Genomic DNA, 87618 nt, shown 5'->3' on the forward strand with positions numbered 1-87618 from the left:
TCAGGTCTGAACGAAGAAGAGATCGAAAAAATGGTGCGTGACGCAGAAGCCAACGCCGAGTCTGACCGTAAGTTCGAAGAGCTGGTACAGACGCGCAACCAGGGTGACCAGATTTCTCACAGCACCCGTAAGCAGTTGGACGAAGCCGGTGACAAACTGTCTGCTGAAGACAAAGCACCGATCGAATCTGCACTGACTGAGCTGAACATTGCGCTGAAAGGCGAAGACAAAGCGGAAATCGAAGCCAAAATGCAGGCGTTGATGGAAGTTTCAAGCAAACTGATGGAACTGGCACAGCAGCAAGGCCAGGCGGGCGCAGCAGACGCTGGCGACGCTTCAGCGAAGAAAGATGACGATGTTGTCGACGCTGAATTCGAAGAAGTTAAAGACAAAAAATAATTGCCCCTGACCGGGCGCGACGGCTGGCCTGACAGTCGTTGAAACCAGCACGGGCGTAGGAGATCTCTCCACGCCCGTGCGATCATGTTAAGGGCAGAACAAATATGGCTAAGAGTGATTTATACGAGATCTTAGGCGTCTCTAAATCCGCAGATGAGCGTGAAATCAAAAAGGCCTATAAGCGCCTGGCGATGAAATACCATCCGGACCGTAATCCGGACAACAAAGAAGCCGAAGCAAAATTCAAAGAAGTTAAAGAAGCTTACGAAATTCTGACCGATGCGCAAAAACGCGCGGCTTACGACCAATACGGTCATGCAGCCTTTGAACAAGGTGGTATGGGCGGTGGCGGCGGCTTTGGCGGCGGCGGTGCGGATTTCAGTGATATCTTTGGCGACGTATTTGGCGATATTTTTGGTGGTGGCCGCCGTCAGCGTGCTTCCCGTGGTGCCGATTTACGCTACAACATGGAGCTGTCGCTGGAAGAAGCGGTACGCGGCGTGACCAAAGAGATCCGCATTCCAACGCTGGAAGAGTGCGATGTCTGCCACGGCAGCGGCGCGAAAGCGGGAACCAAGCCGCAGACGTGTTCGACCTGTCACGGACAGGGCCAGGTGCAGATGCGCCAAGGCTTCTTCACCGTACAACAGGCATGTCCAACCTGTCACGGTCGTGGCTCAGTGATCAAAGATCCTTGCAACGCCTGTCATGGCCATGGTCGTGTCGAGCGCAGCAAAACGCTGTCAGTGAAAATTCCAGCAGGCGTTGATACCGGTGACCGTATCCGTCTGAGCGGTGAAGGCGAAGCGGGAGAGCACGGCGCTCCAGCAGGCGATTTGTACGTTCAGGTATCGGTGAAGAAACACCCGATCTTTGAGCGTGAAGATAACAACTTGTACTGCGAAGTGCCGATTAACTTTGCCATGGCGGCATTGGGTGGCGAGATTGAAGTGCCGACCCTTGATGGCCGTGTGAAGTTGAAAGTGCCGTCTGAGACCCAAACAGGCAAACTGTTCCGCATGCGCGGTAAAGGTGTGAAATCAGTACGTGGCGGCGCGGTCGGCGATTTGCTGTGCCGTGTGGTGGTGGAAACCCCTGTCAGCTTGAACGACAAGCAGAAAGCGCTGTTACGTGAGTTGGAAGAGAGTTTTGGTGGCCCGAGCGGTGAGAAAAACAGCCCGCGCTCTAAAAGCTTCTTTGACGGCGTGAAAAAGTTCTTTGACGATTTGACGCGTTAATTCAGTCAGTTGTTAACAGGAAAGCGGAGAGGAGACTCTCCGCTTTTTTTATGCCTGCTCGCAGCGGAAGCAGCATGATTCATTGCCCATTATTAACAGAATCGCAATAAATTGCGCAGATATAGGTTTATTCATATTCTTGCTCGGCTTTTGAGCTTTAAACGAGATGGTTCCGCCGCTAAACTACCGGGCGACATGTCCCTACTCAGGAGGAGTTGTGAACAAACCCCGTAGTATTCGAAGCTTACTGAAAAGCTTCATTGAGAGCGATGCCAGCACCGGTATCGTGCTAATTCTGGCAGCGGTCGCTGCGATGATTCTCGCCAACAACCCGTCTACTGCTGGCGGCTACCAATCTTTCTTGGCCGAACCGGTACAGATTCGCTTTGGTGCGCTGGATATCAGCAAAAACCTGCTGCTGTGGATTAACGATGCCATGATGGCGCTGTTTTTCCTGGTGATTGGCTTGGAAGTGAAGCGTGAATTGATCACGGGTGAGCTTGCCAGTCGTGATCGTGCCATTTTCCCGGTGATTGCTGCGCTGGGTGGCATGGTAGCACCCGCATTGATTTTCCTGTTCTTCAACCATGGCGATCCGATTGCACGTAATGGCTGGGCGATTCCAACGGCCACTGACATTGCCTTTGCGCTTGGCGTGTTAGCACTGCTGGGCAGCCGGGTGCCAACGGCGTTGAAGGTATTTTTGATGGCGCTGGCGATTATTGATGATCTCGGCGCTATTGTGATTATCGCGCTGTTTTACACCAGCGATCTTTCCGTGTTGTCACTCAGTGTGGCAGCGGGGGCAATTGTCTTACTGGCAATTCTGAATCGCTGCGGCGTGCGTAACATTGCCGTTTATATGCTGGTGGGCATCGTATTATGGACGGCGGTGTTGAAATCTGGCGTGCATGCCACGCTGGCGGGGGTGGTAGTTGGCTTCTTTGTACCGTTAGAAGAGAAGGAAGGGCACTCACCGGCCGAGCATCTGGCACATGGTCTGATGCCGTGGGTGAACTGGCTGATCCTGCCGCTGTTTGCCTTTGCTAACGCCGGTATCTCCCTAAGCGGTATTACCTTTGGCGATGTGCTATCGCCAGAGCCGCTGGGCATCATTCTGGGGCTGCTAATTGGTAAGCCTTTGGGTATCACGCTATTTTGCTGGCTGGCCGTGAAGTGGCGGCTGGCAGTATTACCGAGTGGCACCACAATACGCGATATCATGGCGATAGGCGTGCTGTGTGGCATTGGATTCACCATGTCGATATTTATCAGCTCTCTGGCCTTCGATGCGGCGCATGAGCAACTGGTGACGTTCTCGAAACTGGGGATTCTGAGTGGATCGCTACTGTCAGCGGTGATTGGCTATACCCTGTTAAGGGTGAAGTTGCGCTAAAGCAATGGAGCGCTGCTGGATAATCTTTGGCCGCCATTAAGGGTAATGGCGGCCTACAAGGTTTAGTAGGATGCCCGATGATGCGCCTGTGAAAACAGCTTTACGCGCAGCCCCTGAATTGCAGGCATAAAAAAACCGGCTAAGCGCCGGTTCTTTCGACAAAGCGAAAACCTAACAGGCGATTAAGCCAGTTTGGTGATCTGAGCAGCCAAGTTTGCTTTATGGCGTGCAGCTTTGTTTTTGTGGATCAGACCTTTAGCAGCCTGACGGTCCACGATTGGTTGCATTTCGTTGAATGCGTTCTGCGCAGCAGCTTTGTCGCCTGTTGCGATAGCCGCGTATACTTTCTTGATGAAAGTACGCATCATTGAACGGTTGCTTGCGTTATGCTTGCGACGTTTCTCAGATGTTACGGCGCGTTTCTTAGCTGATTTGATATTAGCCAAGGTCCAACTCCCAAATGTGATCTATATGGACAAATCAAAGGCCGAGGACTATGCCTTTTGCGCCTTCTTTTGTCAATGGATTTGTGCAAATAAGCGTCGTTTTAGCAACGGCGCTTGATTACGTAATTGATGGCGCAGGATTCTACCAGCAACACGTCGCTGAATACAGTATTTCGCACTAAAAATCTTCATTACCTGCCTGAGCAAGGGGTTGCGTGTGCTTTAAGCTGCACCATAAGCAGGAAAGGCACGCAGACGGGTTAACCTGAAGGCCATTCAAGGGTATAATCCGCCGATTTCCACCGGTTTGAGTCAGCCATGAAGTTTATCCGCGGTATTTATAATCTGAAAGAGCAGCATCGCGGCTGCGTCCTGACCATTGGCAATTTCGACGGCGTACATCGCGGCCACCAGGCCTTGATGGCGGAGTTAATTGCTGAAGGACGTCAACGCAACCTGCCGGTGGTGGTGATGCTCTTTGAGCCGCAACCACTTGAATTGTTTGCCGGTGACAAAGCACCGGCGCGCCTGACGCGTTTGCGCGAGAAGCTGAAGTATCTAGAGCAGGCGGGCGTTGATGCCGTGCTCTGTGTCCGCTTTGATCGCCGTTTTGCGGCGCACTCCGCACAAAGTTTTATCGCCGAACTGCTGGTCGATAAGCTCAACGTGAAGTTCCTCGCGGTAGGGGATGATTTCCGCTTTGGCGCTGGTCGCCAGGGGGATTTCCTGTTATTACAGAAAGCCGGTGTTGAGTATGGCTTCGACGTCATCAGCACTCAGACTTACTGCGATGGCGGTGCACGTATCAGCAGCACGGCGGTACGTCAGGCACTGGCACAGGATGATTTTGCGCAGGCGGAAGCGCTGCTGGGCCATCCATTCAGCATTTCAGGCCGCGTCGTGCACGGTGATGCACTGGGGCGGACCATTGGTTTTCCTACCGCCAACATTCCCTTACGCCGCACAGTAACGCCGGTGAAAGGGGTGTTTGCGGTTGAAGTTTTAGGCCTTGGCGACAAGTCCATCGCCGGCGTGGCTAACATTGGTACACGTCCGACGGTAAAAGGTCTGCGTCAGCAGCTTGAAGTTCACCTGCTTGACACACATATGAATCTTTATGGCCATCACATTGAAGTGGTGTTGAAACAGAAGATTCGCGACGAACAGCGTTTCGCTTCGCTGGACGCGCTGAAAGAACAAATTGCGAAAGATGTGGTGACGGCCCGCCAATTCTTTGGGCTTAACGCACCGGCTTAATGACCGAAATACGGAACCGAGAATCTGATGAGTGACTATAAATCTACCCTGAATTTGCCGGAAACGGGGTTCCCGATGCGTGGCGATCTGGCCAAACGCGAACCGGGAATGCTGCAACGTTGGACTGATGACAACCTGTACGGCATCATCCGCGAAGCCAAAAAAGGGAAAAAAACCTTTATTTTGCATGATGGCCCTCCTTATGCGAACGGCAGCATTCATATTGGTCACTCCGTTAACAAGATTCTGAAAGACATTATCGTTAAGTCGAAAGGCATGGCGGGCTATGACTCGCCGTATGTTCCTGGTTGGGACTGCCACGGTTTACCGATTGAGCATAAAGTTGAGCAGATGATCGGTAAGCCAGGCGAGAAAGTGAGCGCCGCAGAATTCCGCGCCGCCTGCCGCAACTATGCAGCCGAGCAGGTTGAAGGTCAGAAGAAAGACTTCATCCGTCTAGGCGTGCTGGGCGACTGGGATCGTCCGTACCTGACCATGGACTTCAAAACCGAAGCCAACATTATCCGTGCGCTGAGTAAAATCATCGGCAACGGCCATCTGCACAAAGGCGCGAAGCCAGTGCACTGGTGTATGGACTGCCGTTCAGCCCTGGCTGAAGCGGAAGTCGAGTACTACGACAAAACTTCCCCTTCCATCGACGTGATGTTTAACGCTGTCGATGTCGATACTGTGCGCGCCAAGTTTGGTGTTGCCCACTCTGAAGGCCCGATTTCACTGGTTATCTGGACCACCACCCCGTGGACCATGCCTGCCAACCGCGGCATCTCACTGCATCCAGAATTCGAATATCAGTTGCTGCAAATCGAAGGCCGCAGCCTGATCCTCGCTAAAGAGATGGTCGAGAGCGTGATGAAGCGCGCGGGCATCAGCGAGTGGACCGTGCTGGGCGAATGCAACGGTGCGGCACTTGAGCTGCAACTGTTCCAGCATCCGTTCCTTGAGCAGATCCAATCCAAAGTCGTGTTGGGTGAGCACGTAACGCTGGAAGCCGGTACCGGTGCCGTACATACCGCACCAGGTCATGGTCCGGATGACTATGTGATCGGTCAGAAATACGGTCTGGAAACCGCTAACCCTGTCGGTCCAGATGGCGCATACCTGCCAGGCACTTATCCAACGCTGGACGGCGTGAACGTGTTTAAAGCCAACGACATGATCGTTGAGCTGCTGAAAGAGAAGGGCGCCCTGCTGCACGTTGAAAAACTGCTGCACAGCTATCCGCACTGCTGGCGTCACAAGACCCCTATCATCTTCCGTGCTACCCCGCAGTGGTTTATCAGCATGGATCAGAAAGGTCTGCGTGCGCAGTCGCTGAAAGAGATCAAAGGCGTGCAGTGGATCCCGGACTGGGGTCAGGCGCGTATCGAAGCGATGGTAGCGAACCGTCCAGACTGGTGTATCTCGCGTCAGCGTACGTGGGGCGTGCCAATGGCGCTGTTCGTGCACAAAGAGACCGAGCAGCTGCATCCGGATACGCTGGAGCTGATGGAGAAAGTCGCGAAGTGTGTTGAGCAGGATGGCATTCAGGCATGGTGGGATCTCGATCCGCGCGATCTGATGGGCGATGACGCTGACAACTACGTCAAAGTGCCGGACACGCTGGATGTGTGGTTCGATTCAGGATCAACCAGCTATTCCGTGGTGGATGCGCGTCAGGAGTTTGGCGGCCATACACCGGATATGTATCTGGAAGGTTCAGATCAGCATCGCGGCTGGTTCATGTCTTCGCTGATGATCTCGACGGCGATGAAAGGCAAAGCGCCTTACCGTCAGGTACTGACGCACGGTTTCACCGTGGATGGTCAGGGCCGTAAGATGTCGAAATCCATCGGCAACACCGTGGCACCGCAAGACGTGATGGACAAACTGGGCGCGGATATCTTGCGTCTGTGGGTCGCGTCAACCGACTATTCCGGTGAAATGGCGGTGTCCGATGAAATTCTGAAACGTGCAGCGGACAGCTATCGTCGTATCCGTAACACAGCGCGTTTCCTGCTGGCTAACCTCGCAGGCTTCAACCCGGCGACGGATTGCGTGAAGCCTGAAGAGATGGTGGTAGTCGATCGCTGGGCGGTTGGCCGTGCGCTGGCTGCACAGCAAGACATCGTCCAGTCTTACGAGAACTATGATTTCCATGAAGTGGTACAGCGTCTGATGCACTTCTGCTCCATCGAAATGGGCTCGTTCTATCTCGATGTGATCAAAGATCGTCAGTACACAGCCAAAGGTGACAGCCTGGCGCGTCGCAGCTGCCAGACCGCGCTGTGGCACATCGTTGAGGCGCTGGTGCGCTGGATGGCGCCAATCATGTCCTTCACTGCCGACGAAATCTGGGGTTACCTGCCGGGTGAACGTGCTAAGTACGTGTTCACTGAGGAGTGGTATGAAGGCCTGTTTGGTTTGGCAGATAACGAAGCCCTGAACGATGCTTACTGGGATGAGTTGCTGAAAGTACGCGGCGAAGTCAACAAAGTGATCGAGCAGGCGCGTAGCGACAAACGTATCGGCGGCGCACTGGAAGCGAATGTGACGCTGTACGCCGATGCTGAACTGGCGGCTAAACTGCAGGCGCTGGGCGATGAACTGCGCTTTGTGCTGCTGACTTCAGGCGCGAGCGTGGCTGATTACGCCACTGCCAGCGATGAAGCACAGCAGAGCGAAGTACTGAAAGGTCTGAAAATTGCGCTGCATAAAGCAGAAGGCGAGAAATGTCCGCGCTGCTGGCATTACACTACCGACGTTGGCCAGAATCCGGAGCATGCTGCGGTTTGTGGTCGTTGTTACACCAACGTAGCCGGTAACGGTGAAGTGCGGAAATTTGCCTAATGAGTAAACTCTGCTCGACTGGATTACGTTGGTTGTGGCTGGTGCTGGTGGTGATCGTGATCGATTTCGCCAGCAAGCAGTGGATCATGAATAACATGATGCTGCACGAAACCCAGCCACTGATGCCGTTCCTGAACCTGTTCTACGCGCACAACTATGGCGCGGCGTTCAGCTTCTTAGCGGATAAAGGTGGTTGGCAGCGCTGGTTCTTTGCCGGCATTGCGATTGCTATCGTTGTGGCGCTGGTGGTGATGATGTATCGCAACCGCGCCAGTAACAAATTAACCAATATTGCTTATGCGCTGATTATCGGCGGGGCACTGGGTAACCTGTTTGATCGTGCTTATCACGGCTTCGTGGTCGATTTCATCGACTTCTATGTCGGAGACTGGCACTTCGCCACCTTTAACATCGCTGACTGCGGAATCTGCATCGGCGCGGCACTGGTGGTATTAGAAGGTTTTCTCACCCCGAAAGATAAACAGGTAAAAGAGAAAGGGTAACAGATGACCGACTCCGTACAGCGCGAGAGCGCGTTGCTGGTGCATTTCACGCTGAAGCTGGAAGATGGCTCAACAGCGGAATCCACACGCGCCAACGGCAAACCAGCGCTGTTCCGTCTGGGAGATGGCAGCCTGTCTGGTGCATTGGAACAGGAACTGTTAGGGCGTAAAGTCGGCGATAAGCACGCCTTTACCCTGGCACCGGAAGATGCCTTTGGTGGCACCAGTCCGGACCTGGTTCAGTACTTTTCGCGCCGTGACTTTAAAGACGCTGGCGAGCCTGAAGTCGGTTCCATCATGCTGTTCAGCGGCAGAGGTGGCAGCGAAATGCCGGGTGTGATCCGTGAAATTTCTGGTGACTCTATCACCGTTGATTTCAACCATCCATTGGCCGGTCAGCGCATTCAGTTTGAAATTGAAGTGCTGGAGATTGACCCGGTGCTGGAGGGAAGCGATGCAAATCCTGTTAGCTAACCCTCGTGGTTTTTGTGCCGGTGTTGATCGCGCCATCAGTATCGTGGAGCGCGCGCTGGAGATGTACGGCGCGCCAATCTACGTGCGCCATGAAGTCGTCCACAACCGCTACGTGGTGAGCAGCCTGCGCGATCGCGGAGCGATCTTTATCGAAGAGATCAGTGAAGTGCCGGACAATGCCATTCTGATCTTCTCGGCGCACGGTGTTTCACAGGCGGTGCGTGCGGAAGCCAAGGCGCGCAATCTTACTATGCTGTTCGATGCCACTTGTCCGCTTGTGACCAAGGTACATATGGAAGTGGCGCGCGCCAGCCGTAAAGGTGTGGAAGCCATTCTGATTGGTCATGCCGGACACCCTGAAGTGGAAGGCACCATGGGGCAGTACAACAACCCCAATGGCGGCATGTACCTGGTAGAGTCACCGGAAGATGTGTTCAAGCTGACCGTAAAAGATGAACGCAACCTGTGCTTTATGACACAGACAACGTTGTCGGTTGACGATACATCGGACGTGATCGATGCGCTGCGCCAACGCTTCCCGGCGATTATCGGCCCGCGCAAAGATGATATCTGTTACGCCACCACTAACCGCCAGGAAGCCGTGCGTGTTCTGGCGCGTGATGCCGAAGTGGTGTTGGTGGTAGGCTCTAAAAACTCTTCTAACTCTAACCGTTTGGCCGAACTGGCACAGCGTGCGGGTAAATTGGCGAAGCTGATTGATTCAGCAGATGACATTCAGGAAGAGTGGGTTAAAGACAAGCAGATTATCGGCGTGACGGCAGGTGCATCTGCGCCCGACATCCTGGTGCAGCAAGTGATTCAGCGTTTGCGTGAACTGGGTGGCGAAGCAGCGATTGAGCTGATTGGTCGCGAAGAGAACATCGTGTTTGAAGTACCCAAAGAACTGCGCGTCGAAGTACGCAACGTGCAGTAAGCGGATACCGCAACAGAATCAGGCCGACATTGTTCGGCCTTTTCTTTATCTGTCACCGCCGTAATCACCACTTCCAGCAGGTGGGATTGCATTTACTGATAATGTTTGGCGGCTGGCATAAAATTCTTATTATCCCTTTTTTATTGTGGCGTGACTGTTATCTGACCGTTAACCTGTTGACGCTTTGCATGCATAGATTTGTATCAGGAATGAATAATTATGAGTGATATCCGCATTGCTATCGTTGGTGCGCCGGGCCGCATGGGACGCAATTTAATTCAGGCCGCGCATCAGGCGGAAGGGGTAAAGTTAGGCGCAGCGCTGGCGCGCAGCGGCTCATCACTGCTGGGCAGTGATGCTGGTGAGTTGGCCGGTATCGGTAAAATCGGCGTGACGCTGACCGATGATTTGCTGCAGGTCGTTGATGATTTTGATGTGCTGATCGATTTCACCCGTCCTGAAGGTACGCTGGAATATCTGGCATTCTGCCGCAAGCATAAGAAGGCGATGGTGATCGGCACCACCGGCTTTGATGAGACGGGTAAAGAAGCGATTCGCGCAGCTGCCGAAGAGATAGGCATTGTGTTTGCCGCTAACTTTAGTGTCGGCGTGAACCTGGTGCTGAACCTGCTGCAGCAGGCTGCCAAAGTGATGGGTGACTACGCTGATATTGAAATCGTGGAAGCGCACCACCGTCATAAAGTTGATGCACCATCAGGAACGGCGTTAGCGATGGGTGAAGCCATTGCAGATGCGATGAACTGGAATTTAGATGAGCACGCCGTTTACGCTCGTGAAGGCTATACCGGTGAGCGTAAAGCACAGACTATCGGTTTTGCGACCGTACGTGCAGGCGATATTGTCGGGGAGCATACGGCAATGTTTGCTGATATTGGCGAGCGTGTAGAGATTACCCACAAAGCTTCCAGCCGCATGACCTTTGCTAATGGCGCGGTTAAGGCGGCAAGTTGGTTGAAGAGCAAGAAATCTGGCCTCTATGATATGCGAGATGTGCTGGATTTATCGATGTTGTGAGTGTTGTGAACCATCGTGATGTGGTTATTTCAATCGGTAAGATGATGATTGAATAGGGCAATGTGATCATTGCCCTTTATTTGTTTGTTAAAATGATGGTTTGGATTGCAATTTTTATTGTAATGGTTGTTTTTAAGTATTTAACTCTATAAAGAGACCGGTTAGATGCGATTTTTGACCATTTGGTCAAAAATTTATGCGTGGTAGCACGTGTTAGCGATTATTGCCGCATAGCAACCGTTTATTTTCCTCACTTATCTCACTCTTTTATCGCCTTTCTCGCTTTTTAACATTCAACAGCCTTAAAAATACAAAAAAATAGCCACTCAGGGTAGACAAGCTGAAGGTCGATCATTAGAATGCGCGCAATTTGCCAAAATTCGAGTATTCAGGCGGATTTTGCATTGATTCGGGCATGCATTTTGAATTAATATGCAAATATTGTGACTGTTTATTCCCTGGAGGATGTTTTGATTAAGTCAGCGCTCTTGGTTCTGGAAGACGGAACCCAATTCCACGGTCGGGCCATCGGGGCAACGGGGTCGGCAGTGGGGGAAGTCGTTTTCAACACGTCAATGACTGGTTATCAAGAAATCCTCACTGATCCTTCCTATTCCCGCCAAATCGTTACCCTCACTTATCCCCATATCGGCAATGTTGGCGTTAATGCCGCCGATGAAGAATCCAGCCAAATCCATGCTCAAGGCCTCGTTATTCGCGACCTGCCGCTGATCACCAGCAACTTCCGCAGTGAAGAAAGCCTGTCAGCTTACTTGCAGCGCAATAACATTGTAGGCATCGCCGATATCGATACGCGCAAACTGACCCGTTTGCTGCGCGAGAAGGGCGCACAGAGCGGCTGCATTATTGCGGGTGATAATCCTGATGCGGCGCTGGCGCTGCAAAAAGCGCAGGCGTTCCCGGGCTTAAAAGGGATGGATCTGGCAAAAGAAGTGACCACCGCAGAAACTTACGCGTGGCAGCAGGGTAGCTGGACACTGGAAGGGGATTTGCCAGAGCAGAAAACGGCTGCAGAGCTGCCGTTCCATGTTGTTGCCTATGACTTCGGTGCTAAGCGCAACATCCTGCGCATGCTGGTGGATCGCGGTTGCCGTTTGACGGTTGTCCCGGCCAAAACCACCGCAGAAGAGGTGCTGGCACTGAATCCAGACGGCATCTTCCTGTCGAACGGTCCTGGTGACCCGGAGCCGTGCGACTACGCCATCAATGCGATTCAGGCTTTCCTGAAAACCGACATTCCGGTGTTCGGTATCTGTCTTGGCCATCAGTTGTTGGCACTGGCAAGCGGCGCGAAAACCGTGAAGATGAAACTCGGCCACCATGGCGGCAACCACCCGGTAAAAGATCTCGACAACAATGTCGTCATGATTACCGCGCAGAACCACGGTTTTGCGGTTGATGACAGCCAGCTTCCAGCGAATCTGCGCGTCACGCATGTGTCGTTGTTCGACCAAACGGTGCAAGGTATTCACCGCACTGATAAACCGGCCTTCAGCTTCCAGGGACACCCTGAAGCGAGCCCAGGCCCGCACGATGCGGCGCCGCTGTTCGATCACTTTATCGAACTGATCGAAGCTTACCGTTCTAACGCGAAGTAATCAGGAGCCCACGATGCCAAAACGTACAGACATAAAATCCATCCTGATCCTTGGCGCTGGCCCGATCGTTATCGGCCAGGCATGTGAATTTGACTACTCCGGTGCACAGGCGTGTAAAGCGCTGCGTGAAGAGGGTTACCGCGTCATTCTGGTGAACTCCAACCCGGCAACCATTATGACCGACCCAGAAATGGCCGATGCGACCTATATCGAGCCGATTCACTGGGAAGTGGTACGCAAAATTATCGAAAAAGAGCGCCCGGATGCGGTGCTGCCAACCATGGGTGGCCAGACTGCGCTGAACTGTGCGCTGGAACTGGAGCGTCATGGTGTGCTGGCGGAGTTCGGTGTCACCATGATTGGTGCAACGGCTGATGCGATTGATAAAGCTGAAGACCGCCGCCGCTTTGATGTGGCGATGAAAAGCATCGGTCTGGGCACTGCCCGTTCGGGTATCGCGCATACCATGGAAGAAGCGCTGGCCGTGGCTGAAGATGTTGGCTTCCCGTGCATCATTCGTCCTTCCTTTACCATGGGCGGCACCGGTGGCGGTATCGCTTATAACCGTGAAGAGTTCGAAGAGATTTGCGAGCGTGGCTTGGATCTTTCTCCAACCAACGAGCTGCTGATTGATGAGTCGCTGATTGGCTGGAAAGAGTACGAGATGGAAGTGGTGCGTGATAAAAACGACAACTGCATCATCGTCTGCTCAATCGAAAACTTCGATGCGATGGGTATCCATACCGGTGACTCCATCACCGTCGCGCCAGCCCAGACGCTGACCGATAAAGAATATCAAATCATGCGTAACGCCTCGCTGGCGGTACTGCGTGAAATTGGCGTGGAAACCGGCGGTTCTAACGTCCAGTTCTCAGTCAATCCGAAAGATGGTCGTCTGATTGTTATCGAGATGAACCCACGCGTGTCGCGCTCTTCCGCGCTGGCTTCCAAAGCGACCGGTTTCCCGATTGCAAAAGTCGCGGCGAAACTGGCGGTGGGATACACCCTTGATGAGCTGATGAACGATATCACCGGCGGTCGTACGCCGGCGTCGTTTGAGCCGTCAATCGACTACGTTGTGACCAAGATTCCTCGTTTCAACTTCGAGAAATTTGCTGGTGCGAATGACCGCCTGACCACGCAGATGAAATCTGTGGGTGAAGTGATGGCAATTGGCCGCACCTTCCAAGAGTCGATGCAGAAAGCGCTGCGCGGTCTGGAAGTGGGTGCTAACGGCTTCGACCCGAAAGTCGATTTGGATGATGCCGAAGCGCTGACCCGTATCCGCCGTGAGCTGAAAGATGCCGGTTCTGACCGTATCTGGTACATCGCGGATGCATTCCGTGCCGGTATGTCGGTGGATGGTGTGTTCAACCTGACGAACATCGACCGCTGGTTCTTGGTACAAATCGAAGAGCTGGTGCGTCTGGAAGAGCAGGTTGCGCGCGAAGGCGTCAACTCTCTGAACGCCGATTTCCTGCGTGCACTGAAGCGCAAAGGCTTTGCTGACGTGCGTCTGGCAGCACTGGCTGGCGTGGCGGAAAGCGAAATCCGCAAGCTGCGCCAGCAGTTCAACCTGCACCCGGTTTACAAGCGCGTGGATACTTGTGCGGCGGAGTTCTCTACCGATACCGCGTACATGTACTCCACCTATGAAGAAGAGTGCGAAGCCAATCCAAACCAGGATCGTGACAAAATCATGATTTTGGGCGGCGGTCCAAATCGTATCGGTCAGGGCATCGAGTTCGATTACTGCTGCGTACACGCGGCACTGGCACTGCGCGAAGACGGTTACGAAACCATTATGGTGAACTGTAACCCTGAAACCGTATCGACTGACTACGACACCTCCGACCGTTTGTACTTCGAGCCGGTCACATTGGAAGACGTGCTGGAAATCGTACGTATCGAGAAGCCTAAAGGCGTCATCGTGCAGTACGGCGGCCAGACCCCACTGAAGCTGGCGCGTGCGCTGGAAGCGGCGGGCGTGCCGGTTATCGGTACCAGCCCGGATGCGATTGACCGTGCAGAAGACCGTGAGCGTTTCCAGCAGGCTGTTGATCGTCTGAACCTGAAGCAACCGGCTAATGCCACCGTTGCGACGCTGGAGCAAGCCGTCGAGAAAGCCGCAGGCATCGGTTATCCGCTGGTGGTGCGTCCTTCTTATGTTCTGGGCGGCCGCGCGATGGAAATCGTTTATGACGAAATCGACCTGAAGCGTTACTTCCAAAATGCGGTTTCTGTATCCAACGATGCACCAGTGTTGCTGGATCGCTTCCTGGACGACGCTGTCGAAGTGGATGTTGATGCGATTTGCGACGGTGAGCGCGTGCTGATTGGCGGCATCATGGAGCACATCGAACAAGCTGGCGTGCACTCAGGTGACTCAGCGTGTTCATTGCCGGCTTATACGCTGAGCACCGAAATCCAGAACGTGATGCGTCAGCAGGTCGAGAAACTGGCCTTCGAGCTGAACGTGCGCGGTTTGATGAACGTGCAGTTCGCGGTGAAGGACAACGAGGTTTATCTGATTGAGGTGAACCCACGTGCGGCGCGTACCGTGCCATTCGTGTCTAAAGCGACCGGCGTACCTTTAGCGAAAGTGGCAGCACGTGTGATGGCAGGTAAAACCCTGGCGGAGCAGGGCGTCACGAAAGAAATCATTCCACCGTATTACTCGGTGAAAGAAGTGGTTCTGCCGTTCAACAAGTTCCAGGGCGTTGACCCTATCCTTGGCCCAGAAATGCGTTCTACTGGTGAAGTGATGGGTGTCGGCCGTACCTTCGCTGAAGCGTTTGCCAAAGCGATGCTGGGTGCGCAGAGCAATATGAAGAAAACCGGTCGCGCTCTGCTGTCAGTGCGTGAAGGTGACAAGAAGCGCATTGTTGACCTGGCCGCTAAGTTGCAGAAGTTTGGCTTTGAGCTGGACGCGACGCACGGTACGGCTGTGGTGCTGGGTGAAGCAGGTATCAACCCTCGCTTGGTCAACAAGGTGCATGAAGGTCGCCCGCACATTCAGGATCGCCTGAAGAACGGTGAATACACTTACATCGTCAATACCACTGCGGGTCGTCAGGCGATTGAGGACTCAAAACTGATTCGCCGCAGTGCGCTGCAATATAAAGTGCACTACGACACCACGCTGAACGGTGGTTTTGCTACCGCGATGTCGTTGAATGCAGACCCGACTGAAAAAGTGATCTCGGTGCAGGAAATGCATGCATTAATTAAAGGCTAATCAGTCCTTTAGTCAAAATAAAACGGTTCCTTCGGGAGCCGTTTTTTTTGTTCATTTACCGTGGGTTTAATAACGTTATGTGTTAAAAATCTATTGATTTGACATAATATTTATCAGTTGATGCGGAAATTGTTACATCCAGGATTATTCGCACAAATTTATAAATAAGATCCCAGTAAACGCACCGTACTATCTCGGACGCTCATTAATAGAGCGCTCACCTTAACTGGGATATAAAAAATGAAAATGCGTGCTTTCACCCTCAGCGCAGTGGCTGCGTTATTAGTCGCTGCGCCTCTCGCCAGCCAGGCGGAAATTACTCTGCTCAAGCAGGATCCGCAGGCGGGCGATCCACTCAGCCGTCTTGATTTCAAAGTGGGCGGTAGTATTCGTCCGCAGTTCCAACACCAGGCCGGTGTAAACGATAAGTCTTACAAGCGTAATGGTTACGATGGCGGTTCACGTTTCCGTTTCTCTGCTGACTACTACCTGTTTGATGATATTAGCTGGGTCAGCTACTACGAGCTGGGTGTGAACTTCCCGGCTTGGTGGGGTTGGGACAATCACCATGCAGATGGTCAGAACAACACCACGCGTCGCCAGCTGTACACCGGTCTGAAAAGCAAAACCTGGGGTCAGTTGACCTTTGGTCAGCAAAACAGCGTTTACTATGATGTGGTTGGCGCGAAGACCGATATCTGGGACTACGATATGTTGGCTCAGGCACCGGGCAACGGCATCAACGGCGATTACGACGGATCATACCGTTCACGCAAGATGCTGAAGTACAAAAACACCTTCGGCGACGTTGATGTTTATGCTTCATACCTGTTTGAAGACAACAACTACCTGCCAGGTAATGGCCTGCGTTACAAGCGTAAAGGCGGCGGCTCACTGGGTGTGAACTATCACATTACTAAAGACCTGGCTTGGGGTACGGCGTGGAACTACACCCGTGCTGATATCCATAACCCGAGCACGGGCGAAAGCAAAGATTACGACCAGAACATCTATGGCACCGCGCTGAGCTGGACGCCAGATAACTGGACGCTGTCTGCGGGTGCGGGCTGGTACCAGAACTTCTCACCAACCAAACGTAACACCGTGAATAACTACTTCGCGGATGATGCGTGGGGCGTGGAATACTTCGCGGGTTACAAATTCGCTATCGACCAGTATGCGGTTAAATCTATCCAGCCTTACTTCATGGGCGACCGTCTGGAGTTCGTCAATGGACGTAACTACAAACGTATCGACAATGGCGTAGGTATCAGCACCAAGCTGGATTACGGCTTCCAGGTGGATTACGAATACGTGATCACCTCTAGCACCGACAAATCACTGGGTAACATGAACCTGGTGCGTCTGCGCTACGATTTCTAATCGTGTTTGCAACGGCTCCTGCGGGAGCCGTTTTTCTTTGTCGCATAGAGTGCGCTTTTCTTTACACTCTGCCACGCCATACCACCATTTCACCCTGAATTGTGCCGTTGCGTTGGACTATTCTGGCGCCTCTTCCCGGTTTAACCGTGAAAGTCGGTGTAAAACTCTGTCCAATAACAAAAATGCGGTCGCATAGGAGCTTTACGCAAATAGCGGGGTCGGCCTATCGACGAAACTTTCGCCTTTACGTATGATGGCGCCAATTTTTTCCTGTAGGTCTTTTAACATGATTAGTCTGATCGCAGCACTGGCAGCCGATCGCATTATTGGTATGGAAAATGCCATGCCATGGAACCTGCCAGCAGATTTGGCGTGGTTCAAACGTCATACGCTGAATAAGCCGGTAATTATGGGTCGTTTGACCTTTGAATCTATCGGTCGTCCACTGCCTGGACGTCTGAATATTGTCGTAAGCAGCAAGCCTGGCACCCATGATGGTGTTACCTGGGTGACCTCACTGGACGAAGCAGTGAAAGCTGCGGGTGACGTAGAAGAGGTGATGGTTATCGGCGGTGGTCGCATTTACGAACAGATGCTGGCCCGTGCGGATCGTCTTTACCTGACCCATATTGATGCTGAAGTTGAAGGCGACACCCAGTTCCCGGATTACGAGCCGGATGAGTGGCAATCGACCTTCAGTGAGTTCCACGATGCCGATGCACAGAACTCACACAGCTACTGCTTCGAGATTCTCGATCGCCGCTGATGTTTGCCTGGTGCGCATGAATGCGCACCCTACGAAAACCGCATCGAACAATGTAGGGTCGCCATTAATGGCGACCGAAATGCGCTTAAGTGACAAGCATGACGCTATTAATGGCGAACGAAAAAAGCCCCGCTTACGCAGCGGGGCTTTTTATTTATGACATATCGCTCAGTGGCGGATGCGCACTGACGGCGCTTTCAGCCATTGCCTGAATACGATTGGATGCCTGCACGTAATATTGCATGGTTTCCCAATGCAACAGGGTGAGGGTGCCGCCCCAGCAGCAGCCGGTATCCAGCCCAATCACGTGGTCGGGGGTGCCTTTGCCTTCGAGCGAGGCCCAGTGTCCAAATACCTGCGTGTACTCACTCCCCATCTTGCCCGGCACAAGGAACCAAGGTTTCAACGGCGGTGGGGCCGAATTAGGCGCTTCTTTGCAGATCATGTCTAGCTGCCCGTTAGGGAAACAGAAACGCATGCGTGTAAATGCGTTCGTGCTAAAGCGCAGGCGAGCGAGGCCACTTAGCTCTGGTGTCCAGTTGTTCGGCATGTCGCCGTACATGGCATCAAGAAACAGGGGATAGGTGTCGCTGGAGAGAACCGCTTCTACCTCACGAGCGCACAGCTTGGCTGTCTCAAGATCCCACTGTGGGGTGATACCTGCATGTGCCATTAGCAATTTCTTGCTCTCATCCACCTGCAACAGCGGTTGGCGACGCAACCAGTTAATCAGCTCATCCGCATCGTGCGCTTCCAACAAAGGTGTCAGACGATCTTTGGGTTTATTGCGGCTGATGCCGGCATAGACCGCCAGCAGATGCAGATCGTGATTGCCGAGCACCAGGCGCACGCAATCCCCCAGCGATTTCACGTAGCGCAGCACATCGAGTGAGCCCGGGCCGCGCGCGACTAAGTCACCGGTTAACCAAAGCTCGTCTTGCTGCGGATCGAAATCAACCTGCGCCAATAGCGCACGTAGCTCGTCATAACAGCCGTGAATATCGCCAATCAGGTATGTACTCATTAGGTCAGTCCGATCAAAACGCGCCGCCCGGACAGGCCGGGCGGAGGGGGGGATTAATGTATGTGGGTTTGCACCGCGAGTCGGAACACCGGGATTTCAACGTGAAACTCTTCACCGGCATCGTCGACCATCACATAGTGTCCTTGCATGGTGCCCATCGGGGTTTCCAGTATCGCACCGCTGGTGTACTGATATTCGCCGCCTGCAGCAATGTGCGGTTGTTCGCCAACCACACCTTCACCCTGAACTTCAGTCTCACGACCGTTGCCATTAGTGATAAGCCAGTAGCGGCTGAGCAGCTGAACGTTATTGCGTCCCAGATTACGAATGGTGATGGTGTAGGCAAACACGTAGCGATCCTCGTCGGGCAAGGATTGTGATTCCACATATTGACTCAATACATGAATACAGACGCGGGCCAGTTCACTCATACACTCAATTCTCCGGGTTTTCAGCCTGATGATTGCCCAGCCAGTTTGCCAGTTGGCAGTACTGTGCCACGGTGACATTTTCTGCACGCAGCGAGGCGTCAATGTTTAATTCGTCCAAAGCACCTGCCGTAAACATATGTGCAAGGCTGTTGCGCAGGGTTTTACGACGTTTACCAAAGGCTTCTGTGGTAATACGGCTCAGCAGACGAATATCGCTAACGGGGTACGGCGGCTCTGGGTAAGGCATCAAACGCACCACGGCTGAATCAACTTTAGGTGCCGGCGTAAAGGATTCTGGTGGAACCTCCAGCACCGGAATCACCTGGCAGTAGTACTGCGCCATGACGGTCAGGCGACCATAAGCTTTGCTACCTGGGCCGGCGACCAAACGATTAACCACTTCTTTCTGCAGCATGAAGTGCATATCTTTAATCGAACCAGTATAGCTGAAAAGGTGGAACATCAGCGGCGTGGAGATATTGTAAGGCAGGTTGCCAAACACACGCAGCGGCTGACCTTTCTCTTTTGCCAGTGCCGAGAAATCGAAGGTCATGGCATCTTGCTGGTAAATGGTCAGCTTAGGTCCGAGGAACGGATGGGTCTGCAAACGCGCGGCCAGATCGCGATCCAGCTCAACAACGGTCAGTTCATCGAGGCGCTCGCCCACCGGTTCAGTTAAGGCACCAAGGCCGGGACCAATCTCCACAATCGCTTCTCCCTTCTGCGGGTGAATAGCGGAGACAATGCTGTCGATAATGTACTGATCGTTCAGGAAGTTCTGCCCGAAACGTTTACGGGCAAAATGCCCCTGATGGACGCGATTATTCATTACTGCTCTTGATCATAGTGATGGCGAGATTAAGCGCCGTGATAAAGCTGCCCGGTTCTGCCTTCCCTTGGCCGGCTAATTCCAGCGCGGTACCATGGTCGACAGAAGTTCGGATAAAGGGAAGGCCAAGGGTGATATTCACCGCGCGACCAAACCCCTGATATTTTAGCACCGGTAAGCCTTGGTCGTGATACATCGCCAAAACGGCATCGGCATGTTGCAGATATTTCGGCTGGAACAGCGTATCCGCTGGTAAGGGGCCGGTAAGCTGGATACCTTGCTGACGTAATTCATCAAGCGCCGGAATAATGGTATCAATCTCTTCACGGCCCATATGGCCGCTTTCACCTGCGTGCGGGTTCAAGCCGCAGACGAAAATGTGTGGCTGCGGTATACCAAATTTTTGCTGTAAATCCTGATGCAGAATAGTGATCACTTCATGCAGGCTGTCACGGGTGATGGCATCAGATACATCCTTGAGTGGCAGGTGCGTAGTGGCCAATGCCACCCGCAACTCTTCCGTTGCCAGCATCATCACCACGCGATCGCCACCTGCGCGATCGGCAAAGAATTCGGTATGGCCGGTAAACGGAATGCCAGCGTCGTTGATCACGCCTTTATGCACTGGGCCGGTAATCAGCGCAGCGAACTCGCCATTCAGGCAGCCGTCACAGGCACGTGCCAGCGTTTCCAGTACATAGTGACCATTTGCCACCGTCAGCTCGCCGGGAGTCACGGGCTGCGCAGTATCGACCTGCAGTAGCGTCAGAGTCCCTGCTTGCTGCGGTTGTGCGGCAACACCAGGTTGGTAATCACGCAGCGTGAGAGGCAATCCGAGTTGATTGGCGCGCTGAAGCAAGAGATGGCCATCGACACAAACCACCAGCTCAACTGGCCAGTCAAGCTGGGCCAGTTGAACGGCAAGGTCTGGACCAATCCCGGCGGGTTCGCCGGGTGTAATCACAACACGATAATTACTGGCCATTGCCGTCCAGAATCTTCACGTAAGCACTGGCGCGCTGCTCCTGCATCCACGTCTGCGCTTCTTCAGCAAATTTACGGTTGAACAACAGACGGTATGCGCGCTCTTTCTGCGCAGCGTCAGTTTTGTCTACCTGACGGGTGTCCAACAGCTGAATTAAATGCCAGCCGAAGGAAGAGTGGACCGGTTCGCTGACCTGGCCTTTCTGCAATTTCAGCAGCGCATCGCGGAATGCCGGATCGTAGATGTCAGGCGTTGCCCAGCCGAGATCGCCACCTTGGTTGGCAGATCCGGGATCGTCAGAGAACTGTTTTGCCGCCGCAGCAAAGGTGGTTTTGCCACTCTTGATGTCAGCTGCAATCTGCTCGATCTTCGCTTGTGCCTGCGCATCAGTGAGGATCGGAGAAGGCTTCAGCAAAATGTGACGCGCATGCACTTCCGTCACAGAGATATTTTTGCTCTCACCGCGCAGATCGTTCACTTTCAGGATATGGAAACCGACACCTGAACGAATTGGGCCGACGATGTCGCCTTTCTTCGAGGTGCTCAGTGCTTGCGAGAACAGGGTTGGCAACTCTTCAATTTTTGCCCAGCCCATGTTGCCGCCTTTCAGCGCTTGCGGATCGGCAGAATAGGTTACCGCCAGTTTACCGAAGTCAGCACCGCCTTTCAGTTGTCCTACCAGTTGGCGCGCCAGCGCTTCCTGATCGTCAACCTGCTGTTGCGAAGGGTTTTCTGGCAATGGCAGCAGGATCTGGCTGACGTTCAACTCAGTGCCTTGGGTATTTTGAGAACCCACTTGGGCAGCCAGAGTATCGACTTCCTGCGGCAAGATGGTGACGCGACGGCGCACTTCGTTGTTACGCACTTCAGAAATCAGCATTTCCTGGCGAATCTGCGCACGGTAAGCGTTGTAGTTCATACCGTCATAGGCCAGCCGACTGCGCAGCTGATCCATACTCATCTTATTTTGTGCGGCGATATTCTGGATCGCCTCATCCAACTGCTGATCGCTGACCTGCAGGCCGGCTTTTTCGCCCATCTGAAGAATGATGGCATCCATGACCTGACGCTCAAGAATTTGATGACGCAAGGTTTTGTCATCAGGTAACTGCTGATGAGCCTGCTGCGCCTGTGATTTCACGGTACGCATCATGTTATCAACGTCACTTTCCAGCACCACACCGTTGTTCACAACGGCGGCAACTTTATCCACTTCTTGGGGGGCTGCGAACGCAGTGTTAGCGGTAATCGCTACACCAAGAATCAGCATTCTCCAGTTCTTCATACTTTATCCATTGTTGTTTCCGCACTGCGGGATAGCCTGTCAAACATCACAACATCAGAAAGCGCGCTGGTAAGGGATAATGCCCTGACGCAGCATTTCATTGGTGCCTAAGCCATAGTTAGAACTCAGACCACGTAGCTCAATGTTGAATGAGATTTGGTTGTCGTACTTACTGTCGTTGTTTTCCCAACCGTTGATCTTGCGCTCGTAACCCAGACGAATAGCGTAGCAGCACGAGCTGTACTGCAGGCCGACTAATTGTTCAGCCGGGCGGCTGTTGCGGGTATCGTAGTAATATCCGCCCACCAGTGACCAGGCATCTGCAATCGGCCAGCTTGCGGTGGCACCGACTTGTGAAATCCCGTTTTTATAGATCGGGTTAGTCAGCAAGCTCGAGTTACCCAGCGCTTGTGCAACATACTCAGGACTGCTGTAGCGGTAGCTCAGCTGTACCATACGATCGGCATCCTGGCGATATTCCAGAATAGCGTTGCCTTGAGCGACGTTATCGAGACGGGTGTCATACTGCAGTCCGCCGCGCGCGCCCCAGCGATCGCTGATTTTCCAGTAGGTGTCACCTGCCCAAATCAAGCTGCCGGTGTCATCTTCTTCACTCGTTTGGTTTACGCCGGTACGAGACGGGGTAAACGAGTAGATTTGACCCACAGAAACGTTAAAACGTTCAACCAGATCGTTATCATAAATTCGCGTAGTCAAACCGGTAGAGACTTCGTTGGCTGAAGCGATACGGTCAAGACCACTGTAGGTACGATCGCGGAACAAGCCGGTGTAGTCGGTTTGCAGCAGCGTCGAGTCGTACGGGTAAATATTGCTCTGGTTACGATACGGGACGTAGAGGTATTGAACGCGAGGTTCCAGCGTCTGCGTGTAACCCTCTTCCCAGTTCATATTACGTTCGAAGACCAGGCGGCCATCCACTTTGAACTGGGGAAGCGTACGGTTCACTGAGTCGTCTAACCGGTTCCCTGTGCTGTCGATGCCAGAGATTTGGTTATTGTTATAACGATCAATGTTGTCTTGCTGGTAATGGGTAGCAAGGAATTTGGCTTCCGTATCCAGGCTCGCCCAGCCATTCGAGAGCGGCAGATTAAGCGTTGGCTCAATATGCAGTCGCGTGGCTTCCGGCATTTTACTGTTTACGTTAGTGAATTTCACGGCTTGGGCAAAGATGCGACCATCGAATGGCCCCATATCGTTCTGATAGAAATTCAGATCGAGCTGTGGCATCGCACGATAAACGTTGGTCGAATCTGTGGTGCCAAATACCTGGAAGTCTTTGGTCGAGAGCGTCGCGTCCCAGTTGGTATCAGCATAACCAAAGCTGAATTTCTGCGTCGCGTAGCCATCTGTTGAGCTGTAGTACTTCGAATCAAGGTCGTTGAAGTAATACGGATCGCTGACCTTGGTATAGTTGGCATTAAAGCGCCAGTGCTGCTCATACACCCCGGCATGCTGCCAGTAGAACAACCAGCGATTGGAGCTGGCATCCTGAGAGATGCTGCGCACTGCTTTATCGTTATTGTACTGACTATCTGAAGGCAGATAATCCAGCTCCATCAAACCGGCACCGAACACGGTCAGATAGCGGAATTCGTTCTGCAACTGCAGACCACGTTTACTCATGTAATGCGGCGTAATCGTGGCATCGGCCTGCGGCGCGATGTTCCAGTAGTACGGCAGCATAAACTCGAAGCCGTTATTGCTGCCGTACTTCGCGTTAGGAATCAGGAAACCTGAGCGGCGGCGATCGCCAATCGGTAACTGTAAATAGGGGCTGTAGAACACCGGCACATTGCCGAGTTTAAAGCGGGCGTTCCAGATTTCAGCAACTTCTTCCTGGCGATCCTGGATCACCTCGGAACCGACCACGCTCCAGCTATTCGAACCTGGCAGACAGGAGGTGAAGCTGCCGTTTTCCAGAATGGTGTAACGGTTATCGCCACGCAGCTTCATCTGATCGGCGACACCACGGCCTTGGCGCCCCACCATCTGATAATCACCGTTCCACACGTTCGTGTCTTTGGTGTTCAGATTTGACCACGCTTTCGGACCTTTCAGGATGACCTGATTATCGTCATAGTGCACATTACCCAGCGCATCAACGGTACGAACCGGGGTGGTTTGTCCATCCTGTTGGCGTTGATGCAGTTGCATCTCATCGGCGCGCAAGCGGCTGTTACCCTGCTCTACGTCTACATTGCCGGTGAAAACCGCGTCATTCGGGTAGTTACCTTTGGCCGAGTCGGAGTTGATGGTGACAGGCAGCGAATTGGTATCGCCACTGACCAAAGGACGGTTGTAGCTCGGCACGCCCAGCATACACTGCGACATAAGATCGTCGGCGAATGACGGCTGACTGTAGAGCGCTGCACCAATCATGGTAGCCAGCAGGGTAGGTATCTGTTTTTTCATACGCGGTTCGGGATTTCCATGAGAACGGGCATCATGCCGACAATCGGCTCAGAGACTAACTTACTGCCCGGCGTTGTGCCAGTGTTAATCCATGTCTGATCGCGTTGCTGTTAGGCACTGAAGTAAATGAAAGGTATGATAATGCAATTTTCAGCCGCAAGCATGGCGAATTGAGGAGTTTATGCGCTACTGGGGAAAAGTTATTGGTCTGGCTCTTGGCTTACTTTCTGGGGCAGGCTTTTGGGGCATTGTGCTGGGTCTGCTCATTGGCCATATGTTTGATAAAGTGCGCAGCGTAAAAGGACAGGGGTATTTCGCCAATAATCAGGCGCGACAGACGCAGTTTTTTAGTACCACTTTTCAGGTGATGGGCCATTTGACCAAGTCAAAAGGGCATGTCACTGAAGCGGATATCCAGATTGCATCCTTATTTATGGATCGTATGCAACTGCATGGCGATGCCCGTGTAGCAGCGCAGCGAGCATTTCGTGAAGGCAAGCAGAGCGACTATCCGTTGCGTAATAAGCTACGTGAACTGCGCAGTGCCTGCTTTGGACGCTTTGATCTGATTAGGATGTTTCTGGAAATTCAAATCCAGGCGGCGTTTGCTGATGGTTCGTTGCATCCAAATGAACGCCAAGTGCTGTATGTCATTGCAGAAGAGTTGGGCATTTCGCGTGCACAGTTCGATCAGTTCTTGCGCATGATGGAAGGCGGTCAGCAGTTTGGCGGCGGCGGTTCATCTTATGGCGGTGCTTACCAACAGGCAAAACGTGGGCCAACGTTAGAAGATGCGTGTAGCGTACTGGGCGTGAAAAGCAGCGATGACAGTACCACGATTAAACGTGCCTACCGCAAGCTAATGAGCGAGCATCATCCCGATAAACTGGTGGCGAAAGGATTACCGCCGGAAATGATGGAGATGGCGAAGCAGAAAGCGCAGGAGATTCAGGCGGCTTACGATTTGATTCGTAAGGAGAAAGGTTTTAAATAGCCTGGATATTGAGATGAAATTTGAAAGGGCCGTCATTGCTGGCGGCCCTTTTCATTGCCTGCAAATTAGAAATCCGCAGGCTGTTTGAACGTCATGCTATTACCAAACGCGGGATGCGTGATCGTCAGCGATTCCGCATGCAGTTGCAAACGAGGCGCCATCGCCAACGCTTCTTCGTGTGCATAGAAGCGGTCACCTAAGATCGGATGACCCAGCGCCAGTAAATGCACACGCAGCTGATGCGAGCGTCCGGTAATCGGCTTGAGCAGCACGCGCGCACTGTGGCTCGCTTCATACTCCAGTACCTGATACTCCGTTTGTGCGGATTTACCGTTTTCAAAACACACCATCTGTTTGGGGCGGTTGGGCCAATCGCAAATCAGCGGCAGATCGATTAATCCCTCTTCTGCCGTTGGATGACCCCACACACGCGCTACATAGTACTTGGAGGGCTCACGCTCGCGGAATTGCCGCTTTAGCTCGCGCTCCGCGGCTTTATTCAGCGCCACCACCATCACGCCACTGGTCGCCATATCCAATCGATGTACCGATTCTGCCTGCGGAAAATCACGCTGGACGCGTGTCATCACGCTGTCCTTGTGTTCTTCCTGACGTCCCGGCACCGATAACAAGCCACTAGGCTTGTTGACCACCATAATATGCTCGTCCTGATACAGAATGTGTAACCAGGGTTCAAGCGGCGGATTGTACGCTTCCATCAACATGTCGTAGTGGCCTTAAGCACTTTATTGGTGTGTCACGACGATCAGACGCAACGCGTCCAGACGCCATCCAGCATCGCCCAGGCTTTCCAGCACCTGCTCGCGATTACTTTCCAGCGCTTCAACCTCATCATCACGGATGTTAGGGTTGACCGCTTTCAAGGCTTCCAGACGTGACAACTCGGCACTCAACTTCTCATCGGCTTCGACTTTCGCTGCGGCAATCAGGGCTTGGGCCTCTGGCACAATCATTTTCTCGGCTTGTGTCAGGATCTCATGCACTTCTTGCTGAACCGCGTTGACCAGCTTGCTCCCAGTGTGACGATTAACGGCATTCAGCTGGCGGTTAAAGCTCTCGAATTCGACTTTGCCTGCCAGATTGTTGCCCGCACGATCCATCAGTAAACGCACCGGGGATGGTGGCAGGAAGCGGGTGAGTTGCAGACTCTTCGGTGCCTGCGCTTCCACCACGTAAATCATCTCAACCAGCAAAGTACCCACCGGCAGCGCCTTGTTCTTCAACAATGACAGCGCACAGCTACCGGTATCACCCGAAAGAATCAGATCGAGACCGTTGAGGATCAGCGGATGTTCCCAGGTAATGAACTGGGTATCTTCGCGTGACAGCGCCTGGTTACGGTTGAAGGTGACCGTGCAACCATCTTCTGGCAAGCCAGGGAAGTCAGGCACCAGCATGTGATCGGACGGCGTCAGGACAATTAAGCTGTCGCTGCGGTCTTCTTGGTTGATACCGACGATATCGAACAGATTCAGGGCAAAGTTGACCAAATCAGTGTCGTTATCCTGTTCGCCGATAGCATTGGCAAGCGCTTGTGCTGCTTCGCCACCGTTTGAGTTCAGCTCCAACAGGCGGTCACGGCCTTGCTCCAGCTGTGTTTTCAGTGTGTCGTGCTGCTTGCGGCTTTCAACAATGAACTCATCCAGACCCTGTGGGTTCTCTGGCGCGGCGAGATATTCGATCAGCTTGCTGTATTCACTGTCATAAATCGTGCGGCCGGTTGGGCAGGTGTGTTCAAACGCATCCAGACCTTCGTGATACCAACGCAGCAGTACCGCCTGGGCAGTTTTTTCCAGCCACGGCACCAAAATCTGAATGTCATGCATCTGACCAATACGATCGAGACGACCGATACGCTGCTCCAGCAGGTCCGGGTTAAACGGCAAATCGAACATCACCAGGCGGCTGGCGAACTGGAAGTTACGGCCTTCAGAACCGATTTCTGAACACAGCAGCACCTGTGCGCCTTCTTCTTCTGAGGCGAAGAAAGCGGCAGCGCGGTCGCGCTCCAGAATCGACAATCCTTCGTGGAACACGGCGGCACGAATACCTTCGCGCTCACGCAGCACCTGCTCAAGTTGCAGCGCAGTAGTGGCTTGCGCACAAATCACCAGCACTTTCTCTTTGCGGTTGCTGGTCAGGTAGCCCATTAACCATTCAACACGCGGATCGAAGTTCCACCAGGTACCGCTATCACCTTCAAATTCCTGATAAATCTTTTCTGGGTACAGCATATCGCGCGCGCGCTCTTCAGCGGTTTTACGCGCACCCATAATGCCCGAGACTTTAATCGCGGTCTGGTACTGGGCGGGCAGCGGCAAACGAATCTGGTGGAGTTCGCGTTTCGGGAAACCTTTCACGCCATTACGTGTGTTACGGAACAGCACACGGCTGGTTCCATGGCGATCCATTAGCATCGAAACCAGCTCTTTGCGCGCATCTTCTTTGCCATCACGATCGCTATTCGCGACCTGCAACAGGGGCTCGATGTCCTGCTCACCGATCAGATCGTTGATCAGATTCATCTCGTCTTTGCTGATAGCGTGATCGGCCAGCAGAGAGCTTACCGCATCGGCAACCGGGCGATAGTTCTGCTGCTCAGCCACAAACTGGCTGAAGTCATGGAAGCGATTCGGATCGAGCAGACGCAAGCGAGCAAAGTGACTTTCCAGACCCAGCTGTTCCGGCGTTGCCGTCAGCAGTAGCACGCCCGGCGTTTTCTCCGCGAGCTGTTCAATTACTTGATATTCACGGCTTGGGGCATCTTCGCTCCACGCCAGATGGTGGGCTTCATCCACCACCAGCAGATCCCAGTCGGCATCGGCCAGCAATTCCAGACGCTGTTTATTACGACGCACGAAATCCAGTGAGCAGATAATCAGCTGTTCTGTCTCGAAGGCATTGTCACTGTCGTGCTGGGCTTCGGTGTAGCGGCCGTCGTCAAACAGGGCAAAGCGCAGGTTGAAACGACGTAACATCTCTACCAGCCACTGGTGCTGTAGGGTTTCCGGTACCACGATCAGCACACGTTCGGCACGACCTGCCAGCAACTGCTGTTGAATGATCATCCCGGCTTCAATGGTTTTACCCAAGCCGACCTCATCCGCCAACAAGACGCGGGGGGCATGGCGGCGGCCAACATCATGGGCTATGTGCAACTGATGTGGAATCAGGTTGGTGCGCATACCGCGCAGGCCGCTGATCGGCAGACGATACTGCTCGCTCTGATACTTACGCGCGCGGAAGCGCAGCGCAAAACGGTCCATACGGTCGAGCTGACCGGCAAACAGACGATCTTGCGGTTTGCTGAACACCAGTTTGCTGTCCAGCATCACTTCACGCATCATCACGTCGCTTTCTGCGGTATCGAGACGCGTGCCGATGTAAGTCATTAAATCTTTATCGTTACGGACTTCATCGACGCTCATCTGCCAACCTTCATGGCTGGTGATGGTGTCACCCGGATTGAAAATCACACGTGTGACCGGCGCATCATTGCGGGCATACAGGCGGTTTTCGCCGGTTGCCGGGAACATCATGGTGATCATGCGTGTATCAACCGCGACCACTGTTCCTAAACCCAGTTCACTTTCGGTATCACTAATCCAGCGCTGACCCAGTGTAAAAACCATATATTTTTAGCTCGACTCTCTGACATGCCATAAAGAAGTTCACCCGCACTCAGGCAATACATCCCCGCCAAACGGGTGTTTGGTCAGATTGTATATGCAGTGAGAATCAGGAAGGGCGCTATGGTACTGGATGGCAAGGCATTCGTCACCTGTCAAAAAAGCCCCAGCTGCCCAGTAATGAGTGTAGCAAAGTCATCGCCAACGAAAGGTAAAATGCCATCTGCCACTGGTTGTAACTGCTTGCTGACGTAGTGATCGTAGTCAAGCGGGGTGTGGCGCGCTTCCAGTGGTTCCGGGCCAGCCGTGGCCATCACATAGCGAATTGAGCCGCCATTTTGATACTGCAAGGGACGTTGTAATTTCCGATTTTGCTCATCGGCGAGGCGAGCAGCGCGCACGTGCGGCGGCACATTTTTTTCATAATCTTTTAACGCGCGACGCAGACGTTTTTTTGTAGATCAGTTGCTCATCCAGCTCACCTGCCAGTAGCTGCGCCACTGTGTCACGGATGTAATCCTGCCACGGCTCGCCCCGAAAAATGCGGCCATACAGATTTTGCTGAAACTGCTGCGCCAGCGGCGTCCAGTCGGTGCGGACGGATTCCAGGCCTTTAAAAACCAGGCGTTCTGCGCCATCGCTGCGAATCATACCGGCATAGCGCTTTTTACTGCCTTGTTCAGCTCCACGAATCGTTGGCATCAGGAAACGGCTGAAATGGGTTTCGTACTCCAGCTCCAACGCGCTCTCCAGTCCGTACGTTTGCTGCAGATGTTGCCGCCACCAGTTGTTGACCTGCTCGGTCAGGCGCCGACCTATTTCTGTTGCATCGGCTTCGCTGTGCGCGCCTTTCAGCCAGACAAAGGTGGAGTCGGTGTCGCCGTAAATTACATTAAATCCTTCTGATTCAATCAGTTCTCGCGTTTGTTGCATGATGGCATGACCGCGCAGCGTAATGGATGACGCCAAACGCGGATCGAAAAAGCGACATGCGCTGGTGCCAAGCACGCCGTAAAACGCGTTCATGATGATCTTAAGCGCCTGCGACAGCGGTTTATTGCCGTCGCGTTTGGCGTTTTCACGTCCTTGCCAAATCTGTTCGACGATGGCGGGCAAACAGTGCGTCTCACGCGAAAAACGCGCATGGCGGAAGCCGGGCACCGAATCGACATCATCAGGATGCGCTAAGCCTTCTACTAGCCCCACAGGATCGATGAGGAAGGTGCGGATAATCGATGGGTACAGGCTTTTGTAATCAAGGACTAATACTGAATCGTACAAACCTGGACGCGAATCCATAACATAGCCACCAGGGCTGGCTTCTGGCGCCACTTCGCCGAGATTCGGTGCGACAAATCCGGCACGGTGCATACGCGGAATATAAAGATGACCGAAAGCAGCCACCGAACCACCGTGGCGATCAACCGCCAAACCGTTGACGGTGGCGCGTTCCAGCAGGAACGGCATAATTGCGGTGTGCTGGAAGATGCGCGTGACCAGCTCGCAATCTTTCAGGTTGTACTTCGCCAGCGCCGGTTTGTCGTGGGCGAAACGCCAGTTGATCTCCTCCATACGCTGCCAAGGGTTATCAATGGCTTTCCCTTCCCCCAGAAGCTGGCGTGACACGGCCTCAAGGCTGAAGGAGGGGAAATCCCAAAAGGCTGACTTAAGCGCTTCAATGCCATCGATCACCAAACGTCCCTGTGCCTGCGCGAAAAAGACACCCGGTTTGAAACCATGCTCACGCCACTCCAGCGCCTGATTCTGGCGGCCCAGGCGCAGTGGAATACCATAACGATCGGCGTGTTTTTGCAAGACGCGCAGATCGAACTGCACGACGCTCCAGCCAATGATGACATCCGGGTCGTGACGTTCAAACCAGGCATTGAGCTGCTCCAGCAATTGTGGGCGGCTATCGACATAAATGAGGTCAAAATCGAGCGTGCTGGCATCGCCGTTTGGCGGACCGAGCATATAAACCTGGCGCTGACCGCAGCCTTCCAGCCCGATGCAATACAGTTCACCGTGCTCGGTGGTTTCGATATCCAGCGATACCCATTTCAATTGCGGACGATAGTCAGGATGTGGCTTCAAACGGGCATTAACGATACTGTCGCCACGCACGTCCCCGCTGAACCACACTGGCGCCGTGATAAAACGCTCCATTAAATAGCGTTCGGGGGGACGGATATCCGCTTCATACACCGGAATGCCGTTTTCGCGCAGACGTTTCTCCAGATTTTGCAGCTGGCGGTTGCTACGACAATAAAGGCCAAACACCGGACGGCGCTGAAAATCTTTTAGCTCGAGCGATTGTATCCGCGTGTGGCGCTCATCGCGGATCAGCGTTTCGGTTTGCTGGCGGAACGCTTCGGGGATAAAGGCGACCGACTCCTGGGCAGGCAGCACCAGCCGCTGTGGGCCTTGCTCCGTGGCCAGCCACAACACCACTTCGCTGCCCGTTGGCGTGTCTCGCCAATGTCGGGTCAGCAGAAAACCTGCACGCGGATCGGTCACAGTAACTCCAGAAAATGAACTATGCTGAGTATACCATGGATGTTTATACAGTGCCTGTAGCGATGAAATTGTCAGCACTTTGTCAACATCGTTCTACAATTCTTGCCTTGACGCTGTGGCGCTGGCTCCGGACAATCCAGCCTCTATATTCCGCAGAGGATAGTTATGGAAGCCTGGATTCAACACCTGTTTACGCAATCGCTAGAGTTTGCGCTCTTTGCTGTGGCGCTGGTCACCTTTCTCGAGTCACTGGCGTTCGTAGGATTACTGTTACCAGGCACCGTGTTAATGGCCAGCCTCGGGGCGCTGGTCGGTAGCGGGCAGATTGGTTTGTACCCTGCCTGGGCAGCGGGCTTTGCCGGTTGTCTGATTGGTGACTGGGTCTCCTACGGTATTGGCTGGAAGTTTCAGGGGCCACTGCACCGTTGGAAATATCTGCAAAAGTACAAAGGGTTGTTGGATAAAACGGAACATGCGCTGCACCAGCACAGCATGTTTACCATTTTGGTTGGACGTTTTGTCGGGCCAACCCGTCCGCTAATTCCTTTAGCGGCAGGTATGCTGGAGTTGCCCGTCCGTAAGTTTATTCCGCCCAACCTGATCGGTTGCATCCTCTGGCCTCCGGCCTATTTGATGCCGGGTATTTTGGCCGGTGTGGCGATAGATGTTCCGCAAGCCGCGCAGGGTAGCCATTTTAAAGTATTGCTGCTGCTGGTCGCGCTGCTGGTATGGATCGGCTGCTGGTTACTCTGGCGCTGGTATCGCAGTGGGAAAACCGTCGATTGGGCCACCCAATATTTGCCGCAGGCGCGTCTGCGCTGGTTGGCACCACTGGCGGCAGTGACTGGCGCGGCGGCATTTATCGCTATCCAATACCATCCGATGATGCCTGTTTTCCGCCATCTGCTGTGGAAGGTCTTCTTCGCCTAACGCTTTTTTACGCCAAGGATGGCGGCTGCCTCACTCTCACCGCTGATTAAGTGCTCAGTACTGCCATCCCAGTAAATCCGTCCATCGACCACCACCAGGCTACGTGATGCAATCTGCTGGGCATCTTCCAGACTGTGCGACACCATCAGCAGGGTAATATTGCGGCTTTCACACACGGATCGCACCAGCTGTAACATTTCACCGCGCAGGGCGGGATCCAGCGCCGAGAAGGGCTCATCAAGCAATAAAATCGGTTGGTTACGCAATAAACAGCGAGCCAGAGCGACGCGTTGCCGTTGACCGCCAGAGAGTTGTCCGGGAAGGCGGGTTAGCAACGCTTGCAGCCCGGTTTGCTCGGCGATAGCGGTAATCTGTTGCTGCTGTTCCGGTGAAAGTTTCAGGCCAGGATGCAGGCCCAATCCCATATTTTGCTGCACCGTCAAATGCGGGAACAAATTGTTCTCCTGGAACAGCATCGAAACCGGTCGTGCCGCCGGTACGCTGCCTGTGTGATCGACGCCGTTCATGATCAGTGAGCCTTGGCTCACTGGCAGAAAGCCACCCAGTAAGCTCAGCAAGGTGCTTTTGCCTGCGCCACTTGGCCCAAGGATCGCCAGCCGCTCACCGGCCTGCGCCTCAAAACTAAAGCGCATAGGCAGATGCTGGTAAAGGTAAGTGAGATTATTCAGTGTCAGCATGGCGACCAGGTAATTTTTCCATCAATGTGAAGAGTAACAGGCACAGCAATAACAGCAGCAGTGCCGTCACTGCACCATCTGCGCCGCGATAGGCGCCAATTTGTTGGAACAAATAGAACGGCAGCGTGCGGAAATCAGCGCTCCCAAACAGCGCTACCACACCGAAGTCACCGATGGATATCACGCAGGCAAAAGCCATTGCCTGCGCAAGAGGGCGCTTCAGCGCGCGCAGCTCAATGATTTTCAGGCGGTTAAAACCACTGATGCCAAGCGAAGCACAGAGATGGCTGTAGCGTGCGTGGATATCGCGCATGGGATTCTCCAGCACTTTCATCGCATAGGGAATGGCAATCAACGCGTTGGTGAAAATCACCACACCATCGGCACGTTCAGGTAAACCCACCGTGGCGTTGAACAGCAGGAAAAAGCCGCTGGCCAGCACAATGCCAGGCATCGCCAGAATCAGCATGCCGCTAAGTTCCATTGCCTGCGCCGCGACTCTATGCTGGCGCTGACGCAATTCACGGCTGCTCCATAGCAGCATCATGGTCAGAATTACACAGAGCAGACCGGCACCGAGCGCGATTCGCAGCGAGGTGAACGTCGCTTGCCACAACGCTGGCTGCTGCAGTGCACCGCTTACGCCGCCCCGTAATCCGTCGACGATCACCGCTGCTAAAGGTGGCAGCAACAGCGCCAGCGCCAGGACAATCAGCAGGCTGTCTGAGAGTCGGGCATGCCAGGAATCCTGCGGATCGCGCCAGCCACGAATATTTAGGCTGCCGGTGGGGATGGCTTTACTGAAGCGTTGGCTGAGCAGCACCAGCAGCAAACAGCAACCCAGTTGCAGCAGTGCCAACAGTGCCGCACGGCTGGGATCGTAATCAAAACTTAGGGCCTGATAGATCGCCAGTTCCAGCGTGGTGGCGCGCGGCCCGCCACCCAGCGCCAGTACGGTGGCGAAACTGGCAAAGCACAGCATAAAGATCAGCGCGGCAGTGGGCAGAATTTGACGCCGCAGCCACGGCCACTCCAGCAACCGAAAGAGATTCCAGCCACGCAGGCCCAGCTGCGCCGCAAGTTGGCGCTGTTCGCCAGGAATGCTTTCCAGCGCCTGGAGCAGCATGCGCGTGGCAAGTGGCAGATTAAAGAATACGTGGGCCAGCAGAATTCCCTGCAAACCATAGGGTGAGAAGTGGTAATGCATGCCGAGCAGGGCGCACAGCTGCGCCAGCCAGCCGCTGCGACCGTAGACGCTGAGCAAGCCAAAGACAGCCACCAAAACGGGCAGTACCAGCGTCATGGCGCACAGGCGCAGCAACAGCGTGCGTCCGGGGAAACGGCGGCGATAAAGTGCCCGTGCGAGTAGGATGGCAGGCAGCACGGAGAACAGCGCCGATAGCAACGCCTGCTCGAAAGAGAACGCCAATACATGATGCAGATAACGGTCGGTGAGCAAGCTGCGCCAGTCGGTGGCAGGAGCGACCATCACCAGTGCGCTAAATGCCAACAGTGCCACCGCGCACAATAAAAGCGCGACGACACTGCCGGGAATTAACCAACCTGGCATTAACGGCTAACGGCCTGTTGCCACGCGTTAACCCAACTGGTGCGATGGTCAGCGACTTCTGCTGGGGTGAACTGCAGCGCCGTCGCCGGGACGGACAATGACTGATAACCCGCTGGCAGATCGCTTTTAATCACCGGGTACATCCAGTTACCGGTTGGAATGGTCTGCTGGAAAGCGGGCGACACCATAAACTGCATAAACTGCTGCGCCAGTTTCGGCTGCTTGCTGCTGGCGAGTTGTGCGGCGACTTCCACCTGCAAATAGTGACCTTCGCTGAATGGCGCGGCAGCGTAGTTCTCTTTTTTCTCTTCAATAATGTGGTAGGCCGGAGAGGTGGTATAGCTCAACACCAGGTCGCCTTCGCCTTTCAGGAACAAACCGTAAGCTTCGCTCCAGCCTTTGGTGACGGTGACGGTTTTTTGCGCCAGCTTTTGCCATGCGTCGGGTGCCTTATCGCCATAGACTTTTTGCATCCACAACAACAGTCCAAGCCCTGGGGTGCTGGTACGCGGATCTTCATAAATCACACGCCACTTTTCTGGGCTTTCGACCAGCTCCTTCAAACTTTTTGGCGGGTTCTTCAGCTTGTTTTTATCGTAGACGAAGGCGAAGTAGCCGTAATCGAAGGGGATGAAGGTGTCGTTATGCCAGCCGTCTGGTAATTGCAGTTTGCTGGTGTCGACGGCGCTTTTCGCGAACAGACCGGTTTTCTCTGCCGCTTGCACCAGGTTATTGTCGAGGCCCAGCACCACGTCGGCTTTGCTATTTTTGCCTTCCATGCGTACGCGATTGAGCAGTGACACGCCATCTTCCAGCGCCACATATTTCAGTTCACAGCCACATTCGGCTTCAAAGGCTTTTTTCACGGCCGGGCCAGGGCCCCAATCCGCAGAGAACGAATCGTAGGTGTAGACAGTCAGTACTGGTTTAGCCGCGAAGGCCGGGGCAGCAAAAAGCAGGACCAGAGGCAGAACTTTGTTTAACACTTTGCGCTCCTTGAGGAGAAAATGAGTTCGAGTCGCAAAGGATCTGAGTGAGAGGGCATCTCAAATCCCTACGCCGGTATGAGCCGGATCAGGTTCGACGGGTTTCTCTCAGCCCAGTCTGTAGGGCACCCCGTTGAGAACGGCCTAGTTTAGACACTTCTGTGACAGTGCGAAAGCATCACAACTCGGGTGGGGCAAACCAGGCCGATTTAAAGTCAAACCAGCCCAGCGTATTGAGGCGCACTCCGCGCATACTGCGTTGACCTTCCAGTAGCAACCAGTGATGAAACAGCGGATGGATAAAGTCACTGTCGACCAGTTGTTTGCTCCACTCTGCCAGCGGCAGGGTTTTCTGACGCCACTGTTCGGCATCGGCGCGCCAGTTGATCGGAATGCAATGTTGCATCAGCGGCAATTCATAGAGCTGTGCAAACAGCGCGTAGTCCAGCGGTAAGGTGAAGTTGACGCTGCCCAACCAAATGTCGCTCTCGCCCGCACCCTCAAACCACTCCTCGTAGCTCAGTTCTCGGGTGATGAGTTCCACGCCTTGCTGTGCCAGCAGCGGGCGCAATGCGTTGGCTATCCCTTCATGTTCGACATGATGGCTGTACCAACTCAGTGTAAGCTGGGTTAACCCCTCTGGTTTCTCCGCAGGCGTTAAATCACGACGATGGTGCCAGCGCGGCAGTAAACCGTAAGCCGGGAACCAGTAGCGTTGATAGCCTACGCCCGCATGGTTGAGCAGGGCGATGGGATTAAACAGATAGCTGACCCAACGGCGAAAGTGAGCGTCGCGCCCGCGTTCGGAGCGTTGATCGTACAGTAGGAAATAGCAGCCCTCTTCGAGACGGCTCTCTTCCGACTTTTCATCAGCGGTTTCACCCTGGAGTTTCACCCCGGCATAAACCAGTTCGTCACTGATTTCCGGTAGCACCCAAATGGATACGTCATCAATCAACGCTCGATAGCCAAAGTAGTCATCGAAGGCGGCGATTTTTAGCTGTGTTTGCTGATTGCGCACCACGCTGTAAGGGCCGGTGCCAATCGGTTGGCGAGCGAAATGGCGTAGTGTCGGCCATTCACGCGGTAGGATCATGGCGCTGACGCTGCCTAATAGCCACGGCAACCAGTCATCGGGCTGGCTCAGGTGAATATCGAGTGTCCAGGGCGCGGGGGAATGCAATTTTTCAATATGGGAAAACAGTGGCTGGTGGCGTGCGCGTTCGAGTGAAGCAATGATATCTTCCATTTCCAACTCGCGACCATGATGGAAGCGAATCGCCGGACGCAAAAAGAAACGCCAGTGCAGCGGGGAGGTTTGCTGCCAGTGGTGCGCGATATCGGGTTCGACTTCCCCCTTTTCCTCATTTATGCGGGTTAACGCATTGAAAATTTGCCGTGCTAAATGGGTTTCTGAACGTCGCAACGGCGATCCGGGCAGCAGGTTGGGCAGCGGGCGGTAATAGAGCACGCGCAGGATGTGCTTGCCTTGGCGGAAGCTACGGCCAAGGTGCGCGGCAATCATCTGCCGCACTTGATCCTTATCGCCCACCAGTTGTACCAGCTGCTCAATGCGATCCTGCTCCAGCAAATCCTCGGCACGCTGCTGCTGGAGCGCTAATCCGGTGTAGTTGAAGCTCAGCGTTGAGCGTTTACCGCGTCCGGCTTCCGCTTGCCAAATCAGCCAGCCTGCATCCTGCATGGCATTGAGCAGGTTACGCATATGGCGTCGTGAACAGTGCAATCGCTCAGCAAGTTCGTTTAGCGTGGTTTCCTGATCCAGACCCTGACAGCTTTGCCACAGGCGGATGAACTGCTGCTGCAGTCGCGCAGAGGACATAAAAGGGGAACTCCTTCTCAAAATCGCTCAGTTTTTCCTGCCCCATATTAGAGGCATACTGCCCGACAATGGAAGAGCGGGAGGCATTCAGCAATGAATGGCGCTCTGCCAGCGGTTCCGCCGACGTGGAGCCTTTTCTGAGTAGGGTGCATTTTCACCGCCAGCAGCGTTTTCTCTGCTGGCTTTTTTCGTTTTGCTGTGAAAACCTTCATCCCTCATTTCTGTTGTTTGATTCTCCTCAAAGGGATTTCTGTATGAAATCGCTGTTAACGCGCCAGCGCCGCCTCAATCCGGTTTATCTCTCTTTTATGGCTGTGTCGTTTATGACCGGTGTGGCTGGTGCGTTGCAGGCTCCCACGTTGAGCTTATTCCTGACGCGTGAAGTGCAGGTGCGACCGTTTTGGGTCGGGCTGTTTTTTACCATTAACGCAATTGCCGGGATTGTGATTAGCCTGCTGATGGCGAAGCGTTCGGACAATCGTGGCGATCGTCGTAATCTGATCCTGTTTTGCTGCCTGATGGCGGTACTGAATGCGCTGCTGTTCGCGTTTAATCGACACTATTTGACGCTCATCAGCGTGGGAGTGTTGCTCTCTGGATTGGCGAGTGTGGCGATTCCACAAGTCTTTGCATTGGCACGAGAGTATGCCGATCAGTCGGCGCGTGAAGTGGTGATGTTCAGCTCGGTGATGCGTGCGCAGTTGTCGCTAGCGTGGGTGATCGGCCCGCCATTGTCATTTGCGCTGGCACTCAACTATGGCTTCGTGACGCTGTTTTGCGTGGCAGCAGCCATTTTCCTGCTGAGTATGCTGCTGATCTGGCGCACCTTGCCTTCAGTGCCACGCGTAGTGGCAACACCTGAGCAGGTATTGACCCAACTCAGCCCGTGGAAGGACAGCCAGGTACGCATGTTGTTTATCGCCTCGGTGGTGATGTGGGCGTGCAACACCATGTATATCATCGATATGCCGCTCTATATCAGCTCAACCTTGGGATTGCCGGAAAAGCTGGCGGGCCTGTTAATGGGCACGGCAGCCGGGCTGGAAATTCCGATCATGCTGCTGGCCGGACACTATGCCAAACGCTTTGGTAAGCGTAATTTAGTCTTGTTAGCGTTGGTGGCGGCAATCTTGTTTTATCTCGGTTTGGTGCTGTTCCAATCGCGCACGGCGTTGATGGTGCTGCAACTGTTTAATGCGGCGTTTATTGGTATTGTCGCGGGGATTGGCATGCTGTGGTTCCAGGATCTCATGCCGGGGCGCGCGGGTGCGGCGACCACCATGTTTACCACCTCGATTTCGACGGGGCTGATCATCGCGGGATTGATTCAGGGCACGCTCAGCGAACGCTTCGGGCATGAGTCGGTGTATTGGCTGGCGTTAGTGATGGCGGTTGTGGCGTTGGGGCTGGCATCGCGCGTACGTGATGCCCAATAAATAAAAAAGTCGCCAGCAAAGGCGACTTTATGGACATTCAGTGCGTATCAATCAGTACGCATTGAAGCGCACCGAATAAGGCATTAACGCAGGAATGCTGGCTGAGTGGTTTCGTAGTTGGAGATTGACGCTTCGTGTTGCAGCGTCAAACCAATGCTGTCCAGGCCATTGATCATGCAGTGGCGGCGGAAGCTGTCGATTTCAAAGCTATAGGTTTTTTCACCGGCAGTGACGGTCTGGGCTTCCAGATCAACCGTAAAGGTTACACCCGGCTGCGCCGCCACCAGCTTAAACATCTCATCCACTTCTTCATCGCTTAACTTCACCGGCAGCAGCTGGTTGTTGAAGCTGTTGCCGTAGAAGATATCTGCGAAGCTCGGTGCAATCACCACATGGAAACCGAAATCGGTCAGCGCCCAAGGTGCATGCTCACGTGATGAGCCGCAGCCAAAGTTTTCACGCGCCAACAGAATGCTGGTGCCTTTGAACTCCGGTTTGTTCAGCACGAAGCTGGCGGTAGGCACCGTGCCCGCATCATCTTCAAAGCGCCAGTCGTGGAAGAGATGGGCACCAAAACCGGTGCGCGTCACTTTCTGCAAAAACTGCTTTGGAATGATGGCATCGGTGTCGACGTTAGCGGCATCCAGCGGGGACACAATCCCGGTGTGTTGAGTAAATTTGTTCGCCATGGCTTAAGCTCCCTGAGTCAATTCACGAATGTCGGCAAAACGACCGGTTACTGCTGCAGCTGCTGCCATCGCTGGGCTCACTAAGTGAGTGCGACCGCCACGGCCCTGACGACCTTCAAAGTTACGGTTACTGGTGGATGCGCAACGTTCGCCTGGGTTCAGACGGTCGTTGTTCATCGCCAGGCACATGGAGCAGCCCGGCAGACGCCATTCAAAACCAGCTTCCAGGAAGATCTTGTCCAGACCTTCGGCTTCGGCTTGTGCTTTAACCGGACCTGAACCTGGCACGACCATCGCCACCACGCCAGGTGCCACTTTACGGCCTTTGGCGATGGCCGCCGCAGCACGCAAATCTTCAATACGTGAGTTGGTGCAGGAACCGATGAACACTTTGTCGATAGCCACATCCGTCAACTTAATGCCTGGCTGCAGATCCATATAGGCCAAGGCTTTTTCAGCAGACGCGCGCTCAACCGGATCGGCAAATGACTGTGGGTTAGGGATCGCCTGATCCACCGCCATCACTTGGCCTGGGTTGGTGCCCCAAGTTACCTGAGGTGCGATATCGGCAGCGTTCAGCGTGATAGTCGTATCGAATTTGGCACCGCTGTCGGACTTCATCGTACGCCAGTAAGCGACGGCTTCATCCCACTGCTCGCCTTTTGGTGCGAACTGCTTGTCTTTCAGATACGCGAAGGTGGTGTCATCAGGTGCAACTAAGCCCGCTTTGGCACCCATTTCAATCGCCATGTTACACAGCGTCATGCGGCCTTCCATGCTCAGCGCTTCAATCGCTGGGCCACAGAATTCCACCACGTGGCCGGTACCACCGGCGCTGCCGGTTTTACCGATAATCGCCAAGACGATGTCTTTCGCGGTGATGCCCGTGGCGGCTTCGCCCAGGACTTCAATCTTCATGGTTTTGGCACGGCCCTGTTTCAGGGTCTGGGTGGCAAACACATGCTCAACTTCGGAGGTGCCGATACCGAACGCCAGCGAACCGAATGCGCCGTGGGTCGCGGTATGGGAGTCGCCGCAGACGATGGTCATGCCTGGCAGCGTCATCCCTTGTTCTGGCCCGATAACGTGCACGATGCCCTGGAACGGGTGATTCAGGTCATACAGCTGAATGCCGAACTCAGCACAGTTCTTAATCAGCTCTTGCATCTGAATACGCGCCATCTCACCCGACGCATTAATGTCTTTGGTCTGGGTGGAAACGTTGTGGTCCATGGTGGCGAACGTCTTAGACGGCTGACGCACTTTGCGGCCGTGCGCGCGCAGGCCATCAAAGGCCTGCGGTGACGTCACTTCATGGATCAGATGGCGATCGATGTACAGTAACGGGGTTTCGTTTGGTGCTTCGTGGACGACATGTGCATCAAATAACTTCTGGTATAAGCTTTTCATTTTATTATTTTTCCTCAGCGATGAAACCGGCAATGATGCTGCCCATTTCATCTGTACTCACGGCTGGGCCGTTGCCGGCCAAATCGCGGGTGCGATGGCCCGCTTCCAGCGCACGGCTGACCGCGCGCTCGATACTGTCAGCTGCATCATCGGCGTTCAGGCTAAAGCGCAGCAGCAGAGACAACGAGAGAATTTGTGCAATCGGGTTCGCGATATTCTGACCCGCGATATCCGGCGCAGAACCGCCTGCTGGCTCATACAGACCGAAACCTTCTTCGTTCATACTGGCCGAAGGCAACAAGCCCATTGAGCCGGTGATCATCGCGCACTCATCCGACAGAATGTCACCAAACAGATTAGAACAGAGCAGCACATCAAACTGTGATGGATCTTTAATCAGCTGCATGGTGGCGTTATCGATGTACATGTGGCTCAACTGCACATCTGGATAATCTTTTGCCACTTCGTTGACGATCTCACGCCACATCACTGAGGTTGCCAGCACGTTAGCTTTATCGACGGACGTCACTTTGTTACGACGTTTGCGCGCGGCTTCAAAAGCGTTGCGAGCGATACGTTCAATCTCGAAACGATGATAAACCTCAGTATCAAACGCGCGCTCGTGTGGACCGCTGCCTTCGCGACCTTTCGGCTGACCGAAGTAGATGCCGCCGGTTAATTCACGCACGCACAGAATGTCGAAACCGCGTTCGGCGATGTCGCTGCGCAGTGGACAGAAGGCTTCCAGACCTTTATACAGGGCTGCAGGGCGCAGGTTGCTGAACAGCTTAAAGTGCTTACGCAGCGGCAGCAGCGCGCCACGCTCAGGCTGACCGGCCGGTGGCAGGTGTTCCCATTTCGGGCCACCCACAGAACCGAACAGAATCGCATCGGCCTGCTCAGCACCAGCAACGGTAGCCGGTGGCAGAGGTTCACCGTGACGATCGATGGCGATACCGCCAACATCATATTCGCTAGTGGTGATGCGCATGTTGAAACGCGCGCGAATCGCATCAAGCACTTTGATGGCCTGAGACATGACTTCCGGGCCGATTCCGTCGCCTGGCATTACCGCAATATGATAAGACTGAGTCATAGTTACACCGTTTCCTTCTGATCTTTAAATTTACGCTGCAATTCTTTTTCTACCTGCTTAGCACGCCAGATGTTGTTCAGGGCGTGTACCATCGCTTTCGCAGAAGATTCGACGATATCGGTCGCCAGGCCAACGCCATGGAATTTACGACCGTTGTAGTTGACCACGATATCCACTTGGCCCAGCGCATTCTCGCCGTGACCTTTGGCGGTCAACTTGTAGTTCACCAGTTCTGCTTCGAAACCGGTGATGCGGTTGATGGCTTGATATACCGCATCAACGGGACCGTTGCCGGTAGCGGCATCGGCTTTGATTTCTTCGCCGCAGCCCAATTGCACAGAAGCCGTTGCGGTGACGCTGGAACCGGTCTGAACGTTGAATTCGTTCAACTGGAAATACTCTGGCTCTTCGTTTTGCTTATTAATGAAGGCCAAGGCTTCCAGGTCGTAGTCAAACACTTGGCCTTTTTTATCGGCCAGCTTCAGGAAGGCGTCATACAAGGCATCGACGTTGTAGTCAGAATCTTTGTAACCCATCTCTTCCATACGATGTTTCACGGCTGCGCGGCCTGAACGGGAAGTCAGGTTCAGCTGGATTTTGTGCAAGCCAATGGATTCTGGTGTCAGGATTTCGTAGTTCTCGCGGTTCTTCAACACGCCATCCTGATGAATACCAGAAGAGTGGGCGAAAGCACCGGTGCCGACGATCGCTTTGTTGGCCGGAATCGGCATGTTGCAGATCTGGCTGATCATTTGGCTGGTACGGTAGATTTCCTGATGATGGATATTAGTGTGCAGGTTCATGATCTGCTGACGCGTTTTAATCGTCATGATCACTTCTTCTAACGCACAGTTACCCGCACGTTCACCCAAACCATTGATGGTGCCTTCAACCTGACGCGCACCCGCTAACACCGCCGCAACCGCATTGCCGGTGGCCATACCTAAATCATCATGCGTGTGTACAGACAGAATGGCTTTATCGATATTTGGCACACGCTCACGCAACTGGCTGAAGATATTGGCGTATTCATGCGGCAAGGTGTAGCCCACGGTATCAGGGATGTTAATGGTGGTTGCGCCAGCGTTGATCGCAGCTTCAACCACACGGCACAGATCGTCGATGGGCGTACGGCCACCGTCTTCACAGGAAAACTCTACGTCATCCGTGTAATTACGGGCGCGTTTAATCGAGGCAACTGCGCGCTCAATCACCTCGGGCAGCGTACTGCGCAACTTGGTGGCGATATGCATTGGCGAAGTGGCGAGGAAGGTGTGGATACGGAACGCGTCAGCCACGCGTAATGCTTCGTATGCGGCATCGATATCTTTATCAACACAACGTGCCAACGCGGCCACACGACTGTTTTTCACTGAACGCGCGATGGTCTGGACGGATTCGAAATCCCCAGGTGAAGAAATCGGGAAACCGACTTCCATCACATCCACGCCCATACGTTCCAGCGCCAAGGCGATCTGCAGTTTTTCTTTAACACTCAGGCTGGCCTGTAATGCCTGTTCGCCGTCACGCAGAGTGGTATCGAAAATAATAACTTGCTGGCTCATGGTCATCTTCCTTTTGCTTTAACTTCGCTGCTGCAGCGAGCATAAAAAAACCCGCGCATCGGCGCGGGTTTCTTAAACTTCTTCAGGTTCGAATCAGTGATTGATTCCGCCCATAAGTCTACCGCGCAAATTGAATGCGTTTAGTAGTAGACCGAGTAGGCGGAAAGAATAAGACATGACTCAAACCTCGTAAATTTTGTGCTGCACATATTGATACTGGGATCGCAGCGGGAAGTCAACCCTAAGTGAAAGGGTATTTCTGTGTGTGGCTAAGGGCGATCTGCTGTGAATATCAGGCTGCGCAGAGCATTGGCATTAATTAGTTGATAGCTGAAAGGATTAACATCCTAAAAAATCTTTTATAAAAAGCGAGTTAATTTTAATTAATTGAATTTTAAAGGTTTTAGTGAGTTTGATGCGCAACGGTACGAACAAGATTCAGGGTGTGCTTCAGCACATTGTCATGTGAATAATGGATTTCAAAGTTAATCACGCCAGAAAGTAATTTACAGGAAAAATTGTGGACTAAGCGGTCAGGTAATATGAAAATCATATTTCTTAGAACACGCTGCAAATAATCTATAAACCAGCATATTCCTCTGTGGTTGTGCAGTGGCATTAGTTTAATCCGCGCGAGCGATTCACAGGCGTCAGTGCCTTTTCTGCTGGATTACGCGCGTCGCAGCGTCCTGACGTTTGCAGGGCGGGTTTTCTGCGGTTATGGTAATCGACCTACTCTCAAAAGAATCAACTCAAGTAGATTCCCTGTACCTGGAAGGCAGAAATGAATTCTGTCTTCTGAGCATAAACATAAGATTTTGATCTTAATTGGCGAATACGGACAGGATGCCAGTAGCGCAGGGATACTCGCGTTGCTGGGTGCTGTTCAACAAGCCTGGAGGCAGAAAATGGAGATGTTGTCAGGAGCCGAAATGGTCGTCCGTTCGTTAATCGATCAGGGCGTTAAACAGGTATTCGGCTATCCGGGCGGAGCAGTGCTCGATATTTACGATGCGCTGCAAACGGTCGGTGGTATTGACCACGTACTGGTGCGCCACGAACAGGGTGCAGTGCATATGGCTGATGGCCTGGCGCGCGCGACCGGCGAAGTCGGCGTGGTGCTGGTCACCTCTGGCCCTGGTGCAACGAATGCGATTACCGGTATTGCCACCGCGTATATGGATTCCATCCCAATGGTGATTCTGTCGGGCCAGGTGCCGACTTCACTGATTGGTTATGATGCGTTCCAGGAGTGCGACATGGTCGGCATTTCCCGCCCAGTGGTGAAGCATAGCTTCCTGGTGAAAAATGCTGAAGAAATCCCAACCGTGCTGAAAAAAGCTTTCTGGCTGGCAGCAAGTGGCCGTCCTGGTCCGGTGGTGATCGATCTGCCAAAAGATATTCTGAATCCAGCCAAAAAGCTGCCGTACGTCTGGCCTGAATCCGTCAGCATGCGCTCTTATAACCCCACCATTCAGGGCCATAAAGGTCAGATTAAGCGCGCTCTGCAAACGCTGCTGGCGGCTCACAAGCCGGTCATTTACGCCGGTGGTGGTGCGATTATGTCGGGCTGTGAAGCGGAACTGCTGCAGCTGGCTGAACAACTGAATATTCCCGTGACCACCTCTCTGATGGGCCTTGGTGTGTTCCCGGGCACTCATCGCCAGTGTGTCGGCATGTTGGGCATGCACGGAACCTATGAAGCCAATATGACGATGCACAATGCCGATCTGATTTTCGGTATTGGTGTGCGCTTCGATGACCGTACCACTAACAATCTGGCGAAATACTGCCCGAACGCCACCATTATGCACATCGACGTTGACCCAACCTCGATTTCCAAAACGGTCAGCGCCGACATTCCGATTGTGGGTGATGCGAAGCAGACATTGGTGCAGATGCTGGAATTACTGGCACAAAGCGATGCCAAACAAGAGCTGGATAGCCTGCGCGATTGGTGGCAGACCATTGATGGCTGGCGTAGCCGTAAGTGCCTCGAATTCGACCGTACCAGCGACAAGATTAAGCCGCAGGCGGTTATCGAAACCATCTGTCGATTGACCAACGGCGAAGCTTACGTCACCTCTGACGTGGGCCAGCACCAGATGTTTGCTGCGCTTTACTATCAGTTCGACAAACCGCGTCGTTGGATCAACTCCGGCGGTCTCGGCACCATGGGCTTCGGCTTACCGGCGGCGCTGGGTGTGAAGATGGCACTGCCAGATGAAACCGTCATCTGTGTTACCGGCGACGGCAGCATCCAGATGAACATTCAGGAACTGTCGACCGCATTGCAATACGATTTGCCCGTACTGGTGCTGAACCTGAACAACGGCTTCCTCGGCATGGTGAAGCAGTGGCAAGACATGATTTATTCCGGCCGCCATTCGCAATCTTACATGCAATCTCTGCCAGACTTCGTGCGTTTAGCGGAAGCCTATGGTCACGTGGGGATTTCGATTGCGCATCCTGCTGAGCTGGAGGAGAAGCTGCAACTGGCATTGGATACCTTGGCGAAAGGGCGTCTGGTGTTTGTTGATGTCAATATTGACGGTAGCGAGCACGTGTACCCGATGCATATTCGCGGTGGCGGTATGGATGAGATGTGGTTGAGCAAAACGGAGAGGACATAATTATGCGTCGTATTTTATCAGTTCTGCTGGAGAACGAATCCGGCGCATTGTCTCGCGTGGTAGGCCTGTTCTCTCAGCGCGGCTATAACATCGAAAGCCTAACGGTTGCACCTACCGACGATCCCACGCTTTCCCGCATGACTATTCAAACCGTCGGCGATCAGAAAGTGCTGGAACAGATCGAGAAGCAACTGCACAAGCTGGTGGACGTGTTACGTGTCAGCGAGCTGGGGCAGGGTGCCTATGTTGAGCGTGAAATTATGTTGGTGAAAATCCAGGCCAGCGGTTACGGTCGTGAAGAGGTGAAGCGCAGCGCGGAGATTTTCCGTGGTCAGATTATTGACGTGACCCCCTCGCTGTACACGGTTCAGCTGGCGGGCACCAGCGATAAGCTGGATGCCTTCCTCAATACGGTTCGCGATGTTGCTGAGATCGTGGAAGTGGCGCGCTCAGGTATTGTTGGGGTATCGCGCGGCGACCGTATCATGCGGTAATACCCTAAAGTTATCATCGCATAGCTAACCTAACCCGGCGTAATGCCGGGTTTTTTTATTTTATGCGCATGTGAGATTTGCCTGATAAAAGCGGTTGCTCGGCGTAGTTTTCTGCGGTTAGATGTTACAAATGTTTTACCCTTAGCTACTCTGCGGACATTTCCGCCAGCCCTGGCTAATCAGAATTAAGGTGTCATCGTGAAACTGGATGAAATTGCGCGCCTGGCGGGTGTCTCGCGCACCACAGCCAGCTATGTTATCAATGGCAAAGCGCGGCAGTATCGTGTCAGCGAGAAAACCGTGGAAAAAGTCATGGCGGTGGTGCGTGAGTACAATTACCACCCCAATGCCGTTGCCGCAGGTCTGCGTGCGGGTCGCACGCGCTCTATTGGCCTGGTCATCCCCGATCTGGAAAACACCAGTTACACGCGCATCGCGAATTATCTGGAGCGTCAGGCGCGTCAGCGCGGCTATCAGTTATTGATCGCTTGTTCTGAAGATCAGCCAGACAATGAAATGCGCTGTATTGAACATCTGTTGCAACGTCAGGTTGATGCGATCATCGTCTCGACATCATTGCCACCTGAGCACCCGTTCTATCAGCGCTGGATCAACGATCCACTGCCGATTATCGCACTGGACCGCGCGCTGGATCGTGAACACTTCACCAGCGTAGTAGGGGCCGATCAAGACGATGCACATGCGCTGGCAGCTGAATTGCGTCAGCTGCCTGTAAAAAACGTCTTGTTCCTCGGTGCACTACCAGAGCTTTCAGTGAGCTTCCTGCGCGAGATGGGCTTTCGTGATGCGTGGAAGGACGATGAGCGTCAAATTGATTACATCTACTGTAATAGTTTTGACCGAGCTGCCGCGGCCACGCTGTTCGAAAAATACCTCGAAGATCACCCAATGCCAGAGGCGCTATTTACCACCTCATTTGGGCTGTTGCAGGGGGTAATGGACATCACGTTAAAACGGGAAGGGCGTTTACCCATTGACCTTGCCATCGCCACTTTTGGAGACCACGAATTACTGGACTTTCTTGAGTGTCCGGTGCTGGCTGTAGGGCAGCGTCACCGTGATGTGGCTGAGCGTGTTTTGGAACTGGTATTGGCTTCACTGGATGAACCCCGCAAGCCGAAACCGGGTTTAACACGAATTCGCCGCAATTTATTCCGTCGTGGGCAATTAAGCCGTCGCGTTAAATGAAATCGTGGGCAGTTCGCTGCCCGCGTTTATTTCATCCTACAAATATTTTATCGCCATAGGACGGAGGTAAAAAAGCGTAAATTATCGCCATCTCCGCTAACGAATTAACCGCGCTCTATTTTCTTATTTGTTTACATCTTCAGCAGTGACGCGTAGCAGAGCTGGCGCGATGGTGCTGGGCTTCCTTTCAGAAATCCCCTAAAATGCAGCCGCTGTCGCATATCATGGGATAATTATCTTTTGCGGTAAAAGCGCTTTATTTTTCACCATTTCTCAATTCGTGAAAATTTTTATTCCATTATTCATTAGGTTAATTTTTTATTTTGCCACTCTTCAGCCCTAAATTCCCTTTTCTAAATAATTCTATTGCTTGTAAAGAGTGATATTCACTTGCCGTTGCGGCTTGACAAGGATTTCATAGGCTCCGTAAACTCGTTTCGTGGTAAAAAGTGGGATAAAGTGGTGAAAACGGGTGATTGGGGGGTAAGACTGACATGTTCCGAGGAGCAACGTTAGTCAATCTCGACGGTAAAGGCCGATTAGCGGTACCAACACGCTATCGCGAATTGCTTGTCGCGGAGTCTCAGGGGCAAATGGTGTGCACCATTGACCTCCACCAACCATGTCTGTTGCTTTACACCCTGCCCGAATGGGAAATCATCGAGAAAAAACTGGCGCGCTTATCCAGCATGAATCCGAACGAACGTCGCGTGCAGCGACTGCTGTTAGGACATGCCAGTGAATGCCAGATGGATAATGCAGGTCGTTTGTTGCTGGCGAATACGCTGCGTCAACATGCGAGCCTCACCAAAGAAGTGATGCTGGTTGGACAGTTCAACAAGTTTGAGCTGTGGGATGAACAGACCTGGTATCAACAAGTTAAGGAAGACATTGACGCAGAACAGTCAGCTCAGGAACCTTTATCTGAGCGGTTGCAGGACTTGTCACTATAGCTATGCAGGAAAATTTTAAACACACCACAGTGCTGCTGGATGAGGCGGTTAACGGCCTCAATATCAGGGAAGACGGCATATACATTGACGGCACTTTTGGGCGCGGCGGTCACTCACGTCTGATTCTTTCGCAGCTAGGCGCGAACGGACAACTTCTGGCGATTGATCGTGATCCACAAGCCATAGCTGCCGCTGCTGAGATTCAAGACCCGCGCTTTTCAATTGTGCACGGGCCGTTTTCCGCACTGGCAGATTATGTAGAAGAACGTGGATTGACGGGCAAGATCGACGGCGTATTGCTGGATTTGGGCGTCTCGTCACCACAGTTGGATGACGCAGAGCGCGGTTTCTCGTTCATGCGTGATGGGCCATTGGATATGCGCATGGACCCCACCCGTGGACAATCTGCCGCTGAATGGCTGATGAAGGCAGAAGAAGCGGATATTGCCTTCGTGATCAAAACCTACGGTGAAGAGAAATTCGGCAAACGCATCGCACACGCCATCGTTGAGCGAAATCGGGAACAACCGATCACGCGCACCAAAGAGTTAGCGACGTTGATTGCTGCCGCTATGCCGGTGAAGGACAAATTTAAGCATCCAGCGACACGTACCTTCCAGGCTATCCGTATCTGGATTAACAGTGAACTGGAAGAGATCGACATCGCACTGAAGGGCGCGATGTCAGTTCTGGCACCCGGTGGAAGATTATCGGTCATCAGCTTCCATTCACTGGAAGACCGTTTGGTGAAACGCTTTATGCGCGATCAGAGCCGTGGGCCGCAAGTGCCAGCAGGCATTCCGATGACGGAAAGCCAACTGAAAGCTTTGGGTGGCCGTGATTTGAAAACGCTTGGCAAGTTGATTCCCGGTGAAACTGAAGTGAACGAGAATCCACGCGCACGCAGCTCGGTACTGCGCATTGCTGAAAGGACGGCAACATGATTGGAAACGAGCGACACAGTCTGCCCGGCGTCATCGGGGGTGATTTGCTGCGATTCGGCAAGATCCCGATGTTGCTATTGATCGCGGTACTGGTGTCCTCGGTTTTGGTGGTGACCACGACGCACAAGACGCGTCTGCTGACGGCACAGCGTGAGCAGTTAGTGTTAGAACGCGATGCGCTCGATATCGAGTGGCGTAACTTGATTCTGGAAGAGAATGCGCTCGGCGATCATAGCCGAGTTGAACGGATAGCAACCGATAAGCTGCAGATGCAGCATGTTGATCCTTCACAGGAAAATATTGTGGTGCAGAAATAAGGAATCGCAGAACTCAATGAGCGGCGCAGGCAAAACGCTGAAGTTAAAAAAACAAGAAGATAAGGCCAGCTTTGTAAGCTGGCGTTTTGCGTTGCTGTGCGGCTGTATTTTACTGGCTCTGGGCGGATTACTGTCACGCGTGGCGTGGTTGCAGGTCATCAACCCAGACAAGCTGGTGAAAGAGGGTGATCTCCGTTCCCTACGCGTACAATCGGTGCCGACTTCACGCGGAATGATCAGCGACCGTGCTGGTCGTCCACTGGCTGTCAGCGTCCCGGTGAATGCGATCTGGGCCGATCCCAAAGAACTGGCTGAACATGGTGGCGTATCGCTGGATAGCCGCTGGAAAGCGCTGTCTGATGCGCTCTCTATCCCGCTGGATCAGCTGGCTGCTCGCATCAATGCCAATCCCAAAGGGCGCTTTATCTATCTGGCGCGTCAGGTCAATCCGGCGATTGGCGAATACGTTAAGAAACTCAAGCTGCCAGGCATCTATCTGCGTGAAGAGTCTCGCCGCTATTATCCCGCGGGTCAGGTCACTGCACATTTGATTGGCTTCACCAATATTGATGGCCAAGGCATCGAAGGCATCGAGAAGAGCTTCGATAAATGGCTGACGGGTGCACCGGGCGAACGTACCGTGCGTAAAGATCGCAACGGCCGAGTGATTGAAGATATCTCCTCCGTAGACAGCCGTGCGGCGCACAACCTGACGCTGAGCATTGACGAACGTCTACAAGCGCTGGTGTATCGCGAACTGAATAATGCCGTGGCCTTCAACAAAGCCGAATCAGGCACGGCGGTACTGGTGGATGTAAACACCGGTGAAGTGCTGGCGATGGCCAACAGCCCAGCCTACAACCCGAACAATCTCAGTAACACGCCAAAAGATGTGATGCGCAACCGCGCCATCACCGACATCTTTGAGCCGGGATCCACCGTTAAACCCATGGTGGTGATGACGGCGCTGCAACGCGGTGTGGTGAAAGAAAACAGCGTACTGAATACCGTGCCGTACCGCGTGAATGGTCATGAGATCAAAGACGTGGCGCGCTACAACGAATTAACCCTTACCGGGGTTCTGCAGAAGTCGAGTAACGTCGGGGTTTCACGTTTGGCGTTAGCGATGCCCTCCTCAGCACTCGTAGATACTTACGCGCGCTTTGGACTGGGTAAACCGACCAATTTGGGGCTGGTCGGGGAAAGTAGTGGCTTATACCCTCAAAAACAACGGTGGTCTGACATAGAGAGGGCCACCTTCTCTTTCGGCTACGGGCTAATGGTAACGCCGTTACAGTTAGCGCGAGTCTATGCAACCATTGGCAGCTATGGCATCAATCGCCCGCTGTCTATCACCAAAGTTGACCCGCCAGTGGCGGGTGAACGCGTTTTCCAGGAAGACCTGGTGAGAACGGTGATGCACATGATGGAAAGCGTTGCATTGCCTGGCGGTGGTGGAGTGAAAGCCGCCATCAAAGGCTATCGCATCGCCATCAAAACCGGTACCGCCAAGAAGGTCGGGCCGGATGGACGCTACGTCAATAAATACATTGCTTACACGGCCGGCGTTGCGCCTGCCAGTCGCCCTCGTTTTGCACTGGTGGTGGTGATCAACGATCCCCAAGCCGGTAAATATTATGGTGGTGCGGTTTCTGCACCGGTGTTTGGCGCCATCATGGGCGGTGTTTTACGCACCATGAACATCGAACCTGATGCGTTGCCAACAGTTGATAAAGACGAGTTGGTGAAGAACAGAAGTGAGGAATCAAGTGACCGATCGTAACCTGCGCGACTTACTGGCCCCCTGGGTGCCGGGTGCGCCGGCGCGTCCACTCCGTGACATGACACTGGACAGCCGCGCGGCGGCTGCTGGCGATCTGTTTATCGCCGTGGCGGGCCATCATGCTGATGGACGTCGTTTTATTCCGCAGGCTATTGCTCAAGGCGTAGCGGCAGTGATTGCCGAAGCCGAAGGCGAAGCCAGCGATGGAGATATCCGCGAGATGCACGGCGTCCCGGTTATCTATCTGGCGCAGTTGCAGCAGCGTCTCTCTGCACTGGCCGGGCGCTTTTATCAGCAGCCTGCTGAGAAACTTAAATTAATTGGTGTCACGGGCACCAACGGTAAGACCACTATCACGCAGCTGATCGCGCAGTGGGCTAATCTTCTGGGCGAAACGGGTGCCGTGATGGGCACCGTGGGCAATGGTTTGTATGGCCAACTGGTGCCAACCGAAAATACCACCGGTTCTGCGGTGGATGTGCAACATGTCTTGAATGATTTAGTCGGGCAGGGTGCAACGCTGGCCGCAATGGAAGTCTCTTCTCATGGCTTGGTGCAGCATCGCGTAGCGGCATTGCCCTTCGCCGCTGCCGTATTCACTAACCTGAGCCGCGATCACCTGGATTATCACGGTGATATGCAGAGCTATGAAGCCGCCAAGTGGCTGTTGTTCTCTGAGCACCAGGTTGGCGAAGCGATCATTAACGCCGATGACGATGTCGGGCGTCGCTGGCTGGAAAAACTGCCGGACGCCGTTGCTGTGACAATGTCTGACAACTTGCAACCGGGCTGTCGTGGCCGCTGGTTGAAAGCGACGGCGGTGAATTATCACGACGGCGGTGCGCACATCCAATTCAGCTCAAGCTGGGGTGACGGAGAGTTTGATAGTCGTCTGATGGGCGCCTTCAACGTCAGCAATCTGCTGCTGGCTCTAGCCACCTTGCTGACGCTCGATTATCCGCTGGAGACGCTAGTATCAAGCGCTGCACAGCTGCAACCGGTATGTGGTCGCATGGAAGTGTTTACGTCGCCAGGAAAACCAACGGTAGTGGTTGATTACGCGCACACGCCTGATGCGTTGGAAAAAGCACTGGAAGCAGCACGCCTGCACTGCAAAGGCAAGCTGTGGTGCGTGTTTGGCTGTGGCGGCGATCGTGACAAAGGCAAACGTCCACTCATGGGCGCGATTGCCGAGCAGTTCTCCGACATCGTGATGATCACTGATGACAATCCGCGCAGCGAAGAGCCCAGCGCGATTGTGAATGACATCCTGACCGGCTTACTCGATCCGGGTCGCGCCCGTGTGGTAGCAGGACGTGCGCAAGCGGTGACAAATGCCGTGATGCAGGCCACTGCTGATGACATCGTGCTGGTGGCCGGTAAAGGCCATGAAGATTATCAAATCATTGGTAACCGCCGCCTTGATTACTCCGACCGCGACACTGTCGCCCGTTTGCTGGGAGTGATGGCATGATTCCGGTTTCTCTGAAAACACTGGCTGAAATCAGCGGCGGTCGACTGCACGGTGCTGATTTGACGCTGAATGATGTGACGAGCGACACGCGTAAAGTCGCTGATGGCAGCCTGTTTGTCGCACTGGTTGGTGAGCGTTTTGATGCTCATGACTTTGCTCATGATGCTATTGCTAACGGTGCCAAAGCGCTGTTGGTGAGTCAGTACTTGCCTGTGGATGTGCCGCAAGTGGTGGTGTCGGATACACGTATTGCCTTTGGTCAACTGGCTGCCTGGGTGCGCCTGCAGGCGAAAGCGCGTGTAGTGGCGCTGACCGGTTCTTCCGGTAAAACCTCGGTTAAAGAGATGACCGCAGCGATTCTGCGTCAGTGCGGTGAAACGCTGTATACCGCAGGTAATTTGAATAATGACTTTGGCGTGCCGATGACGCTGCTGCGTCTCACCAGAGAGCATGATTACGCCGTGATCGAACTTGGCGCCAATCATCAAGGCGAAATTGCTTACACCACTGATTTGGTACGTCCAGAGACGGCGCTGGTGAACAACCTCGCGGCTGCGCATCTTGAAGGTTTTGGTTCACTGGCCGGGGTAGCGAAAGCTAAAGGTGAAATCTTTGGCGGTTTGCCGGTGCACGGTACCGCGATTGTGAATGCTGACAGCAATGACCTGGCTAACTGGCAATCGCAGTTTGTGGATAAAACCCTGTGGCGCTTCTCGCCGCAGCCCTTGGCGGATGCAGAATTCCGTGCCAGCGACATTGTGCTGCGTGCAGATGCCACCCTGTTTACCTTGCATACACCGCGCGGTGATATTGCCGTCGAACTGCCGTTGCCCGGTCGCCACAATATTGCTAACGCCTTAGCGGCGACGGCATTAGCCCTCTCCGTTGATGCACCACTGAGTGCCATTCAATCTGGCCTGAAAACGCTGCAGCCCGTGCCGGGACGTCTGTTCCCGATCCGCCTCTCTGCCAATCAGCTACTGCTGGATGACAGCTACAACGCTAACGTCGGGTCAATGACCGCCGCTGCGCAAGTGCTGGGCGATATGCCGGGTTACCGCGTGATGGTGGTCGGCGATATGGCGGAACTGGGCGATGAAGCCGAAGAGTGCCATCAGCAGGTAGGAGAAGCTGCCAAAGCAGCAGGTATTGATTGTGTGTTAAGTACCGGCACGCTAAGCCGATTGATTGGTGAGAGCAGCGGTAAAGGCGAGCACTTCGCCACTAAGGCCGATCTGACGGAACGTTTACGCACATTGCTGTCCCAACATCAGGACATCACTATTTTGGTTAAAGGCTCACGTAGCGCCGCCATGGAGCAGGTCGTCGAGAGCTTACAGGAGAAAGGAACATGCTAGTCTGGCTGGCCGAACACTTGGTCACATTTTATTCCGGCTTTAACGTCTTCTCGTATCTGACGTTTCGCGCCATTGTCAGCCTGCTGACCGCTCTGTTCCTTTCACTGTGGATGGGCCCGCGTCTGATCGCCTGGTTGCAGAAATTGCAGATTGGCCAGGTGGTACGTAATGACGGCCCAGAGTCACACTTCAGTAAACGTGGTACGCCGACCATGGGCGGCATCATGATCCTCACCTCTATCACTGTTTCGGTGCTGATGTGGGCCTATCCATCGAATCCGTATGTGTGGTGCGTGCTGGCGGTGTTGGTCGGCTTTGGCGTGATCGGGTTTGTTGATGATTACCGCAAGGTGGTCCGGAAAGACACTAAAGGCCTGATTGCCCGCTGGAAATACTTCTGGATGTCGGTGATATCACTAGGTGTGGCCTTCGCACTCTACGCGGCAGGCAAAGGGACGCCAGCGACACAACTGGTCGTGCCGTTCTTCAAAGACATCATGCCGCAGCTGGGCCTGTTCTATGTGTTACTGGCTTACTTTGTGATTGTCGGCACCGGCAATGCAGTCAACCTCACCGATGGTCTGGACGGACTGGCGATTATGCCAACGGTGTTTGTGGCAGCGGGCTTTGCTTTAGTGGCATGGGCGGCCGGTAACGTGAAGTTTGCTGAGTATCTGCATATTCCGTATCTGCGCCATGCGGGTGAATTGGTGATTGTCTGCACCGCGATTGTCGGTGCAGGTCTTGGCTTCCTGTGGTTCAACACTTACCCAGCTCAGGTCTTTATGGGTGATGTGGGTTCGCTGGCATTGGGTGGCGCGTTAGGCACTATCGCCGTACTGCTGCGCCAGGAATTCTTGTTGGTGATCATGGGCGGTGTGTTTGTGGTTGAAACGCTGTCGGTAATCCTGCAGGTAGGGTCGTTCAAGCTGCGCGGCCAACGCATTTTCCGCATGGCACCTATTCACCACCACTATGAATTGAAAGGCTGGCCGGAGCCGCGCGTGATTGTGCGCTTCTGGATTATTTCACTGATGCTGGTGCTGATTGGCCTGGCAACGCTGAAGGTACGTTAATCATGGCTGACTATCGGGGCAGAAAAGTCGTCATCATCGGATTAGGCATTACCGGCCTGTCCTGTGTTGATTTCTTCCTCACGCAGGGTGTAACGCCACGCGTGATGGATACCCGTGTGTCTCCGCCAGGCCTCGACAAGTTGCCTGAAGGGGTTGAGCGTTACGTTGGTGGCATTAACAGTGACTGGTTAATGGCGTCAGATTTGATCATTGCCAGCCCGGGTATCGCGCTAGCGCATCCGGCTCTGAGCGAAGCCGCTGATGCCGGTATTGAAATCGTCGGTGATATCGAACTTTTTTGCCGAGAAGCGCAAGCGCCGATAGTGGCGATTACCGGTTCCAACGGCAAAAGCACTGTCACTACGCTGGTGGGTGAGATGGCGCGTGCTGCGGGTTGGCAAGTCGGCGTCGGTGGCAACATCGGTTTACCGGCGCTGACCCTGCTGAAATCCCCGGCACAGCTGTATGTGCTGGAGCTCTCCAGCTTCCAGTTAGAAACGACTTACAGTCTGAAAGCGGCTGCGGCAACCCTTCTCAATGTGACTGAAGATCATATGGATCGCTATCCGTTGGGTATGCAGCAATACCGTGCCGCCAAATTGCGCATTTATGAAAATGCCAGCATTTGCGTGGTGAATGCTGATGATGGCATGACCATGCCAGTGCGCGGCGTTGATGCACGTTGTGTCAGCTTTGGCATTAATCTCGGTGACTATCATCTAACCCAGCAACAAGGCAGCACCTGGCTGCGTGCTCAGGGTGAGAAGGTATTGAACACCGATGAGATGACGTTGGTAGGGCAGCATAACTTCACCAACGCATTAGCAGCGCTTGCCTTGGCCGATGCGGTGCAGATCCCTCGCGCTTCCAGTTTGAAAGCCCTGACCACCTTTACCGGCTTGCCGCACCGTTTCCAACTGGTGCATGAAGCAAACGGAGTGCGTTGGATTAATGACTCCAAGGCCACCAATGTGGGCAGCACCGAAGCGGCACTGAATGGTTTGCAAGTAAAAGGGACGCTTTGGCTACTGCTGGGTGGCGATGGAAAGGCAGCGGATTTCAGTTCACTGGCGCCTTACCTGCAGGGCGATAGTGTACAGCTGTTCTGCTTTGGCCGTGATGGCGATGCACTTGCCGCGCTGCGCCCGGAAATCGCGACACGTACGGAGACGATGCAGCAAGCCATGGCCTTGATTGCGCCACAGGTCAAAGCCGGCGATATGGTTCTGCTGTCGCCAGCCTGCGCCAGCCTCGATCAGTTCCGTAATTTTGAACAGCGCGGCGATCAGTTCGCGCAATTGGCGAAGGAGTTGAGCTGATGCGCATTCCTGGAGCCAGTATTGCCAGCTTCCTCTCGGTTCGCTTACGCGGTTGGGTGATGGGTGGACGAGAGAATGATGATGCGCCAGTGGTGCTGTACGACCGTACACTGCTGTGGTTGACCTTGGGCCTGGCGATCATTGGTTTCGTGATGGTGACCTCGGCGTCGATGCCGGTGGGCCAGCGTCTAAACGAAGATCCTTTCTACTTCGCCAAACGTGACGCGTTTTATATCGCGCTCGCATTGGGGATGGCGATGGTGACACTGCGTGTGCCGATGGATTTCTGGCAGCGCTACAGCAACGTGATGTTGATGGCCACCGTCGCCATGCTGCTGATCGTATTAGTGGTGGGTAGCTCAGTTAACGGTGCATCACGTTGGATTGCTCTCGGTCCACTGCGTATTCAGCCCGCGGAATTATCGAAGTTGTCGCTCTTCTGCTACCTCGCCAGTTACCTGGTGCGCAAAGTGGAAGAGGTACGCAACAACTTCTGGGGCTTCTGTAAGCCGATGGGCGTGATGGTGGTGCTGGCGGTTCTGCTGCTGGCGCAGCCTGACCTCGGTACCGTGGTGGTGTTGTTCGTTACCACGCTGGCGATGCTGTTCCTCGCGGGTGCCAAGATGTGGCAGTTCCTGGCGATCATCGGCTCCGGAATTTTCGCGGTGGTGCTGCTGATTATCGCAGAACCTTATCGTATGCGCCGTGTGACCTCCTTCTGGAATCCATGGGAAGATCCCTTCGGCAGTGGTTATCAGCTCACACAGTCACTGATGGCGTTTGGCCGTGGTGAGTTCTGGGGGCAAGGCTTAGGTAACTCGGTACAGAAACTGGAGTACCTGCCGGAAGCGCATACTGACTTTATCTTCTCCATCATTGGTGAAGAGTTGGGTTATGTCGGTGTGGTTTTAGCGCTGTTGATGGTATTCTTCGTCGCTTTTCGCGCGATGTCGATCGGTCGCCGTGCTCTGGAGATCGATCAGCGCTTCTCAGGCTTCCTCGCTTGCTCAATTGGCGTGTGGTTTAGCTTCCAGGCGCTGGTTAACGTCGGTGCGGCTGCAGGTATGTTGCCGACCAAAGGTCTGACATTGCCACTGATCAGTTACGGTGGTTCGAGTCTGATCATCATGTCGACCGCCATCGTGTTTTTATTGCGCATAGATTATGAAACGCGTCTGGCTAAAGCGCAGGCGTTTACCCGAGGTGCTCGATGAGTAGCAAGCGTCTGATGGTCATGGCAGGCGGCACCGGTGGGCACGTGTTCCCGGGCTTAGCCGTTGCCCATCATCTGATCGAACAAGGCTGGCAAGTGCGCTGGTTGGGAACGGCAGATCGCATGGAAGCGGATTTGGTGCCTAAGCATGGCATTGAGATCGAGTTTATCCGCATTAGCGGTTTACGCGGGAAAGGGATCAAAGCGCTGCTGCTGTCGCCGGTTCGAATTTTCAATGCATGGCGCCAAGCGCGTCGCATTATGAAAAGCTGGCAACCGGATGTGGTGCTCGGTATGGGTGGATACGTTTCCGGTCCGGGTGGTTTAGCGGCATGGAGTTGCGGGATTCCGGTGGTGCTGCACGAACAAAACGGCATTGCCGGGCTGACCAATAAATGGCTGGCGAAAATCGCCACCAAAGTAATGCAGGCATTCCCTGGTGCGTTTCCTACCGCCGATGTCGTGGGTAACCCAGTGCGCACTGATGTGTTGGCTCTGCCGTTACCCGCAGTTCGTTTGAGCGGACGCACAGGCCCGATTCGAGTGCTGGTGGTTGGCGGAAGCCAGGGTGCACGCGTCTTGAATCAGACTTTGCCACAGGTAGCTGCGGAATTAGGTGATGCGATTACGCTCTGGCATCAGACCGGTAAAGGTGCCTTAGAACAGGTGCAGCAGGCTTATCGTGATGCCGGGCAGCCGCAGCACAAAGTTACCGAGTTCATCGATGACATGGCAGAAGCCTACGCATGGGCCGATGTGGTGGTGTGTCGCTCGGGCGCTTTGACGGTGAGCGAAGTGGCCGCCGCAGGTTTACCGGCGATTTTCGTGCCTTTCCAGCACAAAGATCGTCAGCAGTACTGGAATGCGTTGCCGCTTGAAAAAGCAGGCGCAGCCAAAATTTTTGAGCAGCCGCAATTTACCGCAACTGCGGTAGCGGACACGTTGCGCCATTGGGATCGCCCCACACTGTTGGCGATGGCTGAAAAAGCCCGCCAGGTAGCGATTCCTGATGCCACCGATAGGGTTGCGCAGGAAGTGGCGCGCGTCGCGAAATAAATGAATAGGTCGGTGTGACTGGCCCGTACCTGAATGCAGGTACAAACGGAATAAACAGGTAATTGAGACAGATGAATACACAACAATTGGCAAAACTGCGTTCCATTGTGCCCGAGATGCGTCGCGTCCGGCACATTCACTTTGTCGGCATCGGCGGTGCTGGCATGGGCGGTATTGCCGAAGTGTTGGCGAACGAAGGGTATCACATTAGCGGTTCCGACCTAGCGCCTAACCCGGTGACTCAGCATCTGGCTTCATTGGGTGCGACCATTTATTTCAACCATCGTCCGGAAAACGTGACAGATGCGAGTGTAGTGGTGGTCTCTACTGCCGTTGCGCAGGACAACCCCGAACTGGTTGCCGCGCGTGAACAGCGTATCCCGGTGATTCGCCGTGCAGAGATGCTGGCTGAATTGATGCGTTTCCGTCACGGCATTGCGATTGCGGGCACGCACGGTAAAACCACAACCACGGCGATGGTGACCAGTATTTATGCTGAGGGTGGATTAGATCCTACCTTCGTCAACGGTGGATTGGTGAAAGCGGCGGGCACACATGCGCGTTTGGGCACCAGCCGCTACTTGATTGCGGAAGCGGATGAGAGTGATGCTTCTTTCCTGCATCTGCAGCCGATGGTGGCAATTGTCACCAATATCGAAGCGGATCATATGGACACTTATCAGGGCGACTTTGAAAACCTGAAACAGACGTTCATCAACTTCCTGCATAACCTGCCGTTCTACGGACGTGCAGTGATGTGTGTTGATGATGTCGTCATTCGTGACCTGATTCCGCGCGTAGGCCGCCAGGTGACCACTTACGGCTTCAGCGATGATGCGGATGTACGTATTGAGAATTATGAGCAGCGTGGCGCGCAAGGGCACTTCACGCTGATTCGCCAGGATAAGCCGGTACTGAAAGTGACCTTGAATGCGCCAGGTCGCCATAATGCGTTGAACGCAGCGGCCGCTGTGGCGGTTGCCAGCGAAGAAGGCATTGAAGACAACGCGATTCTGGCTGCACTGGAGAGTTTCCAAGGCACCGGTCGACGCTTTGACGTGCTGGGTGAATTTGATACGGCTGCCGTTAACGGCAACCCTGGCAGCGCGATGTTGGTCGATGATTACGGCCATCACCCAACTGAAGTGGATGTCACAATCAAAGCTGCGCGTGCGGGCTGGCCAGACAAAAAGCTGGTGATGGTGTTCCAGCCACATCGTTACACGCGTACACGTGACCTGTTTGATGACTTCGCGAATGTGCTGTCACAGGTGGATGTGCTGCTGATGCTGGATGTGTATCCGGCGGGTGAAGCGGCGATTCCAGGTGCGGATAGCCGCTCGTTGTGCCGTGCGATTCGTAGCCGTGGCAAGGTGGATCCGATTTTGGTGTCTGAGCACGACGCGCTGCCAGAAGCCCTGGCACCGCTGCTCTCGGGTGACGATCTGGTTATTGTCCAGGGCGCCGGTAATATCGGCAAAATTGCGCGCAAACTCGCTGAAAATGAATTGCAGCCTACTGCAAAACCGGAGGCGCGTCATGGCTGAGAAAGTCGCTGTCCTGATGGGCGGAACTTCAGCAGAGCGTGACGTCTCGCTCAATTCGGGCAGTGCCGTTTTGGCGGGGCTGCGCGAAATGGGCATTGATGCTCATGGCGTTGATACTCGTGATGTTTCAGTTCTGGATCTGAAAAAGCAGGGCTTTGCCAAAGCGTTCATCGCCTTGCATGGTCGTGGTGGTGAAGACGGTACGCTGCAAGCGGTACTGGAGTTTTTACAAGTGCCTTACACCGGCAGTGGCGTGATGGCTTCCGCCATTACCATGGATAAGCTACGCACGAAATTGCTGTGGCAGGGCAGGGGATTGCCCTCCGGAAAATTTGTGTGGTTGACGCGCCAGCAACATGAGCTAGGTTTGGATGCGGCAACACAGGCGGCTATCGCTGCACTGGGTTTGCCGTTGTTCGTTAAGCCGAGCTGTGAAGGGTCAAGCGTAGGCATTAGCCGCGTTAACAGCATTGAGGCCTTACCGGCGGCCTTGGAAGAGGCTTTCCGACACGATAATGACGTGTTGATCGAGCTTTTCTGAGCGGTTCAGAATACACCGTGGGCATCCTGGGCGATGAAATTCTGCCATCGATCAGAATTAAAACCGCCAGTGAGTTCTATGACTATGAAGCTAAATACATTTCTGACGATACTGAATACTTCTGCCCGAGTGGTTTGAGTACGGAGCAGGAAGCAGAATTGCAGACATTGGTGTTAGCAGCATGGCGTGCATTGGGGTGCAGCGGTTGGGGTCGCGTGGATGTGATGACCGACGGTGACGGGAACTTCCAACTGCTGGAAGTGAATACCTCGCCGGGCATGACCAGCCACAGTTTGGTGCCGATGGCGGCCAAGCAGGCGGGATACAGTTTCCCGCAGCTGGTGGCGCGTATTATGGAGCTGGCTGACTGATATGTCTCAGGCGGCGATACGTGTACGAAATCGCGAACCCCAGGAGCGTACGCGCACCGGGCGTAGCAACGGTGCTCGACTGTTTGGCATCGTGTTCCTACTGATAGTGTTAGGCATCATGGCGGCTGGCGGCCTTGTGGTGTTGAAGTGGATGAATGATGCCTCGCGCCTGCCGTTATCAAAACTGGTAGTGACAGGTGAAACGCATTACACCACGCATGATGATATTCGCCAGGCCATATTGTCGCTCGGTGCGCCAGGGACCTTCATGTCGCAGAACGTGGATGTCATCCAGCAGCAGATTGAGCGTTTGCCTTGGATAAAACAGGTCAGTGTGCGTAAGCAGTGGCCTGATGAGCTGAAGATTAACCTGGTGGAGTACGTTCCAGTGGCACGCTGGAATGACTCGCACATGGTGGACGCCGATGGCGTCTCCTTCAGCGTTCCGGCCAGCCACATCGGTAAAGAAACGTTGCCGATGTTGTATGGCCCGGAAGGCAGTGAAACAGAGGTGCTGGCCGGTTATCACACCATGCGTGATGTGCTCCAGGCCAGCAAGTTTACCCTGAAGGTCGCGTCGATGACGGCGCGGCGCTCATGGCAACTGGTGACCAGTGATGATGTGCGTATCGAACTGGGACGCAGCGATACCATGAAGCGTCTGAACCGTTTTATTGAGCTTTATCCGGAGCTGCAACAGCAGGGCCAGAGTCAGAACAAGCGCGTCAGTTATGTCGATTTGCGCTACGACTCCGGCGCCGCAGTAGGTTGGGTTGCCGCACCGGTAGAGCCACAGGACAGTAATCAGCAACAAAATCAGGCACAGGCTAAACCACAATGATCAAGGCAACGGACAGAAAACTGGTAGTAGGACTCGAAATTGGCACCGCGAAGGTGTCCGCCCTGGTTGGGGAAATTCTGCCGGATGGTATGGTCAATATTATTGGGGTGGGGAGTTGCCCGTCTCGCGGTATGGATAAAGGCGGCGTAAACGACCTTGAGTCGGTGGTGAAATGCGTTCAGCGCGCCATCGACCAAGCAGAATTGATGGCTGATTGTCAGATTTCGTCGGTTTACCTTGCTTTATCGGGCAAACATATCAGTTGTCAGAACGAAATCGGGATGGTTCCGATTTCGGAAGAGGAAGTCACTCAGGATGATGTAGAGAACGTGGTACATACGGCGAAATCCGTACGCGTACGCGATGAACATCGTATCCTGCATGTTATTCCTCAGGAATATGCCATCGATTATCAGGAAGGTATTAAGAATCCAGTGGGCCTTTCTGGCGTGCGTATGCAGGCAAAGGTGCACTTAATCACCTGTCACAACGACATGGCGAAAAATATTGTCAAAGCCGTTGAACGATGCGGCTTGAAAGTTGACCAACTGATTTTTGCCGGTTTGGCATCCAGTTTTTCTGTTCTGACTGAAGATGAACGTGAGCTGGGAGTCTGTGTTGTTGACATCGGTGGCGGTACAATGGATATCGCGGTTTACACTGGCGGCGCGTTGCGTCACACCAAAGTTATCCCTTATGCCGGGAATGTGGTGACCAGTGATATCGCCTATGCCTTTGGTACGCCGCCAACCGACGCGGAAGCGATCAAAGTTCGTCACGGTTGTGCATTGGGCTCGATTGTTGGCAAAGACGAAAACGTCGAAGTGCCAAGCGTGGGTGGACGCCCACCGCGCAGCCTGCAGCGTCAAACGTTGGCAGAAGTGATTGAGCCGCGTTATACCGAATTGCTGAATCTGGTGAATGACGAGATTCTGCAACTGCAAGAGCAACTGCGTCAGCAGGGCGTGAAGCATCATCTGGCGGCCGGTATCGTGCTGACAGGTGGGGCGGCGCAGATTGAAGGCTTGGCCGCTTGCGCACAACGTGTGTTCCACACACAGGTGCGAATTGGTCAGCCCCTTAACATCACTGGCCTGACGGATTATGCGCAGGAGCCGTACTACTCAACTGCAGTCGGTCTGCTGCATTACGGCAAAGAGTCACACATGAACGGTGATGCAGAAACGGAAAAACGAGCTTCAGTGGGCAACTGGTTTAAACGTATCAATAGCTGGCTGAAGAAAGAGTTTTAATTTTGAAAAAAGGAGATCATGCAGGCAATGTTTATGATCTCCAGGCGACAGGCACATAACGGAGAGAAATCATGTTTGAACCTATGGAATTAACCAATGACGCGGTGATTAAAGTCATCGGCGTCGGCGGTGGCGGTGGCAACGCCGTAGAGCACATGGTACGCGAGCGTATCGAAGGTGTTGAATTCTTCGCTGTAAACACCGACGCACAAGCGTTGCGTAAAACAGCGGTCGGCCAGACGATTCAGATCGGGACCGGTATCACTAAAGGTCTCGGTGCGGGTGCAAACCCGGAAGTCGGTCGTACCTCAGCGGAGGAAGATCGCGAAGCACTGCGTTCTGCGCTGGAAGGGGCAGACATGGTGTTTATTGCAGCAGGCATGGGCGGAGGTACCGGTACTGGTGCAGCACCTGTCGTGGCTGAAGTGGCAAAAGACTTAGGTATCCTGACTGTTGCGGTGGTAACCAAGCCATTCAACTTCGAAGGCAAAAAGCGTATGGCTTTTGCTGAGCAGGGTATCGCAGAACTGTCTAAGCACGTTGATTCACTGATTACGATTCCAAACGACAAGCTGCTGAAAGTGCTGGGTCGCGGCATCTCACTGTTGGATGCGTTTGGCGCAGCCAACGACGTGCTGAAAGGCGCAGTACAGGGTATCGCTGAGCTGATCACGCGCCCAGGTTTGATGAACGTTGACTTCGCGGACGTACGCACCGTGATGTCAGAAATGGGTTACGCCATGATGGGTTCAGGCGTGGCGTGCGGTGAAGACCGTGCTGAAGAAGCCGCTGAAATGGCCATCTCCAGCCCACTGCTGGAAGATATCGACCTGTCAGGTGCGCGTGGCGTGCTGGTCAACATCACGGCGGGCTTTGACTTGCGTCTGGATGAATTCGAAACCGTGGGTAACACCATCCGCGCCTTCGCTTCAGACAACGCGACTGTGGTGATCGGTACTTCTCTGGACCCAGAGATGAACGACGAACTGCGTGTAACCGTTGTTGCGACCGGTATCGGTATGGACAAGCGTCCAGAAATCACCCTGGTGACCAATAAGCCGGCCACTCAGCCAGTGATGGACCATCGTTACCAGCAGCACGGTATGGCTCCACTGCCACAGGAACAAAAACCTGCGGCGAAAGTGGTCAATGACCAACCTGCTTCATCCAACAAAGAGCCAGATTACCTGGATATTCCAGCCTTCCTGCGTAAACAGGCAGACTAAGAATATCCCGAGAATTGGGATTCTCCGCTCTTTGTGCTAAAGTGTTTGCCCGCCGGTAATTTATACTGGCGGTCGGATGGGTAATATTGCGAGATAATGCGATGATCAAACAAAGGACATTAAAACGTATTGTTCAGGCGACAGGTGTCGGTTTACATACCGGCAAGAAAGTCACGCTGACCTTACGCCCTGCGTCGGCTAATACCGGGGTCATCTATCGTCGCACTGACTTGAATCCACCGGTTGATTTCCCGGCTGATGCAAAATATGTGCGCGACACCATGCTAAGTACTTGCCTGGTGAATGATGAAGGCGTGCGTATTTCGACGGTTGAACACCTGAATGCTGCATTGGCTGGTCTGGGTATCGACAACATAATTGTTGAAGTCGATGCGCCTGAAATTCCAATCATGGATGGCAGTGCTGCGCCTTTCGTCTATTTGCTGATGGATGCCGGTATCGAAGAGCTGAACAGTGCGAAGAAATTCGTACGCGTTAAGCAAACGGTGCGTGTTGAAGATGGCGATAAGTGGGCCGAGATTAAACCTTTCAACGGTTTTTCACTCGATTTTACTATCGACTTCAAGCATCCAGCGATTGACTCAAGCTCGCAACGTTACCAGCTAAACTTCTCGGCCGATGCGTTTGTACGCCATATCAGCCGTGCACGCACTTTTGGCTTTATGCGTGAAATCGAATATCTGCAGTCTAAAGGCCTGTGCCTGGGCGGTAGTTTAGATTGTGCGATAGGCCTCGATGATTTCCGTGTATTGAATGAAGACGGTCTGCGCTTTGAAGATGAGTTCGTTCGTCACAAAATGTTGGACGCGATTGGCGACCTGTTCATGTGTGGTCACAACGTTATTGGCGCATTCACTGCGTTCAAATCGGGCCATGCGCTGAATAACAAGTTGCTGCAAGCGGTTCTGGCGAAGCAGGAAGCCTGGGAATGGGCAACCTTCGAAGATGAAGCTGAACTGCCACTGGCATTCAAAGCACCAAATTTAGTGCTGGCGTAAGCCAGACAAATAAACGGCAGGTCTCGCTGACACCCTCTCCGGTCAGTGAAGCCTGCCGTTTTTTTATTCCTGTAATACCCGTCTCACTTCTCTGTCTCGACTGGCGAAAGCCTGTACAAAAAAACGTGAATTCTCCCGTAAGCCCTTTAATCACTGGTGTCGTTGCCTCACATAAGTGCTATTATCTGGCGCTCGTATGAGCAGGACCGTAGATGGTTACGGTGGCTTCATCACTTATTTATTTAACTGTGGACAGGTTGTGATCGGGATTTTCTCACGCTGGCGACAATTAGGCAGACGCTATTTCTGGCCTCATCTCTTGTTAGGGATGGTGGCGGCCAGTCTGGGCTTGCCTGCCTGTGCACAAAGCGCGGAGCCCACGGCGACCGATTCGCCCATCAGCAGCCTGTTTGTCGGTAATGTTGTTCATTTCGACCACCTGATTCGGCTGCAGGAAAGTGCGCGTCGCCCCAATTTCAATGTCGATTACTGGCATCAGCATGCCATTCGCACGGTTATCCGCCACCTTTCATTCAGTATGACACCGCCCGCCGAAGCGGAGGCCGAACAGGCTGTCCCGCTCGCAGCGCAAAAGCTGGCGCTCATCGATTCGCTGCAGGCTCTGCTGACGTCGCCTGCGCAACCCGTAATTGCACGTGAATCGCAGAAAAATCTGCGCCATCGTGAGCCTCAAATCCACACTTCTGCTGACTGGCAGGCTGCTATTCATGGCATCCGAGCCGGGCCTGCCATTGCTTAACTGCTAACGATTTTCTACATCCTGTTTTAGATTTTCCAGACCGTACGAACACGGCTGAATTGAGAATAATTTATTATGTTAATCAAATTGTTAACCAAGGTTTTTGGCAGCAGTAATGATCGTACTCTGCGCCGTATGCGCAAAATTGTTGATGTCATCAATAAGATGGAACCCGATTTCGTCAAACTCTCTGATGATGAACTGAAAGCCAAAACTGACCTGTTCCGTGAGCGTCTGAAAAAAGGCGAAAGCCTTGAGAGCCTGATTCCCGAAGCCTTTGCGACGGTACGTGAAGCGAGTAAACGTGTGTTTGGCATGCGTCACTTTGACGTGCAGCTGATTGGCGGCATGGTGTTGAACGAGCGCTGCATCGCTGAGATGCGTACGGGTGAAGGTAAAACTCTGACGGCTACGTTACCGGCTTACCTGAACGCATTGAGTGGTAAAGGCGTTCACGTTGTCACCGTGAACGACTATCTGGCCCAGCGTGATGCGGAAAACAACCGTGCACTGTTCGAGTTCCTTGGCCTGTCTATCGGTATCAACCTGCCGAACATGCCGGCTGTTGCTAAACGTGCTGCATACGCCGCTGATATCACCTACGGTACTAACAACGAATACGGTTTCGACTACCTGCGTGACAACATGGCATTCAGCCCTGAAGAGCGCGTACAGCGTAAGCTGCACTATGCGTTGGTGGATGAGGTGGACTCCATCCTGATCGATGAAGCGCGTACCCCGCTGATCATCTCTGGCCCTGCGGAAGACAGCTCTGAGCTGTATACCAAGGTCAACAAAATCATTCCGCATCTGGTGCGCCAGGAGAAAGAAGATTCTGAAACCTTCCAGGGTGAAGGCGACTTCTGGGTAGATGAAAAAGCGCGTCAGGCGCATATGAGCGAACGCGGGCTGGTCAAGGTCGAGGAGTTGCTGGTAAGCCAAGGCATCATGGATGAGGGTGAGTCACTGTATTCACCGACTAACATCATGCTGATGCACCACGTTACGGCTGCCTTGCGTGCTCATGCGCTGTTTACCCGCGATGTGGATTACATCGTGAAAGATGGCGAAGTCATCATCGTTGATGAGCACACCGGTCGTACCATGCAGGGCCGCCGCTGGTCTGATGGTCTTCACCAAGCGGTTGAAGCCAAAGAAGGCGTAGAAATTCAGAACGAAAACCAGACGCTGGCTTCCATCACCTTCCAGAACTACTTCCGCATTTACGAGAAGCTGGCCGGTATGACCGGTACTGCAGATACCGAAGCGTTCGAATTTAGCTCAATCTACAAACTCGATACCATCGTGGTGCCAACCAACCGTCCGATGGTACGTAAAGATATGGCCGATCTGGTCTACATGACCGAAAAAGAGAAGATCGACGCCATCATCGAAGATATTCGCGTCTGTACGGCGAAAGGTCAGCCAGTGCTGGTGGGTACCATTTCGATTGAAAAATCAGAAGTGGTTTCTCATGAACTGACGCGTGCAGGTATTAAACACAGCGTACTGAACGCCAAATTCCACGCCAGTGAGGCTGATATCGTTGCTCAGGCGGGGCAGCCAGCGGCAGTCACCATCGCCACCAACATGGCGGGTCGTGGTACCGATATTGTGCTGGGCGGCAGCTGGCAGGCCGAAGTGGCTTCGCTGGAAGAGCCAACTGAAGAGCAGATTCAAGCGATTAAAGAGGCGTGGAAACTGCGTCATGATGCCGTGCTGGCGTCAGGTGGTTTGCATATTATCGGTACTGAGCGTCACGAATCTCGTCGTATCGACAACCAGCTGCGTGGTCGTGCGGGTCGTCAGGGTGATGCGGGTTCATCTCGCTTCTATCTGTCGATGGAAGATGCGCTGATGCGTATTTTCGCGTCCGATCGTGTATCGAATATGATGCGCAAGCTGGGTATGAAGCCGGGTGAAGCGATTGAGCATCCATGGGTGACCAAAGCGATTGCTAACGCACAACGTAAAGTTGAAAGCCGTAACTTTGATATCCGTAAGCAGCTATTGGAATACGATGACGTCGCGAACGATCAGCGCCGTGCCATCTACAGTCAGCGTAATGAACTGCTGGATGTGTCTGATGTTTCCGAAACCATCAACAGCATCCGCGAAGACGTGTTTAAAACGACCATTGATACTTATATTCCACCTCAGTCACTGGAAGAAATGTGGGATATACCGGCGCTGGAAGAACGTCTGCGTAATGATTTCGATCTGGATCTGCCGATCGCTGAGTGGCTGGATAAAGAGCCGGATCTGCATGAAGAAACGCTGCGTGAGCGTATCATGAGCCACGCGCACGAAAGCTACGCATCAAAAGAAGAAGTGGTTGGCGCTGACATGATGCGCAACTTCGAAAAAGGTGTGATGTTGCAGACGCTGGATTCACTGTGGAAAGAGCACTTGGCAGCCATGGATTATCTGCGTCAGGGTATCCACCTGCGTGGTTATGCGCAGAAAGATCCTAAGCAGGAGTACAAGCGTGAATCCTTCTCGATGTTTGCTGCCATGCTGGAATCACTGAAATATGAAGTGATCAGCACTCTGAGTAAAGTGCAGGTGCGCATGCCGGAAGAAGTCGAAGCGATGGAGCAGCAGCGTCGTGAAGAAGCTGAGCGCCTGGCACAGCAGCAACAGCTGAGCCACGTGGATGATGAAACCGCTGCGGCCGCCGCACTGGCTGCCCAAGGTGGAGAACGCAAAGTCGGGCGCAATGATCTATGCCCATGCGGTTCTGGCAAAAAATACAAACAGTGTCACGGCCGTCTGGCCTGATGAACAAAGGAGCCTCCGGGCTCCTTTTTCATGCGTGGACGACACGTGATTAACATTAATGGGCGTCTGCTTTAAAATCAGCGCTCACTTATTAAAAGCGGAATTCAGCTTATGAAACACCTGCAGGTTGCGGTGGGCATCATTCGCAATGCCAGTCGTCAGATCTTTCTTGCCCAGCGCGCGGCAAGCTCCTATATGGCGAATAAATGGGAGTTCCCGGGCGGGAAAATAGAACAGGATGAAACCGCGGAGCAAGCGTTAAAGCGTGAGTTGATGGAAGAAACGGGCATTGAAGTGACAGCCGCGAAGGCGATTGGCTTGGCCGACCACAGCTATGACGATCTACGCGTTACGTTGCATTTCTTCCTGGTCGAGGGCTGGAACGGCGAACCCTATGGCCGCGAAGGGCAGCCACAGCGTTGGGTGGAACAACATGATTTGGTCGCGGAGGAGTTCCCACCTGCAAACCATCAGTTGATTGCACAACTCGTGGCCGGCGAGATTTAAGCGAAGGGGCGTTTGCCCCTTACAGATTAATGTTGCTCTTCACTCCAGTCATCGCTGTCGGTCTGATCGCTGTCGCTGGGAATCCGCTTTTCTTCTGCAGCCCACTCACCCAAATCAATCAGCTGACAACGCTTGCTGCAAAACGGGCGCCATGGGCTCAATTCATCCCACATCACATCTTTACCGCAATTAGGGCAAGGTACGGTAATCATCTCTTCTTGCATAACATCCTCTAGCAACAGGCTAATTCAAAATTCAGTCGAGCGGGAACGTCGCCTCGTTCGCTGTCGAGCGGTAAAAAACGGATGGCATAACGGCTTTTATGACCAGAGATTTGTGGATAAAGCGCATCTTCCAACGTGAGTTGCAGGCGCAATAAATCTGAACCTTCGGCGTTGTCCTGATAAAAACCATTGAGGCTGGTTTGGTGGCGGAACACCCCAGACTGACGAACCAAGTCGAGAATCATGTTCAGGCTATTACGTAAGGGATCGAGGGACGTCAGCCAGCTGTTGACCTGCATATCCCGCAGCGATTGTTCCTGATGAAGCCAGATGTGCAGGCTAGGCAAATCAAAACTGCAGCAGCCGCCTGGAATGCTCAAACGCTGACGCACCAAAGCGACCAGACGATCTTCACGCAGTTGCTGGCCCATGCGCGGGGCCGCCATCAATTCACTGGATTGTTGTTTTAACCGATCACGCAAACTGCTGACGGTCTGCTCGTCCACGCCTGGCACATCCAGCCAAGCCCGCAACTTCTGTTGCTGGCGCTCCAGCTCTTTTAACAGCTCTGTGCGCATATCACCGCGCTCAAAAATGTCGAGTAGATCGCCAATGATGCGAAACACGCCCAACGCCGATACGGAACCACTGACGGGGACCGTTTCATGCAGCTGGTTCAGCAAAAACTCCACGCGCAGCCAAGTGCGCATCTTCTCATTCAGCGGATGTTCAAATAGAACGACTGTACTCATGATGTTAATCCCGTCCGGTTGCCGCCAGACGCAAATAGCGCTGGTGAAGTTCAGCAACGTGCGGCAGCGCCTGCTCTGGCGTGCCGCTGTTATCAATGATGTCATCCGCACAGGCTAAGCGCTGTTCGCGACTGGCCTGCGCGGCAAGAATTTGTTTGGCCTGACTGAGCGTAATGCCATCACGCAACTGTGTACGCTGCAACTGTGTGGCTTCGTCCACATCGACGACCAAAACACGATCGGCCTGATGTTGTAAGCCGTTTTCCACCAAAAGTGGGACAACCCACATTACATAGGGCGAAGTGGCCAGTAATTTTAACTGGTGTGTACGCGCATTGATGAGTGGATGAAGCAACTGATTTAACCAGTTTTTCTCTTTCGGCTGCTGGAAGATAATCTCCCGCAGTCGGGCGCGATACAGCGATCCTTCCGCCGTCAGAATTGACTCACCATGCGTTTAACTATCGCCGTCAGGGCGGGTGAGCCGGGCTCAACCACTTGTCGTGCAATCACATCGGCGTCAATAATATCAACGTTCAGCGCCGCGAAAGCATTAGCAATGGTGCTTTTACCACTGCCAATACCACCGGTGAGCGCCACGGTAAAAGGCATAGCGTTCTCTCAACATTTGCTTCATAGGGCGACTGTCAGCCGCAGAAAGATGAGAGCATGATCACAATCAATTTTCTCAGCTAAATTTAAGGGATTGTAGCCTAAATAAAGTGAAATTCGCAGTCTTGTCGCGGAACGAATGGCGCGTATGATAACGACACTGGAGCCGTGAGCGCTACCCGAACTGCGGTTCGTCGTCACTAACCAGGACACTCTGCTATGCGTATTGAAGAAGATATAAAGCTGGGCTTTAAAGATGTGTTAATCCGCCCTAAACGCTCCACCTTGAAAAGTCGTTCTGAAGTTGAACTGGAACGGACTTACACCTTTAAGCATTCTGGCCTGAGCTGGACCGGTACACCGGTGATTGCCGCAAATATGGACACGGTGGGGACTTTCACCATGGCCGAGGCGCTGGCAGGTTTTAATGTGCTGACCGCAGTGCACAAACATTATAGCGTTGAAGACTGGCAGGCATTCATTCAGCGCGCATCTCCTGCAGTCCTCCGTCATGTCATGGTCTCTTCTGGTACTTCAGAAGCGGATTTCAGCAAATTGACGGCGATTCTGGCGTTAACCCCTCAGCTCAATTTCATCTGCATCGATGTGGCTAACGGCTACTCAGAACACTTTGTCGAATTTTTGCAGCGTGTGCGGGCAGCCTTCCCAGAAAAAACCATTTGCGCGGGTAACGTCGTGACCGGTGAAATGGTGGAGGAGTTAATCCTCTCGGGCGCTGATATCGTTAAGGTCGGGATTGGCCCCGGTTCAGTCTGCACCACTCGTGTGAAAACGGGCGTGGGCTACCCACAGTTGTCTGCCGTCATTGAGTGTGCGGATGCAGCACATGGACTGGGTGGTCAAATTGTCAGCGATGGTGGCTGTTCGGTGCCCGGTGATATTGCTAAAGCCTTTGGCGGCGGTGCGGATTTTGTCATGCTCGGCGGTATGCTGGCGGCACATGATGAGTGTGAAGGTACGCTTGTTGAAGAGCAGGGTGAGCAGTTTATGCTGTTCTATGGCATGAGTTCCGAATCGGCGATGAAGCGTCATGTAGGTGGTGTCGCGCAATACCGTGCTGCAGAAGGAAAAACCGTGCGTCTGCCGCTGCGTGGCCCGGTTGCAGAGACGGTTAAAGACATCTTGGGTGGATTACGTTCAGCCTGCACATACGTAGGGGCTGAACGGTTAAAAGAGCTGACGAAGCGTACGACCTTCATTCGCGTAGCGGAGCAGGAGAATCGTGTGTTTACGCGCTGATGTTGAGTACAGGTGCGCGCTCTGCGCACCTGTTAACGAATGGCGTCTCCTAAACCAAATACTGGCAGGTACATCGCAATGACCAGTGTCCCAACAATCCCCCCAATCACCACCATCATTAGCGGCTCAAGAGAGGCGGCTAAAGCATCCGCACGTGACAATGTTTGTGCTTCGTGCCATTCGGCCAAACGAGCCAGCATCACATCCAGTGCGCCAGCCTCTTCACCTACTCGGATCAGCTGAGCACAGAGTGGAGTAAAGAGTTCATGCTGCTGCAAAGCCTGATAAAGGGGGGAGCCAGCAGCGATATGCGTTTGCAGTGCCACAATCGCCTCTCGCCATAGCCGCGAAGCCATCGTGACTTCAACCGCCTGCAGGCTGTGCAATAGGGTTAAACCGGCACATTGTGTCAGATGCATAATGGCGTAGATCTGGCTCAGTTGCCCCCCACGCCATAGAGGGGAGAATAGTGGCAGGCGAAGCAGTGCCCGTTGCACTCGCTGTTGCCAGCACGCAGAGCCTCGATAGATTTTTAGCCCTGTCGCAATGATGATCGCACACAGCAGCGAGAGCGAAAGTGCATGCTGTTGTAGCCACGTAGACAAGGCAATCACTACCGCGGTAAAAGCGGGAAGCGGGGCGTCAAAACTGGCATAGACTGAGACAAACTCAGGTAACACAAACAGCAGCATGCCCGCACTAACAGCCAGCGCGACGCACAGAATGAACAGCGGATAACGCAGTGCTTTGATCACTTTTTGTCGAAGATGCTGCTGTTTGCTTTGTTGTAACGCCAGCTGTCGGCAGCATTCATCGAGCTGACCCGTCAACTCGCCCACTTCCATTAGCGCTGGATAGAGCGGTGGGAATATCTGCGGCCATGCGCGCAGTGCATGCGAGAATGTTTCTCCCGCCATGACCCGCTGTTGTAGCTCATTCAGCAATACGCGCCATCCTGAGTGAGGATGCCCCTCGGCCAGCATTGTCAGGCTTTCTGACAATGGCAGACCCGCCTTAAGCAGTGTGGCCAGTTGGCGAACGAGGTCGATTTTCTGCTGCCATTTCCAGTCGCGCGCTCTCCAGCATCTGCCACGCTGCCAACTCACAGGAAGTATGCCGCGTTCGGACAGTTGATTAAGGAGCACATCCTGGCTGGCCACCAGCGTGGCGCCTTCTAACAACATGCCCATGCTGTCGAGTGCATGCCAGCGGAAAGTGTAAAGGTTAGCCATTGCCTAATCCCACGACGCGTTGCATCTCCTCAAAGGAGGTGTCTCCCCGACTGACCGCATCCAGCCCGGCAGTGAGCAGGGTTCTCATGCCCAGTTCGTTTGCCAGAGAGATGACATGCTCAAGGGGCATATCAGCAGAAATCGCGTTCTGCATTTTGTTGCTCATCGGTAACATTTCAAATAAAGCAAGGCGGCCATAGTAGCCAGAAAAACAGTGATCGCACCCCGGTGCCCGCCAGGTCTGCAGCGTGCCCGGCCACATCTCATGAGGGAGATGGGCAATGGCCTGCGCGGGTTGGCGGCAATGCACACAGAGACGACGTACTAATCGCTGCGCCACGACCAGCTGTAATGCTGGGCCCAGCAGATATCCGGGAATATCCATCTGCCGAAGGCGAGTCAGCGTTTCTGCAGTGGAATTGGTATGCAAAGTTGAGAGCACCAAATGCCCAGTTTGTGCGGCTTTCACTGCAATGCTGGCCGTTTCGGCATCGCGGATTTCACCGACCATGATCACATCAGGATCCTGACGCAGCAGGGCGCGCAGCACCCGATTGAAGTCAAGTCCAGATCGCGGCTGAATTTGGGTTTGATTGATGCCTTCCAACGGAATTTCCACCGGATCTTCAACGCTGCATACATTTTTGTCCGGCACGTTCAGCGCGCTCAATCCACTGTACAGGGTAAAGGTTTTACCGCTGCCGGTAGGGCCGGTCACCAGGATGAGTCCCTGCGGTTTTGCCAGGGCACTCTTCAGCAAGCGTAGTTGTGCGAGCGGCATGCCCAGCTTATCCAGCGTAATGGCACTGTTTTCGCTCTGTAACAGCCTCACGACCGCTTTCTCACCATGACTGATGGGCAGTGTAGAGAGGCGGAAGGCAGTTAACTGTTCATCAAGCTCCAGCGTGAATTGACCATCCTGTGGCAAGCGGCGCTCGGCGATATCCAGGCCACCAAGAATTTTAAGTCGAGCCAGTACCGCAGCAGGGAGCGCATCGGGTAAGTTCGGCAGTTTGTGCAGCACACCATCAATGCGTAGGCGAACCCTCAACCCTTTTCGCTGCGGTTCAAAATGGACATCAGAAGCACGCCGCTGAATGGCCTGTCGCAGAATCTGCTCTACGGCATTAATTGCGGATTCTGTGGAGGCGGGTTCTCGTAACGTTGCAGTGGCATCTGGCGCATGCAGCAGTTGCTCCAGTCGCGCCGCGGGCCAGCACTCTACTTCAACCTTGCACTGGCTGGCAAATTGCAGTGCTTCCAGTAGCTGTGGGTCGGGCGTTTCCACCACTGCCACACGCAGTAGCGTGGCATCATGTTGCAGCATCACCGCCTGATGGCGCGCGCACAGGGCTTGCAGGGCAGAATTTGACTGTTCCATCACTTGCTATCCTTGTCGTCAAAGCGGAATTGCTCAAGGCAGCTGCTGCGCAGGCTGGCATTGCTGCTGGTGCAACTGCGTTGCCAGCTAATCGTCCCCTCAGTGGCATTCCAGATCGGTGTCATCACGACGTTTAATCCAGTGAGACTCTCTTGGCCAGACAGCGAAATGGCGCCGTTGACCACACTCAACGTTGCCACATAGCGCGAACCTTTGGGGGTCGGAATGCCTCCGGATCCGGCCTGACATTGTGCTGGGTCACCACGCTCAATGGCGCAAAGCTCTACTGCCGTTTTATAGGGCACCATGGTTTGTAGCATGTCGGTGAGTGCCGCGCGTTGCAGGTAGTTTTGATAGCTTGGCAGGCCGATAGCGCTAAGAATGGCCACGATACCAATCACTATCATCAATTCGATCAGGGTAAAACCCCGTTGTTTTTCCATCATCTCGCTCCTTGTTGTGGAGCGGCAAAGGTAGAAAATGGTGGGGGAAAGCGGAAGAGAGGATATTAGGGGATGGAAAGTACTTCACAGACAATCGGCGGGATTTCAGATGTTTTACTGCTGACTGGAAGCGGGTCCACAAACTGCCGTGCAAAGGTGCACGGCAGCGAGGCAATCAGTGCTCGCGGAAGCGCATGGAGAGGTCGAGCGCGCGGACATGTTTCGTCAATGCACCGACAGAAACGTAATCAACACCGGTTTTCGCAATCTGCGGCAGTGTGGCTTCCGTAACATTACCTGAGACTTCGAGCAGTGCGCGTTTGTTGGTGAGTGTCACGGCCTGATGCATCATTTCGAAACTGAAGTTATCCAGCATAATGATGTCAGCGCCAGCATCAATCGCATCCTGAAGTTCTTGTAGGCTCTCAACTTCAACTTCAACCGGCACATCCGGATCCAGCCACAGTGCTTTTTCCACTGCTTTGCGTACTGAACCGCAGGCGATGATGTGGTTTTCTTTGATCAGGAAAGCGTCGGAGAGGCCGAGGCGGTGGTTATTGCCGCCGCCGCAGAGTACGGCATATTTCAAAGCAGTGCGCAGGCCCGGTAGGGTTTTGCGCGTATCCAGCAGCTGGGTTTCGCTACCGTCAAGCAGTGAAACATAATGACTGACTTCAGTCGCAACGCCGGAGAGTGTTTGCACGAAGTTGAGCGCAGTGCGTTCCGCCGTTAACAGCAGGCGTGCTGGGCCTTTCAGCTCAAACAACAGTTGCTCAGCCACCACGGTTTGGCCATCTTCGACGTGCCAAATGATCGCGACTTTATTGCCAAGCTGGATAAACACTTCTTGTACCCAGCGTTTACCACAGAAAACACCGTCTTCCCGTGTGATGATTTGCGCTTCAGCCTGTTTTTCTTCGGGCAACAGCAATGCGGTGATATCGCGATTGGCATCCACTTCGCCACCTAAGTCCTCCTGAAGCGCGCGGGAAACGGCCTCTGGGATATCCTGTTCAATACGTTTAATCAGTGCCTGACGACGATGATCGGGGTCGTAACGACGCGATGCCATGGTTAAGCCACTCCATAAGTCGAAATTTTGTGCGCTCACCTTAGCGTGATTTATCTGCAAACGCTAGCCAGTGTCGTTGGATTGTTTAGTATCCTTAACATCGAGCGATGTCCGCATTAAGTCGCAAGCGCGCAACGGTAATCATGTTATTCTCAGCCAAGTTTGGCTTAGGATTGACGGCATGAAATTAGAAGATGGCTGGATCACCAGCGCGCGTAAAGTGCCATCGCCGCACTTTAACCAACGACCGGAGAGTGAGATTCCGTCGTTACTGATAATTCATAACATCAGTTTGCCGCCGGGTGAATTTGGCGGCCCGTGGATTGATCAGTTATTTACCGGCACCTTGCCAGCTGATGCTCATCCTTATTTCGCCGATATCGCCCATTTACGCGTGGCGGCACACTGTTTGATACGTCGTGATGGAGAGTTAGTGCAGTATGTTTCGTTCGATCAGCGTGCATGGCATGCGGGTGTATCAGCGTTTGCTGGGCGCGAAAACTGCAATGATTTCTCCATGGGCATCGAACTGGAGGGCACGGATATACTGCCCTATACCGATGCGCAATATGAAACCTTGCAACAGGTGAGTGATCTTCTGTTGGAGCATTATCCGCTCACGCTGGAACGCATCACCGGACACAGCGATATCGCACCACAGCGCAAAACCGATCCCGGTCCTGCTTTTGACTGGGTACGCTTTAAAGACTCTATCAGGCAGGAGAATCCCTGAAACCGCAGGAGCAGGTATGACGTTGTTTAGCTTGTTATTAGTGTTGGGTTGGGAACGCCTCTTTAAGTTGGGTGAACACTGGCAACTGGACCATCGGCTGGAACCTCTGTTCCGGGGGCGCCAGCGTTTTTCGCTATTACGTACGTTGATGATGACAATTGTCGCCATGCTGGTTGTCTGGCTGCTGGTATGGAGCCTGAAAGGCGTATTGTTTGGTTTGGCGCAGCTCGCCTTTTGGATTGTGGTCGGTTTGCTCTGTATTGGCGCGGGCTCAGTGCGTTTGCATTATCACAGTTACCTGAAAGCGGCGAGCCACGATGATGAGGCGGCGCACCAGGCGATGGCATCTGAACTCACGCTGATTCATGGCGTGCCGGTAGAGTGCAACGAGCGTGAATTTCTGCGTGAACTACAGAACGCGCTGATCTGGATTAACTTCCGTTTCTATCTCGCACCGCTGTTCTGGTTTGTGGTGGGCGGCCCCTATGGACCTGTACTGCTGGTGGGCTATGCGTTTCTACGCGCCTGGCAGAGTTGGTTGGCGAAACATCATTCTCCGTTAGAACGCGCGCAGTCGGGCGTCGATCGCCTGCTGCATGTACTGGACTGGATCCCGGTTCGCCTTGCTGGCGTGGCGTATGCGCTGCTCGGCCACGGTGAGCGCGCATTGCCCGCGTGGTTTGCCTCGCTAAGCGATCGGCATCGTTCACAATATCAGGTGTTGACCAGTCTGGCGCAGTTCTCGCTGGCGCGCGATCCGCATATGGATAAAGTTGAAACGCCACGTGTTGCTGTGGCGTTAGCGAAACGTATTTCCCTGGTGTTAGTCGTAGTGGTTGCGCTGCTGACTATTTACGGCACGCTGGTGTGATCGGCGGGCGGCACGCCAAAATCGGGTGTGCCGTCCTCGCGCCATTCAAAGTATTTCAAACGGGTATGGCGGTTTGGATCCCATAACGGATCGCCTTCAATCTCGGTGTAATTCCGCGCGTGGTACACCAGCACATCCTGTCCCTGCTCATCAACCGTAAAACTATTGTGTCCTGGTCCATACTGCTGGTTTTCCCAGCTGGTGGTGAAAACGGGACGAGCTGACTTCTGCCACGCACTGATGTCGAGCGGATCGGCTAGCGCATCAATGCTGAGGATTCCCAGACAGTAATTTTCATCAGTCGCGCTCGCTGAATAGGTGATAAATAGCCTGTCGCCGTGGCGAATGACCGCTGGACCTTCATTGACGCTGAATCCTGCACACTCCCACTCATATTCTGGCCTGCTGAGCATCACGGGTGCGCTTTTCAACGTCCAGGGGTTCAATAACTCTGCGAGATAAAGGTTGGAGTTGCCGGGGACCGCGGGGTCCTTCTGCGCCCACAAATACCAGTTTTTACCTTGATGCACGAAATGTGTCGCATCCAGTGAGAATGAGTCAATGTGGGTAAACACCCGGCGCGCAGGCTGCCAGTGCCCCGAAAGCGGATCGCTATCGTCACACACCAATGCGTACATGCGGTGCTGGAATAATCCCTCTTTGATATCGCGCGTCGGGGCAGCGGCGAAATAGATCACCCATTGCCCATTAATATGATGGAGTTCTGGCGCCCAAATCAAAGCGCTGAACGGTCCGGTGTCCGGTTTATGCCACACCGTCACCGCTGCAGCCTCCGTCAATCCGGCCAGTGTCTCTGCGTGGCGAATCTCCAGACGATCATATTGGGGGACTGACGCCACGAAATAGTAGCCTCGTGCGTGGCGCAGAATAAAGGGATCGGCGCGTTGGGTAATAAAAGGGTTCGGCCAGCTCATTTGATCTCTCCTGGTAGTGAAGTTACAGGCGGTGAGGAGGGGGACACTTCGCGAAGGTTGGCGCGGCGCAGTGTAAGATCATCCTGAATCGTACGCATTAATTTGCGATCGACTTTCAGCAAGCGCACTACGCCAGCAGTAATCAGATAGCCCACTCCCGGGATCACAGTAAACAGCAACATAATGCCGTTGATGGCATTAGGCGCCTGCTGCTTCGCGCCTGCGTCATAACCATATATAGAGAGCAAGAAACCGACCATTGCGCCAGCGACCGCCAGTCCCACTTTCAGGAAAAACAGGTTGCCCGAAAAGCTCATGCCGGTGATGCGTTTGCCGGTTTTCCATTCGCCATAGTCATCAACATCCGCCATCAGCGACCAGTGAAGTGGTGAAGGAATTTGATGCAGGATATTCAGCAGGAAATAGGCAATAACCACCGCTACGGTGGCGTGTGGATCGATCCAATAGAACCCGCAGGAGAAAAGCGCTAGGGCGATATTGGTCCAGAAAAAGACCTTCAGCTTACACCAGCGATCGGTGAGGAGTTTCGCTAAGGTGCTGCCGAACATCATTCCAATCACGCCCAGGCTGATAAACAGCGTGGCAAAGTGGGTGGATTGTCCCATGACCCAGGTGACGTAGTACATGGTCGCGGCCATGCGGATAAAGCCGGGGCAAACGTTGCAAAACGTCAGCAGCAAAATGCGCACCCACTGGTCATTCTTCCACACATCGCGCAAGTCTTGTTTCAGGTCGTCATTGCTCGGCGTTGCCGGACGAATGCGTTCGCGTACGTTGGCGAAGCAGAACAGGAACATTGCCAGGCCAATTAGCGCCAGCACGCCCATCGCCATCTGATAACCCCGTGCTTTGTTGTCTCCGCCGAACCATTCGGCCATCGGCAGCAGGGATAGCGACAGAATCAACGTGGCTACGCCCACCATCACAAAGCGATACGACTGACAGGAAACACGCTCGCCGGGATCGTTAGTAATGACGCCACCCAGTGAGCAGTAGGGAATATTGATGGCCGTGTAGGTGAGTGACATCAGAAAGTAAGTGACAAAGGCCCAGATGACTTTATTTTCGTAGCTCCAGTCAGGGGTTGTGAACATCAATACGCTGAACACAACGTAAGGTACTGAAATCCACAGCAGCCATGGACGGAAACGTCCCCAGCGGCTTTGAGTACGATCGGCAATGGCGCCCATGATGGGATCGGTGACCGCATCCAGCACGCGCACTGAAAGCAGCAGCGTGCCGACCAGTGCGGGTGCGAGGCCAAACACATCGGTGTAGAAATAGTTAAGGAAAAGCATGATGGCGCCGCCAATCATATTGCACCCGGCATCGCCCATGCCGTATCCCAGTTTCTCTCTAAATGAGAGCGCTGCTCCTTTCATTGTTCGTCTCCAGCGACAAGGTGAGACGAAATTATCAGCGTTAAATCAGTAACCTGCTGGGGAGTAATTGGTTACGTAGATGGACAAAACAGGTGGGCGCAGAAAAGTGTGAGGCAGATCGGGAATGTTGCCCGGCGACGGCGCGCCGGGCAGGTCATACATTAGGCTTTTTGGACTTTATTTTTGATGGTGTAACCCACGGCCAGAATCACCAGCCAGACAGGGATCAACCACACAGAAATGGCCATACCCGGCGTGATCGCCATAATCACTAGCACGGCCGCCATGAAGGCCAGGCAGAGCCAGTTGCCAAACGGATAGAGCACCGCTCTGAAACGCGTGGTCACACCCTGCTGGTCTTTCTTCTTACGGAATTTCATGTGCGCAAGGCTGATCATCGCCCAGTTGATGACCAGCGCAGAAACCACCAGTGACATCAGCAGGCCAAACGCTTCACCCGGCATCAGGTAGTTGATCAGGACGCACAGCGCTGTGGCGACCGCGGATACCAAAATGGTGGCTACCGGCACGCCGCGTTTATCAACATTAAGCAGCGCTTTTGGCGCATTGCCCTGTTGCGCTAAGCCGAACAGCATACGGCTGTTGCAATAGACGCAGCTGTTGTAGACCGACAGCGCAGCCGTCAGGATCACCACATTTAGTGCGTTGGCGACGAAGGCATCACCCAGTTCATGGAAGATCAGTACGAATGGGCTGGTCTCTTCGGTGACGCGCGTCCAAGGCATCAACGACAGCAGCACCGTCAGCGAACCAATATAGAAAATCAGAATACGCCACAGTACTTGGTTAGTGGCTTTCGGGATGCTCTCTTGCGGATTGTCCGCTTCGGCAGCGGTGATACCCACCAGCTCAAGGCCACCAAATGAGAACATAATGATCGCCATCATCATCACCAGCCCGGTCATGCCGTGCGGCAGGAAACCGCCCTGGCTCCACAGGTTTGTGACGCTGGCTTGTGGACCGGCGTTACCGCTGAACAGCAACCAGCCACCAAACAAAATCATACCGATAACGGCAACGACTTTGATGATCGCGAACCAAAATTCCATCTCACCAAACACTTTTACGTTGGTGAGGTTTATGGCGTTGATGACGACGAAGAAGATGGCAGCACTGGCCCACGTGGGGAATTCGGGATACCAAAACTGGATGTATTTACCCACAGCACTCAATTCGGCCATCGCGACCAGCACATACAGCACCCAGTAGTTCCAGCCTGAGGCGAAACCGGCGAAGTTGCCCCAGTACTTATAGGCGAAGTGGCTGAAGCTACCGGCAACCGGCTCTTCCACTACCATTTCACCTAACTGGCGCATAATCAGAAAGGCAATAAATCCTGCAATGGCGTAACCGAGAATCACGGCCGGGCCGGCCGATTTAATCACTGATGCACTGCCCAGAAACAGACCGGTACCCACGGCACCGCCCAGCGCAATCAGCTGAATATGGCGATTTTTCAAGCCGCGGTGCAGCGACTCGCCATGCTGTTGTTCCATACAAACCTCGTGATGTTGTTATTGTGCACCTGCAGTGCGCGCACTGTAAGGCTGTTTTACGTAATGTATTCTTTTCTTTACGGTATCTGGCGTGCTGTGTGCATGCTGAAACTACCATGGCGTTCAGAATAGTGATAAGCGCGCCGCTTTGCACCTGCTTTTGCTTTTTGTGCTGAGAGATGGCTGAAAAAGCAGCAGTATCCTCTGCGAATCACTCGCGCTATTTCTGACATGAATAAACAATAAACACGAATAGCTTTGCCTTATGGTTAAGCGGATCTTGTTCGGCTAACTCAGTGTAAGGTTTGGTAAAAGTGAAATCTGTTAACAATTCACCTTGTCCAGAAATTTATGCTTTTCTAACGGTGGTTTAGCGTGCTGCAACCGCGGTATACCTCGTAAGTGTGACGGCTGCCATATAGACACAAGGTGAATACTTTGTTACTTTACGGGCACTATTTTTGAATTGGTATTACCAATTTACTCCGGACGTTTGGTTCATAAGAAGGGAAGATGGCTTACAGTAAAATTCGCCAACCCAAGCTCTCCGATGCGATCGAGCAACAGCTGGAGTCCCTTATTATGGAAGGGACACTTCAGCCGGGCGAAAAGCTGCTCCCTGAACGCGAACTGGCGAAACAGTTCGATGTCTCACGTCCATCCCTGCGCGAAGCCATTCAGAGCCTGGAAGCTAAAGGCCTGCTACTGCGCCGTCAGGGTGGTGGTACCTTCGTGCAAACAAACCTCTGGCAAAGCATGAGCGATCCACTGGTTAGCCTGTTGGCTGAGCATCCAGAATCTCAGTTTGATCTGCTGGAAACCCGTCACGCTCTTGAAGGGGTGGCTGCTTATTATGCCGCGCTGCGAGGTACGGATGAAGATCTGCAGCGCATCCGCGACTGCCATGTCCATATTCAGCAGGCACAGGACAGTGGCGATCTTGATGCCGAGGCTGATGCAGTGATGAAGTATCAGATCGCTGTCACAGAAGCCGCCCATAATGTAGTGCTCTTGCATTTACTGCGCTCCATGGGCCCTATGCTGGAACAAAACGTCCGCCAGAATTTTGAATTGCTTTACGCTCGCCGGGAAATGCTGGCGAAAGTGAGCGGTCACCGCGCCAGTATCTTTGAGGCGATTGTGGCTCGTGAGCCAGAACAAGCACGCGAGGCATCCCATCGTCACCTGGCGTTCATTGAGGAAATCTTGCTGGATAGAAGTCGGGAGCAGAGTCGTCGTGAACGCTCCCTGCGTCGTTTACAGCAACGTAAGGAATAACGCACGGCAACGAACGTGCGGAAAACAAACGACGGACCTGTCTTCTTGTGCTGTGAACAAGAAACAAAGCACAAGCAGACAGGCTCCTGATAATTCAACGTATTAGACACAGATAAGGAATACACCCCATGTCAGAACGTTTACAGAATGACGTGGATCCGATCGAAACTCGTGATTGGCTACAGGCGATCGAATCGGTCATCCGTGAAGAAGGTGTTGAGCGTGCGCAGTATCTGCTTGATCAGGTATTGAACACTGCACGCAAAGGTGGCGTGAAGATTGCGGGCGGCGCGTCTGCTATCAGCAACTACATTAACTCTATTGCTGTTGAAGATGAACCGGACTACCCGGGCAACACCTCTCTTGAACGTCGTATCCGTTCCGCAATTCGTTGGAACGCCATCATGTCGGTGCTGCGTGCATCGAAGAAAGATCTGGAGCTGGGTGGTCACCTCTCATCTTTCCAGTCTTCTGCCACCATTTATGAAGTGTGCTTTAACCACTTCTTCCGTGCGCGCAGTGATAAAGACGGCGGCGATCTGGTTTACTTCCAGGGCCACATTTCTCCGGGCATCTACTCGCGTGCTTTCCTTGAAGGCCGTCTGACCGAAGAGCAGATGAACAACTTCCGTCAGGAAGTGCACGGTAAAGGTCTGTCTTCTTACCCGCACCCGAAACTGATGCCTGAGTTCTGGCAGTTCCCGACCGTATCCATGGGCCTGGGTCCATTGAACGCGATTTATCAGGCGAAGTTCCTGAAATATCTGGAACACCGTGGTCTGAAAGATACCGCTAATCAAACCGTTTATGCTTTCCTCGGTGATGGCGAGATGGATGAGCCAGAATCTAAGGGTGCGATCACCATCGCGACCCGTGAGAAGCTGGACAACCTGGTGTTCATCATTAACTGTAACCTGCAGCGCCTTGATGGCCCGGTTACGGGTAATGGCAAAATCATCAACGAGCTGGAAGGCATCTTTGCCGGTGCTGGCTGGAACGTGATCAAAGTGATCTGGGGCGCGCGTTGGGATGAACTGCTGAAGCAGGACACCAGCGGCAAACTGATCCAGCTGATGAACGAAACTGTTGACGGTGACTACCAGACCTTCAAATCCCGCGATGGCGCCTACGTGCGTGAGCACTTCTTCGGTAAATACCCGGAGACCGCTGCACTGGTGAAAGACTGGTCAGACGAAGAGATCTTTGCGCTGAACCGTGGCGGCCACGACCCGAAGAAAATCTACGCAGCACTGAAAAAAGCGCAGGATACCAAAGGTCAGCCGACGCTGATCTTGGCACATACCATTAAAGGTTATGGTATGGGTGACACCGCGGAAGGTAAAAACATCGCGCACCAGGTGAAGAAGATGAACATGGATGGCGTTCGCTACATCCGCGATCGCTTCAACGTGCCAGTCGCTGACGATCAGATCGAAAACCTGCCGTACGTGCCTTCGATAAAGGCTCTGACGAGTACAACTACCTGCACGGCCAGCGTGAGAAGTTGGGTGGCTACCTGCCAACCCGTCAGGCAACGTTCAGCGAGAAGCTGGAAATGCCAACGCTGGAAGAGTTCAAGCCACTGCTGGAAGAGCAGAACAAAGAGATCTCGACCACGATCGCCTTCGTGCGTGCACTGAACGTGATGCTGAAGAACAAGTCGATCAAAGATCGCCTGGTGCCAATCCTTGCGGATGAAGCGCGTACCTTCGGTATGGAAGGTCTGTTCCGTCAGATTGGTATCTACAGCCCGAACGGTCAGCAGTACACCCCGCAGGACCGTGAGCAGGTTGCTTACTATAAAGAAGACGAGAAAGGCCAGATTCTGCAGGAAGGGATCAACGAGCTGGGCGCAGGTTCATCCTGGCTGGCGGCGGCGACCTCTTACAGCACCAACAACCTGCCGATGATTCCGTTCTACATCTATTACTCGATGTTCGGTTTCCAGCGCATCGGGGATCTGATGTGGCTGGCGGGCGACCAACAGGCGCGCGGCTTCCTGGTCGGCGGTACCTCAGGTCGTACTACCCTGAACGGCGAAGGTCTGCAGCACGAAGATGGTCACAGCCACATTCAGTCGCTGACTATCCCGAACTGTATCTCTTACGATCCGTCTTACGCGTACGAAGTTGCGGTCATCATGCAAGATGGCTTGGTGCGTATGTATGGCGAAGCGCAAGAAAACATCTATTACTACATCACCACGCTGAACGAAAACTACCACATGCCTGCGATGCCGCAGGGTGCGGAAGAGGGTATCCGCAAGGGTATCTACAAGCTCGAGACGCTGGAAGGTAGCAAAGGTAAAGTACAGTTGCTGGGCTCAGGTTCAATCCTGCGTCACGTGCGTGAAGCGTCGCATATTCTGGCGAACGATTACGGCATCGGTTCTGACGTTTATAGCGTGACCTCGTTCACTGAACTGGCGCGTGACGGCCAGGATTGTGAGCGCTGGAACATGCTGCATCCGACCGAAACGCCACGCGTGCCATACATCGCTCAGGTGATGAACGAAGCGCCAGCTGTTGCCTCAACGGACTACATGAAGCTGTTCGCAGAGCAGGTTCGTAGCTACGTTCCAGCCAGCGATTATCGCGTGCTGGGTACCGATGGCTTCGGTCGTTCTGACAGCCGTGAAAACCTGCGTCACCACTTCGAAGTGGATGCATCATACGTGGTGGTTGCGGCACTGGGTGAACTGGCTAAACGCGGCGAAATCGATAAGAAAGTGGTGGCGGATGCGATCACCAAATTCAATATCGATGCCGATAAAGTTAACCCGCGTCTGGCTTAAGGGGTAAGAGAGTAATGGCTATCGAAATTAACGTACCGGATATCGGGTCAGACGAAGTTGAAGTCACCGAGATCATGGTCAAGGTAGGCGACAAAGTTGAAGTTGAGCAGTCGCTGCTCACCGTTGAAGGCGACAAAGCCTCAATGGAAGTGCCTTCGCCACAGGCAGGTATTGTCAAAGAGATCAAAATCGCAACCGGCGACAAAGTGAACACCGGCTCGCTGATCATGATTTTTGAAGCGGAAGGCGCTGCTGCACCTGCGGCTGAAGAGAAAAAAGCGGAAGCGGCCCCAGCACCGGCTGCAGCTGCTTCGGTAAGCAAAGACGTCAACGTGCCTGACATCGGTGGTGACGAAGTTGAAGTCACTGAGATTCTGGTGAAAGTGGGCGACACTGTTGCGGCTGAACAATCACTGATCACCGTTGAAGGCGACAAAGCTTCAATGGAAGTGCCAGCTCCGTTCGCGGGCGTGGTGAAAGAGATCAAAATTGCCACCGGCGATAAAGTGAATACCGGTTCGCTGATCATGATC

Annotated in this window: 69 protein-coding genes, 4 pseudogenes and 1 riboswitch (1 of these 74 only partly in view); of the genes and pseudogenes, 44 read left to right on the forward strand and 29 right to left on the reverse strand. The window is 53.6% G+C overall.

Annotated elements, in window-relative coordinates; genetic code table 11:
• The 3 genes from dnaK to nhaA form a co-directional block, all read left to right on the forward strand.
• Positions 1-399, forward strand: partial view of a molecular chaperone DnaK gene (gene dnaK / locus HA51_RS07180; RefSeq protein WP_084933838.1) — the 3' end only. Its footprint begins 1512 nt before the window's first position; 399 of the gene's 1911 nt are visible here — the last part of the coding sequence; the start codon falls outside the window, past its left edge; the stop codon is at positions 397-399.
• Between the two features lie 104 nt (positions 400-503).
• A complete protein-coding gene (gene dnaJ / locus HA51_RS07185) occupies positions 504-1637 on the forward strand; it encodes a molecular chaperone DnaJ (protein ID WP_084933843.1) in 1134 nt (377 codons plus the stop codon).
• Positions 1638-1854: 217 nt separating this feature from the next.
• Positions 1855-3033: a Na+/H+ antiporter NhaA gene (nhaA, locus tag HA51_RS07190; protein ID WP_084933848.1), complete on the forward strand. Its 1179-nt coding sequence runs from the start codon at positions 1855-1857 to the stop codon at positions 3031-3033.
• 182 nt (positions 3034-3215) lie between these two features.
• Here nhaA and rpsT read toward each other — a convergent pair whose 3' ends face one another.
• Complete coding sequence (gene rpsT / locus HA51_RS07195; RefSeq protein ID WP_034826107.1) at positions 3216-3479, reverse strand: 30S ribosomal protein S20; 264 nt, start codon at positions 3477-3479, stop codon at positions 3216-3218.
• Positions 3480-3797: 318 nt separating this feature from the next.
• On the opposite strand from rpsT, the gene ribF reads away from it, so the two are divergent.
• From ribF to folA, 10 genes are all read left to right on the forward strand, one after another.
• The gene (ribF, locus tag HA51_RS07200; RefSeq protein WP_084933855.1) at positions 3798-4736 is read left to right on the forward strand and encodes a bifunctional riboflavin kinase/FAD synthetase; all 939 of its coding nucleotides are present in this window, start codon (positions 3798-3800) and stop codon (positions 4734-4736) included.
• A gap of 27 nt (positions 4737-4763) precedes the next feature.
• Complete coding sequence (ileS, locus tag HA51_RS07205; protein ID WP_084933858.1) at positions 4764-7583, forward strand: isoleucine--tRNA ligase; 2820 nt, start codon at positions 4764-4766, stop codon at positions 7581-7583.
• Positions 7583-8086 (forward strand): signal peptidase II, encoded by a 504-nt coding sequence (lspA, locus tag HA51_RS07210; RefSeq protein WP_084933862.1) that lies wholly within the window; start codon positions 7583-7585, stop codon positions 8084-8086. The genes ileS and lspA overlap by 1 nt, the downstream gene beginning before the upstream one ends.
• A 3-nt stretch (positions 8087-8089) precedes the next feature.
• Complete coding sequence (fkpB, locus tag HA51_RS07215; RefSeq protein WP_084933864.1) at positions 8090-8560, forward strand: FKBP-type peptidyl-prolyl cis-trans isomerase; 471 nt, start codon at positions 8090-8092, stop codon at positions 8558-8560.
• Positions 8541-9494: a 4-hydroxy-3-methylbut-2-enyl diphosphate reductase gene (ispH, locus tag HA51_RS07220; RefSeq protein WP_084933867.1), complete on the forward strand. Its 954-nt coding sequence runs from the start codon at positions 8541-8543 to the stop codon at positions 9492-9494. Before fkpB ends, ispH begins: the two co-directional genes overlap by 20 nt.
• Before the next feature lie 219 nt (positions 9495-9713).
• On the forward strand, positions 9714-10529 hold the full coding sequence (dapB, locus tag HA51_RS07225; RefSeq protein WP_084933868.1) for a 4-hydroxy-tetrahydrodipicolinate reductase: 816 nt from the start codon (positions 9714-9716) through the stop codon (positions 10527-10529).
• A 470-nt stretch (positions 10530-10999) separates the two neighbouring features.
• Positions 11000-12148: a glutamine-hydrolyzing carbamoyl-phosphate synthase small subunit gene (carA, locus tag HA51_RS07230; protein ID WP_084933869.1), complete on the forward strand. Its 1149-nt coding sequence runs from the start codon at positions 11000-11002 to the stop codon at positions 12146-12148.
• Positions 12149-12161: 13 nt separating this feature from the next.
• Entirely contained in the window at positions 12162-15386 is a 3225-nt protein-coding gene (gene carB / locus HA51_RS07235) for a carbamoyl-phosphate synthase large subunit (protein WP_084933870.1), read from the forward strand.
• A 240-nt stretch (positions 15387-15626) separates the two neighbouring features.
• Positions 15627-16769: a porin gene (locus HA51_RS07240; RefSeq protein ID WP_084933871.1), complete on the forward strand. Its 1143-nt coding sequence runs from the start codon at positions 15627-15629 to the stop codon at positions 16767-16769.
• A 286-nt stretch (positions 16770-17055) separates the two neighbouring features.
• Positions 17056-17535: a type 3 dihydrofolate reductase gene (gene folA / locus HA51_RS07245; protein WP_084933872.1), complete on the forward strand. Its 480-nt coding sequence runs from the start codon at positions 17056-17058 to the stop codon at positions 17533-17535.
• A 154-nt stretch (positions 17536-17689) separates the two neighbouring features.
• Here folA and apaH read toward each other — a convergent pair whose 3' ends face one another.
• Genes apaH through lptD form a run of 6 tightly spaced genes read right to left on the reverse strand, consistent with a single transcriptional unit; the run spans position 17690 to position 24522 of the window.
• Positions 17690-18559, reverse strand: coding sequence for a bis(5'-nucleosyl)-tetraphosphatase (symmetrical) ApaH (gene apaH / locus HA51_RS07250; RefSeq protein WP_084933873.1), 870 nt, complete (start codon positions 18557-18559; stop codon positions 17690-17692).
• 53 nt (positions 18560-18612) lie between these two features.
• Positions 18613-18990 (reverse strand): Co2+/Mg2+ efflux protein ApaG, encoded by a 378-nt coding sequence (gene apaG / locus HA51_RS07255; RefSeq protein ID WP_084933874.1) that lies wholly within the window; start codon positions 18988-18990, stop codon positions 18613-18615.
• 4 nt (positions 18991-18994) lie between these two features.
• Complete coding sequence (gene rsmA, locus HA51_RS07260) at positions 18995-19819, reverse strand: 16S rRNA (adenine(1518)-N(6)/adenine(1519)-N(6))-dimethyltransferase RsmA (protein ID WP_084933875.1); 825 nt, start codon at positions 19817-19819, stop codon at positions 18995-18997.
• On the reverse strand, positions 19812-20804 hold the full coding sequence (pdxA, locus tag HA51_RS07265; protein WP_084933876.1) for a 4-hydroxythreonine-4-phosphate dehydrogenase PdxA: 993 nt from the start codon (positions 20802-20804) through the stop codon (positions 19812-19814). Before pdxA ends, rsmA begins: the two co-directional genes overlap by 8 nt.
• Complete coding sequence (surA, locus tag HA51_RS07270) at positions 20794-22089, reverse strand: peptidylprolyl isomerase SurA (protein ID WP_084933877.1); 1296 nt, start codon at positions 22087-22089, stop codon at positions 20794-20796. The genes pdxA and surA overlap by 11 nt, the downstream gene beginning before the upstream one ends.
• 54 nt (positions 22090-22143) lie before the next feature.
• Positions 22144-24522, reverse strand: a complete 2379-nt coding sequence (lptD, locus tag HA51_RS07275) for an LPS assembly protein LptD (protein ID WP_084933878.1) — start codon at positions 24520-24522, stop codon at positions 22144-22146.
• A gap of 181 nt (positions 24523-24703) precedes the next feature.
• On the opposite strand from lptD, the gene djlA reads away from it, so the two are divergent.
• Positions 24704-25516, forward strand: a complete 813-nt coding sequence (djlA, locus tag HA51_RS07280; protein ID WP_084933879.1) for a co-chaperone DjlA — start codon at positions 24704-24706, stop codon at positions 25514-25516.
• A gap of 65 nt (positions 25517-25581) precedes the next feature.
• Here djlA and rluA read toward each other — a convergent pair whose 3' ends face one another.
• The 3 genes and pseudogenes from rluA to polB all read right to left on the reverse strand — a co-directional run bounded on the left by rluA (position 25582) and on the right by polB (position 31683).
• Positions 25582-26241, reverse strand: coding sequence for a bifunctional tRNA pseudouridine(32) synthase/23S rRNA pseudouridine(746) synthase RluA (gene rluA / locus HA51_RS07285; protein ID WP_084933880.1), 660 nt, complete (start codon positions 26239-26241; stop codon positions 25582-25584).
• Between the two features lie 21 nt (positions 26242-26262).
• Entirely contained in the window at positions 26263-29169 is a 2907-nt protein-coding gene (rapA, locus tag HA51_RS07290) for an RNA polymerase-associated protein RapA (RefSeq protein ID WP_084933881.1), read from the reverse strand.
• Between the two features lie 152 nt (positions 29170-29321).
• A pseudogene (gene polB / locus HA51_RS07295) lies at positions 29322-31683 on the reverse strand (DNA polymerase II).
• A gap of 165 nt (positions 31684-31848) precedes the next feature.
• Between polB and HA51_RS07300 the strand changes: the two are divergent.
• Positions 31849-32613 (forward strand): DedA family protein, encoded by a 765-nt coding sequence (locus HA51_RS07300; protein WP_084933882.1) that lies wholly within the window; start codon positions 31849-31851, stop codon positions 32611-32613.
• Here the strand turns inward: HA51_RS07300 and thiQ are convergent.
• The 4 genes from thiQ to sgrR all read right to left on the reverse strand — a co-directional run bounded on the left by thiQ (position 32610) and on the right by sgrR (position 37707).
• The gene (gene thiQ / locus HA51_RS07305; protein WP_084933883.1) at positions 32610-33311 is read right to left on the reverse strand and encodes a thiamine ABC transporter ATP-binding protein ThiQ; all 702 of its coding nucleotides are present in this window, start codon (positions 33309-33311) and stop codon (positions 32610-32612) included. The genes HA51_RS07300 and thiQ overlap by 4 nt on opposite strands.
• Complete coding sequence (gene thiP, locus HA51_RS07310; protein ID WP_084933884.1) at positions 33295-34881, reverse strand: thiamine/thiamine pyrophosphate ABC transporter permease ThiP; 1587 nt, start codon at positions 34879-34881, stop codon at positions 33295-33297. Before thiP ends, thiQ begins: the two co-directional genes overlap by 17 nt.
• The gene (gene thiB / locus HA51_RS07315) at positions 34881-35867 is read right to left on the reverse strand and encodes a thiamine ABC transporter substrate binding subunit (RefSeq protein WP_084933885.1); all 987 of its coding nucleotides are present in this window, start codon (positions 35865-35867) and stop codon (positions 34881-34883) included. Before thiB ends, thiP begins: the two co-directional genes overlap by 1 nt.
• 47 nt (positions 35868-35914) lie before the next feature.
• Positions 35915-36010: riboswitch (TPP riboswitch) on the reverse strand.
• 35 nt (positions 36011-36045) lie between these two features.
• Positions 36046-37707 carry an HTH-type transcriptional regulator SgrR gene (sgrR, locus tag HA51_RS07320; protein ID WP_084933886.1) on the reverse strand — a complete coding sequence of 554 codons (1662 nt, stop codon included), beginning with the start codon at positions 37705-37707 and terminating at the stop codon, positions 36046-36048.
• Between the two features lie 254 nt (positions 37708-37961).
• Here sgrR and HA51_RS07325 point away from each other — a divergent pair, with 254 nt between their 5' ends.
• Positions 37962-39143: an MFS transporter gene (locus HA51_RS07325; protein WP_084933887.1), complete on the forward strand. Its 1182-nt coding sequence runs from the start codon at positions 37962-37964 to the stop codon at positions 39141-39143.
• An 83-nt stretch (positions 39144-39226) separates the two neighbouring features.
• On the opposite strand, the gene leuD is transcribed toward HA51_RS07325, so the two are convergent.
• The 5 genes from leuD to leuL form a co-directional block, all read right to left on the reverse strand.
• A complete protein-coding gene (gene leuD / locus HA51_RS07330; RefSeq protein WP_084933888.1) occupies positions 39227-39832 on the reverse strand; it encodes a 3-isopropylmalate dehydratase small subunit in 606 nt (201 codons plus the stop codon).
• A 3-nt stretch (positions 39833-39835) separates the two neighbouring features.
• Entirely contained in the window at positions 39836-41242 is a 1407-nt protein-coding gene (leuC, locus tag HA51_RS07335; protein WP_084933889.1) for a 3-isopropylmalate dehydratase large subunit, read from the reverse strand.
• 4 nt (positions 41243-41246) lie between these two features.
• Complete coding sequence (gene leuB / locus HA51_RS07340; RefSeq protein WP_084933890.1) at positions 41247-42338, reverse strand: 3-isopropylmalate dehydrogenase; 1092 nt, start codon at positions 42336-42338, stop codon at positions 41247-41249.
• A 2-nt stretch (positions 42339-42340) separates the two neighbouring features.
• Complete coding sequence (gene leuA / locus HA51_RS07345) at positions 42341-43903, reverse strand: 2-isopropylmalate synthase (RefSeq protein WP_084933891.1); 1563 nt, start codon at positions 43901-43903, stop codon at positions 42341-42343.
• A 93-nt stretch (positions 43904-43996) separates the two neighbouring features.
• Positions 43997-44080: a leu operon leader peptide gene (leuL, locus tag HA51_RS27785; RefSeq protein ID WP_139810652.1), complete on the reverse strand. Its 84-nt coding sequence runs from the start codon at positions 44078-44080 to the stop codon at positions 43997-43999.
• A 731-nt stretch (positions 44081-44811) separates the two neighbouring features.
• On the opposite strand from leuL, the gene ilvI reads away from it, so the two are divergent.
• The 22 genes and pseudogenes from ilvI (at position 44812) to mutT (ending at position 70578) form a co-directional block, all read left to right on the forward strand.
• Positions 44812-46536, forward strand: a complete 1725-nt coding sequence (gene ilvI, locus HA51_RS07350; RefSeq protein WP_084933892.1) for an acetolactate synthase 3 large subunit — start codon at positions 44812-44814, stop codon at positions 46534-46536.
• A 2-nt stretch (positions 46537-46538) separates the two neighbouring features.
• On the forward strand, positions 46539-47030 hold the full coding sequence (gene ilvN, locus HA51_RS07355) for an acetolactate synthase small subunit (RefSeq protein WP_084933893.1): 492 nt from the start codon (positions 46539-46541) through the stop codon (positions 47028-47030).
• A gap of 198 nt (positions 47031-47228) precedes the next feature.
• The gene (gene cra / locus HA51_RS07360) at positions 47229-48239 is read left to right on the forward strand and encodes a catabolite repressor/activator (protein ID WP_084933894.1); all 1011 of its coding nucleotides are present in this window, start codon (positions 47229-47231) and stop codon (positions 48237-48239) included.
• A 494-nt stretch (positions 48240-48733) separates the two neighbouring features.
• Complete coding sequence (gene mraZ, locus HA51_RS07365) at positions 48734-49192, forward strand: division/cell wall cluster transcriptional repressor MraZ (RefSeq protein ID WP_084933895.1); 459 nt, start codon at positions 48734-48736, stop codon at positions 49190-49192.
• Between the two features lie 2 nt (positions 49193-49194).
• On the forward strand, positions 49195-50136 hold the full coding sequence (rsmH, locus tag HA51_RS07370; RefSeq protein ID WP_084933896.1) for a 16S rRNA (cytosine(1402)-N(4))-methyltransferase RsmH: 942 nt from the start codon (positions 49195-49197) through the stop codon (positions 50134-50136).
• The gene (gene ftsL / locus HA51_RS07375; protein WP_084933897.1) at positions 50133-50453 is read left to right on the forward strand and encodes a cell division protein FtsL; all 321 of its coding nucleotides are present in this window, start codon (positions 50133-50135) and stop codon (positions 50451-50453) included. The genes rsmH and ftsL overlap by 4 nt, the downstream gene beginning before the upstream one ends.
• Positions 50454-50469: 16 nt before the next feature.
• A complete protein-coding gene (locus HA51_RS07380; protein ID WP_084933898.1) occupies positions 50470-52236 on the forward strand; it encodes a peptidoglycan glycosyltransferase FtsI in 1767 nt (588 codons plus the stop codon).
• On the forward strand, positions 52223-53710 hold the full coding sequence (gene murE / locus HA51_RS07385; protein ID WP_084933899.1) for a UDP-N-acetylmuramoyl-L-alanyl-D-glutamate--2,6-diaminopimelate ligase: 1488 nt from the start codon (positions 52223-52225) through the stop codon (positions 53708-53710). Before HA51_RS07380 ends, murE begins: the two co-directional genes overlap by 14 nt.
• A complete protein-coding gene (gene murF, locus HA51_RS07390) occupies positions 53707-55068 on the forward strand; it encodes a UDP-N-acetylmuramoyl-tripeptide--D-alanyl-D-alanine ligase (RefSeq protein ID WP_084933900.1) in 1362 nt (453 codons plus the stop codon). The genes murE and murF overlap by 4 nt, the downstream gene beginning before the upstream one ends.
• Positions 55062-56144 (forward strand): phospho-N-acetylmuramoyl-pentapeptide-transferase, encoded by a 1083-nt coding sequence (gene mraY / locus HA51_RS07395; RefSeq protein WP_084933901.1) that lies wholly within the window; start codon positions 55062-55064, stop codon positions 56142-56144. Before murF ends, mraY begins: the two co-directional genes overlap by 7 nt.
• Positions 56145-56146: 2 nt before the next feature.
• Positions 56147-57463: a UDP-N-acetylmuramoyl-L-alanine--D-glutamate ligase gene (gene murD, locus HA51_RS07400; RefSeq protein WP_084933902.1), complete on the forward strand. Its 1317-nt coding sequence runs from the start codon at positions 56147-56149 to the stop codon at positions 57461-57463.
• Positions 57463-58677 (forward strand): cell division protein FtsW, encoded by a 1215-nt coding sequence (ftsW, locus tag HA51_RS07405; RefSeq protein ID WP_084933903.1) that lies wholly within the window; start codon positions 57463-57465, stop codon positions 58675-58677. The genes murD and ftsW overlap by 1 nt, the downstream gene beginning before the upstream one ends.
• A complete protein-coding gene (gene murG / locus HA51_RS07410; RefSeq protein ID WP_084933904.1) occupies positions 58674-59732 on the forward strand; it encodes an undecaprenyldiphospho-muramoylpentapeptide beta-N-acetylglucosaminyltransferase in 1059 nt (352 codons plus the stop codon). The genes ftsW and murG overlap by 4 nt, the downstream gene beginning before the upstream one ends.
• Positions 59733-59803: 71 nt before the next feature.
• Positions 59804-61279 (forward strand): UDP-N-acetylmuramate--L-alanine ligase, encoded by a 1476-nt coding sequence (gene murC, locus HA51_RS07415; RefSeq protein ID WP_084933905.1) that lies wholly within the window; start codon positions 59804-59806, stop codon positions 61277-61279.
• Positions 61272-62191 (forward strand): annotated as a pseudogene (locus tag HA51_RS07420) (D-alanine--D-alanine ligase). The gene murC and the pseudogene HA51_RS07420 overlap by 8 nt, the downstream one beginning before the upstream one ends.
• 1 nt (position 62192) lies before the next feature.
• Positions 62193-63032: a cell division protein FtsQ gene (gene ftsQ, locus HA51_RS07425; protein ID WP_084933906.1), complete on the forward strand. Its 840-nt coding sequence runs from the start codon at positions 62193-62195 to the stop codon at positions 63030-63032.
• Positions 63029-64285 (forward strand): cell division protein FtsA, encoded by a 1257-nt coding sequence (gene ftsA, locus HA51_RS07430; protein WP_007888634.1) that lies wholly within the window; start codon positions 63029-63031, stop codon positions 64283-64285. Before ftsQ ends, ftsA begins: the two co-directional genes overlap by 4 nt.
• A gap of 71 nt (positions 64286-64356) precedes the next feature.
• A complete protein-coding gene (gene ftsZ / locus HA51_RS07435) occupies positions 64357-65511 on the forward strand; it encodes a cell division protein FtsZ (protein ID WP_039329333.1) in 1155 nt (384 codons plus the stop codon).
• A 101-nt stretch (positions 65512-65612) separates the two neighbouring features.
• Positions 65613-66530, forward strand: a complete 918-nt coding sequence (gene lpxC / locus HA51_RS07440; RefSeq protein ID WP_084933907.1) for a UDP-3-O-acyl-N-acetylglucosamine deacetylase — start codon at positions 65613-65615, stop codon at positions 66528-66530.
• Positions 66531-66789: 259 nt separating this feature from the next.
• Positions 66790-67290 carry a secA translation cis-regulator SecM gene (gene secM, locus HA51_RS07445; RefSeq protein WP_084933931.1) on the forward strand — a complete coding sequence of 167 codons (501 nt, stop codon included), beginning with the start codon at positions 66790-66792 and terminating at the stop codon, positions 67288-67290.
• Positions 67291-67365: 75 nt separating this feature from the next.
• Positions 67366-70071, forward strand: a complete 2706-nt coding sequence (gene secA / locus HA51_RS07450) for a preprotein translocase subunit SecA (protein WP_084933908.1) — start codon at positions 67366-67368, stop codon at positions 70069-70071.
• Between the two features lie 111 nt (positions 70072-70182).
• On the forward strand, positions 70183-70578 hold the full coding sequence (gene mutT / locus HA51_RS07455; RefSeq protein ID WP_084933909.1) for an 8-oxo-dGTP diphosphatase MutT: 396 nt from the start codon (positions 70183-70185) through the stop codon (positions 70576-70578).
• Between the two features lie 26 nt (positions 70579-70604).
• Here mutT and yacG read toward each other — a convergent pair whose 3' ends face one another.
• From yacG to coaE, 3 genes and pseudogenes are all read right to left on the reverse strand, one after another.
• Positions 70605-70802 (reverse strand): DNA gyrase inhibitor YacG, encoded by a 198-nt coding sequence (gene yacG / locus HA51_RS07460; protein WP_084933910.1) that lies wholly within the window; start codon positions 70800-70802, stop codon positions 70605-70607.
• An 8-nt stretch (positions 70803-70810) separates the two neighbouring features.
• A complete protein-coding gene (gene zapD, locus HA51_RS07465; RefSeq protein WP_084933911.1) occupies positions 70811-71554 on the reverse strand; it encodes a cell division protein ZapD in 744 nt (247 codons plus the stop codon).
• A 4-nt stretch (positions 71555-71558) separates the two neighbouring features.
• Positions 71559-72166 (reverse strand): annotated as a pseudogene (coaE, locus tag HA51_RS07470) (dephospho-CoA kinase).
• Between the two features lie 219 nt (positions 72167-72385).
• On the opposite strand from coaE, the gene HA51_RS07475 reads away from it, so the two are divergent.
• Complete coding sequence (locus tag HA51_RS07475) at positions 72386-73426, forward strand: GMP reductase (RefSeq protein WP_084933912.1); 1041 nt, start codon at positions 72386-72388, stop codon at positions 73424-73426.
• A 32-nt stretch (positions 73427-73458) separates the two neighbouring features.
• Here the strand turns inward: HA51_RS07475 and hofC are convergent, their stop codons facing one another.
• The 4 genes from hofC to nadC all read right to left on the reverse strand — a co-directional run bounded on the left by hofC (position 73459) and on the right by nadC (position 77554).
• Positions 73459-74658, reverse strand: a complete 1200-nt coding sequence (gene hofC / locus HA51_RS07480; RefSeq protein ID WP_084933913.1) for a protein transport protein HofC — start codon at positions 74656-74658, stop codon at positions 73459-73461.
• Complete coding sequence (gene gspE / locus HA51_RS07485) at positions 74651-76039, reverse strand: type II secretion system protein GspE (RefSeq protein WP_084933914.1); 1389 nt, start codon at positions 76037-76039, stop codon at positions 74651-74653. Before gspE ends, hofC begins: the two co-directional genes overlap by 8 nt.
• Positions 76039-76482 (reverse strand): prepilin peptidase-dependent pilin, encoded by a 444-nt coding sequence (gene ppdD, locus HA51_RS07490; protein ID WP_084933915.1) that lies wholly within the window; start codon positions 76480-76482, stop codon positions 76039-76041. Before ppdD ends, gspE begins: the two co-directional genes overlap by 1 nt.
• Before the next feature lie 175 nt (positions 76483-76657).
• Complete coding sequence (gene nadC / locus HA51_RS07495; protein ID WP_084933916.1) at positions 76658-77554, reverse strand: carboxylating nicotinate-nucleotide diphosphorylase; 897 nt, start codon at positions 77552-77554, stop codon at positions 76658-76660.
• 181 nt (positions 77555-77735) lie between these two features.
• Here nadC and ampD point away from each other — a divergent pair, with 181 nt between their 5' ends.
• Together ampD and ampE are read left to right on the forward strand one after the other, a co-directional pair.
• Positions 77736-78287, forward strand: coding sequence for a 1,6-anhydro-N-acetylmuramyl-L-alanine amidase AmpD (gene ampD, locus HA51_RS07500; RefSeq protein WP_084933917.1), 552 nt, complete (start codon positions 77736-77738; stop codon positions 78285-78287).
• A 16-nt stretch (positions 78288-78303) separates the two neighbouring features.
• The gene (gene ampE, locus HA51_RS07505; protein ID WP_084933918.1) at positions 78304-79158 is read left to right on the forward strand and encodes a beta-lactamase regulator AmpE; all 855 of its coding nucleotides are present in this window, start codon (positions 78304-78306) and stop codon (positions 79156-79158) included.
• On the opposite strand, the gene HA51_RS07510 is transcribed toward ampE, so the two are convergent.
• The 3 genes from HA51_RS07510 to aroP all read right to left on the reverse strand — a co-directional run bounded on the left by HA51_RS07510 (position 79140) and on the right by aroP (position 83013).
• A complete protein-coding gene (locus HA51_RS07510; protein WP_084933919.1) occupies positions 79140-80093 on the reverse strand; it encodes a glycoside hydrolase family 43 protein in 954 nt (317 codons plus the stop codon). The two genes, ampE and HA51_RS07510, sit on opposite strands and share 19 nt — an antisense overlap.
• Positions 80090-81496, reverse strand: a complete 1407-nt coding sequence (locus HA51_RS07515; protein WP_084933920.1) for a glycoside-pentoside-hexuronide (GPH):cation symporter — start codon at positions 81494-81496, stop codon at positions 80090-80092. The genes HA51_RS07510 and HA51_RS07515 overlap by 4 nt, the downstream gene beginning before the upstream one ends.
• Positions 81497-81657: 161 nt before the next feature.
• Positions 81658-83013, reverse strand: coding sequence for an aromatic amino acid transporter AroP (aroP, locus tag HA51_RS07520; protein WP_084933921.1), 1356 nt, complete (start codon positions 83011-83013; stop codon positions 81658-81660).
• A gap of 513 nt (positions 83014-83526) precedes the next feature.
• Here aroP and pdhR point away from each other — a divergent pair.
• From pdhR to HA51_RS07535, 3 genes and pseudogenes are all read left to right on the forward strand, one after another.
• Entirely contained in the window at positions 83527-84291 is a 765-nt protein-coding gene (gene pdhR, locus HA51_RS07525) for a pyruvate dehydrogenase complex transcriptional repressor PdhR (protein WP_034829622.1), read from the forward strand.
• 128 nt (positions 84292-84419) lie between these two features.
• Positions 84420-87085, forward strand: a pseudogene (gene aceE / locus HA51_RS07530) (pyruvate dehydrogenase (acetyl-transferring), homodimeric type).
• 14 nt (positions 87086-87099) lie between these two features.
• On the forward strand, positions 87100-87618 hold a 519-nt coding region (locus tag HA51_RS07535; protein ID WP_342744874.1), incomplete at its 3' end, for a biotin/lipoyl-containing protein.

This window comes from Pantoea rwandensis, assembly GCF_002095475.1.
Classification (GTDB): Bacteria; Pseudomonadota; Gammaproteobacteria; order Enterobacterales; family Enterobacteriaceae; genus Pantoea; species Pantoea rwandensis.

Coding starts and splice junctions, on each gene's coding strand:
- dnaJ (WP_084933843.1), top strand. CDS start 504: ATGGCTAAGAGTGATTTATACGAGATCTTAGGCGTCTCTAAATCCGCA.
- ribF (WP_084933855.1), top strand. CDS start 3,798: ATGAAGTTTATCCGCGGTATTTATAATCTGAAAGAGCAGCATCGCGGC.
- ileS (WP_084933858.1), top strand. CDS start 4,764: ATGAGTGACTATAAATCTACCCTGAATTTGCCGGAAACGGGGTTCCCG.
- lspA (WP_084933862.1), top strand. CDS start 7,583: ATGAGTAAACTCTGCTCGACTGGATTACGTTGGTTGTGGCTGGTGCTG.
- fkpB (WP_084933864.1), top strand. CDS start 8,090: ATGACCGACTCCGTACAGCGCGAGAGCGCGTTGCTGGTGCATTTCACG.
- ispH (WP_084933867.1), top strand. CDS start 8,541: ATGCAAATCCTGTTAGCTAACCCTCGTGGTTTTTGTGCCGGTGTTGAT.
- dapB (WP_084933868.1), top strand. CDS start 9,714: ATGAGTGATATCCGCATTGCTATCGTTGGTGCGCCGGGCCGCATGGGA.
- carB (WP_084933870.1), top strand. CDS start 12,162: ATGCCAAAACGTACAGACATAAAATCCATCCTGATCCTTGGCGCTGGC.
- HA51_RS07240 (WP_084933871.1), top strand. CDS start 15,627: ATGAAAATGCGTGCTTTCACCCTCAGCGCAGTGGCTGCGTTATTAGTC.
- folA (WP_084933872.1), top strand. CDS start 17,056: ATGATTAGTCTGATCGCAGCACTGGCAGCCGATCGCATTATTGGTATG.
- apaH (WP_084933873.1), bottom strand. CDS start 18,559: ATGAGTACATACCTGATTGGCGATATTCACGGCTGTTATGACGAGCTA.
- apaG (WP_084933874.1), bottom strand. CDS start 18,990: ATGAGTGAACTGGCCCGCGTCTGTATTCATGTATTGAGTCAATATGTG.
- rsmA (WP_084933875.1), bottom strand. CDS start 19,819: ATGAATAATCGCGTCCATCAGGGGCATTTTGCCCGTAAACGTTTCGGG.
- pdxA (WP_084933876.1), bottom strand. CDS start 20,804: ATGGCCAGTAATTATCGTGTTGTGATTACACCCGGCGAACCCGCCGGG.
- surA (WP_084933877.1), bottom strand. CDS start 22,089: ATGAAGAACTGGAGAATGCTGATTCTTGGTGTAGCGATTACCGCTAAC.
- lptD (WP_084933878.1), bottom strand. CDS start 24,522: ATGAAAAAACAGATACCTACCCTGCTGGCTACCATGATTGGTGCAGCG.
- djlA (WP_084933879.1), top strand. CDS start 24,704: ATGCGCTACTGGGGAAAAGTTATTGGTCTGGCTCTTGGCTTACTTTCT.
- rluA (WP_084933880.1), bottom strand. CDS start 26,241: ATGTTGATGGAAGCGTACAATCCGCCGCTTGAACCCTGGTTACACATT.
- rapA (WP_084933881.1), bottom strand. CDS start 29,169: ATGGTTTTTACACTGGGTCAGCGCTGGATTAGTGATACCGAAAGTGAA.
- HA51_RS07300 (WP_084933882.1), top strand. CDS start 31,849: ATGGAAGCCTGGATTCAACACCTGTTTACGCAATCGCTAGAGTTTGCG.
- thiQ (WP_084933883.1), bottom strand. CDS start 33,311: ATGCTGACACTGAATAATCTCACTTACCTTTACCAGCATCTGCCTATG.
- thiP (WP_084933884.1), bottom strand. CDS start 34,881: ATGCCAGGTTGGTTAATTCCCGGCAGTGTCGTCGCGCTTTTATTGTGC.
- sgrR (WP_084933886.1), bottom strand. CDS start 37,707: ATGTCCTCTGCGCGACTGCAGCAGCAGTTCATCCGCCTGTGGCAAAGC.
- HA51_RS07325 (WP_084933887.1), top strand. CDS start 37,962: ATGAAATCGCTGTTAACGCGCCAGCGCCGCCTCAATCCGGTTTATCTC.
- leuD (WP_084933888.1), bottom strand. CDS start 39,832: ATGGCGAACAAATTTACTCAACACACCGGGATTGTGTCCCCGCTGGAT.
- leuC (WP_084933889.1), bottom strand. CDS start 41,242: ATGAAAAGCTTATACCAGAAGTTATTTGATGCACATGTCGTCCACGAA.
- leuB (WP_084933890.1), bottom strand. CDS start 42,338: ATGACTCAGTCTTATCATATTGCGGTAATGCCAGGCGACGGAATCGGC.
- leuA (WP_084933891.1), bottom strand. CDS start 43,903: ATGAGCCAGCAAGTTATTATTTTCGATACCACTCTGCGTGACGGCGAA.
- leuL (WP_139810652.1), bottom strand. CDS start 44,080: ATGTCTTATTCTTTCCGCCTACTCGGTCTACTACTAAACGCATTCAAT.
- ilvI (WP_084933892.1), top strand. CDS start 44,812: ATGGAGATGTTGTCAGGAGCCGAAATGGTCGTCCGTTCGTTAATCGAT.
- ilvN (WP_084933893.1), top strand. CDS start 46,539: ATGCGTCGTATTTTATCAGTTCTGCTGGAGAACGAATCCGGCGCATTG.
- mraZ (WP_084933895.1), top strand. CDS start 48,734: ATGTTCCGAGGAGCAACGTTAGTCAATCTCGACGGTAAAGGCCGATTA.
- rsmH (WP_084933896.1), top strand. CDS start 49,195: ATGCAGGAAAATTTTAAACACACCACAGTGCTGCTGGATGAGGCGGTT.
- ftsL (WP_084933897.1), top strand. CDS start 50,133: ATGATTGGAAACGAGCGACACAGTCTGCCCGGCGTCATCGGGGGTGAT.
- HA51_RS07380 (WP_084933898.1), top strand. CDS start 50,470: ATGAGCGGCGCAGGCAAAACGCTGAAGTTAAAAAAACAAGAAGATAAG.
- murF (WP_084933900.1), top strand. CDS start 53,707: ATGATTCCGGTTTCTCTGAAAACACTGGCTGAAATCAGCGGCGGTCGA.
- mraY (WP_084933901.1), top strand. CDS start 55,062: ATGCTAGTCTGGCTGGCCGAACACTTGGTCACATTTTATTCCGGCTTT.
- murD (WP_084933902.1), top strand. CDS start 56,147: ATGGCTGACTATCGGGGCAGAAAAGTCGTCATCATCGGATTAGGCATT.
- ftsW (WP_084933903.1), top strand. CDS start 57,463: ATGCGCATTCCTGGAGCCAGTATTGCCAGCTTCCTCTCGGTTCGCTTA.
- murG (WP_084933904.1), top strand. CDS start 58,674: ATGAGTAGCAAGCGTCTGATGGTCATGGCAGGCGGCACCGGTGGGCAC.
- murC (WP_084933905.1), top strand. CDS start 59,804: ATGAATACACAACAATTGGCAAAACTGCGTTCCATTGTGCCCGAGATG.
- ftsQ (WP_084933906.1), top strand. CDS start 62,193: ATGTCTCAGGCGGCGATACGTGTACGAAATCGCGAACCCCAGGAGCGT.
- ftsA (WP_007888634.1), top strand. CDS start 63,029: ATGATCAAGGCAACGGACAGAAAACTGGTAGTAGGACTCGAAATTGGC.
- ftsZ (WP_039329333.1), top strand. CDS start 64,357: ATGTTTGAACCTATGGAATTAACCAATGACGCGGTGATTAAAGTCATC.
- lpxC (WP_084933907.1), top strand. CDS start 65,613: ATGATCAAACAAAGGACATTAAAACGTATTGTTCAGGCGACAGGTGTC.
- secA (WP_084933908.1), top strand. CDS start 67,366: ATGTTAATCAAATTGTTAACCAAGGTTTTTGGCAGCAGTAATGATCGT.
- mutT (WP_084933909.1), top strand. CDS start 70,183: ATGAAACACCTGCAGGTTGCGGTGGGCATCATTCGCAATGCCAGTCGT.
- yacG (WP_084933910.1), bottom strand. CDS start 70,802: ATGCAAGAAGAGATGATTACCGTACCTTGCCCTAATTGCGGTAAAGAT.
- zapD (WP_084933911.1), bottom strand. CDS start 71,554: ATGAGTACAGTCGTTCTATTTGAACATCCGCTGAATGAGAAGATGCGC.
- HA51_RS07475 (WP_084933912.1), top strand. CDS start 72,386: ATGCGTATTGAAGAAGATATAAAGCTGGGCTTTAAAGATGTGTTAATC.
- hofC (WP_084933913.1), bottom strand. CDS start 74,658: ATGGCTAACCTTTACACTTTCCGCTGGCATGCACTCGACAGCATGGGC.
- gspE (WP_084933914.1), bottom strand. CDS start 76,039: ATGGAACAGTCAAATTCTGCCCTGCAAGCCCTGTGCGCGCGCCATCAG.
- ppdD (WP_084933915.1), bottom strand. CDS start 76,482: ATGGAAAAACAACGGGGTTTTACCCTGATCGAATTGATGATAGTGATT.
- nadC (WP_084933916.1), bottom strand. CDS start 77,554: ATGGCATCGCGTCGTTACGACCCCGATCATCGTCGTCAGGCACTGATT.
- ampD (WP_084933917.1), top strand. CDS start 77,736: ATGAAATTAGAAGATGGCTGGATCACCAGCGCGCGTAAAGTGCCATCG.
- ampE (WP_084933918.1), top strand. CDS start 78,304: ATGACGTTGTTTAGCTTGTTATTAGTGTTGGGTTGGGAACGCCTCTTT.
- HA51_RS07510 (WP_084933919.1), bottom strand. CDS start 80,093: ATGAGCTGGCCGAACCCTTTTATTACCCAACGCGCCGATCCCTTTATT.
- HA51_RS07515 (WP_084933920.1), bottom strand. CDS start 81,496: ATGAAAGGAGCAGCGCTCTCATTTAGAGAGAAACTGGGATACGGCATG.
- aroP (WP_084933921.1), bottom strand. CDS start 83,013: ATGGAACAACAGCATGGCGAGTCGCTGCACCGCGGCTTGAAAAATCGC.
- pdhR (WP_034829622.1), top strand. CDS start 83,527: ATGGCTTACAGTAAAATTCGCCAACCCAAGCTCTCCGATGCGATCGAG.